The sequence below is a fragment of the Actinomyces sp. 2119 genome, assembly GCF_003591215.1.
GTDB classification, from domain to species: Bacteria; Actinomycetota; Actinomycetes; order Actinomycetales; family Actinomycetaceae; genus Actinomyces; species Actinomyces lilanjuaniae.
Map to the genome: position 1 here is coordinate 230,686 of NZ_QYRR01000002.1, position 112,845 is coordinate 343,530.

The 112,845-nt window shown below is 68.0% G+C and carries 111 protein-coding genes, 1 tRNA gene, 1 pseudogene and 1 riboswitch (1 of these 114 only partly in view); of the genes and pseudogenes, 68 read left to right on the forward strand and 45 right to left on the reverse strand.

The annotated features are described in order from the left end of the window. From D4740_RS02835 to D4740_RS02850, 4 genes are all read left to right on the forward strand, one after another. On the forward strand, positions 1–975 hold the 3' portion of the coding sequence (locus D4740_RS02835; RefSeq protein ID WP_119835420.1) for an alpha-amylase family protein. The gene continues 1,029 nt to the left of window position 1, outside the view; the window shows 975 of its 2,004 coding nt (coding positions 1,030–2,004); its start codon lies beyond the left edge, outside the window; its stop codon occupies positions 973–975. Positions 976–1,251: 276 nt separating this feature from the next. Beyond that, complete coding sequence (locus tag D4740_RS02840) at positions 1,252–2,502, forward strand: ATP-binding protein (RefSeq protein WP_119835421.1); 1,251 nt, start codon at positions 1,252–1,254, stop codon at positions 2,500–2,502. A 133-nt stretch (positions 2,503–2,635) separates the two neighbouring features. Further along, a complete protein-coding gene (locus tag D4740_RS02845; RefSeq protein WP_119835608.1) occupies positions 2,636–4,300 on the forward strand; it encodes a DUF262 domain-containing protein in 1,665 nt (554 codons plus the stop codon). Positions 4,301–4,317: 17 nt separating this feature from the next. Next, positions 4,318–5,550 (forward strand): type II toxin-antitoxin system HipA family toxin, encoded by a 1,233-nt coding sequence (locus D4740_RS02850; RefSeq protein ID WP_259390617.1) that lies wholly within the window; start codon positions 4,318–4,320, stop codon positions 5,548–5,550. A 90-nt stretch (positions 5,551–5,640) separates the two neighbouring features. On the opposite strand, the gene D4740_RS02855 is transcribed toward D4740_RS02850, so the two are convergent. Both D4740_RS02855 and pgm read right to left on the reverse strand, forming a co-directional pair. Continuing rightward, positions 5,641–6,801 (reverse strand): YwiC-like family protein, encoded by a 1,161-nt coding sequence (locus D4740_RS02855; protein WP_259390618.1) that lies wholly within the window; start codon positions 6,799–6,801, stop codon positions 5,641–5,643. Positions 6,802–7,010: 209 nt separating this feature from the next. Then, positions 7,011–8,693: a phosphoglucomutase (alpha-D-glucose-1,6-bisphosphate-dependent) gene (gene pgm / locus D4740_RS02860; protein ID WP_119835424.1), complete on the reverse strand. Its 1,683-nt coding sequence runs from the start codon at positions 8,691–8,693 to the stop codon at positions 7,011–7,013. A gap of 150 nt (positions 8,694–8,843) precedes the next feature. Here pgm and D4740_RS02865 point away from each other — a divergent pair, with 150 nt between their 5' ends. The 6 genes from D4740_RS02865 (at position 8,844) to D4740_RS13110 (ending at position 14,892) form a co-directional block, all read left to right on the forward strand. Beyond that, positions 8,844–9,275: a Rid family detoxifying hydrolase gene (locus D4740_RS02865; RefSeq protein ID WP_119835425.1), complete on the forward strand. Its 432-nt coding sequence runs from the start codon at positions 8,844–8,846 to the stop codon at positions 9,273–9,275. A gap of 45 nt (positions 9,276–9,320) precedes the next feature. Continuing rightward, positions 9,321–11,069, forward strand: a complete 1,749-nt coding sequence (locus D4740_RS02870; RefSeq protein WP_119835426.1) for a DUF5129 domain-containing protein — start codon at positions 9,321–9,323, stop codon at positions 11,067–11,069. A 578-nt stretch (positions 11,070–11,647) separates the two neighbouring features. After that, a complete protein-coding gene (gene nrdH, locus D4740_RS02875) occupies positions 11,648–11,893 on the forward strand; it encodes a glutaredoxin-like protein NrdH (protein WP_119835609.1) in 246 nt (81 codons plus the stop codon). Between the two features lie 25 nt (positions 11,894–11,918). After that, a complete protein-coding gene (nrdI, locus tag D4740_RS02880; RefSeq protein ID WP_119835427.1) occupies positions 11,919–12,341 on the forward strand; it encodes a class Ib ribonucleoside-diphosphate reductase assembly flavoprotein NrdI in 423 nt (140 codons plus the stop codon). Next, the gene (nrdE, locus tag D4740_RS02885) at positions 12,326–14,482 is read left to right on the forward strand and encodes a class 1b ribonucleoside-diphosphate reductase subunit alpha (protein ID WP_119835428.1); all 2,157 of its coding nucleotides are present in this window, start codon (positions 12,326–12,328) and stop codon (positions 14,480–14,482) included. Before nrdI ends, nrdE begins: the two co-directional genes overlap by 16 nt. 11 nt (positions 14,483–14,493) lie before the next feature. Next, positions 14,494–14,892: a hypothetical protein gene (locus tag D4740_RS13110; RefSeq protein ID WP_259390619.1), complete on the forward strand. Its 399-nt coding sequence runs from the start codon at positions 14,494–14,496 to the stop codon at positions 14,890–14,892. A gap of 116 nt (positions 14,893–15,008) precedes the next feature. Here the strand turns inward: D4740_RS13110 and D4740_RS02895 are convergent, their stop codons facing one another. The 5 genes from D4740_RS02895 to D4740_RS02915 form a co-directional block, all read right to left on the reverse strand. Then, entirely contained in the window at positions 15,009–15,866 is an 858-nt protein-coding gene (locus tag D4740_RS02895) for a hypothetical protein (RefSeq protein ID WP_119835429.1), read from the reverse strand. Between the two features lie 294 nt (positions 15,867–16,160). After that, positions 16,161–17,756: a DASS family sodium-coupled anion symporter gene (locus D4740_RS02900; protein WP_119835430.1), complete on the reverse strand. Its 1,596-nt coding sequence runs from the start codon at positions 17,754–17,756 to the stop codon at positions 16,161–16,163. Between the two features lie 239 nt (positions 17,757–17,995). Next, the gene (locus D4740_RS02905) at positions 17,996–19,489 is read right to left on the reverse strand and encodes an NAD-dependent succinate-semialdehyde dehydrogenase (RefSeq protein WP_119835431.1); all 1,494 of its coding nucleotides are present in this window, start codon (positions 19,487–19,489) and stop codon (positions 17,996–17,998) included. Between the two features lie 119 nt (positions 19,490–19,608). Then, on the reverse strand, positions 19,609–20,892 hold the full coding sequence (locus D4740_RS02910; protein ID WP_119835432.1) for a Glu/Leu/Phe/Val dehydrogenase: 1,284 nt from the start codon (positions 20,890–20,892) through the stop codon (positions 19,609–19,611). A 219-nt stretch (positions 20,893–21,111) separates the two neighbouring features. Then, positions 21,112–21,279 carry an aminotransferase class III-fold pyridoxal phosphate-dependent enzyme gene (locus D4740_RS02915; protein WP_119835433.1) on the reverse strand — a complete coding sequence of 56 codons (168 nt, stop codon included), beginning with the start codon at positions 21,277–21,279 and terminating at the stop codon, positions 21,112–21,114. A gap of 598 nt (positions 21,280–21,877) precedes the next feature. Between D4740_RS02915 and D4740_RS02920 the strand changes: the two genes are divergently transcribed. From D4740_RS02920 to D4740_RS13125, 4 genes are all read left to right on the forward strand, one after another. Then, the gene (locus D4740_RS02920) at positions 21,878–23,047 is read left to right on the forward strand and encodes a Fic family protein (protein WP_205570060.1); all 1,170 of its coding nucleotides are present in this window, start codon (positions 21,878–21,880) and stop codon (positions 23,045–23,047) included. A 246-nt stretch (positions 23,048–23,293) separates the two neighbouring features. Beyond that, positions 23,294–23,998 (forward strand): restriction endonuclease, encoded by a 705-nt coding sequence (locus tag D4740_RS13115; protein ID WP_259390620.1) that lies wholly within the window; start codon positions 23,294–23,296, stop codon positions 23,996–23,998. Continuing rightward, complete coding sequence (locus tag D4740_RS13120) at positions 23,913–25,043, forward strand: DEAD/DEAH box helicase family protein (protein WP_259390621.1); 1,131 nt, start codon at positions 23,913–23,915, stop codon at positions 25,041–25,043. Before D4740_RS13115 ends, D4740_RS13120 begins: the two co-directional genes overlap by 86 nt. A 17-nt stretch (positions 25,044–25,060) precedes the next feature. After that, a complete protein-coding gene (locus tag D4740_RS13125; protein WP_259390622.1) occupies positions 25,061–25,747 on the forward strand; it encodes a type ISP restriction/modification enzyme in 687 nt (228 codons plus the stop codon). 63 nt (positions 25,748–25,810) lie between these two features. Here the strand turns inward: D4740_RS13125 and D4740_RS13130 are convergent, their stop codons facing one another. The 3 genes from D4740_RS13130 to D4740_RS02940 are packed head-to-tail and all read right to left on the reverse strand — an operon-like array spanning position 25,811 to position 26,822. Then, the gene (locus D4740_RS13130; protein WP_259390623.1) at positions 25,811–26,164 is read right to left on the reverse strand and encodes a hypothetical protein; all 354 of its coding nucleotides are present in this window, start codon (positions 26,162–26,164) and stop codon (positions 25,811–25,813) included. After that, positions 26,161–26,619: a hypothetical protein gene (locus tag D4740_RS13135; protein WP_259390624.1), complete on the reverse strand. Its 459-nt coding sequence runs from the start codon at positions 26,617–26,619 to the stop codon at positions 26,161–26,163. Before D4740_RS13135 ends, D4740_RS13130 begins: the two co-directional genes overlap by 4 nt. Continuing rightward, positions 26,619–26,822 carry a hypothetical protein gene (locus tag D4740_RS02940; protein WP_119835437.1) on the reverse strand — a complete coding sequence of 68 codons (204 nt, stop codon included), beginning with the start codon at positions 26,820–26,822 and terminating at the stop codon, positions 26,619–26,621. Before D4740_RS02940 ends, D4740_RS13135 begins: the two co-directional genes overlap by 1 nt. A 39-nt stretch (positions 26,823–26,861) precedes the next feature. On the opposite strand from D4740_RS02940, the gene D4740_RS13140 reads away from it, so the two are divergent. From D4740_RS13140 to D4740_RS02980, 9 genes are all read left to right on the forward strand, one after another. Beyond that, complete coding sequence (locus D4740_RS13140; protein ID WP_259390625.1) at positions 26,862–26,987, forward strand: hypothetical protein; 126 nt, start codon at positions 26,862–26,864, stop codon at positions 26,985–26,987. Positions 26,988–27,162: 175 nt separating this feature from the next. Further along, the gene (locus D4740_RS02945) at positions 27,163–28,143 is read left to right on the forward strand and encodes an AAA family ATPase (RefSeq protein WP_259390626.1); all 981 of its coding nucleotides are present in this window, start codon (positions 27,163–27,165) and stop codon (positions 28,141–28,143) included. 9 nt (positions 28,144–28,152) lie between these two features. After that, positions 28,153–30,711 (forward strand): S8 family peptidase, encoded by a 2,559-nt coding sequence (locus D4740_RS02950; RefSeq protein ID WP_220475010.1) that lies wholly within the window; start codon positions 28,153–28,155, stop codon positions 30,709–30,711. Positions 30,712–30,811: 100 nt separating this feature from the next. Beyond that, positions 30,812–31,660: an alpha/beta fold hydrolase gene (locus D4740_RS02955; RefSeq protein ID WP_182911323.1), complete on the forward strand. Its 849-nt coding sequence runs from the start codon at positions 30,812–30,814 to the stop codon at positions 31,658–31,660. Between the two features lie 197 nt (positions 31,661–31,857). Continuing rightward, entirely contained in the window at positions 31,858–32,892 is a 1,035-nt protein-coding gene (locus tag D4740_RS02960) for a DUF4432 family protein (RefSeq protein WP_119835439.1), read from the forward strand. Between the two features lie 160 nt (positions 32,893–33,052). Then, the gene (locus tag D4740_RS02965) at positions 33,053–34,438 is read left to right on the forward strand and encodes an extracellular solute-binding protein (protein ID WP_119835440.1); all 1,386 of its coding nucleotides are present in this window, start codon (positions 33,053–33,055) and stop codon (positions 34,436–34,438) included. Further along, positions 34,435–35,310 carry a carbohydrate ABC transporter permease gene (locus D4740_RS02970; RefSeq protein ID WP_259390627.1) on the forward strand — a complete coding sequence of 292 codons (876 nt, stop codon included), beginning with the start codon at positions 34,435–34,437 and terminating at the stop codon, positions 35,308–35,310. The genes D4740_RS02965 and D4740_RS02970 overlap by 4 nt, the downstream gene beginning before the upstream one ends. Positions 35,311–35,321: 11 nt before the next feature. After that, positions 35,322–36,206 (forward strand): carbohydrate ABC transporter permease, encoded by an 885-nt coding sequence (locus D4740_RS02975; RefSeq protein WP_182911324.1) that lies wholly within the window; start codon positions 35,322–35,324, stop codon positions 36,204–36,206. Between the two features lie 94 nt (positions 36,207–36,300). After that, entirely contained in the window at positions 36,301–37,632 is a 1,332-nt protein-coding gene (locus D4740_RS02980) for a glycoside hydrolase family 32 protein (RefSeq protein WP_182911325.1), read from the forward strand. Between the two features lie 85 nt (positions 37,633–37,717). Here the strand turns inward: D4740_RS02980 and D4740_RS02985 are convergent, their stop codons facing one another. The 5 genes and pseudogenes from D4740_RS02985 to D4740_RS03000 all read right to left on the reverse strand — a co-directional run bounded on the left by D4740_RS02985 (position 37,718) and on the right by D4740_RS03000 (position 40,924). Then, positions 37,718–38,746: a LacI family DNA-binding transcriptional regulator gene (locus D4740_RS02985; RefSeq protein ID WP_243106811.1), complete on the reverse strand. Its 1,029-nt coding sequence runs from the start codon at positions 38,744–38,746 to the stop codon at positions 37,718–37,720. 176 nt (positions 38,747–38,922) lie between these two features. Beyond that, positions 38,923–39,540, reverse strand: a complete 618-nt coding sequence (locus tag D4740_RS13145; protein WP_259390648.1) for a hypothetical protein — start codon at positions 39,538–39,540, stop codon at positions 38,923–38,925. A 309-nt stretch (positions 39,541–39,849) separates the two neighbouring features. Then, positions 39,850–40,161 (reverse strand): annotated as a pseudogene (locus D4740_RS13150) (type II toxin-antitoxin system RelE/ParE family toxin); the annotation flags it as partial. A gap of 116 nt (positions 40,162–40,277) precedes the next feature. After that, positions 40,278–40,562 (reverse strand): hypothetical protein, encoded by a 285-nt coding sequence (locus D4740_RS02995; RefSeq protein WP_147392829.1) that lies wholly within the window; start codon positions 40,560–40,562, stop codon positions 40,278–40,280. Then, on the reverse strand, positions 40,559–40,924 hold the full coding sequence (locus tag D4740_RS03000; RefSeq protein ID WP_119835446.1) for a hypothetical protein: 366 nt from the start codon (positions 40,922–40,924) through the stop codon (positions 40,559–40,561). The genes D4740_RS02995 and D4740_RS03000 overlap by 4 nt, the downstream gene beginning before the upstream one ends. Positions 40,925–41,025: 101 nt before the next feature. On the opposite strand from D4740_RS03000, the gene D4740_RS03005 reads away from it, so the two are divergent. From D4740_RS03005 to D4740_RS03020, 4 genes are all read left to right on the forward strand, one after another. Then, entirely contained in the window at positions 41,026–41,205 is a 180-nt protein-coding gene (locus D4740_RS03005) for a hypothetical protein (protein WP_147392830.1), read from the forward strand. A gap of 301 nt (positions 41,206–41,506) precedes the next feature. Continuing rightward, on the forward strand, positions 41,507–42,952 hold the full coding sequence (locus tag D4740_RS03010) for a sugar porter family MFS transporter (protein WP_119835448.1): 1,446 nt from the start codon (positions 41,507–41,509) through the stop codon (positions 42,950–42,952). A gap of 99 nt (positions 42,953–43,051) precedes the next feature. Beyond that, the gene (locus D4740_RS03015; protein WP_119835449.1) at positions 43,052–43,645 is read left to right on the forward strand and encodes a gluconokinase; all 594 of its coding nucleotides are present in this window, start codon (positions 43,052–43,054) and stop codon (positions 43,643–43,645) included. Further along, the gene (locus D4740_RS03020; RefSeq protein ID WP_119835450.1) at positions 43,639–45,126 is read left to right on the forward strand and encodes a GntP family permease; all 1,488 of its coding nucleotides are present in this window, start codon (positions 43,639–43,641) and stop codon (positions 45,124–45,126) included. The genes D4740_RS03015 and D4740_RS03020 overlap by 7 nt, the downstream gene beginning before the upstream one ends. Positions 45,127–45,169: 43 nt before the next feature. Here the strand turns inward: D4740_RS03020 and D4740_RS03025 are convergent, their stop codons facing one another. Together D4740_RS03025 and D4740_RS03030 are read right to left on the reverse strand one after the other, a co-directional pair. Further along, positions 45,170–45,664, reverse strand: coding sequence for a TspO/MBR family protein (locus D4740_RS03025; RefSeq protein WP_119835614.1), 495 nt, complete (start codon positions 45,662–45,664; stop codon positions 45,170–45,172). A gap of 120 nt (positions 45,665–45,784) precedes the next feature. After that, positions 45,785–46,537, reverse strand: a complete 753-nt coding sequence (locus D4740_RS03030; RefSeq protein ID WP_119835451.1) for an AAA family ATPase — start codon at positions 46,535–46,537, stop codon at positions 45,785–45,787. A gap of 167 nt (positions 46,538–46,704) precedes the next feature. Between D4740_RS03030 and nrdF the strand changes: the two genes are divergently transcribed. The 3 genes from nrdF (at position 46,705) to D4740_RS03045 (ending at position 49,857) form a co-directional block, all read left to right on the forward strand. Continuing rightward, positions 46,705–47,679: a class 1b ribonucleoside-diphosphate reductase subunit beta gene (nrdF, locus tag D4740_RS03035; RefSeq protein WP_119835452.1), complete on the forward strand. Its 975-nt coding sequence runs from the start codon at positions 46,705–46,707 to the stop codon at positions 47,677–47,679. A 391-nt stretch (positions 47,680–48,070) separates the two neighbouring features. After that, complete coding sequence (locus D4740_RS03040) at positions 48,071–49,003, forward strand: ABC transporter ATP-binding protein (RefSeq protein WP_119835453.1); 933 nt, start codon at positions 48,071–48,073, stop codon at positions 49,001–49,003. After that, the gene (locus D4740_RS03045) at positions 49,000–49,857 is read left to right on the forward strand and encodes an ABC transporter permease subunit (RefSeq protein ID WP_119835454.1); all 858 of its coding nucleotides are present in this window, start codon (positions 49,000–49,002) and stop codon (positions 49,855–49,857) included. The genes D4740_RS03040 and D4740_RS03045 overlap by 4 nt, the downstream gene beginning before the upstream one ends. 208 nt (positions 49,858–50,065) lie before the next feature. Here D4740_RS03045 and D4740_RS13500 read toward each other — a convergent pair whose 3' ends face one another. The 17 genes from D4740_RS13500 to nrfH all read right to left on the reverse strand — a co-directional run bounded on the left by D4740_RS13500 (position 50,066) and on the right by nrfH (position 65,045). Next, a complete protein-coding gene (locus D4740_RS13500) occupies positions 50,066–50,623 on the reverse strand; it encodes a type II CAAX prenyl endopeptidase Rce1 family protein (RefSeq protein WP_119835455.1) in 558 nt (185 codons plus the stop codon). A 94-nt stretch (positions 50,624–50,717) separates the two neighbouring features. Beyond that, complete coding sequence (locus D4740_RS03055) at positions 50,718–51,437, reverse strand: bifunctional 2-polyprenyl-6-hydroxyphenol methylase/3-demethylubiquinol 3-O-methyltransferase UbiG (RefSeq protein WP_119835456.1); 720 nt, start codon at positions 51,435–51,437, stop codon at positions 50,718–50,720. Between the two features lie 16 nt (positions 51,438–51,453). Next, positions 51,454–52,305: an ABC transporter permease gene (locus D4740_RS03060; RefSeq protein ID WP_147392832.1), complete on the reverse strand. Its 852-nt coding sequence runs from the start codon at positions 52,303–52,305 to the stop codon at positions 51,454–51,456. Next, complete coding sequence (locus D4740_RS03065; RefSeq protein WP_162933976.1) at positions 52,217–53,122, reverse strand: ABC transporter ATP-binding protein; 906 nt, start codon at positions 53,120–53,122, stop codon at positions 52,217–52,219. The genes D4740_RS03060 and D4740_RS03065 overlap by 89 nt, the downstream gene beginning before the upstream one ends. A 37-nt stretch (positions 53,123–53,159) precedes the next feature. Then, a complete protein-coding gene (locus D4740_RS03070) occupies positions 53,160–53,969 on the reverse strand; it encodes a SagB/ThcOx family dehydrogenase (protein WP_162933975.1) in 810 nt (269 codons plus the stop codon). A gap of 32 nt (positions 53,970–54,001) precedes the next feature. Continuing rightward, positions 54,002–55,174, reverse strand: coding sequence for a YcaO-like family protein (locus D4740_RS03075; RefSeq protein WP_182911326.1), 1,173 nt, complete (start codon positions 55,172–55,174; stop codon positions 54,002–54,004). A gap of 160 nt (positions 55,175–55,334) precedes the next feature. Further along, entirely contained in the window at positions 55,335–56,159 is an 825-nt protein-coding gene (locus D4740_RS03080) for a TOMM precursor leader peptide-binding protein (RefSeq protein WP_162933974.1), read from the reverse strand. Positions 56,160–56,397: 238 nt separating this feature from the next. Beyond that, complete coding sequence (locus D4740_RS03085) at positions 56,398–56,589, reverse strand: hypothetical protein (protein WP_119835462.1); 192 nt, start codon at positions 56,587–56,589, stop codon at positions 56,398–56,400. Next, positions 56,589–57,254: a hypothetical protein gene (locus D4740_RS12675; RefSeq protein WP_147392833.1), complete on the reverse strand. Its 666-nt coding sequence runs from the start codon at positions 57,252–57,254 to the stop codon at positions 56,589–56,591. Before D4740_RS12675 ends, D4740_RS03085 begins: the two co-directional genes overlap by 1 nt. A gap of 138 nt (positions 57,255–57,392) precedes the next feature. Next, positions 57,393–57,524 (reverse strand): hypothetical protein, encoded by a 132-nt coding sequence (locus tag D4740_RS13155; protein WP_259390628.1) that lies wholly within the window; start codon positions 57,522–57,524, stop codon positions 57,393–57,395. Between the two features lie 208 nt (positions 57,525–57,732). Further along, positions 57,733–58,638: a TlpA disulfide reductase family protein gene (locus D4740_RS03090; RefSeq protein ID WP_119835463.1), complete on the reverse strand. Its 906-nt coding sequence runs from the start codon at positions 58,636–58,638 to the stop codon at positions 57,733–57,735. After that, entirely contained in the window at positions 58,631–59,554 is a 924-nt protein-coding gene (ccsB, locus tag D4740_RS03095; protein WP_119835464.1) for a c-type cytochrome biogenesis protein CcsB, read from the reverse strand. The genes D4740_RS03090 and ccsB overlap by 8 nt, the downstream gene beginning before the upstream one ends. A gap of 25 nt (positions 59,555–59,579) precedes the next feature. Continuing rightward, positions 59,580–61,079, reverse strand: coding sequence for a cytochrome c biogenesis protein ResB (locus D4740_RS03100; protein ID WP_259390629.1), 1,500 nt, complete (start codon positions 61,077–61,079; stop codon positions 59,580–59,582). A gap of 19 nt (positions 61,080–61,098) precedes the next feature. Beyond that, positions 61,099–61,800, reverse strand: coding sequence for a cytochrome c biogenesis CcdA family protein (locus D4740_RS03105; RefSeq protein ID WP_119835466.1), 702 nt, complete (start codon positions 61,798–61,800; stop codon positions 61,099–61,101). Positions 61,801–61,802: 2 nt separating this feature from the next. After that, positions 61,803–62,906, reverse strand: coding sequence for a tetratricopeptide repeat protein (locus D4740_RS03110; protein ID WP_119835467.1), 1,104 nt, complete (start codon positions 62,904–62,906; stop codon positions 61,803–61,805). Positions 62,907–62,924: 18 nt separating this feature from the next. Continuing rightward, complete coding sequence (locus tag D4740_RS03115; RefSeq protein ID WP_119835468.1) at positions 62,925–64,541, reverse strand: ammonia-forming cytochrome c nitrite reductase subunit c552; 1,617 nt, start codon at positions 64,539–64,541, stop codon at positions 62,925–62,927. Between the two features lie 6 nt (positions 64,542–64,547). After that, on the reverse strand, positions 64,548–65,045 hold the full coding sequence (nrfH, locus tag D4740_RS03120; RefSeq protein ID WP_119835469.1) for a cytochrome c nitrite reductase small subunit: 498 nt from the start codon (positions 65,043–65,045) through the stop codon (positions 64,548–64,550). Positions 65,046–65,665: 620 nt separating this feature from the next. On the opposite strand from nrfH, the gene D4740_RS03125 reads away from it, so the two are divergent. The 5 genes from D4740_RS03125 (at position 65,666) to D4740_RS03145 (ending at position 70,964) form a co-directional block, all read left to right on the forward strand. Then, the gene (locus D4740_RS03125) at positions 65,666–66,046 is read left to right on the forward strand and encodes a hypothetical protein (RefSeq protein WP_119835470.1); all 381 of its coding nucleotides are present in this window, start codon (positions 65,666–65,668) and stop codon (positions 66,044–66,046) included. A 329-nt stretch (positions 66,047–66,375) separates the two neighbouring features. After that, positions 66,376–67,758 carry an LssY C-terminal domain-containing protein gene (locus D4740_RS03130; protein WP_243107096.1) on the forward strand — a complete coding sequence of 461 codons (1,383 nt, stop codon included), beginning with the start codon at positions 66,376–66,378 and terminating at the stop codon, positions 67,756–67,758. A 38-nt stretch (positions 67,759–67,796) separates the two neighbouring features. Further along, a complete protein-coding gene (locus D4740_RS03135) occupies positions 67,797–68,675 on the forward strand; it encodes a hypothetical protein (RefSeq protein ID WP_119835472.1) in 879 nt (292 codons plus the stop codon). 129 nt (positions 68,676–68,804) lie between these two features. Next, positions 68,805–70,178, forward strand: a complete 1,374-nt coding sequence (locus D4740_RS03140; RefSeq protein ID WP_119835473.1) for an amidohydrolase — start codon at positions 68,805–68,807, stop codon at positions 70,176–70,178. Between the two features lie 120 nt (positions 70,179–70,298). Next, positions 70,299–70,964 carry a low molecular weight phosphotyrosine protein phosphatase gene (locus tag D4740_RS03145; RefSeq protein WP_119835615.1) on the forward strand — a complete coding sequence of 222 codons (666 nt, stop codon included), beginning with the start codon at positions 70,299–70,301 and terminating at the stop codon, positions 70,962–70,964. A 13-nt stretch (positions 70,965–70,977) separates the two neighbouring features. On the opposite strand, the gene D4740_RS03150 is transcribed toward D4740_RS03145, so the two are convergent. Continuing rightward, positions 70,978–72,018 (reverse strand): alpha/beta hydrolase, encoded by a 1,041-nt coding sequence (locus D4740_RS03150; RefSeq protein ID WP_119835474.1) that lies wholly within the window; start codon positions 72,016–72,018, stop codon positions 70,978–70,980. Between the two features lie 145 nt (positions 72,019–72,163). After that, positions 72,164–72,253: riboswitch (SAM riboswitch) on the forward strand. Here D4740_RS03150 and D4740_RS03155 point away from each other — a divergent pair. The 3 genes from D4740_RS03155 to D4740_RS03165 all read left to right on the forward strand — a co-directional run bounded on the left by D4740_RS03155 (position 72,247) and on the right by D4740_RS03165 (position 75,193). Continuing rightward, the gene (locus D4740_RS03155) at positions 72,247–73,311 is read left to right on the forward strand and encodes a methionine ABC transporter ATP-binding protein (protein ID WP_396027217.1); all 1,065 of its coding nucleotides are present in this window, start codon (positions 72,247–72,249) and stop codon (positions 73,309–73,311) included. It overlaps the preceding riboswitch by 7 nt. Before the next feature lie 8 nt (positions 73,312–73,319). Beyond that, the gene (locus D4740_RS03160; protein ID WP_119835476.1) at positions 73,320–74,069 is read left to right on the forward strand and encodes a methionine ABC transporter permease; all 750 of its coding nucleotides are present in this window, start codon (positions 73,320–73,322) and stop codon (positions 74,067–74,069) included. A 224-nt stretch (positions 74,070–74,293) separates the two neighbouring features. After that, positions 74,294–75,193, forward strand: coding sequence for a MetQ/NlpA family ABC transporter substrate-binding protein (locus D4740_RS03165; RefSeq protein ID WP_119835477.1), 900 nt, complete (start codon positions 74,294–74,296; stop codon positions 75,191–75,193). 106 nt (positions 75,194–75,299) lie between these two features. Here the strand turns inward: D4740_RS03165 and D4740_RS03170 are convergent, their stop codons facing one another. Then, a complete protein-coding gene (locus tag D4740_RS03170; protein ID WP_147392834.1) occupies positions 75,300–77,003 on the reverse strand; it encodes a hypothetical protein in 1,704 nt (567 codons plus the stop codon). Positions 77,004–77,074: 71 nt separating this feature from the next. After that, the gene (upp, locus tag D4740_RS03175; RefSeq protein ID WP_119835616.1) at positions 77,075–77,713 is read right to left on the reverse strand and encodes a uracil phosphoribosyltransferase; all 639 of its coding nucleotides are present in this window, start codon (positions 77,711–77,713) and stop codon (positions 77,075–77,077) included. 467 nt (positions 77,714–78,180) lie between these two features. Between upp and D4740_RS03180 the strand changes: the two genes are divergently transcribed. Further along, positions 78,181–79,047 (forward strand): aldo/keto reductase, encoded by an 867-nt coding sequence (locus tag D4740_RS03180; RefSeq protein WP_119835479.1) that lies wholly within the window; start codon positions 78,181–78,183, stop codon positions 79,045–79,047. A gap of 146 nt (positions 79,048–79,193) precedes the next feature. On the opposite strand, the gene betT is transcribed toward D4740_RS03180, so the two are convergent. Beyond that, a complete protein-coding gene (gene betT, locus D4740_RS03185) occupies positions 79,194–81,347 on the reverse strand; it encodes a choline BCCT transporter BetT (protein WP_119835480.1) in 2,154 nt (717 codons plus the stop codon). 349 nt (positions 81,348–81,696) lie between these two features. On the opposite strand from betT, the gene tadA reads away from it, so the two are divergent. The 6 genes from tadA to D4740_RS03210 all read left to right on the forward strand — a co-directional run bounded on the left by tadA (position 81,697) and on the right by D4740_RS03210 (position 86,042). Beyond that, positions 81,697–82,191, forward strand: a complete 495-nt coding sequence (tadA, locus tag D4740_RS03190) for a tRNA adenosine(34) deaminase TadA (protein ID WP_259390644.1) — start codon at positions 81,697–81,699, stop codon at positions 82,189–82,191. Between the two features lie 157 nt (positions 82,192–82,348). Then, positions 82,349–82,921: a DapH/DapD/GlmU-related protein gene (locus tag D4740_RS03195; RefSeq protein ID WP_119835482.1), complete on the forward strand. Its 573-nt coding sequence runs from the start codon at positions 82,349–82,351 to the stop codon at positions 82,919–82,921. 185 nt (positions 82,922–83,106) lie between these two features. Next, a tRNA-Ser gene (locus D4740_RS12820) sits at positions 83,107–83,192 on the forward strand. A gap of 335 nt (positions 83,193–83,527) precedes the next feature. Beyond that, positions 83,528–84,352, forward strand: coding sequence for a purine-nucleoside phosphorylase (locus D4740_RS03200; RefSeq protein WP_119835483.1), 825 nt, complete (start codon positions 83,528–83,530; stop codon positions 84,350–84,352). A gap of 77 nt (positions 84,353–84,429) precedes the next feature. After that, positions 84,430–85,164 carry a glutamine amidotransferase gene (locus D4740_RS03205; RefSeq protein WP_119835484.1) on the forward strand — a complete coding sequence of 245 codons (735 nt, stop codon included), beginning with the start codon at positions 84,430–84,432 and terminating at the stop codon, positions 85,162–85,164. 188 nt (positions 85,165–85,352) lie between these two features. Next, entirely contained in the window at positions 85,353–86,042 is a 690-nt protein-coding gene (locus D4740_RS03210; RefSeq protein ID WP_119835485.1) for an NAD(P)H-binding protein, read from the forward strand. Positions 86,043–86,123: 81 nt separating this feature from the next. Here D4740_RS03210 and D4740_RS03215 read toward each other — a convergent pair whose 3' ends face one another. Together D4740_RS03215 and D4740_RS03220 are read right to left on the reverse strand one after the other, a co-directional pair. Further along, positions 86,124–86,861, reverse strand: a complete 738-nt coding sequence (locus D4740_RS03215; protein ID WP_119835486.1) for a glutamine amidotransferase-related protein — start codon at positions 86,859–86,861, stop codon at positions 86,124–86,126. A 79-nt stretch (positions 86,862–86,940) separates the two neighbouring features. Next, positions 86,941–87,345 carry a hypothetical protein gene (locus D4740_RS03220; RefSeq protein ID WP_243106805.1) on the reverse strand — a complete coding sequence of 135 codons (405 nt, stop codon included), beginning with the start codon at positions 87,343–87,345 and terminating at the stop codon, positions 86,941–86,943. A 239-nt stretch (positions 87,346–87,584) separates the two neighbouring features. Between D4740_RS03220 and D4740_RS03225 the strand changes: the two genes are divergently transcribed. Continuing rightward, positions 87,585–88,991: a uracil-xanthine permease family protein gene (locus D4740_RS03225; protein ID WP_119835487.1), complete on the forward strand. Its 1,407-nt coding sequence runs from the start codon at positions 87,585–87,587 to the stop codon at positions 88,989–88,991. 122 nt (positions 88,992–89,113) lie between these two features. On the opposite strand, the gene D4740_RS03230 is transcribed toward D4740_RS03225, so the two are convergent. Beyond that, positions 89,114–89,728: a LytR C-terminal domain-containing protein gene (locus D4740_RS03230; protein ID WP_310732063.1), complete on the reverse strand. Its 615-nt coding sequence runs from the start codon at positions 89,726–89,728 to the stop codon at positions 89,114–89,116. Between the two features lie 52 nt (positions 89,729–89,780). Next, a complete protein-coding gene (locus D4740_RS03235; protein ID WP_119835489.1) occupies positions 89,781–90,122 on the reverse strand; it encodes a type II toxin-antitoxin system VapB family antitoxin in 342 nt (113 codons plus the stop codon). A 262-nt stretch (positions 90,123–90,384) separates the two neighbouring features. Between D4740_RS03235 and D4740_RS03240 the strand changes: the two genes are divergently transcribed. The 21 genes from D4740_RS03240 to D4740_RS03340 all read left to right on the forward strand — a co-directional run bounded on the left by D4740_RS03240 (position 90,385) and on the right by D4740_RS03340 (position 108,882). Then, on the forward strand, positions 90,385–90,861 hold the full coding sequence (locus D4740_RS03240) for a DUF192 domain-containing protein (RefSeq protein WP_119835490.1): 477 nt from the start codon (positions 90,385–90,387) through the stop codon (positions 90,859–90,861). An 11-nt stretch (positions 90,862–90,872) separates the two neighbouring features. Beyond that, on the forward strand, positions 90,873–91,751 hold the full coding sequence (locus D4740_RS03245) for a prepilin peptidase (protein WP_259390630.1): 879 nt from the start codon (positions 90,873–90,875) through the stop codon (positions 91,749–91,751). Positions 91,752–92,044: 293 nt separating this feature from the next. Continuing rightward, the gene (locus D4740_RS03250) at positions 92,045–92,881 is read left to right on the forward strand and encodes a hypothetical protein (protein WP_119835491.1); all 837 of its coding nucleotides are present in this window, start codon (positions 92,045–92,047) and stop codon (positions 92,879–92,881) included. After that, positions 92,878–93,600 carry a Flp pilus assembly protein CpaB gene (cpaB, locus tag D4740_RS03255; protein ID WP_119835492.1) on the forward strand — a complete coding sequence of 241 codons (723 nt, stop codon included), beginning with the start codon at positions 92,878–92,880 and terminating at the stop codon, positions 93,598–93,600. The genes D4740_RS03250 and cpaB overlap by 4 nt, the downstream gene beginning before the upstream one ends. Further along, positions 93,600–95,138 carry an AAA family ATPase gene (locus tag D4740_RS03260; protein WP_119835493.1) on the forward strand — a complete coding sequence of 513 codons (1,539 nt, stop codon included), beginning with the start codon at positions 93,600–93,602 and terminating at the stop codon, positions 95,136–95,138. Before cpaB ends, D4740_RS03260 begins: the two co-directional genes overlap by 1 nt. After that, positions 95,135–95,638: a pilus assembly protein gene (locus tag D4740_RS03265; protein ID WP_259390631.1), complete on the forward strand. Its 504-nt coding sequence runs from the start codon at positions 95,135–95,137 to the stop codon at positions 95,636–95,638. The genes D4740_RS03260 and D4740_RS03265 overlap by 4 nt, the downstream gene beginning before the upstream one ends. Before the next feature lies 1 nt (position 95,639). Then, a complete protein-coding gene (locus tag D4740_RS03270; protein WP_119835494.1) occupies positions 95,640–96,944 on the forward strand; it encodes a CpaF family protein in 1,305 nt (434 codons plus the stop codon). Then, positions 96,941–97,867: a type II secretion system F family protein gene (locus D4740_RS13420; RefSeq protein WP_119835495.1), complete on the forward strand. Its 927-nt coding sequence runs from the start codon at positions 96,941–96,943 to the stop codon at positions 97,865–97,867. The genes D4740_RS03270 and D4740_RS13420 overlap by 4 nt, the downstream gene beginning before the upstream one ends. Before the next feature lies 1 nt (position 97,868). Beyond that, entirely contained in the window at positions 97,869–98,762 is an 894-nt protein-coding gene (locus tag D4740_RS03280; protein ID WP_279221365.1) for a type II secretion system F family protein, read from the forward strand. 1 nt (position 98,763) lies between these two features. Beyond that, positions 98,764–100,017: a sensor histidine kinase gene (locus D4740_RS03285; RefSeq protein WP_259390632.1), complete on the forward strand. Its 1,254-nt coding sequence runs from the start codon at positions 98,764–98,766 to the stop codon at positions 100,015–100,017. Continuing rightward, a complete protein-coding gene (locus D4740_RS03290; RefSeq protein WP_119835496.1) occupies positions 100,014–100,637 on the forward strand; it encodes a response regulator transcription factor in 624 nt (207 codons plus the stop codon). Before D4740_RS03285 ends, D4740_RS03290 begins: the two co-directional genes overlap by 4 nt. 110 nt (positions 100,638–100,747) lie before the next feature. Beyond that, positions 100,748–100,960 carry a hypothetical protein gene (locus tag D4740_RS03295; protein ID WP_259390633.1) on the forward strand — a complete coding sequence of 71 codons (213 nt, stop codon included), beginning with the start codon at positions 100,748–100,750 and terminating at the stop codon, positions 100,958–100,960. Positions 100,961–101,309: 349 nt separating this feature from the next. After that, a complete protein-coding gene (locus D4740_RS03305) occupies positions 101,310–102,788 on the forward strand; it encodes an OmpA family protein (protein WP_259390634.1) in 1,479 nt (492 codons plus the stop codon). Positions 102,789–102,827: 39 nt separating this feature from the next. Continuing rightward, positions 102,828–102,998, forward strand: coding sequence for a hypothetical protein (locus tag D4740_RS12825; RefSeq protein ID WP_162933969.1), 171 nt, complete (start codon positions 102,828–102,830; stop codon positions 102,996–102,998). A 196-nt stretch (positions 102,999–103,194) separates the two neighbouring features. Next, a complete protein-coding gene (locus tag D4740_RS03310) occupies positions 103,195–103,887 on the forward strand; it encodes a pilus assembly protein TadG-related protein (RefSeq protein ID WP_162933968.1) in 693 nt (230 codons plus the stop codon). 222 nt (positions 103,888–104,109) lie between these two features. Continuing rightward, entirely contained in the window at positions 104,110–105,441 is a 1,332-nt protein-coding gene (locus D4740_RS03315) for a hypothetical protein (protein ID WP_259390637.1), read from the forward strand. Between the two features lie 131 nt (positions 105,442–105,572). Next, a complete protein-coding gene (locus D4740_RS03320) occupies positions 105,573–106,262 on the forward strand; it encodes a hypothetical protein (protein WP_182911327.1) in 690 nt (229 codons plus the stop codon). Next, positions 106,259–106,936 carry a hypothetical protein gene (locus D4740_RS03325; protein ID WP_259390638.1) on the forward strand — a complete coding sequence of 226 codons (678 nt, stop codon included), beginning with the start codon at positions 106,259–106,261 and terminating at the stop codon, positions 106,934–106,936. Before D4740_RS03320 ends, D4740_RS03325 begins: the two co-directional genes overlap by 4 nt. Then, positions 106,933–107,457 carry a hypothetical protein gene (locus D4740_RS03330; protein ID WP_119835500.1) on the forward strand — a complete coding sequence of 175 codons (525 nt, stop codon included), beginning with the start codon at positions 106,933–106,935 and terminating at the stop codon, positions 107,455–107,457. The genes D4740_RS03325 and D4740_RS03330 overlap by 4 nt, the downstream gene beginning before the upstream one ends. Before the next feature lie 170 nt (positions 107,458–107,627). Further along, positions 107,628–108,089, forward strand: coding sequence for a collagen-like protein (locus D4740_RS03335; RefSeq protein WP_119835501.1), 462 nt, complete (start codon positions 107,628–107,630; stop codon positions 108,087–108,089). Positions 108,090–108,147: 58 nt separating this feature from the next. Beyond that, complete coding sequence (locus tag D4740_RS03340; protein ID WP_119835502.1) at positions 108,148–108,882, forward strand: hypothetical protein; 735 nt, start codon at positions 108,148–108,150, stop codon at positions 108,880–108,882. Between the two features lie 177 nt (positions 108,883–109,059). On the opposite strand, the gene D4740_RS03345 is transcribed toward D4740_RS03340, so the two are convergent. Both D4740_RS03345 and D4740_RS03350 read right to left on the reverse strand, forming a co-directional pair. After that, positions 109,060–109,242: an Rv0909 family putative TA system antitoxin gene (locus D4740_RS03345; protein ID WP_119835503.1), complete on the reverse strand. Its 183-nt coding sequence runs from the start codon at positions 109,240–109,242 to the stop codon at positions 109,060–109,062. A gap of 192 nt (positions 109,243–109,434) precedes the next feature. After that, complete coding sequence (locus tag D4740_RS03350) at positions 109,435–110,391, reverse strand: hypothetical protein (RefSeq protein ID WP_243106799.1); 957 nt, start codon at positions 110,389–110,391, stop codon at positions 109,435–109,437. Between the two features lie 322 nt (positions 110,392–110,713). On the opposite strand from D4740_RS03350, the gene D4740_RS03355 reads away from it, so the two are divergent. Next, complete coding sequence (locus D4740_RS03355) at positions 110,714–111,715, forward strand: cell filamentation protein Fic (protein ID WP_243106798.1); 1,002 nt, start codon at positions 110,714–110,716, stop codon at positions 111,713–111,715. A gap of 40 nt (positions 111,716–111,755) precedes the next feature. On the opposite strand, the gene D4740_RS03360 is transcribed toward D4740_RS03355, so the two are convergent. Further along, positions 111,756–112,604: an HAD family phosphatase gene (locus tag D4740_RS03360; RefSeq protein ID WP_119835504.1), complete on the reverse strand. Its 849-nt coding sequence runs from the start codon at positions 112,602–112,604 to the stop codon at positions 111,756–111,758. Between the last annotated feature and the right edge of the window lie 241 nt (positions 112,605–112,845).

Below are 112,845 nucleotides of genomic sequence, written 5' to 3' on the forward strand. Positions count from 1 at the left end.
GGCAAGGTCTCCGACCTGGCCTACCACAACTCCCTCATGGTCCAGGTCTGGTCCATGCTTGCCACCCGGGACACGACCCTGGCGGTCGAGGCGCTCCAGAACCTGCCCGTGGAGCCCTCAACCGCCACCTGGATCACCTACCTGCGCTGCCACGACGACATCGGCTGGGCCATCGACGACGGCGACGCTGCCGCCGTCGGCCTGTCCGGGTTCGGACACCGGGCCTTCCTGGCGGACTGGTACTGCGGGGCCTACCCCACCAGCGACGCCCGGGGGCTGGTCTTCCAGCACAACCCGATCACCGGGGACCGGCGCATCGCAGGCACCGCCGCCTCCCTCATCGGGCTGGAGGCTGCGGCAGAGGCCTGGGAGGGCGTCACCGACGACACTCCTGCGCACCAGGCCGAGGACCTGTGGACATGGCGCGAGGAGAGGATCCACGCCCTGCGCATGGCGCACGCCCTCCTCTACGGGTGGGGAGGAGTTCCCGTGCTGTGGAGCGGGGACGAGCTGGCCCAGCCCAACGACCCCAACTGGGACGCCGAGCCCGGCCACGAGGCGGACTGCCGCTGGGCCGGGCGTCCCCGGCTCGATGACGCCCGGGTGGCTGAGCGCTGGAACCGCTCCACCGTGGAGGGGCGGGTCTTCACCGACCTGGTCCGCATGGCCCGCGTGCGCGCCAGCCTGCCCCAGCTGGAGGCCAGCGTGCGCACCCAGGTCGACGACGTGGACGACCCCGGTGTGCTCCTCACCCACCGCGACCACCCCAGGGGCAGTTTCGTGGGCGTGTACAACGTGACGCCTGACTGGCGCTCGGTCTCGGCCGCCCGGCTGGCCGAGCTAGGGGTCATGGGGGCCACCGACGTCCTGACTGACACGGTGCCCTTCGGCTCGACCTCCCTGGAGGGGGCCGGGGACGGGCGGGTACCGGTGCCTCCCTACGCCGCCTGGTGGTTGGTGCGGGCCACGGACTGAGGGGCAGCTGCGCCGGGGCGGTAGACCGAGGGGCCCGGTGCCATACGCAGGCCGGGTACGGCCGACGGCGGCTGCGGCTGAGGGGTGGCCGGTGCCGGTCCGAGCTGGGGCGCGGTCGCCGTGAGGTGTGGCCGACACGGGCTGCGGACCGGGCCGCAGGTGACGGGACAACGCTGAAACCTGGTGGAGAACTCCATCAGTCACTAGCGGATTTCTCCACCAGTGGCTGATGGAGAACTCCACTGTGGAGCAGGGGCGTATCTGTATGCTGAGGGCATGTCGTCGTACCTGCCTCGGGTGGTGGACCCGCTGATCCGCGATGCTCTGGCCTCCAGCGGCGCCGTGGTGCTGCGTGGTGCCCGGGCCACAGGCAAGACGGAGTCCGCCCTGCAGGTGGCAGCGTCTACCTTGCGGCTTGACTCGGCCTCGCCCCGGGCCCGGCTGGCACGTGCCTCTCCGGAGACCGCGCTGGCTGGTGACACACCTCGGCTGCTGGACGAGTGGCAGCTGGCCCCGGGGCTGTGGAACGAGGTGCGCCATGCTGTGGACCAGCGTCGTGCACCCGGTCAGTTCGTGCTCACTGGCTCGGCCAGTCCTGACGACGACCCGTTGCGCCACTCGGGGGCGGGGCGCATGCACACGCTCCTGCTGCGTACCATGACCCTCGCGGAGACGGGGCACTCTACGGGGGAGGTCTCGCTGTCCTCGCTCCTGGACGGCGAGGAGCTCCCGCTGGCAGAGAGCGCCCTGGGCCTGCCCGAGCTGGTCAGCCGCGTCGTCACCGGTGGGTGGCCGGGTTGGTTCGACCTGTCAGAGCGGTCCGCCCGCTCGCGTGCTGACTCCTACGTCCAGGATATCGTGGAGCACGAGTTCGCCACAGTGGCTGGCACGCGCCGTGACCCACGCAGGTTCCACGCCTACCTGAGTGCCCTGGCGGGTCTGGTGGCGCAGCCGGCCAGCCAGGCGGCGGTCGTGCGCCGCATGAGGAAGGAGTACGTGGGCTCTCTGGGACCAACGGCGCCGACGGCGCTGCACGACCTGGCCCAGCGTCTCTTCCTGGTTGAGGACCAGCCTGCCTGGTCGCCGAGCCTGCGCTCAGCGAGCGCGGCCTCGCAGGCCCCCGCCCGGCACCTGGTGGACCCTTCACTGGCGGCCGTCCTGCTGGGGGCGGGCAGCGACAGGCTGATGACGGATCCGCAGACGCTTGGCTTCCTGTTCGAGTCCCAGGTGGTGCACGACCTGCGCGTCTATGCCCAGGCTGCGGGTGCGCGCGGGGTGTTCCACTACCGTGACACCAAGGGACGTGACGAGATCGACGCCGTGGTGGAAGGGGCGGATGGCCAGTGGCTAGCCGTCGAGGTCAAGCTGGGTGAGGGCCGTGTTGAGGAGGGTGCGGCGAACCTGCTGCGGGTCACCGCCAAGATGACCAGCCCGCCACTGATGTGTCTGGTGGTGGTGCCCACCGGCGTGGCCCACGTACGGCCCGACGGCGTGGGTGTGCTGCCTCTGACTGTGCTGGGGGCTTGAGGGGGTCTGAGTCAGCCTGGCCAGCGGTGTGTGCCGTGAATCGGACTCCTGGCAGTGAGTGGGTGAGCGGAGCCGGAGGAGTGGGCAGGTGAGCCGACAGAGGCTGTCAGTGCCTGGCCTTATGATCAGGGTTATGGAGGAGTCTCAGGCGGTCTCGACGAGCCAGGTCTACACCATTGCCGACCTACGTGTGCTGGTGCGTTCCGGTCGTCTGCGCGTCCCCCAGTTTCAGCGCTCCTTCCGCTGGGAGGCCCGTGACGTTCTTAGCCTGCTTGACTCCGTGGTGCGAGGCTACCCCTTTGGCAGCCTCCTGCTGTGGAAGCGTGAGGCGCAGGCGCAGGTGCTGCGGATTGGCGGGCTGGAGGTGGAGGCGGCTGCGCGTGAGGACGCTCTATGGGTAGTGGACGGCCAGCAGCGCATTACCAGCCTGGTCAACGTTGTCGACCCAGAAGGCGCCAAGGACCCGCGCTTCACCCTGGGATACTCGCTGAGGAACCACCAGGTGGTGGGGGCCAGCCGCCTTGACGAGTCACTGGTCATCCCCTTGCCGGACCTTTTTGATATCGGGCGGGCGCTCGCTTGGCTGGCGGACAACCCGGACGCCTCTGAGCATGCTCCTCTCATCCAGGATGTGGCGGGTCGGCTCAACCGGGTCGCTGTACCCGCTACAGTCATGGAGCAGGCTGACGAGAGCGTCCTACGCGAGGTGTTTGACCGGATCAACTCCCGGGGCAAGCGCCTGAACGCCGCCGAGATCTTTGACGCCATCCACGGTGGCCCGGGGCGGGAGCTGACGATCCCGGGGATAGCCGCTCGTGTAGACAGCGAGACCCGTTTTGGCCTGCTCTCGGACACGGTGGTGGTTCAGGCACTGCTGACCCGCCGTCACCCTGACATCACCCGGGACATCCACAGCGAGTTCTCCCCGGCTCGCCGCGAGGTCAGCGCCTTCCCCGGAGAGGACCGACAGGAGGCCTATGAGGCTACTGAGCGGGCACTGGTGGCCGCAGTCCGCTTTCTCCAGGGGCAGGCGGATGTCCCTCATATGACCTTCCTGCCCTTCCGCTTCCAGCTGCTTGTCCTCACTAGGTTCTTTGCTCTTTTCCCCCAGCCTCACGCGCGCAACCTAGAGCTTTTGCGCCGGTGGCTGTGGCGCTCCAGTGCGGGGGCTGACGCCCTGAGCATCAGCGGTTCCCGGACCGACCTGCGGGACATGGCCAAGCACGTGGTTCCAGGCGAAGAGTCCGCCTCCGTCCAGCGGCTTCTTGACGCTGTCAGGCTCCCCGAGCCTCCGGGACTGCCAGACCTGCGCACCTTTCGGTCCACTCGTGCCGACTCCAAGATGATCCTGGCGGCCATGTGGAAACGGAACCCAGTCAACCTGATGACAGGCCAGTCGGTCACGCTGGAGGAGCTGGCCACTGTGCTGGAGGGAGAGACTACTCCCCGGGCGGTCGCGGTGGAGCTGGCTCCTGCTGCTGTGCTGGGGCCGGACTCTGCCCTGGCGGCTAATCGGGTTATTGCCGTAGATGACCGGCGTGAACTGGTAGCCCAGCTCTCCGGCGACGTCGAGGAGTCCGCCCTTGCCTCCCTGCTGCTGGACCAGGAGACGCTGGGTCTCCTTCAGGACAACCGCTACCAGGAGCTGTTGCAGCGGCGGGAAAAGATGCTGGAGGACTACCTCAGCGACTTCTTGGCGGTGCGCACCGCCTACGCCTATGACGACACCCCGCCCCTGGTCGAGCTGATCAGTCCTCCCTCCGACCAGGACCGTTCTCACGGGGAGGCTGACCTGTGAGGGAGGAGGTCTACGCTGTGTTGTTGCATGGACAGCACGTCGGCTCGCTCCAGCGGCGGGACTCCTTCACCAAGTTCGTGCTTGACCGCGACTACTGGGGGCGTGCGGACCGTCCCGTGCTGGGGCAGTGGTTTGAGGACCATCCCCGCAGGCAGCCGCACGCGGTAAACCATCTGCCTGCGTGGTTCTCCAACCTGCTACCTGAGGGGCGGCTGCGCGAGTTGATCGCCCGTGAGCAGGATGTGAGCACCCACCAGGAGATCGACCTGCTGGCACGGATCGGCCGCGACCTGCCCGGGGCCGTTGAGGTGGTACTGGACCCGGAGGACCAGCAGTCCCTAGGGGTCCGGACGGAGTTGCTACACGTCGTCGACCAGGGCGGCCCAGGCGGTCGGGGGGACCCGGTCCAGCCCGACCTGCGGTTCTCACTGGCCGGCCTGGCCCTCAAGCTCTCCATGAGGTGGGAGGAGGAGCGCCTGGCGCTGCCCGCGCACGGCCAGACGGGAGAGTGGATCCTCAAGACGCCGGACACCCAGTACCCAGACCTGCCCGCCAACGAGTTCGCTGTCATGGGCCTGGCCCGGGCCGTGGGCATTGCGGTTCCCGAGACCCGGATGGTGCACCGCGACCAGGCTCCTGACCTGAGTGATAGGTTCTGGCCCTCCCATGAGGGCCAGGCCTACGCCATACGGCGCTTTGACCGCAGTCCCGGGGGCCGCGTCCACATGGAGGACCTTGCCCAGGTCCTGGGAAAGTCTGGGGCGGGAGAGGGGAAGTACCAGTCCACCGTCCAGACCGTGGCAGGCCTGGCCTATCGTGGGCGGGACCACGAGTCGCTGCGGGAGATGGTGCGGCGTGCCACCTTCAACCTGCTGGTAGGTAACGGGGACGCCCACCTGAAGAACTGGTCGCTCATCTATCCCGACCGCAGGCGCGCCCGCCTCTCGCCCGCCTACGACCTCGTGTGCACGGCGGTGTACCTGCCCAGCCCGGAGGACCCCGACCTGGGCCTGCCTTTTTTGGGTGCCCGGCGGCTGTCCCAGGTGACCCGGGACCACTGTGCCGAGCTCCAGCGCAGGCTCGGCGTGGGGAAGGAGGACGTGCTCGACGTCGTCGACGACACGGTGCAGCGCTTCTGCGACCTCTGGCACACTGCCAGCCAAGAGGCCTGGGCGGAGGGCATCCCCCGGCCCGTGGTGCGGTGGATCGATGACCACCTCCGGGACACCCGTGCCCGGCTGGGGTGCTAGAGGTGTCGCGAAGGTCCGTGTGTGACGACTGGGCTCGGCACGGTGCGCGCAGCAGGTGTCAGCAGGTGCCGGAGCGCGCCCGTGCCGCCCTCAGTACGTGGCTACGCTCAGCAGGAAGGCCAGGCACATCACGATCTCTATCAGTCCCAGCTGGCGGGGTCGCAAGGGCTGGTGGTGCCCGCGTACCAGCCGCCACTGCCGCAGCGGCACGACCAGGGACCGCACAGCCAGCACCACCCACAGCACCGCGTGCGCCCACGGCAGGTAGCCGCCGCTAGCCAGCCACAGCGTCACCGCTGCGACCGCCGTGTGCGCCGCGACCGTCCCGGCCAGGAGCACGGTGTTGAAACGCTCGCGGATCATGGACTTGATGTAGGGCACGGTTCCGCAGAAGTAGGCGGCTGTCAGCGCAGTGACCAGCCACATCCACGACCAGCCTGTCAGTTCTCCGTTAGGTGAGCTCCCCGGCAGGTTGTCGGCCCCCGCTCCCAGTCCCAGGAACCCGCCCGCGCCCCCCACGGCCAGGCAGTAGGTGATAGCCGCCATGAGGGAGGCGGCCGCCGTGGTGGAGAGCCCGGACAGGAGGGAGCGCTCGCGGCCTCGCCATACCTGGTGGGCTGCGACGGCAAGCAAGGGTGCCAGCGGTACGGCCCACTGCAGCAGGTAGGGGGTGACCAGCACTGTGACAAGGCCCAGCACTCCCGTCCAGCCGGTGTAGACGAGCAGCGGCACGAGCAGCAGGACACGGCGCTGTGCGGAGCGGGTGCGCAGCCACTGTGACCACGCCCAGTAAGTCAGGTAGGCCCCCCACCAGGCGGGGATGAGCAGCAGGTTCACCCAGCTGAAGCCGCCCACCACCCAGCCGACCACCGGGGGCAGGACGAGCATGGACCAGGCCCCGTGCTGGTTGGGCACCCACGCCTTGCGGCCCGGTCGGCGGCCGCCTTGGGCGGGACGTGCCGGGGCAGGTCTCTTCCAGGCAGTGCTGGTCTGCCCCGGGCTCTGGGAGGGCCCGGCATGTCCGGGCCGCCTCTGTGGGGGGTGCTGCGCGGAGGGGACAGACGATGTGGACCTTGGCCTACCGGTGGCCAGCATGACGTCGTCGTCCGGGCCGGGGCGGGACTGGTGGGAGGGGGCGGTGCGGGGCGGCTGGCTCGGTCCGCTCGTGGAGTCGCCTGACTGGTTGCCCGGGCGAGTGCTCGAGGCGTCACCGCACGGGTCGGAGGGTGAGGACGGTCGTGTCTGGCTCACGTAGACAAGCCTAGACAGTCCACCGGGCTGGCTGGTGGCCCTGACAGGAGACTGCCTGACGGCCAGGCATGAAGACCGGGGAGGTCTCTGCGAGAACGACCGAATCCTCATAGGACGACTGGCATGTCAGTCACCTATGAGGATTCGGTGCATCGTGACGGAATCGGTACGTCTCGGCGCGCCTCGCGTCGCGGCGAGCCAGCCCGGCCTCAGCCGCCCAGGGCGGCAGACACCACCTTCTTGGCCTCCTCCTGGACCAGGGCCAGGTGCTCGTCCCCCTTGAAGGACTCGGCATAGATCTTGTAGACGTCCTCCGTGCCTGAGGGGCGCGCGGCGAACCAGGCGTTGTCCGTGGTGACCTTCAGCCCGCCGATCGGCTCCCCGTTACCGGGGGCGTCCACCAGGCGGGCGGTGATCTCCTCGCCAGCCAGCTCGGTGGCGGTGACGTCGGAGGGGGACAGGGCCGCCAGCTTGGCCTTCTCCTCCTTGGAGGCAGCAGCGTCGATACGGGCGTAGGCGCTGGCACCGAAGCGCTCCACCTGCTCCTGGTGCAGGGCGGAGGGCGACTTCCCGGTCACCGCGATGATCTCGCTGGCCAGCAGCGCCAGGATGATGCCGTCCTTGTCCGTGGTCCACACGGTGCCGTCCTTGCGCAGGAAGGACGCCCCGGCGCTCTCCTCGCCGCCGAAGCCCACCGACCCGTCCAGCAGGCCGGGTACGAAGTGCTTGAAGCCCACCGGCACCTCCACCAGGCGGCGGCCGACAGCCTCCACCACCCGGTCGATGAGGGAGGAGGAGACCAGGGTCTTGCCCACGGCGCAGCCCTGCCCCCAGCCGGGGCGGTGGGTGAGGAGGTACTCAATGGCCACGGCCAGGTAGTGGTTGGGATTCATGAGCCCGCCGTCAGGGGTGACGATGCCGTGACGGTCGGAGTCGGCGTCGTTGCCGGTGGCGACGTCGTAGGGGGTCGCGCCCTCGGCGTCAGGCGTCATGGCCTCACGCAGGGAGGCCATGGCACTGGGGGAGGAGCAGTCCATGCGGATCTTGCCGTCCCAGTCCAGGGTCATGAAGGACCAGGCCGGGTCCACGCTCGGGTTGACCACCGTGAGGTCCAGGCCATAGCGCTCGCCGATGGCCCCCCAGTAGTCCACGGCTGCCCCGCCCAGCGGGTCGGCGCCGATGCGTACCCCCGCCTCACGGATGGCGTCCATGTCGATGACGTTGGCCAGGTCGGCGACGTAGGTCTCCAGGTAGTCGTGCCTGATCACGTAGGGGCCGTCCAGGGCCTCGGCGACGGGTACGCGGGGGACCTCACGCCAGCCGGAGGCTAGCAGCTCGTTGGCCCGCGAGGCGATCCAGCCGGTGGCCTCGGAGCCTGCGGGACCTCCTGTGGGCGGGTTGTACTTGAAGCCGCCGTCACGCGGAGGGTTGTGGGAGGGGGTGACCACGATGCCGTCGGCCAGGCCAGGACCGGTGGTGCGCACGCCCTCAGCGGTGCCTGCCCCGTTGGCCAGGAGGATGGAGTGGGACACGGCAGGGGTGGGGGTGTAGGAGCCGCGGGCGTCGATCGCGGTCATGACGCCCGCACCGGAGAGCACCTCGATGGCGGTGCGCCACGCAGGCTCGGACAGGGCATGGGTGTCGCGCCCCAGGTAGAGAGTGCCGTCGGTGCCCTGGGAGCGGCGGTACTCCACGATGGCAGCGGTGGTGGCCACGATGTGTGCCTCGTTGAAGGCCGTGTCCAGGGAGGAGCCCCGGTGCCCGGAGGTGCCGAAGACCACCTTCTGTGCGGGAACGGTGGGGTCGGGGACAAGGTCGTAGTAGGCGGAGACGACCTCGTCGACATTGATGAGGTCCTCGGGCTGGGCTGGTTGTCCTGCGCGTGGGTGCATGGCGCATAGTGTGTCACCGACCACTGGTGCGGGTGCGTGTTTTCGCTCACCGGGCACAAGAAGCCGGGCGCAGGACCGAGAACAGGACCGAGAAGGTGTGCCTGCTCGGCGCGCCTTGACCTGGTCCGCAGGGTAGACCAGGGTGTGCTCATGATCTCAACCAGTCCTGATCGCGGCGCTGCCGCCCCTGCATCCGCTGTCGCCACCGAGTCGGCCCCCGCTGCCGTCGGCCCCTACTCTCAGGCAGTGAGCACCGGGGACGGCAGTGGCAGCCTAGTCTTTGTCTCCGGACAGGTCCCGCTGGACCCCGCTACCGGCTCCCTCGTCGAAGGGGGTGTCCAGGTGCAGGCGGAGCAGGTGCTGAGGAACGTGGGCGCGATCCTGTCCGCTGCGGGCCTGGGTTACGCCGACGTCGTCAAGACCACCGTGCTGCTGGCCGACATCGCTGACTTTGCCGCGGTCAACGAGGTCTACGCCCGCTTCTTCGAGGGGGAGGTCCTGCCCGCCCGGGCCGCCTTCGCGGTGGCGGCCCTGCCGCTGGGGGCGAGGGTGGAGATCGAGGCCGTGGCCGTACGGCCCTGACGGATGGCTGCCGTGAGGCCCTGCCCGGCCAGAGCCGGAGGAGGTATGAGGCTGCCCCGCACCGGACGCGGGAGGGGCGTGAGGCCGCCTCGTGATGGCAGTGCTGGCAGTGGCAAGAGGCCGTCTGCTGTGCACCTGGGAGGGCTGCGGGCTGTCGCGCTCTTTGTGGCAGTGCTCGGCACGGGCCTGGTGCTTCTCGTGTCCGCTGTGCTGGTAGTGACGTGGCCGTTTGGACGTACCCACCACCCCAGCGTGGAGATTCACGACGAGGCAGACGTGTTCCAGGAGGAGACCCTTGCTGACAGCCTGGGTGAGCTGGCCTTCCGCCAGGATGTCCACGTGGCCGTCCTCTCTGTGCCCGGTCACGGTATTGCCAGCGCTCGCGACTTTAACGACACGGTCCGGGACTATGCGCGCACCAGGGACACCCACACCCCCTGGATCTCCCCGAAGGACCCGGGCTACTGGGCTGAAGGGCTAGTCATCCTGGCCCTTGCCCCGGACTCCCGGTGGGTCGGCTGCTACTTCGGGGAGGACGTCACGCTGCCCCTGGACCAGCAGCAGGCGGCCCAGGAGGCTGCTAGGTCCCGGCTGCAGCAGGCGGACTGGGACGGCGCCGTGGCGGCCATGGGAGGGGATATTGCCGACAATATTGGCAGACCCGGTGAGGACAGGCCAGCGGTAGCCGTGCTACCGGTCCTGCTCGGGGTAGGAGGCGTGGCTCTTGTCGGCGCCTACCTGGGTCCTGGGGTGCTGGCCCGGCGCCGCACCGCTGCTGCACGCAGTTCCTACGCGCAGGTGGTCCGTGATCATGAGGCCACCGAGCGTGCGGCCCGCACAATCCCGGAGGCCCGGCCCTACGGGGCGCAGGTCCTTGCCCGGTACCGGTGGTTCCGCCAGGAGTACGACGACGTAACGCGGCTCTTCGGTGAGCACGGCGAGCCGGTAGGTGCCCAGTGGTTCAGCTGGCGGCTGCTGCGGCGGGCGACCCGCTTGCAGAAGAAGGCCGCTGAGCTGGACGCGCTGGACGACGTCGTCGTCAACGCTGCTGCCCTGCTCACCATGGGCCACGGCTGGCAGGATGCCTGGCGCAACGAGATGGGGCCGGTGCTGGAGGACCTGCAGGCCCTGAGAGAGCTGTGCGGCGAGGTCTGGGACGGGAGGCTGAGGGGGCTTGCGGCAAAGGAGCGCCAGTGGGTACGTGTTCAGAAGCAGCGGCTGGACACAATGACGGAGGAGCTGGCTGACCATCGGATGGTGCCCGAAGACGCTCTGGCTGAGCTGGACCGCGTCTCAGACGAGACCCGAATCCGGGTTGACGTGCTGGCCAAGGCCGCCCTAGACGCGGACGACTCGCGCCACGCCGAGCAGCGGCAGCAGTACTACAAGCAGTCCCACCCCTGCGGGGACTCGGAGACAGCGAGGGTCTACGGCGGTCAGTGGTCGTATGACGGTGTCAGTGAGAGCTACGTCCCGTACTCCACGATCCGGCTCAACCCAAGCTCGCCTGGTCTCTCAGCGCCAGGAGTGTCGAGGCGCAGCAGCAGGGTCCGGGACGGCTCACGGCAGGCGGCCGGGGTCGGCGCCCCAGGCGGCCTGGCTGGGACAACTGTCTTCTTCGCACCAGCCGCGGACCTGGTAGCGGGCTACCGCGCCGCAGCCTCCTACGAGCCGTCCAGCGGCGAGAGCGGTGTGGGAGGCTTCATTGGCGGTGAAGGCTCGGTGGGGGGCGGGCACGGGGGCGGTGGCTTCAGCGGAGGCTTCTCGGGGTCCGGCTCCTCCTCCTCGTTCTGACGAGGCGGCAGGTCTGAGTGTGGCCTGACATCCTGCCACAGCGGTCGCACCGAGCGCCTGCCCGGGCTGCCCTGCGACCGCTGCGCCTGCGGCGGCCCTCGCAGGTCGTGATGTCCACGCTGCCGCGACACGCCAGACGGAGGTGTGACAAGAGTGGGACAAGAGGTTCAGGTGACGTTGTCCCCAGGGTGGGGGCAGGCTGGAGACACTGGTGCTCACTGTGCCGGGGCTGTCTGTGTCCAAGGTGCCCGGGTTCGTGTCACACCCCTGGAGGACCATGGTTCCGCGGGACACTCGACCGGGGTTCCGGCGGGGCCTGGGCCGTGACCGGTGGGGCGTCCACCGGTCCTCCACAAGCTCGTGGAAGCTGTCCACAGAACGGAGCGGTGCTTATGCACAAGAACACGCCAGACACATCATCTAGGGGTGGTGGCGTGAATCGACCCCTAGGGGTAGTGTCTTGCCCAACGGCGGCGCTCGCGCCAGCCGTGAATGGCAGCAGCGTGGCCGCCTCCGGGTCGGCCCTCTCACGGGGGGACGGTCTGGAGGGGCCGCGGGAACCTGAGGAAGAGGACGACATGGCGATCACCGTCTACAGCAAGCCCAACTGTGTCCAGTGCTCGGCTACCTACCGTGCCCTGGACAAGGCCGGCCTGGCCTACCGGACGGTGGACGTCACCCAGGACGCCGAGGCCCTGGAGCAGGTTCGTGCCCTGGGGTACGCCCAGGCGCCGGTGGTTACCGCTGGCGGCGACCACTGGTCCGGCTTCCGTCCGGACAGGATCAAGGCCCTGGCGGCTGCGGCTGAGGCCGTCGCCGTCTGATCTCTGCGCTGGATGCTGTTGCTGTATGAGCAGCCAGCCTCCTGGGCCACCCCTTCTGGTCTACTTCTCCTCCACCTCGGAGAACACCCACAGGTTTGTCAGCAGGCTCGGCCTACCCAGTGCTCGTATCCCCCTGCGTCCCGCGGACGGGGCGCTTCGGGTGGAGGAGGACTACGTTCTGGTGGTGCCCACCTACGGCGGTGGCTCCGTCAAGGGTGCAGTGCCTAAGCAGGTCATCAGGTTTCTCAACGACCCGCGCAACCGGGCGCTGTGCCGAGGGGTTATCACCTCGGGCAACACCAACTTCGGCCAGGCCTACGGCCTGGCCGGCGACATCATCGCCAGCAAGCTGGGCGTACCTGTGCTGTACCGCTACGAGCTGCTCGGCACCCCGACCGACGTGGAACGCGTCAAGCAAGGATTGGATAACTTTTGGCAGACACGCTGACGGACACCGGCACGGAGACCGCGCCGTCCCCGGACCTGGACTACCACGCCCTCAATGCCAGGCTGAACCTGTATGACGCCAACGGGCTCATCCAGTTCGACGCCGACCGCCAGGCAGCCCGCCAGTACTTTCTCCAGCACGTCAACCAGAACACGGTCTTCTTCCACGACCTGGAGGAGAAGCTCGACTACCTGGTGAGCGAGGGCTACTACGAGGGCCACGTCCTGGAGCGCTACTCCCCGGCCTTCGTCAAGACGGCCTTCAAGGCCGCCTACGCCCACAAGTTCCGTTTTGAGACCTTTCTGGGCGCCTTCAAGTACTACACCTCCTACACGCTCAAGACCTTCGACGGCAAGCGCTACCTGGAACGCTTCGAGGACCGGGTCACCATGGTGGCCCTGACCCTGGCCGACGGTGACGAGACGCTGGCCCTGGACCTCGTCGAGGAGATGATGACCGGGCGCTTCCAGCCGGCCACCCCGACCTTCCTCAACGAGGGCAAGGCGCAGCGCGGCGAGCCGGTCTCCTGCTTCCTGGTGCGTATCGAGGACAACATGGAGTCCATTGCCCGCGGTATCAACTCCGCCCTCCAGCTGTCCAAGCGCGGCGGCGGCGTGGCGTTGCTGCTGAGCAACCTGCGGGAGATGGGCGCCCCCATCAAGCGGATCGAGAACCAGTCCAGCGGCGTCATCCCCGTCATGAAGCTGCTGGAGGACTCCTTCTCCTACGCCAACCAGCTCGGCGCCCGCCAGGGTGCAGGGGCGGTGTACCTGCATGCCCACCACCCTGACATCATGCGCTTCCTGGACACTAAGCGCGAGAACGCCGACGAGAAGATCCGTATCAAGACGCTGTCGCTGGGCGTGGTCATTCCCGACATCACCTTTGAGCTAGCGCGGGCTAACGAGGACATGTACCTCTTCAGCCCCTACGACGTCGAGCGCGTCTACGGGATACCCTTCGCTGACGTCAATGTCACTGAGAGGTACCGGGAGATGGTCGACGACGGGCGGATCAGGAAGACCAAGATCAACGCCCGCACCTTCTTCCAGACCCTGGCGGAGATCCAGTTCGAGTCCGGCTACCCCTACGTCATGTTCGAGGACACGGTCAACCGGGCCAATCCGGTCAAGGGCAAGGTGGTCATGTCCAACCTGTGCTCGGAGATCCTCCAGGTCAGCGAGCCCAGCGTCCTAGGCGAGGACCTGTCCTTTACCCACGTGGGCAAGGACATCTCCTGCAACCTGGGTTCCCTCAACATCGCCAGGACGATGGACTCCCCGGACTTCGCGCGCACCATCCGCACCGCGGTGCGCGGCCTGACGGCGGTCAGCGACCAGACCCGCCTGCCTAGCGTCCCCTCCATCGACCGGGGCAACCGTGAGTCCCACGCCATCGGCCTGGGGCAGATGAACCTCCACGGCTACCTGGCCCGGGAGCGCATCTACTACGGGTCTGAGGAGGGGCTGGACTTCACCAACGTGTACTTTGCCAGCGTGCTGTTCGCGGCCCTGACCGCCTCCAACGAGTTGGCGGTGGAGCGGGGCCAGAGCTTTGTGGGCTTCGAGGACTCCGCCTACGCCGACGGTTCCTTCTTCGAGAAGTACGTGACTCAGGACTTCGTGCCGGTGACTGACCGTGTGCGCGAGCTCTTCGAGGCCTCCAGTGTGCACGTGCCCACCCGTGCGGACTGGGCGGAGCTGGCCCGTAAGGTCAGGCAGAGCGGTCTGTACAACCGCAACCTGCAGGCGGTGCCGCCGACCGGGTCGATCTCCTACATCAACAACTCCACCTCCTCCATCCACCCGATCGTCGCCAAGATCGAGATCCGCAAGGAGGGCAAGATCGGCCGCGTCTACTACCCGGCGCCCTACATGACCAACGACAACCTGGAGTACTACCAGGACGCCTACGAGATCGGTCCCGAGAAGATCATCGACACCTACGCGGCTGCCACCCAGCACGTGGACCAGGGGCTGAGCCTCACCCTGTTCTTCCCGGACACCGCCACCACTCGCGACGTCAACCGGGCGCAGATCTACGCCTGGCGCAAGGGCATCAAGACCCTCTACTACATCCGTCTGCGCCAGGCGGCGCTCACCGGCACCGAGGTTGAGGGCTGCGTGAGCTGCATGCTGTGAGGACAGCAGTGGTGCAGGGCGACTCCGAGGACTCCAGGGAGCGTCCGGAGGTTCGCAAAGCACTCATCGACATGATGACTGAGATGCCCATGAGCGCCAAGGTCTACCGTGCGAATGCACGGCCGAAGGTCGGCCGTCCCCAGTGTCTTCGCCGACTGGCTGAATCCGTACGTGCGAGCGCCTGCCGACGCCTGGTCCTGGACCAGAATGACTCCGTGATGAGGGCTGATCGGCAGATCCTTCAGCAGGTGCTCGGCTGTGGTTGGGAAGGGACCTATGACCATCTTCGAGACCATGAAGAGCCTCTGCTGTGGCTCGCCGATGCCATCAGCTGGTCCTGGAACAAGGGCGGGGAATGGCGGAGACGGCTGAACGGTATCGACATCAAGGTCATCGAACTCAGTGTGTGACAGGGGGCCAACGCACCGATAACGGTCTGGGCTGCTCCCAGGTACGCGAAACCCGGCTCGCCCACCGTCCGGAAGGCTGCCGGGCACACTTTGCGCTGCTAGTGCAACGCACATCCCTAGTGTACGGTGCTGCCGAGGCGCCTGGCAAGAGAGAATCTGTGCCGGTAGCGTGCTGTGTCCTCTGCTGAGCCTATACAGGTGGCCGTGGCCATGCAGAAGGCGGCCGCAGTTGGCCCTGCTGCACCCGCCTGGCTGCGGCAGGACCGCCTCTGAGTCCCCGTAGGCGGGTGCGCCAGGCGGCGCTCACCGGCACCGAGGTTGAGGGCTGCGTGAGCTGCATGCTGTGATGGTGACTGTCCGTGTCTGGACAACCTGCCTGAGTGTGGGTCACCTGGCGGGAGTGGCGAGGCAGTCCGAGGGGTGATGTGGGCGCCCGGGTCACCGATGGATCTGGCAGTGGCTTCGATGACGCGGTGGTCGCGCCCACCAATATGCCGACATATGCCGTACAGGAACTCGTTGACGGCGCTCTTGCCTTCCGGTGTCCCGAGTTGATCGACGCTCAGTCCCCAGAGTCCGCCAGGACTGGTGAGCACCATCCCTTTGTCCGTCAGCCGCAGTTCGACGGCGCGTCCTGCGGTCGCGTCCGACAGGTCACGGTGGACGAGGGCGTTGGCGACGACCTCTCTCACGGCGACGAGCGGGATGGAGAACTCGGTGCTGGAACGGCCGTCAGTGCTGACAACCAGGGTGCTGGAGACGTTCTGGGCCACCCACTCGGTGGCACCGTCGAGGATCGTGGGGAGTGGGCCGGTGAAGTCCTTGCGGTTCATCGCACGACGGGTCGAGTCTGTTGCGTTGCCAAGGTCGACTGCTGCGGTGAGGCTGAGGTGCGGAAGGTGCTGTTGGGGGTAGGTGCCCAGCGCATAGAGGCCGGCGACCGTGGCCTCGCCGGTGCCTGCGAGGACGTTCATCCGCAGGAGGATCTTGTCGTCGGCAGCATCCTGGAGGGCGGGAGTGGAGTGTCTGACGGAGGCCGCGAAGTCGTTGACAGCGGTAGGGCTCAGGTCATCGGCTTGTCGTTGACGGCTGCTTCCTCGACGTTGACGGCTACGACGGTGGTGCCGCCCAGGTGGATGCTCTCAGCACGAACCCTCAAGGGTGGTGTGAACGCGAACACCTTGCGGGCGAGGCGGTCCTCTCAGGCGAGCCGGGGCGTGCTGGGTGGGGTGCCTCCACGTTCAACAGCGCTGAGCACCCCCGGAGCCTCACAGGCTCAGCCCGAACACTGGGACCACCAGGCCCATGACAGCCAGCGTCACCAGCACCATGCCGATGATGTTGAGCCAGACCCCGGAGCGGACCATGTCTGCGAGCCGAACGTAGCCCGACCCGTAGGCCACGGCGTTGGGCGGTGTGGCCACCGGCAGCATGAAGGCGAAGGTTGCCGACAGGGCGACCGGTGCCGTCAGCAGCAAGACGTTGGCGGGCTCCTGCTGAGTCAGCCCGATACCGACGGCCACGCCCCCCATGATGGGCAGGAAGGCGGCTGCCGTGGCGGTGTTGGAGGTCAGCTCGGTGAGCACGATGACCAGCAGTGCCACCGCGGCCACGAACAGGACAGTGGGCAGTACTTCCAGCCCCCTGGCCTGCTCCCCGATCCAGATCGACAGCCCGAGCCGGGAGAACATGGATGACAGGGAAAGTCCGCCGCCGAACAGCAGCAGCACGTCCCACGGCACCTCCTTGGCGGTGGCCCAGTCCAGCAGGCGGGTCCCCTGGGCACGGTCCCCGGGCAGGAGGAACAAAATGGCGGCGGTCGCCATAGCGATGAGGGCGTCGGAGATGTTCAGGGCGGCCCCGGTCCTCTCCAGCAGGGTGGGGACGAGCACCCAGGAGGCGGCCGCAGCCAGGAACACGATGCTGACGCGTACCTCCCCGCCGCTCATGGGCCCTAGGCGACGCCACTCCTCCTCAATGACCTCGCGGCCCCCGGGAACCGTGTCGATCTCGGGAGGCAGCAGCACGTAGACCAGCAGCCACCACGCCACCACCATGAGGACGGCAGCCAGCGGCACCCCCACCAGCATCCACTGCCCGAACCCGATCTCGACCCCGTGGGTCTCCGAGAGGTAGGCCACCAGCAGGGCGTTAGGCGGGGTGCCGATGATCGTGCCGACCGAGCCGATGGAGGCGGCGTAGGCGATGGCGAGCATGAGCGCGGTGGAGAAGCGTCGTATCCGCTGCCTGCCACCGGCCAGGGAGGAGACCAGCCCCAGCACGGAGGCGCCGATAGGCAGCATGAGCACGGCCGTGGCGGTATTGGATACCCACATGGACAGGAAGCCCGTGGCCACCATGAAGCCCAGAACTAGTGACCGGGGCCTGGTACCGACCCACAGCACCACCCGAAGGGCGATACGGCGGTGGAGGTTCCATCTCTGCATGGTCAGGGCCAGCATGAACCCGCCCATGAACAGGAAGATAGTGTCCGAGGCGTAGGGGGCTGCTACTTCCTCGAAGTCAGCCACCTGGAGGGCTGGGAAGATGACCAGGGGCAGCAGGGCGGTGGCAGCCAGCGGGATCGCCTCCGTCATCCACCACAGGCCCAGCAGTACTGCGGCCGCAGCCACCGTGCGCAAGCCGGTGTCGGTGAAGGCGGCCTCCTCGCCGGAGGCCACGGCTGCGGCATTGACCTGGTCGATGGCGGAGGAGGGGAAGGCGATGTAGGTCAGCACTGCTAGGGCAAGCCCCAGCACGACCCCGATGCTGCGACGGCGCTGCGCCAGCCGGGGTGCCGGGTGCTCGGGAGGGTGCTTGGAGGAGGCTGGGACGGGCGAGGACGGGGCGGTGGTTGGACTCATGCGGATGCACCTCCTTGTGCACGGCAATAAGTTCGACGAGTATACATGAATGTCTGGGACTTGGGTCCTAGGAGCAGGGTGCGGTCCTCACCCAGGCAACGAAAACGTCATAGGACAACAAGGCACCTTGTTGTCCTATGACGTTCTCGGTGTTCGGCCTGCTCGGTGTTCGGCCTGCTCGGTGTTCGGCCTGCTTGCTGCTGTGCTCGCGGTGATGCGGGCTGTATAGCCAGCAGCCGTTACCAGGCGACGGAGAAGTACTGCGTCTCCTGGAACTCACGGATGCCCTCACGGGCGCCCTCACGACCCAGTCCGGACTGCTTGAGCCCCCCGAAGGGAGCAGCGGGGTCGGACACCAGCCCCCGGTTGATCCCGACCATGCCCACCTCCATGCGCTCGGCCAGGCGCAGCGCCCAGCCCAGGTCCTGGGAGAACACGTACCCGGCCAGTCCGTGCTCACTGTCGTTGACCCACCTCAGGAGGTCCGTCTCCTCCTGCCAGGCGACTACGGGCGCGACCGGGCCAAAGATCTCGGTGCGTAGCACCTGTGCGTCAGGAGCGACGTCGGCCAGCACCCGTGCCGGCAGGAAGAACCCGCCGCCCTCCTGCGGGCACGAGGAGCTGGCTGCTACACGGGCTCCGGCTTGCACGGCCTCCTCCACCAGGGCGTTGACCTGGTCACGGGCGCGAGCGCTGACCATGGGGCCGAGTTGATTGGCCTCGTCCGCCAGCGGAGGCCCGACCCTGAGGTCGCGCACCACGGCACCCAGTGCCTCGGTGAAGGTCTCGACCACGTCGGCGTGCACGTAGAAGCGGTTCGCTGCCGTGCAGGCCTGCCCGCCCCCACGCAGCTTGGCCTGGACGGCTCCGGCAACCGCCGCCTCGACGTCGGCGTCGGCAGCCACGACGAAGGGAGCGTTGCCACCCAGCTCCATGGAGGGTACGAGCACCCGGCGTGCCGCCTGCTCCAGGAGCGTGCGTCCTACCTCGGTGGACCCGGTGAAGGAGACCGCCCGGACCCGGGGGTCGGCCAGCCAGGTCTGCGACACCTCGGCGGAGCGCGTCGAGGGCACGATACTGACCACGCCGGCGGGTACCCCGGCGCGCTGGAGGATCCTTCCCAGCGCGACAGCGGTCAGTGGTGTCAGGGAGGCGGGGCGCAGCACCACGGTGCACCCGGCGGCCAGCGCCGGGGCGATCTTGCGGGTGCCCATGGCCGCGGGGAAGTTCCAGGGCGTGATCATGGCGACCACTCCGACGGGACGATGGGTGACGATGGTGCGCGTCCCCCCGGCGGGGGAGACGCCGAACCCGCCCTCGGTACGCACCGCCTCCTCCGAGAACCAGCGGAAGAACTCGGCGGCGTAGAGGACCTCGGCGCGCGCGTCAGCCAGTGACTTGCCGTTCTCAGCGCTGATGAGCCGGGTCAGGTCGTCGACCTCCTCCACCATGAGGGTGAAGGCGCGGCGCAGGACCTCCGCGCGCTCGCGGGGAGCGGTGGCACTCCACGGCCCCAGGGCGGCGGCTGCGGCGTCGACAGCCCGGGTGGCGTCTTCCACACAGGCGTCGGCACAGCGGGCGAGCACCTCCCCGCTGGCCGGGTCCACCACGTCGAAGAGGGCGCCGTCACGGGCGCCTGCCATGCTCCCGTCCAGGAGGAGGCCCTCCTCGGGGTGGAGGTCCTTCAGGTAGGAGACCAGCTCGGGGCTGGCCTGGGCCAGGATGTAGGTCATGAGGGCTCCTTGTTGCCTTTTGTTGCCTTTTGTTGCCTTGTCGGTGGTGCGTCGGAGGCGTCCACCGGTGTCCCTGCGAGATCTCGACTGTCTTGTCGGTGGGTTGCTGGTGCGGCGGCTCACGGGTACAGGCCGCGGGAGTCGTGCGCCTCGGCGACACGCTTGACTGCCATGGTGGTCGCTGCGGTGCGCAGTGACAGGTCGTGGTCCCGGGCGAAGGTGGTCACCTCGGCCCAGGCCTTGTTCATGCGGGTCCGCAGCCGGTCGTTGACCTCCTCCTCGGTCCACCAGTAGGCCTGGTTTCCCTGGACCCACTCGAAGTAGGACACGACCACGCCCCCGCCGTTGGCCAGGATGTCGGGGACCACGAGCACGTCCCTGTCGGCCAGGACGGCGTCGGCAGCTGGTGTCGTGGGTCCGTTGGCGGCCTCGACGACGAGCCTGGCCTGGACGCTGGGTGCCGTCTCCGCAGTAATCACACCCTCCACGGCAGCGGGTACGGCGACGTCGCAGGGGACGGAGAAGATCTCGCCAGCCTGTGTCGGGTCGGCGCCAGGGAAGCCCACGACCGTCCCCTCGGCGTCGACGTGGCTCTCCAGGGCGGGCACGTCGATACCGGCGTCGTTGCGTACGGCGCCGTGGACATCGGAGACGGCCAGGACCTTGACCCCGGCGTCGTGGAGGAAGCGGGCGGTGCCGCGTCCCACCTTCCCAAAGCCCTGGACGACGGCGCTGGAGCCGACCGGGTCCAGGTCGAGGGCCTCCATGGCGTTGAGGACGGAGTAGACGACACCGCGGGAGGTGGCTGCTGCACGCCCCTGGGAGCCCCCCAGGTCCACGGGCTTGCCGGTGACGACACCGGGCACCGTGTAGCCGATGGAGACGGAGTAGGTGTCCATGATCCAGGCCATCGTCTGCTCGTTGGTGCCCATGTCGGGTGCGGGGACGTCCTTGCCCGGTCCCAGGATGGGGATGAGCTCGGAGGTGTAGCGGCGGGTGAGGCGCTCGAGCTCGCGCTCGGAGTAGTTCTCCGGGGTGATGGCCACGCCCCCTTTGGCGCCCCCATAGGGTAGGTCGAGCAGGGCGCACTTCCAGGTCATCCACATTGCCAGGGCGCGGACCTCGTCCAGGTTGACGCTGCCGGAGTAGCGGATACCGCCCTTGGCGGGGCCGCGGGAGATGTTGTGCTGCACCCGGTGGCCCAGGCACAGCTCCATGGAGCCGTCGTCGCGGCGAAGCGGGACGGACACGGTCACCTCCTTCCTGGGGGTGGCGAGCATCTGGTGCGTGCCCGCGTCCAGGTTGAGGAACTCCACAGCGTCGGCCAGCTGGGCCTTGGCGTCGTCCAGCGGGCTGCTGGCTGGGCCGTCTGTGTCGGCCACGGGGGTGGTGGGGCGGGTCATGTCTTCTCCTGGTAGCGGTGGTCATGGTGGGGGTGGCTGGCGCCGACCGGTGCTTGCCGTGGCGGGTGCTGCACGGGGGCGGCCCGGCTCCGGTTACGTCTGCCCAGGCCGACGTCTGCCCAGGCCGACGGCCCGACCCGGCGGTCAGGGGCCGGGAGGCTCCTCAGCGGGTTGCTCTCCAGGGCTTGGGCGAGGATGTCCAGCTCCTGGGCGAGGAGGTCATCGGGTATGGTCAGCGGCGGCAGCGCAGGCCACCGGGTTGCCGCAGTAGGTGCCGCCCAGGGAGCCTGGGCTGACGGCGTCCATGATATCGGCGAGATCAGCGAGATCGGCGATATCGATGCGGCCGGTGACGGCCTGGGCGACCCGAGGAGCTGCGTCGCCCACGATGGTCCCGGCGATACCTGAGGCGCGGTCGATCGAATCTTCGACAAGGTCAAGACCGGCCTGGCTGTCGGCCCTGGCGGTGCGACGGCGCGCCTCGGCCTCACTCCGGACCTGGTCGCCCTGGCCACGGGCGTGGATGGGATGGGTGTTGTGGTGTGAGTAGTTCTACCTCACTGGGATCTGTGCCAGGTGGGCTGGCACAGATCCAGCCAGGCTGGAAGGCGTTTGCAGGAGCGGGAGCCGCGTCAGGCTGCCTGGACGCCGGGAGAGCCACATGGAGTGAGCTTGGTGCGCAGCGCTCCCCCTCATCTGGACGGCCTCCATCTACACGCAAACCGCACCAGACAGGCGCGCGCCGCTGCCAGTGGCCTGGGTAGTCCCGGTGCGAACTTCCAACTCTGGGGGCCGAGAGTTGGATCTTCGCCTCCAGGGTGCAAGTGGAGTTGGATCCTCAGTCCGGGCTTCCAGCTCTGAGGCTGCCAGCCTGGGCACCTGTCAGGCTCAGGGGCGCGGCTCCCGGGTGCGGCTGGAAGTGGATCTGGTGGGTCGCTAACCTGGTCCTTCAGGTCTGGGAGCCGAGGGCTGTATGCTCCGACGCGTGGAAGCCAGGGACTTCGCGGACAGCCTCTTCGGGGCGCCGGCCCGTGAACCGGGAAACCGCTACGCTTTCACCTACTACCTGCCCAAGCCGATCCCCCGGGATCTGGATCTGGGGCGGGAGGTCGTAGCGGCGCTGTCGGAGGCGGACGGTGCCCTGGGTCTTCTCCACGGCCTAGGTACCCTGGTGAGCGACCCGAGCCTGCTCATCGGCCCCTACCGACGCCGCGAGGCTCTGGCCAGCTCCCAGATCGAGGGGACCCAGACCTCCTTGTCAGAGGTCTTCCAGGCCGAGGTCAACGAGCAGGCGAACTCCGACGACGTCATGGAGGTACGCCGCTACCTGGAGGCCACCGACCTGGCCTACGAGCTGGTCAAGACGCTTCCGATTACCCAGAGGCTCGTGCTCCAGGTGCATGAGGTCCTCTTGCGTGGGGTCCGGGGAGAGTCCAGGAACCCTGGTGAGTACAGGCGCTCGCCAGTCTGGGTTGGGCGACCCGGGGCAACGCCTGAGACGGCAGCCTTCGTCCCGCCGCTGCCAGCGCACCTTCCCGAGCTCATGACGGACTGGGAGCGCTTCGTCAATGACGATGGCAGGAGCCTGCCGCCCCTGGTCCAGGCGGCGCTCATGCACTACCAGTTCGAGACGATCCACCCGTTCCTGGACGGTAACGGACGGATCGGCCGACTGTTGATCAACGTGCTCCTCATGGAGCGTCAACGTCTGTCCGAGCCGCTTCTCTACCTGTCCCACTACTTTGAGACCCACCGGGACGAGTACTACGCCGCCCTCCAGGACGTCAGGGAGGCAGGGGACATTGACGGGTGGTTCCGGTTCTTCCTCCGTGCGGTACGAGAGCAGGCTGATGACGCTGTTACCCGGGCAAGAGCGCTGATCCAGCTGCGTGAGACCTACCTGTCCGAGGCCTCCCGGAGCCGCTCGAACCTGACTGCGCTGGTGGAGATCGTCATGCGAAACCCCTACGTGACCGCACAGTCAGTTCAGGTCAGCCTCGGCATGACCAACCAGGGAGCGCGCAACCTCATTCGCACCGCAGAGAGCAGAGGGTGGCTGGTCAGCCTTGGCGCGGCTGGGCGTGGTGGTCGGCAGCAGTGGTATGCACCAGAGGTGCTCCAGATCATGGACGCCCCTATGCAGTACCCGGACTGACGCAGGGCTGGTCGCGGGAATTCACCGGGTAGTCCCGGTGCGAACTTCCAACTCTGGGGGCCGAGAGTTGGATCTTCGCCTCCAGGGTGCAAGTGGAGTTGGATCCTCAGTCCGGGCTTCCAGCTCTGAGGCTCCAGACTTGGAAGGTCGGTTCCCGGGTGAGGTTGGAGCTGGAGCGCGGGGCTCCCGGACTTCCTGGGCACACCCTGCGGCCCTGCGGGAGCTGGCTCCCGTATGCTCAGCCGCGTGAGCCAGCCACGCATCGCTGCCATCCTGGACGAACTGTACTTTGAGGCCCAGACCCAGCGCGGCAGGGGGACGAGTTTTGAGCGCCTGGTGCGGCAGTTCCTCCTGACCGACCCCCGCTACGTCGAGCGCTTCGACGAGGTCTGGATGTGGAAGGACTGGCCGGGGCGCGGCACCCGTCCGGATCGCGGCGTCGACCTGGTGGCGCGTGAGCGCGAGACCGGCGACCTGTGCGCAGTGCAGTGCAAGTTCTATGACCCGCAGGCTCGGGTCTCCAAGGACGACGTCGACTCCTTCCTGGCTGAGTCGGGCACGGGGGAGTTCACCTCGCGCCTGTTCGTCTCCACCACTGACAAGTGGAACTCCGCGGCTGCGGACACAGTGGAGAACCAGGCGATACCGGTCTCCCGCATCGGCCTGGACGACCTGTTCAGCTCGACCATTGACTGGGACAAGTTCAACCTCGCCACCCCGGGGGTCATGGAGCGCGTCGGCCGTAAGACGCTGCGCGAGCATCAGCGGCGTGCGCTCGATGCGGTGACCCAGGGGCTCGCCACGGCCGACCGCGGTAAGCTCATTATGGCCTGCGGCACCGGTAAGACCTTCACCTCGCTGCGCATTGCCGAGGCCATGGCTGGAAGCGGGGGGGGGGAGAGCCCTATTCCTAGTTCCTTCCATCGCCCTGCTGTCGCAGACGCTGCTTGAGTGGAGTGCGCAGGCCCAGGCGCCGCTGCGGTCCTTTGCGGTCTGCTCGGACAACAAGGTCGGCAAGGGCCGCGGCAAGGCGGGGACGTCCTCGCTGAGTGAGGACATCTCGGTGGTGGACCTGGCGATCCCCGCCACCACCGACGCCGAGGCCCTCGCCCGTCGGCTCACCCGGCCCGCCGCCCCCGTCGACGGAGTGACCCCCATGACGGTGGTCTTCTCCACCTACCAGTCCATCGACGTCGTCGCCCGGGCGCAGGAGCTCGGGGCACCAGACTTTGACCTGATCATCTGCGACGAGGCCCACCGCACTACCGGCGCCACACTCGCCGGAGCGGACGAGTCCGCCTTCGTCCGCGTCCACGACAACGCTTACCTGCGTGGCCGCAAGCGTCTGTACATGACGGCGACTCCCCGCATCTACGACGACTCCACCAAGGCGCGCGCCGGCCAGAAGAACGCGGTGCTCGCCTCCATGGACGACGCCGACACTTACGGCAAGGAGCTCTTCCGGCTGGGCTTCGGTGAGGCGGTCTCCCGCAACCTGCTCACCGACTACAAGGTGCTGGTCCTGACCGTGTCCGAGGACGCCGTGGCTAGGAGGCTCCAGTCCTCCCTCGCTGAGGACGGCCAGCTCCGGCTGGACGACGCCGCCCGCATCGTCGGCTGCTGGAATGCGCTGGCCAAGCGCTCTGTGAGTTTGGCCGAGTACGGCACCGACATTCAGCCCATGCGCACCGCCGTCGCCTTCGCCCGGGACATCAGAAGCTCCAAGCGCTTCGCCGAGTCCTTCAACGACGTCGCGCAGGACTACCGCAGCGGTCTGCCCGAGGCGGAGGACGCCGTCGCTCCAGCGGGTGGCAATGATGCTGGGCCGCAGCGACTGCTGGAGTCGGTCGAGGTCAGGCACGTGGACGGCTCCATGAACATCATGAAGCGCAACCGGCTGCTGGGCTGGCTCTCCGGCGAGACCGCAGCCGGGCCGGTAGCGCCGTCGTCGGCAATGAGGGCGGGAGCCTGGACGGCGCGGGCGCGGGCGAGGTGATCGGCGGATACCGGCGCGTGGACAACATCACCGACGCCACCCTGCACGCCTACCGGGAGGCCTACGGGCCGACGGTCAGCAAGGATGACGTCTTCTACTACGTCTACGGGCTGCTGCACTCGCCCGACTACCGCAGCCGCTACGGCGCGGACCTGAAGAAGTCCCTGCCGCGCATCCCGCTGGTCGCCTCCCGCGCGGACTTCATCACCATTGCCACCGCGGGGCGCGGACTGGCCGACCTCCACCTGGATTACGAGACCGTGGAGCCCTGGCCGCTGACCCTGACCGTTGACGGGAAGGAGGTGCCGTGGGCGCAGCGCGACCGGATTGCCCCGGCGCTGCTGCACGTCACCAAGATGCGCTACGCCAAGACCCGGGTGGATGGCAAGCAGGCCGATGACAAGACCACCATCGTCTACAACGAGCACGTGACCGTCTCGGGCATCCCGGAGGCGGCGCAGGACTACCTGCTGGGCTCGCGCAGCGGCCTGGACTGGCTCATCGACCGCTACCAGGCCAAGTCCGACAAGGCCTCCGGGATCGTCAACGACCCCAACGACTGGATGGCCGAGGGTGCGGGTGGCGGCCCCACCGAGCCCGCCCGGCCCCTCTACCTGCTGGAGCTCATCGCCCGTGTGGCAGCCGTCTCCATGCGCACGCAGCAGATCGTGAGCTCCCTGCCGCCCCTGGACGTGCGCAACTAACCGCGGTCCCCGGCGCGCGTCGTGCTCTGCTGCTTGGTTTCAGCGGTTGGCACGGCTCGGTGGTCAGTAGCGGGTGAGCCAGGTCTGCCGGTCGGGGTGGATGCTGCTGTCGTCTGGTGCAGTCACCGTGTACCCCGCATCGCGCAGTGCCTCTGCGGCCACATCAGGGAGCGAGGCCGTCATCGCTCGCACCTGGTTGACTCGCCAGGCCGCACGCTGCTTTTGGAGGACTTCCAGGGCGTCACCGCTATGGTCCACGCCGAGGTCGTGGATGAGCATCTCCAGGAAGTCCTCCAGGGTAGGCCGCAGACGTGGCCCACCCACCGGGAAGTGAATGTCAGACAGCTGGGGAGCGCGCTCCGCGCCAGCGCGCCGGGCGACCTTGCGTCGACCGCTCCCGACGCCGTTGCGGGTCATGGCGAAGGTCCAGTCGTCGCGGTGGGCGTGGACCTGGAGGTGGCAGCAGGGCACGTCAGAGCGAGGGCGTCGTAGGTACTCCAGTCGCACCTGAAGCGGCTGTCCCCGTCAAAGGTCCAGTCGGAGTTCGGGTGTCGTAGGTACTCCAGTCGCACCAGGGGTTCACTGCCCTGCGCGGGCAGCAGGATGAAGGCCGACTTCTCGACAACCATGAAGGAGTGGCGTGGTGACGCCGTGCACTCATAGGAGACCTTGAGGCGAAGGAGCCTTCTGCCCGCAACAGTTAGAGCCACCGGCTTGTCTCCTGGGGTGGCTACTGTTGCCTTCCAGATGTTCTTGCGGACAGCGGCCTGAGCGACGTAGTCGGGCGCATCAAGACATACCGTGCGCACGGTGGCGGTGGTCTGGGCCGCGAAGTCGTGTGTCTGGCGCGCTTGAGCCGAGAAGTCCTCCATCAGTCGGACAGGAGGAAGGTGACAGCGTGGTAGTCGGAGAAGAGAGCGGCCTCATCGTCGTCGTAGTCCCAGTCCTCCTCGCGCTTCAGCGCGCGCTCAAGGCTGCCGAAACGCTGCTCGAGCCTGTCGATCACCGCAGACTTGCGATCCTCGAGCTCCTCTTCCGTGAACACGCGGACCAGGTTGTCTGTGGGTGCTGACATGGCGGACCCCCTTCCTGCCTCCTCCACTGTACTGCCAGCATGGGACGTGAACCGGCGCTTGCGACCGGTTGCCGCAACGCGGCTCCTCTGCCTGACGAGTCCTTGACTGCTGACCACGACCGCATCGGCGGTCCCGCCGCCGCGCGCCGCAGGCAGGCGCGGTAGTGTGGGGTGACGTGAGAGTTTTCCGCGCTCGCGCAGATGACTGCGGGAGAGGGATGCCGCAGGCGAACATGCAGGAGTGCGGCTCCTCGCAGGACCTGCGCGCCTGGCATGCGCGTTCATCCTCTGACGTACCATGGCAGCGAGACGGGTACCGGAACTGCAACCGTGCGGGGGGATGCTGATGGCTGGCCAGGGCTCACACATCACCGCCATGGTCCGCAGCCACGCCTCCGGTGACGACGAGGCGTTCTACTCGGTCGTGCTCCAGGTCGCCGCCCGGGAGGCGCGTCAGGGACACCACCGGCTGGCCGGTGACATCAAGAAGGCCGTGGAGGCCTCCCGGTCCAGGCCGCGGACCCCGCTGGCAGAGGTGACCACACTGCCTCGTCCGCAGGGTGACGTGGCCGAGGTCATGGACGTGCGTGAGCCTCGGGAACGCCTGCGTGACCTGGTGACCTCTGCGGAGCTCGCCGGGCAGATCGTGCAGGTCATCCAGGAGCAGCGTCAGCGGGCAGTCCTCATGGAGCACGGCTTTGTCCCGACGCACCGGCTGCTGCTTGAGGGACCTCCGGGTACGGGTAAGACGATGACAGCCTCTGTCATTGCCTCGGAACTGTCGCTTCCCGTGTGCACTGTGCGCCTGGACGGCCTGATGAGCAGGTTCATGGGTGAGACGGCATCCAGGCTTCGAATTGTGTTCGACGAGGTGTCCACCCGTCGTGCCGTCTACCTTTTTGACGAGTTTGATGCCCTGGGTGCTGACAGAAGTGGCAACGACGTGGGTGAGGCCAGACGCGTCCTCAACTCCTTCCTTCTATTTCTTGAGTCCGCGAGTCCTGAGTCCATCGTTATTGCTGCAACCAACCACCGCGCAATCCTGGACCGGGCGCTCTTCCGACGCTTCGACGCCGTCCTGGCGTACTCCCTGCCCGGCGGCAAGCAGGCGCAGACGCTGATCCGCAAGAGGCTGGGCTCACTGGTCAAGGGCGTGCCGCTCGGCGGTCTGGGCGCACTGACCCGGGGGCTCAGCCACGCCGACCTCGTCAAGGCTGCTGAGTCGGCTGCGAAGTCAGCACTCATGCGGGGGGACAGCGCTGTGACGCGTGCGGATCTTGAGTCAGCGCTGGCTGCTCGCCGTCTGGCGAGCCTGGGGTAAGGAGTTCCTGTGCCTGGGACCACCGGCCTCGACCACCTGCTCGTCCGTGATCGAGTGAAATCGATGGAAAGAATTGCATCCAGCGGTAGGACCGCAGTCAGGGCTGTTGACCGGGCGGCTCATGGTGGACAGCTGCTCGATGAGATCCAGGCGGCGTTCAGTTCTGCAGACGTCAGCCGTGCCCGGGAAGATGTGGAGGATATTCTCAGTGCTACGGGAACATGCCTGACTCTTGAAGGTCCTGGTGCCAAGTTCAGCCTCCAGCTTGACAGGCTCACATCCTTGGCGCAGCCTACAAGAACTGGAAGAAAGCCACGGTGGCTCCTCCTGTCAGTCCACCCGGCAACGAAGACCTCTCCCGAACTCGCTGTAATCTGGGTGGCGGACGAGTTCAGGGCGGAGTTTATTCAGCTCTTCGAAGACTATCTTGACCCCAAGAAAGATGGTACTAATAAGAAGGACGGTAGTGTCGGCAGTCCCAGGAACAACGAGCTCGTGGCCAACATTGCCAGAGTGCGGACGATGTTCCTGGAAGATCTGTGGACGTCAGGTACTAGGGCTCCGGGCAGAACACTGACGTGGTGGGAACTGTGGCTGGACCCGCGTAGAGAGCGGCCAGGACTGCTTGACCGAGTTCTAGGCGCATACGGGCTGGAGAGGCTGGACCGGCGGACGCAGGTCCGTGATGCCGTGATCGTGTATGTCCGTGCTACGTGGGAGCAGCTGGAACCACTTACCGCGACGGACTTACCGTTGACAGAGATTCGTAGGCCCTCGTTCATGACTGAAACCACCGAGGACCTTGATGACGAGGAGCAGGTGGAGTGGGTTCTAGATCTCCTAGAGCGACTTGAGCCAGCACCAGAAGGTGCGCCTACAGTGTGCCACCTTGATACAGGCGTGTTCCGGGGACACCGGCTCATTAAGGGGTCATTGTCAAGCGATGACCAGCACGCACTCGTCGGCTCTGACCCTGGTGATCGCCACGGACATGGAACTGCGATGGCAGGGATTGGGTTGTATGGTCCACATCTGGAGGAACTTCTTCTGGGGACCCAGGAGGTGCACCTGCTCCACCGACTGGAGTCAGTCCGAATTATAGCCGGAGCACAAGGGGGTCCGTGGGTCGGCCAGAGAGATTACGCCAGCGCCACGATAGAGGCGGTCTCTCTACCAGAGATCAAGGTGCGGCAACCACGTGTATTCTGCATGCCTGTTAGCGCGAAACCTGATGCGGGTCCTGGTGAGCCGACGCTGTGGTCGGCCGCTGTGGACGCCCTGGCAGTCGGCACGGACATCGTCGTTGAGGATGATGTGGTCAAGTTGCTGTCGGGGCCGGACCGGACGACCTCCAGGCTCATTATCGTGTCTGCTGCAAACGTTGACGAGTACACCGACACACCCTTGGACAACTCGGATACTTCTGCTGTCGAGGATCCCGGGCAGTCGTGGAACGCTCTCACTGTCGGCGCTTTCACGGATCTGGACATGCAACCGGCTGATCCAACCTTTCGACACTATCGCCCACTTGCGACGGCAGGCGAGCTATCGCCGCACAGCCGTACCTCCCTCCTCTTCGGTGACAGGCCGTGGCCGATCAAGCCTGAGATCTGTCTGGAAGGAGGTAATGTCCTCTTTCGTAGCCGAGAGGACAAGGAGCCCAAGCATCCACTCCTGTCGCTCCGCTCTGTGGGTATACGTAATGATGTCACCTTGGCATCCGCGAATGCGACGAGCGCTGCCACCGCGCAGGCGGCGCGGCTCGCGGCTCTTGCTATGGCCCGCTACCCGTCCTACTGGCCGGAGACAGTTCGGGCTCTCCTCGTGCATGAGGCTGCGTGGACGTCGGTGATGCGAAAGAGCATCGAGGCTGCCGGGAAGAAAGGCGAGCGCGCTAGGTTGCTTCGGCGTTACGGATGGGGCGTTCCCACTGAGGACTCCGTGCTCTCATCCTCACAGACGGCCGTGACGATGGTGGTTCAGGACGAGTTCCGTCCGATTGGCGAGAACTTCAGGCTGCGAGAGCTGCGGCTTCACTCACTTCCCTGGCCCCGGGAGGTGCTGCAGGATCTTGGCGGCGAGAGCGTGTGCCTGCGTGTGACGCTGTCCTACTTCATCGAGCCCTCCGCTACCAGGCGTGGCTGGAAGGGTAAGTACGCCTACGCCTCCCATGGGCTGCGATTCGATCTCCAGGCTCCGACGGAAGGCGCTGAGGACTTTCTGAGAAGAGTTAACAGGCAGGCGAGTGACGAGGAGAGCGGGAGGACGAGAGGCGGCGGCTCAAGCACCTCTGACCGGTGGTTCCTTGGGCCGCAGGCGCGCCACACCGGCTCGTTGCACCAGGACGAGTGGACCGGAACCGGCGCAGACCTCGCTGCGTGCAACCACGTCGCCGTCTACCCGGTGGGCGGGTGGTGGAAGAACAACAAGCGGCAGGACAGGCAGGACCTGCCCGTGCGCTACGCGCTGCTCATTTCCTTGACAGCCCGCGAGCAGGGTATGGACCTGTATACCCCTGTTGCCACTCAGCTGCAGCTCCCAGTGGAGGCTGTCGAGGTTGAAACCTGATTTTTCGTGGCCCACGGTCCTGCCATGTAGTACCGTCGGACTCTCTGCTGCATCGGCCGCGGCTGATCAGACCCAAGACCCCAGCTAACAAGGAGGGATCTTGCCCTATATCACGGCTCAGGACGGAACCGGGCTCTACTACGAGGACCGCCCCGCCAGGAACGCACAGCGTGCCTCGGGGGAGACGCTGCTGGTCATCCACGGGCTGGGCTCGTCGCACTACGACCTGGCCGACTTCATTGACGACCTCAGTCAGGAGCACCGCGTGGTCCTCTACGACCAGCGCGGTCACGGCGACTCCGACCGTGCCCGCCTCCACCTCAACGTGCGCACCCTCGGCCAGGACCTCAACGACGTCGTCACGCACCTGGGTCTGGAAGGCGTCACTGCCGTCGGCCACTCGATGGGGGCTGCCGCGACCTTCAGCTACGTCAACCAGTACGGGACCGGCCGCCTGCGCCGCGTCGTCGCGGTAGACATGTCCCCCTACCTGCGCAACGACGGCTGGAAGGGCGGTATCGGCAAGGGGGAGTGGAGCGACGAGGACTTCCACTCCGACCTCGACCGCATCTTCGACGACGGCGCCTACGGCTCCTGGTTCATCGCGAAGACCCTCATGAACCCCAGGCTGCAGGAGCTGTCCGCCCAGGAGGAGGCTGCCGCCATCGCGGCGATGCGTAAGTCCGTGGACCCGCTCGTGTTCGCCGCGCTGTGGTACTCGCTGTTCCGCACCGACCAGCGCCCGGCCATGGACAAGATCGACGTGCCCTTCCTGTACCTGATGCCGGAGACGCCCCTGTACTCCACGGTCAACACCGACTACATACGTGACCATGTCAGGGGCGGCTTCACGCTGGCTGACGACTTCCCGGGCACCTCGCACCTGCTGCTGTCCGAGGTGCCGCACGAGGCCGCGAGGTGCGTTAAGGACTTCATCGGCAACAGCTAAGGCGGCTGCTCTGCTCGTCTCTGCTTGTCACCGCCGGGCTCAGCAGCTGGGGCAGGTCTGTGCAAGCGAGTGAGACGGTTGGCACCCGCCGACGGCCGTCGGGGTGCTCCTTGGTGACCCGGCCCACAACCCGCCATTATCCCTTATGGTGGTGACACGCGCCATGGCGAAGCCTGCGACCAGAACGGAGCACAACCATGAACCCGTCCGCAACCACGTCCGCCAACTCGCCAGTCAACCCGTCCGCAGCCACATCCACGAGCCTGTCCGCACGCGAGCTGCTGGCGGCGGGGCTGGTGGCCCAGCCCGATGCCGTCGCCGAGGTCCGGGAGGAGGTGAGGGACCCGCGCTCCGGCCCGGGCTCGCGGGCGCTGCGGGTCACCACGCTGGGCGGGGTGAGTGTGGAGGTCCTCCCCGACCGGGGCCTCGACCTCGGCTCCCTGTGGTTCAACAGCATCCCGGTGTCCTGGCGCTCGGCGCTGGGGCCTCGGGGCGGCGCCGTCGACCCCGCTGACGAGGGCTGGATCGGGCGCTTTGGCGGTGGCCTGCTGGTCACCTCCGGCGTCGACCACATTGGCCCGCCCGAGCAGGGGCACGGCCTCCACGGCACGCACCACCTCACCCCGGCCTCCGACGTCGCCGTGCGCCGACTTGATGACGGTAGCGTCGAGGTCAGCGGCGCGATCGACTCCTCGGTGGTCTTCGGTCGCCACGTCCTCGTCAAGCGGAAGATCACCGTGGGCGTGGACCGCCCCAGGGTGGAGGTCCGCGACACCATCCGCAACACCGGGCCTGTGCCCGCCGCGGTGCCGATTCTCTACCACTCCAACCTCGGCGCCCCGCTCGTCCTTCCCGGGACGCGGGTCGAGGTCCCCGGCAGCACACGCACCCCGCGCACGCCGGAGGCCGAGAGGCTGGGCTGGCAGGCCTTCCCGGAGCCCACAGACGAGGTCATTGAGGGCGTGTGGGAGCACACCGGGTTCGCCCCCGGGGCCGTGCAGGCCGTGGTGACCGCGCCCGAGGATGCCGTCCGTCTGACGATGAGCTGGGATGGCGCCGAGCTCCCGCGCTGCATGCAGTGGGTCCACCCGACCCGGGGCGGGTGGGTGCTTGGTGTCGAGCCCGCGAGCGCGCCCCTGTTCGGTCCGGACCGCTCCGGCGAGCACCTGGGTGCCCCCGTGCTGGAGCCCGGCCAGGAACGGGCCAGCGGGGTCGTCTACGAGCTGTCCTAGCCAGCCTCTCCTGCCACCTCGACCGCTGTGCCGGGGCACGTGGGACCTGGCGGCCCCGCCCACGGTCGCCGCAAATTTTCCGTATAGAACACTCTTGACACCGGTGTGCGGAGCGTCTCATAGTTGTCCTGCCTAAATCGAATTAGGTAGGAGGTCAACGATGACACAGCTCACCAGGCGTGGGCTACTGGCAGGGGCGGCAGGGGTGGGCACCGCTGCCCTCCTTGGCGGCCAGTGGCCACGCCTCACCGGTGGGGACATCCCGGGGCGCCGCGACGACTCGCTCCAGATCGCGATCCTGGGGACCAACCAGGACGCTGCAGCGCGACAGTCCCTCGTCGAGGCGTTCAACGTCCACCACCCCGACATCCCTGTCCGCCTCCAGGCCGTCCAGGGCACGGACTGGGCGGACTTCTTCGCCAAGATCCTCACCATGGTGGCGGCAGGCACCTCCCCTGACGTCTGCGTCGTCGCCACTGAGGGTGCCCAGCTCTTTGCCGAGCGCCTTGCCGAGCCGTTGGACAGGTTCGTCAGGCGGGACGCGGAGGAGGTGCAGGACTACTTCGACGACGTCCACCCCAGCCTCATCGAGGCCTTCATGTACAAGGGCTCCCTCTACCAGATGCCTATCGACTTCAACGCCGCCAACATGTACCTGAGCACCGAGGCGATGCAGCGGGCAGGAGTGTCCTACCCGCCAGAGACCTGGACCCACGAGGACTTCCTGGACATGGCGCGTCAGATGAGGCAGGCGGGTGGCCGGGGGTTCGTGCCCTTCTACTGGACCAACCGCCTGTGGGGAGGAATCGTCCCCTGGCTCTACGTCAACGACACCAGCTTCCTCACCGAGGAGAAGGCCCCGGGCGGGGACTGGCTGTGGGACCGCTTCTACCCCGACCACCAGGGCGCCTACTCCGGCGGCTACCTGTGGGAGGGCTCCAATGCCTCTGACCCCAGGGTCGCCGAGTCCTTCGAGTTCGTGCGCGCCCTGGTGGAGGAGGGGCTGGGGACCAGCCCCGCCCAGGGTGGAGGTAACGAGCTTGTTGGCCAGTTCTCCGGAGGCTCCATCGGCATGACCCCCGCTGGGGGCTTCTGGGTCGAGGGACTCAACGCGGCCGGGCTCACCCCCGAGGACTACGACGTCACCTACTTCCCCGCCTGGCGCTCCCAGCGCCACCAGTTCGGAGCCTCCGGCTACGCGGTCCTGCGGACCTCGCAGCGCCAGGACGAGGCCTGGGAGTGGGTGAAGTTCTGCACGTCGCTGGAGGGGATGCAGCTGGCCTTCCCGGCACCCAGCACCACTCCCACCCGCCGTTCCATGTGCAACGAGGACCTGTACACGGGCAAGGGCCCTGCCCACTGGAAGGTTTTCTACGACACTCTTGACCGCTTTCCTTGCGTCCCGATCCCCGCGCCGCCCCAGCAGGCAGCGGTGGAGACCGCACTCATCAAGAACGTCCTGGGAGCCGTCACCGGCTCTGCCGCCGCTCTGCCCGCAGCCCTGGAGCGCCTGGACGCCGACCTCAGCAGAGCCCTGGAGGCATGACAATGCAGCGCACGCTCCTCATCTGGCTGTTCCTGGCCCCCAGTCTTGTCGGGCTGGGACTGTTCACCTTCCTGCCGATCCTGGCCTCGGTCCTGCTGGCCTTCTTCTCCTGGGACATTATCACCCCGCCTCAGTTCGTCGGCCTGGGCAACTTCGCCGACATCGCCTCTGACCCGACGATCCGGGTGTCCTTCCTCAACACCATCGGCTTCGTCGCTATCGCCGTCGTCCTCCAGCTCAGCGTCGCCCTGGCGCTCGCGGTCCTGGTCAACACCAGGATGCCGACCATGCTCCGGTCGTTCTTCCGCTCGGTGCTGTTCTTCCCGCTGGTTCTGTCGGCAGCCTCTGTGTCGATCATCATGAGCTACCTGTTCAACGAGAACTTCGGCCTGGTCAACCACTTTCTCAACCTGTTCGGCATCGGCAACGTCGCCTGGCTGACCTCCACGCGCGGGGCGATGGTCGTGGTCATCCTCGTCTACGTCTGGCAGAACTTCGGTTTCTCCTTCCTGCTGTTCCTGGGGGGCCTGTCCTCGATCCCCAAGGAGGTCTACGAGGCCGCACAGGTTGACGGCGCCACGGGCTGGCGGCAGTTCTGGAGAATCACCTTCCCCCTGGTGAGCCCCACGACGCTGGTCGCCTCCGTTATGGCGATCATCGCTGCGCTGCAGATCTTCGACCAGCCCTACGTGCTCACCCGTGGTGGCCCCGGTGACTCGACCAGGACGGCCGTCATGGTGATCTATGAGTCCGCGTTCAGGCAGCTGGAGTTCGGTCGGGCCTCAGCCATCGGGATCGTCCTGACCGCCGTCATCATGCTGGTCACGGCACTCCAGTTCCGTCTGTCCCGCCGCTACGTCTTCTACGGCTGAGGAGTTCTGACATGACAAACCCTGACGTGAAGAGCCCCGACGCACAGAACCCCGACGTGAGGAGGACCGCCGTGAGGAAGATCGACATCAGGAAGGTCGCTACCTATACCGTCCTCACCTTGGCGGCCCTGGCGACCCTCGCCCCGGTCATCTGGACGGTCCTGTCCTCGATGCGGCCGCCCTCGGAGTCCCTGGCCACCGACAGCTCGGTCATCCCCTCAAGCCTTGACCTCTCCTCCTACCCGGCGGTGTTCCGGGAGGTCAACATGTGGATGCTTATCCTCAACTCGGTGCTTGTCACCGCGCTCATCGCCGTGGGCCAGATGCTGTCGGCTGCGATGGCAGGATATGTCTTCGCACGCTTCGAGTTCCGTGGAAAGAACCTCCTGTTCGCGCTCATCCTGGCCACCATGATGGTGCCCATGCAAGTGATTATCGTGCCCGTGTTCATGCTTGTGCGGGGCATGGGCCTGGCGGACACCCTGCTAGCGCTCATCCTGCCCGCCGTCCCTACGGCATTCGGCACCTTTCTCATGCGTCAGTACTTCCTGGGTCTGCCCGCCGAGCTGGGGGAGGCTGCAGAACTTGATGGAGCCGGCCCGTGGCGGACCTTCATCTCCGTCTACGCGCCGCTGGCGATGCCGGGGATGGCGATCGTGGGGATCCTGGCGTTCAACACACACTGGAACGAGTTCTTCCGTCCGCTGATCATGACTATCAGCGAGCAGAACTTCACGTTGCCCCTGGGGCTGGTCTCCCTCCAGGGGAACATGGGGACCGGCTCGGTGGCTACCGTGCTGGCGGGCGTGGTGCTGTCCATGATCCCGGCCTTCCTTGTGTTCGTCTTCGGGCAGCGCACGCTGCGCGAAGGGCTGACTGCCGGCTCGCACCGCTGAGTCTGGCAGGAGCCGGCATGAGAACGTACGCGCCGCTCGCTCGCACCCTTGAGCGTGCCTGGTGCCGATGGACACCGCCGACAGGAGCACCCCTATGACTGCACCCACGACCAGCTACCACCTACGTCCCGGCAGCGGGTGGCTCAACGACCCCAACGGCATGGTCCTTCTCAACGGCGTGTGGCACGTGTTCTTCCAGCACAACCCGACCGCCCCCGTGCACGAGCAGATCGTCTGGGGACACGCCACGAGCCAGGACCTGGCCGACTGGGACCTCCAGCCGGTGGCCTTCTCCCCCTCACCGGGGGCGCCGGACGCCTTCGGCTGCTGGTCAGGGGTGTTTGTCCCTGGCCACGACAGGCCTGCCGTGGCCTACTCCGGTATTGCTGACGACTCCTTGCAGTCCACGATCTGCCTGCGGTGGGGCAGTCCCGATCTGCGGGACTGGGGGGCGCCCGTCGTCGTCGGGCACACACCTGAGGCCGACGGTGTCGCAGTCATGCGTGACCCCTTTGTCCTAGAGCACGCCGGGCGACGGCTGGCGGTCCTCGGGGCGGGTATGGGCGACGGAACCCCCGCCGTCCTTATGTTCGACCGCGGTAACGAGCTGTCCTGGCGCTACAACGGGGTCCTCGTCGCTGACGATCCCGTCCTGAGGGCTGTGGTGGGCAAGGCGGATATCTGGGAGTGCCCCCAGCTGTTCCCCCTTGGAGGGCGCTGGGTGCTCATCGTGTCCCTGCAGGTAAGCGGGGTGCTGGGCACGGTTGCCGCTGCTGTTGGTGACCTCGTGGAGAAGGGCGGGAGCTGGCGGTTTGTCGTCCGGTCCGCCCAGGTGGTGGACGGGGGCTCCAGCCTGTACGCGCCCCAGGTCGTGGTCGCAGGGTCGCAGCATGGCATCGACCAGGGCGGGGGCGGTCCGGTCGTGGCGCCTGACGGGCAGGCGCCGCCTCTGTGCGACAACGGCGAGCCGCTGCTCATCGGCTGGGTTCGCCAGGGTCACCAGGACCCTGAGGTACGCGACCACGCTGGCTGCCTGAGCCTGCCACGTCGTCTGCGGCTGGTGGACGGCGTAGTGACCAGTCGGGTTGATCCCGGTGCCGCCCGCGCCCTGGCGCCTGGCCTGCCGCGCTGCCTGCCAGCCGGGGAGGTAGGCCTTGGCGAACGACGGTGGGTGGTTGACGTCGTCGGGGGCGCTGCCGCAGAGACTGTCGGGGAGGCTGCTGGGAAGGGGACGCTGCTGTGCCACCCTGAGCTGGGAACGTACGAGCTCGTCCCAGGAGACCAGGTCTGGGTCGATGGCGCTGTGGTCGAGCTGTACCGGGTCTCGGGCCTGCCCTTCACGTGGCGGCACGACGAGCCCTGGACGCTGCTGGTACCAAGTGAGGGCGCGGCTGAGGTCCGTGACGTCGTCCCCCGGGTCCCCTGACACCGCTGCGGCTGGCTGCCTGAGGGCACACCGTCGGCCAGCGGGGCGGTCGGCCAGCGCGGACACCAGTCAGCGGTGCTGCCGCTCAGCGGGGACGCCCCGTCGAGCCGCGCATGATGAGGGGACAAGGCAGGACCTGGTGCGGCTGAGCGGGCTGCTTGCCGCGCGCGACGGCGACTGCCAGCTCGACCGCTGCCTCCCCCATGCGAGCGTGCGGCAGGGCGACGGTGGTCAGCGGGGGCACCAGGTCCTCGGCAAGGGCCTCCTGGTCGTCGAAGCCGACGAGCGACAGATCCTCGGGGACGGTGGCCCCAAGGCGGGTCGCGGCTAGCAGGGCACCCGTGGCCACCCTGTCGCACACGGCGAAGAACGCCGTCGGCCGCCGGGAGGCAGGGGCGTCCAGGGCCTGTGTGGCTGCCGCGTGGCCGTCGGAGATCGACCACCCGCGGCCCACGTGGTGAGCCTGGATCCCGGCCTCCTCGGCGGCCGCACTGAAGGCCTGCCAACGAATGGGGCCCGACACGTTACCGACCTTGGTCTCCTGCGCCCCGGGGGTGTAGTGGCCGCACAGCATAGCGACACGACGGTGTCCCAGGTCGGCTAGGTGGCGCAGGGCGGCGGTGGCCCCGCCTGCGTCGTCAGGACTGACCGAGGGGTGGCCTGGTTCTCGCGCTACGCAGTTGGCCAGTACCAGGGGGACGCGGGAGGCGGGGACTTCGTCCAGCTGGGTGAAGCCCATGGCGGCGTAGATGATGGCGTCGACCTGACGGCTCTCCAGGGCGGCGACGGCCTCGGCTACCTGGTCGGTGCGGTGGCCGAGGTCCATCATGAGCAGGACGTGGTCGGCGGCCTCGGCGGTCTCGGTGGCAGCGGCCAGGAGCCTGCCGCCGAAGGGTGAGGAAGCGAAGGCGTCGGTGACTAGGCCGATGGAGCTGGTCGTGCTGCGCCGCAGGCTTCGGGCCACATAGTTGGGCCGGTAGCCCAGCTCCTCTGCGGCCTGGAGGACTCGCTGCCGGGTCGCGGGCGCGATGTTGCCGACGTCGCGCCCATTGAGCACGAAGGAGACGGCCGTGGCAGAGACCCCGGCGGCAGCGGCAACGTCAGCGGCGCGCACGCGAGGTCGGTCCTGTGTGCCCGTCATGCACTCATACCACCAGTCGTCACGTGCGGCGTCAATCCTGTCGGTCCTCGTGGCGTCGGAAGCGACGTCGCTCCCTTAGCCGCGTGCTCAGGCGGGGGTGCGTGCTCAGGCGACAAAAACGTCATAGGACAACAGGCTGCCATGTTGTCCTATGACGTTCTTGTTGTTTTACGCGTGGTGGGGGTCTGCGTGAGGCGCCGCTCCCGGTAGTCGTGGTGTACGGACAGAATGGCCTGGCACACGCCCAGCCAGGTGTAGACGGCCAGCAGCGCGGCAAGCGTCGTGCGCACCGGTGAACTGGCCACAATCTGCCTGACCTGGTCGTCCGCATTGCTGGGGACCAGAATGACGACGAGCAGCCAGGGTGCGGCGATGTTCTCCCTCAGGTGCCGCCGGGCGTCGTCGTAGGGACGCAGGCACGCTGGCATCATCCAGGCGCAGCCCAGGGCGGGAGGTATGCCGTAGAGCACGATCTCGGTCAGCGGGCTGCCCGTGCGGACACGGATCCCGGCGGCGATCGTGACGATGACGCCGCACGCCAGCGCCCACCACCCCCAGTCGGGGGCGAGGCTCCGGTCAGCTCCCCGGGTGAGGCGGAACATCGCGCTGGCGAGGGTCCGCAGTGCCCTGCTCGCTGTCCTGGTGGCTGCCTGTGCGCAGTCCCTGGTCGAGGTGACCAGGTGGGCAGCCAGCCAGGCTCGGCCGCCAAGCAGCCCCATCAGGCGGCCGGTGCGGACGGTAGACGCGGGGCGGCGGTGGGAGTCCACCAGATGTCTCCTTTCCGGTGGGCGCCAGGACAGGCGCAGCCGTGACCGGTGGCTGCTGAGCCAGCCTAGGCGTGGCTTGACGCGGTACCGGGGCAACGCGCGTCCGCAGTACCGTCTTGTGACCGCCTCCAGGGGACTGCTGCCGGTGTCCCGGAGCGCTGACCGCGCTACCCCGGCCGGTTTCCCTGCGTGGGGTATGCGATCGGTGGGACCGGCTCCTCGAGCTCGACCCTGCATGCTCCTGACCCTGCATACTCGGGTGTGCCCGGGCGGTGGGCTCTCGAGCCTGTCAGCCCGGTAAATTTTGGACTTGTGACCGACCCGGATAACTAGGACGACCAGGCGCGTGCCGTCGATGCTGCACACGATCCGGTAGTCGCCGAACCGATAGCACCACAGCCCGGCGAGAGGACCGGTAAGAGCCTGACCACGGGACCAGGGGTCCTCACAGGGGGCCGATGGCTTGCAGGGCACCAAGGATCCTTGTGCGACCCTGTCGAGCCGCTCAGTAAGCGCCTGGCGCACGTGGAATGACGCGGGTCGGCCTGTCTGCGCGCTGAGACGGTCAAGACGGTCCTTGAGGTCATCAGGAAGGCGGAGGCTGAGGACCGAGGTAGACATGTATACATGCCTGCCTCGCGGCGGACGTGCTCGCAAGATCCTGCTGAGCTGTCAGCAGCCCCCTGGCCGGTCCTCCCCGCGTGGCGGGAGACCGGCCAGGGGGCTACCTGCACCGGCTAGCTGGCCGGGGTCCCGGTGCTGCCCGGGTCGGTGTCCCCACGGCGGCGCTGCCAGTACTCATGGTTCAGTGACAGGAGTGCCTTGATCAGGCCCAGCCACGGGTAGAGGACCAGGAACCCGAGAAGGATCGCGCTGACGGAATTGTTGAAGACGATCTGCTCAATGACGGAGTCTGTGCTGCTGAGCTGCGTCATAGACAGGGCGAGCACCGTCGAGGCGACGACGTCCTGCCTCAGGTGTCGACGGGCGTCGTGGTAGGGACGTAAGCACCCTGGCATCATCCAGACGCAGCCAATGAGCAGGGGACCGCACAGAAACACAGAAACAGGGACGCGGCAGGAATGAGCTCGTGAACAGACCAGAGTCCGCAGGCGACCGCAATCGTGCATATTCCCCCGACCGCCCACCATCCCCAGCCGGGTGCGAGTCTCTTGGAGGCTGCTACGGCGAACCGGGCCACCGCAGTGATGAGCGCGGCCGGGATGCCTAGGGCGACTCGTAGCAGCCCGGCTGCGACTGCCAGGATCCCGGCTACGATGGTCACGAGCCCGGCCACGATGTGCCTGCTGCCGGTGAGAGCCACCTGGAGCACGGCACGTGCGAGGCCCCGGAAGGCGGAGTCCGGGGAGAGTGGGTGGGACATGGTCCACCTCCTTTCGGTAGGGCCACGGAAGGTGTGGCCGACGTCGTGGGCCGCAGCCCACGGACCAGCAGCTCGCGCGGGTCGCTTTAGTAGTGGTCGGAGTGGACGGAAGGGCCGACTACGACGCCGACTACGACCACGGCAGGTGCGCTCAGGCCCTGGAGAAGCGGGAGCTGGAGAAGCGGGGAAAGGCCCGGGAGCGCGGGACAGGCGGGGCCGTACAGGCCAAGGCCAGCGCCGAGGACAGGGCCGTACAGGCCTGGGCCAGAGTCAAGGCCTGATCCGTGGCGAGGGCAGGGCTGGCCCCAGCCCTCGGGGCCAGCGTCGGAGCCGAGGCCAGGACTGAGGCCAGAGCCGCAAACAGGGTTGGGACCGGACCGGGGGCACTGGCGTACTGCGGCAAGGCCGCGTAGCCTGGAGGCGAGCGCCCGCCGGATGTGCCGTGCCGTTCGGATGTGCCGTGCCGTTCTGGAGCGGCGCTGAGCAGCGCCTGCCGCCGCGATCAGGACGGCCCGGGCTCGGGCGCTAGGACCACGCTGCACGGACCAGCACTCGGCCTCACGACGACGTCAGGACCCAGACATGGCAGGCACCTCCGCAGGACCACAACCACCTACCTCACCGCCTACCTCCGCTGTCAGCCGCCTCAACGCCCGCGTCATTGGCATCTGTGTGGCTGCAGCGCTGGGTGGCTTTCTCTTCGGCTTCGACACCGCCGTCATCAACGGGGCCGTTGACGCCTTGGCAGGTGACTTTGCCCTGAGCCCAGCCCTCACCGGGTTCTCCGTGTCCTCCGCCCTTATCGGCTGCGCCGTTGGCGCCTGGTTCGCCGGGCCGGTCGCCAACCGGCTGGGACGCGTACCGGTCATGCTCGTTGCGGCCCTGCTCTTCGTGGTCTCTGCTCTGGGGTCCGGCCTGGCCGTGGGTATCATCGACTTCATCGCCTGGCGCCTGGTAGGTGGGCTGGGTGTGGGTGCGGCCTCCGTCATCGCCCCCGCCTACATCGCCGAGGTCTCACCGGCCTCGGTACGGGGACGCCTGGGTTCCCTCCAGCAGCTGGCCATCGTCATCGGTATCTTTACGGCGTTGCTGTCCGACACCTGGTTCGCCGGCACGGCCGGCGGGGCCGCGGAGATCCTGTGGATGGGGCGGCCCGCGTGGCGGTGGATGTTCATGGCGGAGGCCGTGCCCGCCGTCCTCTACGGCCTCTTTGCCTTCCGCCTGCCGGAGTCACCGCGCTTCCTGGTGGCCAGGGGCCGCTACGACAAGGCCTCCCAGGTGCTCTACGACTTCACCGGTGTGGTCAACGTCAACCTCAAGATCGAGGAGATCCGCTCCACCATCGACTCTGAGAGGCGAGAGTCGCTGTCTGACCTGCGCGGGCCGCGCTTGGGGCTCAAGCCGGTGGTGTGGGTGGGCATCCTGCTGTCCGTCTTCCAGCAGTTCGTGGGGATCAACGTCATCTTCTACTACTCCACCACCTTGTGGCGCACTGTCGGCTTCGAGGAGTCTGACGCCCTGACGATCAGCGTCATTACCTCGGTGACCAACATCGTGGTGACAATCGTGGCAATCCTCCTGGTGGACCGGGTGGGACGCCGACCCATGCTGCTGGTCGGCTCGGTGGTGATGACCGTGGCGCTGGGGCTGATGGCCCTGGCCTTCTCCTTCGCCACGGTCGAGGGCGGGGAGGTCGTCCTGGAGGCGCCGTGGGCGCCTGTCGCCCTGGTCTGCGCCAACCTCTTCGTTGTCGCCTTCGGCGCTACCTGGGGCCCGCTGGTGTGGGTACTGCTGGGGGAGATGTTCCCCAACCGGATCCGCGCCGGGGCGCTGGCGGTGGCGGCCGCCGCCCAGTGGGTTGCCAACTTTGTCGTCTCCACCACCTTCCCTGTCCTGTCTGACATCGGGCTGACCTTCGCCTACGGGCTCTATGCCGTCTGTGCGCTGCTGTCCTTCGTCTTCGTCCTGCGCTCGATTGCCGAGACCAAGGGCAGGGAACTGGAGGAGATGGAGGACCTTAGTGGCTGAGGGCGCCAGCGCCGGTCGGCACCCTCCGCCCTCCGGGCTGCGTGCGGCTGACGCACACCAGGTACGAGCCAGACACAGGATGACACTCAAGGAGGAGCGATGACTGATCCCAGCGCCTCAGGAGGCACCAGCCCCGGCCTCGCAGCGGGCCGCACTGTCTCCCAGCCGGTGACCCACCTCGTCGTCATGGGGGTCGCTGGCTGCGGGAAGACCACGACCGCCAACGGCCTCGCCCGTGTCCTGGGCTGGCCCGTCGCCGAGGCCGACGACTTCCACCCCGGCGCCAACATCGCGAAGATGCGCGCGGGCACTCCGCTCACCGACGCCGACCGCTGGCCGTGGCTGGACTCCCTGCGCGGCTGGATGAGTGAGCGGGCCGCGCAGGGGTCCTCCACTATTGTCACCTGCTCCGCCCTCAAGCGCTCCTACCGGGACCTGCTGGCCCAGGCGCAGGGCCGGGTGCGCTTTGTCCACCTGCAGGTTCAGGAGGTGGAGCTACGCCGCCGCATGGCTCAGCGGGAGGGACACTTCATGCCAGCCAGCCTCCTGCCCTCCCAGCTGGCCACCCTGGAGCCCTTGGAGGACGATGAGGACGGCGTGGTCGTGGTATCCGGCTCTTCCAGCCCGGAGGCGACGGTGACGGCCGTCCTGGAGTCGCTGGAGCTGCTGGACGTGGAGGCCGGGAGATGCTGACTCCCGTGCTGACCCCGTTGCCAGCCCCTGCGGCTAGTCTCACTACCTCACCCGCCCCTATCTCGCCCGCCCCGGCTGGGACGCCCGCCCCGGCGGCTCTGGCTGCGACGGCGGCCCCCGGCGCCGAGACCGCCTCCGGCAGCGACACCCAGCTGGTCGTTGCCGCCGTGGTCGGTATCGCCGTCATCGTCGTCCTCATCACCTGGCTCAGGCTGCACCCCTTCCTGTCCCTGATACTGGGCTCAGTCACCATGGCAGTGGCCGCAGGTGTCCCGCTGGCCGACTCCTTCACCTCCTTCACCGAGGGGCTGGGGAGCACGGTCGGGGACGTGGGCGTGCTCATTGCCCTGGGCGCGGTCATCGGGACCTTTCTCATCGAGTCCGGGGGTGCCGACCGGATCGTCGACACTGTCCTGGAGCGCGCCCGGGTCCCCCTGCTGCCCTGGGCGATGGCCCTGACCGCCTTCGTCATCGGGATCCCGCTGTTCTTCGAGGTCGGGGTGGTCCTGTTGATCCCGATCGTCATGCTGGTCGCCCGCCGCTGCGCTCTGCCGGTGATCCTGGTGGGCATCCCCGCCCTGGCGGGCCTGTCCGCCCTGCACGGCCTGGTGCCCCCGCACCCGGGACCGCTTATCGCCATCGACGCCGTGGGGGCCGACCTCGGCCTGACGCTGGGTCTGGGGCTGGTAGTCGCGGTGCCGACCGTCGTCGTCTCCGGTCCTCTGGCTGCCCGCTACATGGCACGCTGGGTCCCGCTCCAGGCAGGCAGCCCTCCCGGCGGGCAGCAGGAGGAGACGGAACGGCTCAGGCGCCCCACCTTTGCCGTGTCACTGTCGATCGTGCTGCTGCCGGTGGTCCTCATGCTGCTGCGCACAGTGGTGGAGACGACCGCGGCCGACGCCCAGGACTCACCGCTCTACACGGCCGCTACCTTCCTGGGCACACCCGTGGTGGCCCTCCTGGTCACCACTGTCCTGGGACTGGTGCTCCTGGGCAGACTCCAGGGGGACTCCGCCCAGGAGGTCAGCGACCGGGTCGGTGCCTCTCTCGGTCCCGTGGCGGGCATCCTGCTCATCGTGGGTGCCGGAGGAGGATTTAAGCAGACCCTGGTGGACTCTGGCGTGGCTGACGTCATGGCTCAGGCTATCCAGGGGGCGAGCCTGTCCCCGCTGCTGGCAGGCTGGCTGGTCGCGGTGGCGGTGCGCCTGGCTACCGGCTCGGCGACAGTAGCCACTGTCACGGCCTCCGGCATCATGGCACCTGTCGCCGCCGGGATGGACGCGTCGACAACGGCCCTGCTGGTGCTGGCGCTGGGGGCGGGGTCAGTCTTCCTGTCCCACGTCAACGACGCCGGGTTCTGGCTGGTCAAGGAGTACTTCGGTATGAGCGTGGGACAGACGCTGAGGACCTGGTCGCTGATGGAGTGCCTGGTCTCCGTGGTGGCCCTGGCAACAGTTATGCTGCTCAGCCTCGTTCTCTGACCTCGGGGGCGCTGGCCTCCTCAGGCCTGTCCTCTCGGTCCTCTTAGCGGTTCATCCGCCAGATAGCGGTGGACAGTGCCGTGGCGAAGGCGGTCCAGCCCGCGTAGGGGGCCAGAGCCACCCCGCGTGCCATCTTGACCTGGAAGGTGCGCTGGACCAGCCCTACGGAGCTGAGCGTGAGGGTAGCGGCCCACGCTGCAGACAGGCCAGGGTTCCTCGCCCGGAAGAAGACCCAGGTCCACCCGGCGTTGAGCGCCAGGTTGACCGTGGTGGCGCACAGGTAGCCTGCGGCCTCCCAGTCCTGCGTCTTCGTGTCGGCCTCCCGCAGTTCGGCAAGTGTAGGACCCGTGGTGGCGGCGATGGTCGTGTAGAGCGCGCTCCAGACAAGAGGGAAAGCTGAGCCGGGCGGGGTCCATGACGGCTTGCGCAGGCTGGCGTAGTAGCTGCTGCGGGGGTCTGAGGCGAGTGACCCGGCGACGGCGGTGGCTGCCACCATCGTGGACGTGGCCAGCAGTGCCGCACGGCGGTGGCGAGGCATGGTCTCCTCCTGGGTGACGATCATTTGATACGACATACTTGGCTCACCCTAGTGCGCAGCAAACAGCTTGCGACCTCCCGAGGCAGTCTGTTACCCAAAGAGCGCTTCATTTGTTGTGCGTCATTGATCTGGGATCGTCTCAGAGGTGGTCGCCAGTGTCCACACCTCGTGGCAGCGCGAGGCGGAGGAGGCGACCAGCCGGGCGTTGGGCAGGTCCACGGTGCGCACCCAGTGCCCGGCGTCGGCGGCGCTGCGGCCGAAGTCCTGGTGGCGGGTGACCAGGCGGGCCACCAGCTCCTCCTCGGGCACCTCCAGGAAGACCAGCAGGTCGATCCGGGTCCTCACCTCCTGCCAGCCGTAGGAGTCCAGCGCCAGGTAGTTCCCCTCGGTGACGACGGCCCCCGGCCCGCTTACCAGCGTGCCTGCGGCCACGGGCTCGTGCAGGTCCCGGCGGTAGACCGGGGCCAGGACCTCCGGGAGGTCCTGGGCGCGGACCCGGTCGAGGGTGGCGAGGAGCCCCTCCACGTCGAAGGTGTCGGGCGCGCCCTTGCGGTCGTGGCGCCCCAGGGCGTCCAGGACGGCGTTGGAGAGGTGGAACCCGTCCATGGGGACGGCGCCGGCCAGGAGACCACGCTGGGCCAGGAGGTCCTGGAGCCGGGTGGCCAGGGTCGACTTGCCCGAGCCCGGCGCCCCGGCCAGGCCGACGACGAGGCGGGACGGAGCCTCGCCAAGAGCCGTAGCTAGATGGTCGACCAGGCCGAGCAGCAGGGCCTCGGCGGAGCCGGTGCGAAAAAGGGGAGACGGGGCGGAGGGGTCGGAGGCGGAGTCAGGGGTCAGGGGTGGTACAGCGGAGGATGCAAAGGAGTCGGCCATGGTGTGATTGTCCCTCGGTTGCCGGGGGGCGGGGTCAGCGGCTGTGAGGCTGTGCTGCCGTGAGATGATCCGCAGGCGTGCGGTTCGGGTCGCCGTCGTCTCCGCGCGGCGGCGTCGGTAGCATGGCGGCACCACAGGACCAGCGTCGCGCACCACCAGGAGGACCCATGCCTGAGCCGATCACGCTTCTCGACCGTGTCCAGGCCATCAACTGGAACCGGCTTGTCGACGACAAGGACCTGGAGGTCTGGGACCGCCTGACGGGCAACTTCTGGCTGCCGGAGAAGGTCCCGCTGTCCAACGACGTCCAGTCCTGGGCCACCCTCACCGAGGCGGAGAAGAACATGACCACCCGCGTGTTCACCGGCCTCACCTTGCTGGATACCATCCAGGGCACCGTGGGGGCGGTCTCCCTCATCCCTGACGCGCGCACCCCCCACGAGGAGGCGGTGCTGACCAACATCGCCTTCATGGAGTCCGTCCACGCCCGCTCCTACTCCTCGATCTTCTCCACTCTCATCTCCACCGCTGAGATCGACGAGGCCTTCCGCTGGAGCGAGGAGAACGAGAACCTCCAGCGCAAGGCACGCATTATCCTGGACTACTACCGGGGGGAGGACGCTGAGAAGCGCAAGGTGGCCTCCACCATGCTGGAGTCCTTCCTCTTCTACTCCGGCTTCTACGCCCCCATGTACTGGTCCAGCCACGCCAAGCTGACCAACACCGCCGACCTCATCCGCCTCATCATCCGCGACGAGGCGGTCCACGGCTACTACATCGGCTACAAGTACCAGCTGGCCGTACGCGAGTCCTCCCCGGCCCGCCAGGCCGAGCTCAAGGACTACACCTTCGACCTGGTCATGGAGCTCTACGACAACGAGGAGCAGTACACCGAGGATCTCTACGACGAGCTCGGGCTGACCGAGGACGTCAAGAAGTTCCTGCGCTACAACGCCAACAAGGCGCTGATGAACCTGGGCTACGAGGCACTGTTCCCGGCCGAGGCCACCGACGTCAGCCCGGCGATCCTGGCCTCCCTGTCACCCAACGCGGACGAGAACCACGACTTCTTCTCCGGCTCGGGCTCCTCCTACGTCATGGGCACCGCCGAGGCCACCCAGGACGAGGACTGGGACTTCTAAGCCCCGGCCGGGTTGGGGCGTCCGGGTCCTGCGTCTGAGGCTGAGCCAGGGCGGGACTTCTCTGCGGCCGCGACACTGCTGTCGCGGCCGCTTCTTCTGTGCGTGCCCGCCCGGCGGCACATCGTCAGGGACGTGTCTGCTATCCCCCATCGCGCTCAAGCCCGCCGTGCCGCCAGCTGGCGCTGGGCGGCCCCGGTCCGCTCCTGCGAGGTTGTGCCGCAAGGGGTTGACAGTGGGACGGGGCGCCTCTAAGGTGTTAAACGCCTGTTCAATCGTGTCTTGTGGCGAGGTGCCGTGAGCCGCTCTACCACTGAGGGTGCTGCGGCGGCGTTCCCATCGTCACCAGCACCCTTTAACCGCTGACGGCCCTCGTTCACCCGGAAGAGAGACTATGAATAGCGTCATCAAGGTCAGGTCCCTGCACAAGAAGTTCGGGAAGGTCCACGCCGTGCGCGGTATCGACCTGGCCGTCGAGCGCGGCTCGGTGTACGGGCTCATCGGCCCCAACGGTGCTGGCAAGACGACCGTGCTGCGCATGCTGGTGGACATTATCCGACCCACCAGCGGGTCAGTCTCAGTCCTGGGGCACGCACCGCGCTCGTCCAGGCCGGGGCTTCGGCGCCGTATCGGCTACCTGCCGGGCGAGCTGAGGCTGAATGAGCGCACCAGCGGTGCCTCGCTGCTGCGCCACCTCGCCGACATCAGCGGCCCGGTGGCCCCCGGCGTGACTGACGAGCTCGCCGAGCGCCTGGACCTCGACCTCCGCCGACCGGTACGTACCCTCTCCAAAGGCAACCGTCAGAAGCTGGGGCTGATCCAGGCGTTCATGCACCGCCCCGAGCTGTTGATCCTGGACGAGCCCACCAGCGGGCTCGATCCCCTCGTCCAGCGGGAGTTTCTCGCTCTGGTGCGCGAGGCGCGCGAGGCCGGCCAGACTGTGCTGCTCAGCTCGCACGTCCTCAGCGAGATCCAGCACAGCGCGGACCTCGCCGCCGTGCTCGCCCAGGGCAGGATCGTGGCTGAGGGTGGTATCGCCTCGCTACGGCTCACCGGCACCTCCCGGGTGCGAGGGTTGCTCAGCGGCACGACCGTGGAGGAGGTCCGGGAGGCGCTCGCGGGCCCCGACCGGGTTGACGACCTCGAGGACCTTGACCTGCACAGCATCGGCGAGGACCAGGTCGGTTTCTCCGGCGTGCTGCGGGGGCAGGCTGACCCGCTTGTCAAGTCCCTGTCCCGCTTCACGGTGCGCGACCTCACTATTGAGGAGCCTGACCTGGAGGAGACCGTCCTCAGCCTGTACGAGCACACGGGAGACGCATCATGACCACGTCCGGATCAGCCACCACTGCCTTTGCTGGGACCACAGATTCCCCCGCCCGGGCCACCACGGCCGTTCCGGTCCTGCGGCGCCAGCTCGGGGAGGGCAGGCGCGGGCTGCTGGGCTGGTCAGCCGGCCTGGCGGCTATCATCCTTCTTTACCTGCCTGTCTACCCCTCGCTGCGTACACCTGAACTGCGCGAGATGATCGACACCATGCCAGTCGGCGTAAGCGACACCCTTGGCTTTGACCAGATCGCCACAGGTGCGGGCTACGCGCAGGCCACCTACTTTGGCCTTATCGGCTTCCTCCTGGTTGTCGCAGCCGCGACTACCTGGGGGTCGTACTCGATCGCGGGTGCGGAGGAAAGCGGCCGCCTAGAGCTGACGATGGCCCACGCGGTCGGGCGGGTGCAGTACGTGGCGGAGACTGTGGTGGCACTGGTCGTGCGGATCGTCCTCCTCGCCGTGGTCAGCGTCGTGCTCATCCTCGCCCTGAATGGCCCCGCACAGTTGTCACTGTCGGCGGGACACCTGGTGACAGTGACCGTTGCCTGGGCCGGCCTGGGCCTGCTGTCTGGGGCGTGCGCGTTGGCGGTTGGCGCGCTCACCGGGCGGCGGGCCTGGTCCGTCGGTGCCGGTGTCGGTATCGCCGTGCTCGGCTACGGCCTGAACGCGGTCGGTGAGTCGAGCTCCACCCTGGAGTGGATGCTGGTCGCCTCCCCCTACCACTGGGCCTTTGGCGAGAGCCCCCTGGCGACGGGCAACGGCCGGGGCGGTATCGCGCTGGTCTGGGCGCTGTGCGCGGTGCTGATCGCCCTTGGCTGCTGGGCGTTCTCCCGGCGCGACCTCAGGGGCTGACGCCACTGAGACCTCTGCGCCCAGATGGCACTGTCGGAATTCACCGGCGGGGCGAGATGGATCTTTTTCCGGTAATGGGCCGGTTGTGCGGCACTAACGCAAACCTGCTGCGTCGCGCTCCTCGTGTGGGCAAGGTGTATGGCTGCGGTAATCCAGTGCTGCTCCAGTCATCGGGTTGTTGCACAGCTGCAGGCAATCGTGTGCAGCGTCATCCTCGGCCCTGACGCGCTGGCGCGTGTGTGCCCAACAGAGGCTGTCCCCGTCGTGACTGGGTACTGGCGACATGTTGCGCGGACAACTGGGAGATATTATATGCGACGTGGAAGGCCATGGCGGTCGGTAGTCCTGCTGCTCGTGCACACAGTTCTGCCGCTATGCCGAACAGCGCCATGTGTGCTGCGGCTTTCCAGCCTCCCAGGTGAAGGTGGGTAGTGCCAAACAGGACACTGTTAGTCAATGACAGCGCCGCGTTCTCTGTGTGCTTCACGCTAGCCCTCCAGATGACCTCTTCCGCGACGGCGGTCGGTACGAGCCAGGGATCAGGCACACACTTTCGGTAGCGTGGAGCCCTCCTTGTGATGAGCGTGCTGCTGACCGCGTGGAATGTAACTCCTAACGCGACTCCGGCCGGAATATGTCCCAGTTGTGCATTGCACTCCCTCAGCCGGGGCGTTCTTCCGCAGCCAGTGCCGGTAGAGATGGCGGCCAGCAGGACTGTCGGGATGTCGTAGTACAGCGCCTGGTGCTGAGCACCAAGCCGCATCATCAGCTGCGGAACGGCGGCGGTGGAAACCAGGTGCAGCAGACGTGTTGTCAGCGTTATGGCGCTGTTCAGGGAAGAGTTACAGGCTCCCGGTCTGCTACGCACCGTCGCGCTCCGTGGGGAGTTGGTTCCCTGGATGGAGCCAGAGCTCGAACACGCTTAGTCCGTCCCGGTCCGGCTGTGCGCAGTGTGACGCATCGGGGGCAAGCCGAGTCCCGTCGTCGAGAAGACGTCGCAGCCGCACGTTGCGGTTGCCAGCCCAAGACCTCGCAGCGTGGGCCAGCTCCTCGACCTCCTGCCAGGTTAGTGACCTCGCAACCTGCTCCTGTATGTACGGCAGTACTGAGTGATCGCCTGGAGGCCGGTGCCACGGGTTTCGCAGCAGGTCGACAAGGAACAGGTGACCGTTCTGCTTTGTCAGTCGAATCATGTTCAGGTACGCCTGTCGCCAGTTCTTTAGCAGACCGATGACGAGGCTGCAGACAACGACGTCGTAGGTTCCGTTCCTCGTGACGGAAGGACTCTCCACATCTCCTTGAAGGAAGTGTGCAGCCGGTAGGCTGGCCTGGGCGGACGCCAGGACGCTACTGTCCATGTCCAGGCCGGTGTAGTCGTGAGGAGTGTCCGCGAGAACCTGGCCTAGAGCGCCCAGCTGACAGCCTACGTCCAGAACCCTGGCACTGTGTTTCCAGTACCTGAGCCCAACTTCGTGCTGGGTATGGCGCGCGTATCGCAGCGCCGTGTAGAAGTCGTGCTCCAAGTGCGGCTCCAGGGGTCGGCCTACAGCATCCTGGACAACATAGCCATCACCAGCCATTGTGCCTCCATACACGCTAACGACGCTGAGAGAACCGAGTGGCCAGGACGCTGCTCACTCCAAAGACGAGTGCCCAGACAATGCTCATGACCACCGTTGTCGTGCTGGCTCCCTGCCCGCTGCCCAGGCTGCACACCAGGTCTCGCGAGGCACGTGAGGGGAGATACGTGCTGACTGAGTCCAGTGCCTCTGGCATATAGTCGGGCGACACCAGCATGCCCCCAGCGAAGGCCAGGGATAAGAAGACCAGTTGTGCGACGGTGATGACTGTCTTGACATTGACGACCTGTCCGAGTGTGGCCCCGAACAGGCCCCAGGTAACCATCGTGACGATGAGGGCTGCCAACCCGGCAGCAAGGGATGGTGATGGACGGGCTGCGGTTGTGGCCAATGAAAGCAGCCACAGAAGCACAACCCCGACAACCGTGACGGCTAGCGCCCCAGCAGCAACTGAAAGGAACCGGGGGACCGGCCCTATGGGGAGGGTTCTGAGGTAGAGGCCGAATCCGGTGTCCCGGTCCTGAGCCACAGACACGGAGTAGCCGAACAGGCAGGTGGAGAACCCCAGCATGCTTGTGAGTTGGAGCGTTGCCTCGGTCGCGGCGTCTGCCGATTGGACGACGCTTCTGTTAGGTAGCACAAAGAAGAGAAAGCACACGACTGGGATAAGGACGTTCCCGATCAGTGCCGTGGGCTCACGGAACGTGTCGATCAGGACCATTCGCAGATGGGCTGCCAGGACGCCGGAAGACGCCCTCTGGCTACCGGCGCCGCTGCGGCTACGCATCCTGCTCCTCCATTCGTTCCATAAGAACGTCTTCAAGGCTCCACCCGGTAACACGCAGGTCCTGGAAATCAAGACCGGCATGCACAAGTGCACGTACGACTGCGTCGGTGTCTTGGCTCCTGACCTCAAAGGAGTGACGGCCTGCAACAATCTCTGCCTGCTGGCCGATCGCCCTGTGGACCTGGTCCACAGAGACGGATGAGTTGAAGGAGACCCGCGCCTGTCTCTTGAGTTCCAGGAAGCTTGAGATCGAGCGGTTCTCGATCAGCATGCCCGCCTCCATGAGGAGGATGTGGTCGCTGAGGTACTCGATCTCCTCCAGGTAGTGAGAGGTGATGATCACAGTCATTCCCTTGCTAACCTCCTCACGCATCCTGTTCCACATAGCGCGCCGGGACTCGGGGTCCAGGCCCGTGGTCGGCTCGTCGAGAACAACAAGGAGGGGGTTCCCGACGAACGCCAGGCTGACAGCAACGCGTCGCTTCTGTCCACCGGACAGCCTCCCGATTCTTGTGGAGCAGAAGTCCTCAATGCCCCAGGAGTGAAGCACCTGTCGATAATGCTGGGTGGTTGACGGGAAATGGGCGGCGACAAAGGAGCCGAGCTCGTATGCCGTGAGGTTGCCCGGCAAGGCAACGTCCTGCGGAACAACGCCCAGCCTGCTGCGTGAGCGTGCTGCGCGAGGATCGCCGCCCAGTACCTGAACGCTGCCTGAGGAGGGAGGCGTCAGTCCGACCAGCATGGAAACCAGCGTGGACTTGCCGGCACCGTTCCTGCCGAGGACTCCGACGACACTGCCGCGTGTCACCTCAAAGCTGACGTCAGACACCGCTGTGACGTCACCAAACTTCTTCGACAGTCCCTGCGTCTCGACAACGGTATCGTATCCGTGGGTCACCGCTCCTCCTGTTCTACCTGCTTGACAATATAGGGCACTAGCCGATGGCGAGTGCGTAGAGCAGTGCCGTGTCGACTCCGTTGAGAGAAGGTATGCGTTCGTTGACCTCGTCGTCGACAAATCCTCCAAGAGCGCGAGAAGGAAGTCCGTAGGCGGTGGACAGCAGAAGGAAGTTCTGAGCCATGTGCCCAGCCTCTATGAGGCAGAATCGGAGCCCTCTGTGTCCGTACTTGAACCGCGTGCGCCAGAAGGAGCACGCGATGAGAATGATGACCGCGCTGTCCGAGGATCCGGCCGCGTCGAAAAATGAGGAGGATATTGCATCCCCCAGTGAGGTAGCGATCTTGACCGCCTGGTTTTCTTGTGGCAAGTAATAGTACACGCCTTCCTGGAGGTCATCAACGTGCCGCCCGTAGAAGAACAGGTCCAGAGGGTGTAGCGCACCTGCCGACGGCGTAGTGCGTAGGTGGCTGCTTCTGCCCTTTACGTCAGTCATCCCTGCTCCGTACCGCAGCAGGCCCGAAAGCTGCTTCAAGGTCATGGAGCCGAGGAATACGTCTGATGATCTTCGGTCGAGTAGGACCTGCCCCAGGGCCGCAACAGGATACTCTGGCGCGCCGAGGTTTACCCTTGGAAGGTGGTCGTAGCTTCTAGCACCACGGGAAGAGATTTCTTGCAGTGCGGGAGAGTTCTGCAGCACCTGGATGCCCGGGCAGTCCCACCCCATCGACTCGCGGCGTACCTTCGACGCCTCGAACCAGGTCTCGGAGCAGTCAAGAGCATCTGGGACGCCGGCCCCGTACACAATAGTTGTCAGATTTGCGCTGTGGATGCTTGGTCCGTCCATAGTCATCTCCTCCTGCCCGCCTGGCGCCTATGTCAGGGAAATGGGTGCGGAATGGGATTCAACGTGTCGAAGTCTCCCCCGGAGCCATGCCCCCACGGCAGAGGGGAGTACAGAGCAGGATTACCGAGAAATCGGCCAACGTAGGATGCGTCGAGTTGCATCAGCTGAGGAGAGAGGACCTTCACCACCACGACCCCTTCGTCGCGAACGTCCGGGGAAGTGACGTCAACGTTGAACAGTTCGACGTCTCTCCGTCTTGCAATTGCAACCAACTCCTTCACTGAGTCGCTGGGACCAAGGCCGGAGGGCAGGTCGAAGCGTTCTGGGTGAGGCTCCTCCTCGGTGGCGTCGGTAAGAAAACTAATTGCCTTCCACAGGGGGTCCTGGTTCGGTCCAGCGTACAGGCGCACATGGTCATCAAAACTGTGGATCGTCTTGCGCCAGTCGCTGTCAAACCTGATGGTGTTTCTAGAACGCTGCTCAGCCTTGATCCATACGCGAGTCTGGAATGCCTCAACCGTGGCTTTCTCGGCGGCGCGGGATATCGTCGGCGCTGACGCGGCCCCGAAGGAGATAGGGGCAGAGGCGGTAGCCGTGTTGAGTACCACTGCAAGGACGGTGGGAACGCCAACGAGCTCGGACAGGGCGAACAGACGTACGTCCAGGTTGGTGGGCTCGACATGATCGTGCCAGAAGGGGCTCGTCCTGAACAGCGTGGGGCCGTCGATCAGTGGGGGAGTCAGGGTGGCGTGCCACGTGAGCATGAATGCGTGACGCTCAAAGGCTTCCAGGATAGCCGACACAAGGGCTTCTGGCATGGTCAGGCTGCACGCAACCCCGTTGCTGGTGGCATATGCTACGGTGGCACCGGTGGACTTGAGGGGTCTGAGATAAACAAGGTCGGCAGGAACCGCTAACTGTTGCTGCGTGCCGATATCACGTGCCCAGGTCCATAGTGTAGGTGTGTCCGGCGTCAGAGGGGCGAACGGAAAGTCTTCCTCCTCGTACTGACGAGAATGAAATAGGTTCCAGTCGTACCGGAACGCACTGTCGGCAGTACCTGGTGCATCGCTGCGAAAGAATAGGTCGTCTGGCATGTAGGCTGCGGAGTACCGCTCAATCGTCTCACCAATGGCGGCGACCTTGGCGGCACGATAACTTAATGCGCCGCCTCCGTTCAGTTCATTGACGGGGGCACCAATCACCGGTGCTCCGTCACATGCGCGGGCTCCTACCGCATACCCGGGTATATCATCGGTCTCATGGAGCTGGTTATAGAGAGAGTTGACAACTCCCGTTAAGGGGGAGACAAAGCGGTCGTACACAGACTCTACTGCGTCGAGTGCTGTCCACTCCTGCCCAGGGTCAGCCATGGTGCCACACCTGCGGGTACCCGGTTGTCCTTGACTGGCTGCACACATCGCAGCGTGGTACGCGGAGGACGTGGTGACGGTCGAGGACTGTGCCGTTTCGAGAGGACTCGATGACCCTGTACGTGCCGGGTTGTGACGAGGGAGCGTGAGGGCCGAGCGTCACATACTCAGCTATGAGGTCCGAGGTAAGGGCGGTGATAAGCCGGTTTGCTGCTGGAAGCGGTGCACGCGGTCGGTGATGCAGGTGCCAGGGGCTTTTGGGTGCACCTGGGCGGACGGACTCAGGTACACTAATAAGGTTGGCGTGATACCGGTATGCCCAGCAGCGAAGGCAGGCGCTGCTTCCGGGGACGACCCATGGCCCAATGACCGACCGTTTCCCGTCAAAACCGCCGACGAACAGGATCCGTCCGGGGAACTGCTGTTCCACAAGGAGCCTGTTCTGCCTCAGCGACGCCTCGGAAAGTATGTCATGATGTACTGATACCGCCACGCTTTCCTGACCCTTCTCCGCGGCTGTGGCCGGCATCTGGGTGAAGTCCTGCCCCTCCTTGGCGTCAAAGGTGTCTAGGGTATCTACGGTGATGCCGAGACTTCGTAGCTCCGCAATTAGGAGGTCTGCGAGAGAGGTGTTGTCCCCAGAAACTATAAGTCTGGTGCTGTGAAGCCTTCTGGTTGCCTCTGCCTCCTCGACCTGGTAACCGCTTCTGGCGCAGTACTCTGCGACGACGGGCGGTATCGTATCAAGGCCTGTGTGCGGGCGGAGGATGTCGTTCTGGATCAGCCCCTCCAGGATGTACTCCATCTCGTCGCTCATGTCGCGGCTATTCGCCGTAAACGCTGGAGCGTCAAGCCAACCAAGTTCCACCATTCGCGATAGTGCCACAGACCCGGAAGGCTCTTTTAGCACGGTCACCGAGTCGCCCCTGCGGACGCGCATCTCATGGTCGCCGGTCTCGATGACAAGAAGAGGGTTCCAACTGTAGGTCGTCGGCGCGCCCTGCGCGGGCGCTCCCTCTGGTTTTCCTGACTGCTCCTCTGGTGTGGCCGGTCCTCTATGGCTCGTCATCGTGCCGCCCTCGCCCGACGATGCTCATGATGACAAAGATGACGACGCTTATGGCTAGTCCGATGACCCCAACGAACAGCGCCCCGACGATATCCGGCGTGGTAAGGTAGTACCCGGCGCTGCCGATGGCTGCACAGGTGACACCGATGAGTGCGCCGCGTCTGACTTCTGAACCCATCAGAGCCTTTCCTTTGCGTTGGTTTGTGGTAAGTGGCCGACGTGGTACTGGTAGTAGGGGAGCTGGTCGGCAACCTGTGAGTCATTCTTTGATAATCCACGTTGACGGAACGCGTCTGCAAGAATGTTGGGAGGAAGGTGGTGGTAACTAATGCGCTTGACTTTTCTCCCGGCGAGATGGCTGAGTGCCTGCTCCACGGACGCCGTGAGCGTTGCGGGCACGGCTGAAGATGCGGCGTCGGGAGTTTCCTGTATTGTCGTGACCGCCGATGCCAGGTCTGCTGTGGTCACCCATGGCATCGCCGACTCTGGGTAACTTCCGAAGATCTTTCCCGACGCGGTGAGGTACGGGGAGAGTTCTTCTATCACAGCGGGAGCGAGCAGAGTCCTTACCTGCACCCCTGTAGGCTTCACGTGGGTCCTGACAATATGTTCCAACTCAGTGTAGTACTTGATGAGATCGGCACTCTCCCTGCCTCCGCTTTTTGCTGACAACAGCACCAAACTATGTGGCGGGGGTGTCTCTGCTAATGCTGTGGAGGCGAGGTCGCGGGCCTCTTGTCGGCTCAGGCAGATCAGGTCGATAACTGCGATCGGATCGTCGTGGGTTTGCTTGCTGAGGCGCTCGCCCAGAGTCTTCCTCTTTCCTAGATAGGTGAGCTGCATAACTATAGTCCCTGGTCGTCTGAGTGCCGTTTCTGTTCGGGAGGCCCGGCGGCACTGCCCGCGTGGACAGCGATGTGTGCGGCGGGTGACGCGTCCTTGCCGCACAGACGGCGGGCGGGCAGTGCCGCCGACCTGGCCCTAGAGCCTGACGCAGGCGATGCAGCAGGTGCTTGACGATGAGCTGCACCGTGCCGCAGTGGGTTCGAAGAGCGTCTCCTCCTCCCCGTACGTCGCGATGCTGAAGCCCTGGGCGGTCGCGGTCTCGGACATGGCTGCTCCTTGCTCGACCTTGAGGTGCTGGGATTGCGCCTGCCGCTACTGTTCAGTTGCGGCCGACACGTGCTATGTTATGTTACGGATACGGGCTTGTCAATAGGTTTGTGTTCCCATGTGGGTTCGGAACTGCCGGTCTAGCCTTGGGAGGTGCTGAGGCTCGACTAGGGGCGGGCACACCCGGGTCCCTTGGCTCACCCCTAGGTCAGGCCCGTGTGATCCCGTCCAGCGCCTGGGCCATCTGGTCGGGGGTGAGCAGGCCGACGCTCGTCTGGCGGACGGTGCCCTCGGAGTCGATGAAGAAGTGCGAGGGCACGCCCATGACCCCGTAGGCGGCGGAGACCGCCTGGGACCGGTCGGGGACCTCGGTGAGGTCGTTGCCCACACGCTGGGAGTAGGCGCTCACGGTGGAGGCGTCCTCCCCGACGTAGACCACGATGACCCGTACCTCCTCCCCGTGGGCGGCGGCAGCTTCCTGGACGTCGGGCATCTCGGTGCGGCAGCCGGTGCACCACGTGGCAACGAACATGAGCCACACCGGGCGCCCGTCCATGGCTTCCGGGTCCAGCACCACCTCCTGGGAGCTTGTGTCGGTGCCGCTAAAGGCGGGAGCCGTGTCCCCGACCATGGGCGCCTGCTGGACGCCGTCGACGTCCACCTGGGTGACGGCGGCCCCCTCAGCCTGCGCCGCCTGTCCGGCATCCTGGGGGCCGACAGCCCACCAGGCGGCGATGGCGATGGCAAAGGCCGCCACCGCGAGGACAGCGACCTGCCCGAACCTGGAGCCACGCAGGGCGGCGCGCCAGGCAGGCTCCCCTCCAGCGGCCGCACCTGCTGTGCCGCTGCGTCTGCCGCTGTGCCTGCTGTCCCCGTCGAGGCCCTCCTCGTCCTCCTGGTCGGGGTCCGGCTCCTCCTCGTCCAGCTCCTCGTCTGGGTCAGTGCGGCCGGAGCCAGCGCTGTCGGGGCCGTCCTGCTCGGGGTCAGGTGCGTCGGGACCCGCCTTCTGCTGCTCGGGCTCAGTGTCCTTGGTGTCCTTGGTGTCCTGGGTGTCCTTGATGTCCTCCCGGTCACCCGGCTCGTCTGGGTCGGGTGCGGTACTGCGCTTAGGCATAGGAGTGCAGGCCTCCGAAGAACAGGTTGCCCATGTAGGTGAAAATGACGGCGGCAAAGCCGAGGACCAGCAGCCACGCTGACCGGGTGCCCCGCCAGCTGCGAGTGACCCGGGCGTGCAGGTAGGCGCCGTAGATCAGCCAGGTGACCAGGGCGGCGGTCTCCTTGGGGTCCCAGCCCCAGTAGCGGCCCCAGGCCACGTTGCCCCACAGCGCCCCCAGGATGAGCATGAGGGTGAGCATCGGGAAGGTCACCACCGTGGCCCGGTAGCCCAGGTCGTCAAGGACCTCCCGCCGGGGCCAGCCCCGCCAGCGCACGTGCGGTGCCAGCAGGTACATCACCGCGGCCGCGAAGGAGACGACAGAGGCGCCGTAGCCCAGGGAGGCGGTGAACACGTGCAGGGTCAGCAGCGGGGAGTTCTGCAGGGCCGGCATGAGCGGGCTGGGCTGGTAGGAAAGTGTCGAGGCGTAGACGAGCATCGCCAGGATCACCGGTAGCACAATGATCGACACGGTCCGCACCCGGTAGCGCAGCTCGAAGTACACCTGAGCCAGCATCATCCCCCACGCGAAGGAGATGGCGAACTCGTAGTGGTTGGAGAAGGGGGCGTGACCGGTGGCGATCGTGCGGGCGACCAGGGAGCCGGTCAGCAGCACCAGGCCTAGCTGGGTGGACCTGGCCGCCCACCAGGTCACGGTGAACCGCCTAGTTGGGGTGCGCTGGGAGCCCCCGGTCACCTCAATGGTCCTGTCACCGTCACCGGTGTTGATGACCACGGTGGCGCCACCGGTCCCCGTCGCGGCTGCGGCTGTCACTGCTGCCGTGCGGGCGGCAAGAAAGGCTCCCAGGTAGGCGATGGTGGACATGACGACCAGCGCCGTCGTGATCAGCAGGAGGGCTTGGGAGTACTCAAGCATCGTCGCTCCTCTCAGTGTTCCTCTCTTAGTTCCTCTGAGTCTCGGTGTGAGGTGTCATGGTGCGGCTGACGCGCAGCGTCATGTCCGTGAACAGCCTGGTGAAGCCAGAGTCGCGCCGGTCCGGTGAGGCCATCTGGACCAGCGCCTCCTTGGGGGAGCGGCCCGTGTCGGTGACCCGCACCCACAGCCGACGGTGCGGGAAGAACATTGTGGTGCAGGTGCCCACAGCCAGGAGGGCGAAGCCGACCCACACGACCCCGGCCCCCGGGTCCCGCCGCACGATCATCCCGGTGAACTGCTGCTCGCGCTCAAAGGTGAAGGTGTGGCCCCCCACCTGCGTGGGCACCCCGGTGTCGAGCACGGCCTCGTCCACCGGGGTGTTGTCCTCGCCCTGGTAGACCTCCACCCTCATCTGCCCCGGCTCGATACCGGTGCCGGTCTGGCCCGAGGCCGACCCGATGACGTAGGCCGTGGTCCCGTCGGGCAGGGGCGTGCTGCCGAAGACGAGGGTCTCGTCGCTGGTGGTGCGGTCCAGGGCGACACCGCCGTGGAAGACCTGGGTCCCGGACTCGTTAGTGACCTCCATGACGGCGGATACCCCGAAGTAGGACTGGTGGAACATGACGCCGTCGTAGGTCAGCGGGTGGTTGACCCGCACCTCCTGGGCGGCCACCTCCTGGCCGTCCCTGGACACCACGAGGTCAGCGACGTAGTCCTGGGGGGAGCCGTCGTCGTAGTAGGTGTCCTGGAAGCCTCGAGCCTCGGCTACCAGCGAGGTTCCGTGGCCGACCTCCTGGGGGTAGCCGAGGGTCAGGGTGAACTGCTCGTCACGGAAGCCGGTTACTGAGGAGATGACGAACCCAGCCATGATCACGAGGAAGGCGAGGTGGGCCAGCACCGTGCCGAAAGGTGCCCAGGGGCTGCGGTCCATGTAGGCGTTGTAGCCGGGGCCGCGCTCGTCAACGACCACCCGCAGACGGTGCCTACGGGCGTCGGAACAGATCACCTCGAAGGCCTGCTCGGCGCTCACCGGTGCCGTGAAGCGGGCACGTAGCCGGGCCCGGTCGAAGAACCTCGCGGTGACCCGGGTGCGTGGGTGGCGGGCGGCTCTCCACAGCACCGGCAGCCGGTGCACCGTGCAGGCGGTGATAGACAGCGCCAGAAGCCCCATGACCACGAGGAACGGGACCGAGCTGAACATCGTGAAGAAGCCGAGGGCTCGCAGCACGTCGGTCCAGCCGCCGAAGGTCGGTCGGACCGACTCCAGCCACTGGGCGGTGGCCTCCTCACTGACCCTGGCACCTGCAGGTATCTGGGGGATGACGACGCCCAGGAGTGACAACGTCCCGGTCAGCAGGATGAGGGCCAGCCCGACAGTCTTCTTGTAGAAGAAGGAGTAGGCCTGTCGCAGGATCGGACCCAGGGAGAGCGCGGCCTGGTCATCCAGGCCGTCTACCGGGTCCGGGCTGCCGGGGCCGCCGCTACTGCCCGTCGAGGAGGCGGGGCCGTTGCTCACTGTACTCACGTCTACGCGCCGTCCTTCCCTACAGACTGAGACCGGGAGCCAGGGCGGACAGCCTCCCCAGGAGGCCGGTGACCATGAGCAGCCCGACAGCGACCAGGACTGCCCCGCTGGCCAGCGAGACTGCGACATGGTGGCGTCGGAACCAGTCGAACCGGCGGGTGACCTGGGCCGATCCCAGGGCGACGGCGACAACGGGCGCGCCCAGGCCCAGGCAGTAGGCGACCATAAGGCCGATCCCTGACCACGCTGTCGCGCTCACGGTGGCCAGGGCCAGGATGCCGCTGAGGATTGGGCCGATGCACGGGGTCCACCCTGCGGCAAAGACGACGCCTATGACCCCGGCGCGTAGCGGGGAGGCCGGTCCTGCGCCCGAGGGGCCGTAGGCACGGACCTGGGTGTCGAAGGGTCGGATTGTCAGCAGCCTGGCAACGTGTAGCCCCATGAGCACCAGGACGGCCCCGCCAGTCACCCGCGCGTACACCGCGTAGGGGCCCAGCGAGCGGCCGATCAGTCCCACCGACGCCCACAGCGCGATGAACACCGCGGAGAAGCCCACGACGAAGCACACGGCGCTGGCCAGGGCGCCTCGCCTGCTCACCTCCTGGTGACCGCCCCCCACGAGCTGGCTCACGAAGGCGGGGACGATGGGCAGGAAACAGGGTGAGGCGAAGGAGACCAGCCCCGCGAGCAGGGCGAGCGGCAGTGTGATGGTGACCTCCATCGCTAGCCTCTGGTGGCTGACGCCGAGGCGGAGGGGGCGGGGGACCCGGAGGAGCCTGAGCCCAGGTGCCCCTGGTGGCTGCGGACCGTCTCCGCCATGTCCGAGTCGGGGGCGACCTCCAGGACCTTGTCCCAGCACTGTGCTGCCTGCTCGGTGTCAGGCGGGGACTGGGCCATGTAGAGGAAACCGAGGTTGTACCAGGGCTCAGCGGTGTCCGGGCTGACCTGGGAGGCGTGGCGCCAGTGGGTCTCCGCCTCCTCGTACTGGTTCGACTGGTACTCCGCGACACCGATGGTCAGCAGCGCGTCCACGTTGTCAGGGTCGGTGTCAAGGATCTGCTGGAGCCAGGTGATCGCGTCCTGGTACAGGGCGGCCCGCAGGTACATGACTCCCAGCTCCTGGCGGGCCGTGATGTTGCTGGGGTCGGCCTCGGCCTCAGCCTGCAGGGTGGCCTCCTGCTCGGCGTCAACCGGTTCTGCCTCGTCCATCTGGGCGATCTCCGTGGCATCCGCACCAGCCACTGAGGGGTGGTCAGCCGGCATCGTCATCGTCGCCTCGGCTGAGGTGTCGCCGCGCCCGGTCTGCTGGATGAGAACCACCAGAGCGGCCGACAACAGCACCACCAGCACCAGGGTGGTGCGTGAGACCCCGCCCCGGCGGCGCGGTGTCGAGGACGGCCGGGCGCGCGGCCGTGCCGGGGAGGAGCCGACCTGGGAGGACTGCCGGGCCGAGGCGGCCTTCCGGGGCCGGGTTCCGGCAGTGTCGGCCAGGTCGGCTTCTCGGTCCTCAGGGAGCAGGTCGTCGGTAGGGTCGTCGGGCAGCAGGTCCTCGACGTCGGCAGCGGGCTCGTCGTCCAGGTCGTCCCCGGTAGCACCGTGCGCACCGTCTGCACCGCCAGGCCCGGAGCCGGCAGGTGGGTCGGGCTCACCGTCGGCCCCCTCGGCGTCGAGGCGCGCCAGCTGCTCACTGGCCCAGCCCCTGAGCCCCTCAGGAGCAGATGAGAGGAAGGAGCGCAGCTCGTCGCGGCCCGGGCGGCCGACTGAGTCCGGCTGCGGCCCCTGGCCCGGGCCGTCGCCGTCGGTCCCCGACTGTGCGTCGTCTACCATGCCTGCCTGCGCCCTCCGTCAGTCGTCGTCACTGGGCATGTGCTGCTCCGGGATCGCCGGCCCGACCCCGTTGTCGACCTCGATGCCGCGCAGTACCAGCTGTCCGGAACGGGCCCAGTCGGTCGCCTGGTTGAGGATGGAGACTGAGTAGGCGGGGGCGTGGAAGCCCCGACCGTTCTCGGAGAACGAGTAGTCGACGACGAACTGGGCCTTGCGCTGGTAGTCACGGGCCTTCTCCAGGTCGGCCTCGTCGGCGCTGCCGTTGTCGACCGCGGTGGTGATGTCAGTGATCAGCGCGTCCAGGGCGGTGAAGCTGACGTTGAGCGAGCTCTGCCACGTGGTCTGGATGGTGTCCACGCGCTGGCGCATCTCCTCGGCGCTGGAGTGGTGGCAGGTCAGGCAGGAGGCGTTGATAGTCTCCTCGCTGGCCATCGGGCTCATGATCTGGTGGTTGGAGACCTTTGCCGCTCCCTCCCGGCCGTAGGCCATGTGGCAGTCGGCGCAGGTGACGCCGTTGGCCGCGTGGATGCCCTGCGACCAGGTCTCGAAGTCGGGGTGCTGGGCCTTGAGCACCTCGGCGCCGCTCTCCTCGTGGGTGAAGTCGGTCCAGCCGATGTCGTCGTAGTAGTCCATCGCGTCGTAGACGGTCAGGCCGTTGTCCCACGGGAAGGTCAGGGTCTTGCCGTCCCCGGCAAAGTAGTACTCGACGTGGCACTGCGCACACACGTAGGTGCGCATCTCCTGATTGGTGGCGTCACGGTTGACGTCAAAGTCCTCAATGCCCTCGGCCGCCTTCGCCTCGCGGATCCCCTCGGCAAAGGCGGGACGGGTGATCGTCAGCTCCATGGTCTGCGGGTCGTGGCAGTCGATGCAGGCGATGGAGGAGGAGGCGTGCTCGACCGCGTCCTCGTAGTCCATCGCGTTCATGGCCTCGAAGCCGGCCTCACGGTCGCCGTCGCCCAGCTCGTCGTAGATCTCGGGCGTGGAGGCGTGGCAGTTCAGGCAGGCCCCAGGCTGGTTGAAGCGCTCGTCGGTGCGCTCGGTGTACATCTGGTCCAGCAGAGCCCACTCGTGCCCGCGGGGCTCGGTGTAGTCCACGGCAAAGGCGTAGCCGCGCCACATCCTCTGGGCGCGGGGCTCGGACTCGATCCGGGAGATCGTGTGGTACTCGCGGGGGTCCTCAGCGGTGGGGGTGACCTCAATGAAGTCACCGTCGGTGTCCTCGACGGTCTGGCGGTACTGCTCGTACTGGATGGGGAAGTTCTCCCCCCACACCGCCGGGTCGTAGGAGGTGTCGGTCAGCTCGACCACCTCGGTGAAGGAGGCCGCCGACTCCTGCCTGTGGGAGAAGATCGTCGTCAGCAGCCAGGTCAGGGCCGCCGTGGACACGGCGACGCTGACGAGGACCACGACCGGTATCCACCGTGACCGCGAGCGGCGGGTGCTCTTCTTCCCGGTCTTCCCGGTGCCTTTTCCGGAGTCCTCGGCAGCGGTCTGCGCGGCGGCCTGCGCAGTCGACTCTGTGGCGGACGTGGTGTCGTTCTCGTCCCCGCTCGTCGCGGCGTCGTCCCTGCCGCTGTCGTCCCTGCCGGTGTCATGCCCGGCGCCCGTGGTGTCGTCCTTCTCGGTGCTCATCTCGCGTTACCTCTCATGCCCGACGCCGTCGTGGCAGCGGATGCACGACACCGTCTCACCCTTGTGGGCCGAACTGTTGGTGGCCTGGTCGACGAAGTCGCCATGGCAGTGGAGGCAGGCAGCCTCGGTAATATTACGGTTGTGCTCACGGATCTGGATGTTCTGCGGGTAGTTGTCCAGCGTGAACCGCAGCGAGTGCCAGAGACCGTTGTCGGCCTCGTTGATGTAGGTGTAGGCCAGGTTGTCGTGCGGGGTGTGGCATGAGTGGCAGGTGGCCACGTCGTGGTGGCTGCCCCTCTGCCACGCCTCGTACTGCTCGTCCATGGCGTGGCAGTTGGCGCAGTTCTCCGGGTTGTCGCCCAGGTAGCCTGTCACCCCGGAGTACTGGACCGTGAAGCCGGCCAGGCCCAGGAAAACCCCCAGCATCGCCGCCAGGGCGATCCTGGTCCAGCCGGTGAAGGCGCCGGTGAGGGTGCGCCACACTGACCTGATGCGACGCATCATGTGGCACCCCCTTGCGCTCTGTGACACCTACTCCGGCCCCCGATCTCCGGCTCCTGATGCTGCCGTTGTGGCGGTCAGGTCCGAGCATGCTATGTCACATGTAGGATAACACAGAGTGTCATCAAACAGGGGGCTGGGCGCGAGGGGCCTGGGTGGCTCGACCACCTCTGGCCCCTTTTCCGTGCCCGTCGCCGTGCCCGTCGCCGTGCCCGTTTTCGTCGGAGCGGTATCCTCCGGGACCGGTCGTGCGGACGACGTGCGGCTGTTGTGTGCAAAGCCGTCGGCCCGGATGTCACACAAGTAGCCCTGGACTGACATCGTGGACCTACTGATGTTCCAGAACGAGCTGATGGGGGAGCTGGTGGACATCTCCGGCTCGGACCCGGTCCTGGGGCCTGGGCTCACAAGGCCTTTGTCCCGACCCCCCTTGGCCCTGCGGAGCCGGTCCTGGCAGGCGCCACCCACCGGGCTGTCGCCCAGGCGAGGGCCGCGCTGGCAGCCTTGGATGCTGCCTCATCGTCGCGTCCCTGCTGTCTGTCGGGGTCCTCAGTGAGCCCACGCTCACTGTCTCGCCGTGGTTCGAGGCCCGTCGTGCCCAGTACTACGACGCCCTGCTGGGGGTGAGCGCACGCGGCGACCGGGACGCCTTTCTCACCTTCTTCGCGCAGGGCCTGGCTGCGGCGGCTACTGCCACCCGTGAGCAGATGCTGGCGCTGGCCAGGGTCCAGGAGGACCTGGTGGAGGAGGTCCGGGCCTCCTCCCTGAGCTCGGCTCATGCTGTCGACCTGGTGGGACTGGCAGTGGCCAACCCCTCCTTCACTGTCCGCACGGTGCAGGCCGAGTTTGGGCTGTCCTATGGACGGGCCAACACCCTGGTGGGACAGCTGGTTGACCTCGGGCTCCTCCAGCTTGTCAGTCCCGGGACACACCCGCGCCGCTTCACCGCGCCGCGGGTCCTGCAGGTCCTCCTTGCTGGCAGTCCGACGCAGCGCTCCGTGTAGCAGCTCCTGGCCGCAGGCCTGTGGTGGAGACTCCTCCGTCGGGGCCTGCTGCCAGGCCTGTACCGGGCTGCACTGCGTGACCGTCGGCCGCCCTTCAGGTCGGGGACTGGAAAGAGACCGGGTGACACGTGCCAGCCAGGCAGGTCGCCCACTATCGTGCAGGTGTGACAGAAACTCCCTCGCCCCTCGGCCGCCACGGTGATGGTGCCGAGTCAGCGGCGACTACCGCCGCGTGTGCGGGAGCGCAGGCAGCGGCAGAGGCGCCAGCACCGGTAGGGTCGGCCGCCTCGGCGACTGTCGTGCCAGCTGACTCGACGCCAGCGGTTGCCGTGCGTCCCCGTCCCGCCTCGGCACCGGTCTACCCGGCAGGCTCGGCCAAGCTCTCAGCCACGGAGGCCCGAAGGTGGGGACTTGATGACGTCCTGGACGCGCTCTTCTTCGCTGCCGCTGCCTTGGCTGCCCTGTGGCTTGCCTGGCTCCTGCTCGGCTCTGGCTGGCACTTGGAGCCATGGGCGGCCCTCAACGTCGTCCTCTTCTGGGTGGTGCTGGCCTACCTCGCCCTGCCGCGCCTGCACCAGGTGCTCACCTGGCTCTACGTCCCCGAGTACTTCATCGGGCGGACCCGCACCGCCGACGGCCTGCTGGGCGACCCGGTCAACCTTGCCGTCCAGGGCCACGAGGAGGACATCCACGAGGCCATGACAACGGCTGGGTGGGTACGAGCCGACCCCATATCCCTGCGCACCTCGTGGAACATTGTCGTCTCCTCCCTGCTGCGCCGCTCCTACCCTGCCGCCCCGGTATCCGACCTGCTGCTCTTCGGACGCAAGCAGGACTTTGCCTACCAGAAGGAGGTCGAGGGCAACCCTGCCCAGCGCCACCACATCCGCTTCTGGCACGCCCCCAGCGGATGGGTCATGCCCGGTGGGCGCCGCGTGGAGTGGCTGGCGGCGGCCACCTACGACCGCTCCGTGGGGCTGTCCACCCTCACCCTCCAGGTGACCCACAAGATCGACGCCAATATCGACGTCGAGCGCAACTACGTCGTCGACGACGTGCTGTGGGCCAACCAGGCGGCTGAGCTGTCGGTGTGGCCGGACTTCTTCACCGCCTACCACGACAAGAACGGTGGTGGGGACCGGGTCGTCACCGACGGTGACCTCTACGTCCTCGACCTCAACGAGGTGGTACCGGGGCTGCGTGGCAGCAGCGAGCTGGCTGAGGCCCGGCAGGCCGAGGCCCAGGTGCGCAGGAGAAGACCCCCTGAGCTGGTGGTCGCCGTGGTCCTGCTGGTCCTGGTGACAGTGGTCAACGTGCTCAGGCTGGTCACCTCAGGTGTCGTGGGGACGCTGGCTGACGGCCTGGAAGGGGCAGGTGTGGCCGACGAACGAGGGGCCGTGCTGACGGTCGCCGTCACGGTCACGGTTATTCTTATGGCAGCTATCGCAGGCCTGGGGGTGGCGGCCTGGTTCGGACACCCGCGTGGGCGGATCGCACTCATGGTGTTCTTGACCCTCCACATCATCAACACCATGACTCAGGTATCGGCCGTGGGTGAGCGCCAGGCCGGGTGGGGAGTGGTGGTGTCGGCGTCCTTGAGCGTCCTGGCGCTGCTGGCCATGTCCGCGCGGCCCTGCCACGAGTGGGAGCGGGCGCGCAAGACGGAGCGGCTGCGTGTGCGTGAGGGGGAACCGGTGCGGGAAGGAAGGTAGGGCCTGAGAAACCTGTCGGGGGGCACTAGCCTGGGGGCATGAGTGAGTTCCCAGCGGGTTCCCGAGGAAGGCACGTCGACGCCTCCCGCGCCGTCGACGGTCCCGCCCGGCCCGCCGACGCGTCCAGGCCGGGTGCCGACCCTGCGCCCCGCCCGCAGGACCCGTCCGCCGAGCATGTTCGTTTTGGTGTTCCCTTTAACGGGGTCCTCCCTGTCTGGCACGACGACGCCACCATCAGCTGGCACCGCCCCGTGGACGGTACCGACCTGGCTGGTGTCCTGGGTCTGGGGCTGGTGGAGACGGAGCCCGGCCCGGCCTCGACCCCGCCGGGCTGGGTCGAGCATGTGGAGACCGGTACCCTGACACACGGCGGGCGGCTCCTGCACCTCAGGGCGGCCTCTCCCTCGGGCCGCCGTGCCGTCAACAACCCTGGCTCGGGCATGCCGGTGGCCCTCGGGGAGCCGCTGAGCGTCGAGCAGGCCATGGAGGGTGACTTTGACCTGGTGGGCTTTGGCATCCATGTTGGTCGCTGCATGCTGCGGGCCGCCCGTGACGGCGGGATCCTGGTCTTCGCCCTGCGTGCTCCCCGGGACCCCGAGCCGCACCACCTGCTGTCCGTTCCCGCTGAGGCTGACGACCACGCGGTGATGACCTTCCACCTGGGCACCTTGCTGGACATGGAGGGAGGGGCGTGGGAGAAGGCGACTCGCTCGGGGGAGATGACGCTGCTGGACTTGACCGTCCCCTACGCCGACCTTGTGGCCGACCTTGGGCAGGCAGGCCGGGGAGGTGGCGGAGGGGAGGAGGGGCTTGACGCGGACAAGGTGCTGGAGATGGCCCAGCCCGCTGTGCAGTGCCTGCTCAAGCCCGGATTCCCCTTCGCCCTGGGCGCCTCCATCCTTCTGCCTGAGGAGTGACGACCCCTGTGCGGGTGGGACCGTGCGTCCGTCGCGTCCGCCGGCAGCGCCTTACGGGACGAGGCGCCGTGCGGGAGAGGGTTGCCGTTACGCCCCCCGCAAAACCTCCGTATCCGGCATCATAGGGGTATGCGTGACCTCTCTGTCCCCACCGTTCCCTCACGATCTGTTCAGACGCGTATGGCCCAGGAGGCAGCCGAGCGCCAGGCCGCAGCGGGGTCTGCCGCCTGCCTCGCGGAGGGCGTCGGTGCCCCGTCGGCCCTGAGGCGGCGGCTGAGGCAGACCGTGGAGGTGCTCGGCCCGGAGCTGGTTGCGCTGTCCCACGACATCCACGAACATCCTGAGACCGGCTACCAGGAGTACCACGCTGTTGCTGCTGTGGCCGACCTCCTGCGTCGCCACGACCTGGAGCCCCAGGTCGGCGTCTACGGCATGGACACAGCCCTGAGGGCGCAGGTGGGGCGGACGGGTGAGTCTGCCCCGACCATCGCGATCCTGTGCGAGTACGACGCCCTTCCCGGTATCGGCCACGGCTGCGGTCACAACGTCATGTGCGCCAGCTCGGTGGGTGCCTTCCTGGCGCTGGCGGCCGTAGACCGGATAGCCCAGGAGGGCGGTGGGGAGGCGGCTCCGCTGCCTGGACGCGTCGTGCTGCAGACCACCCCGGCTGAGGAGAACTCGACAGCCAAGGAGATCCTGGCTACCCGGGGCATGCTGGACGGCGTCGATGCGGCTGTCCAGACCCACTCCTACGCCGCTGACGTCACGCACCAGACCTGGCTGGGGGTGCGGCGCCTGAGCGTGGTGTTCCGCGGCGTACCCGCCCACGCCTCCTCCCAGCCGTTCATGGGGCGTAACGCGCTGGACGCTGCCACCCTGGCCCTCACCGGGTTCGGCCTGCTGCGCCAGCACCTGCTGCCCATGGACCGCCTCCACGCCGTGGTAGTGGACGGCGGAGAGGTCGCCAACGTCATCCCGGAGCGCGCTGAGCTGGCTGTCATGGTGCGCTCGAAGTATCCCGAGACCCTCAAGGAGGTCGTTGCCCGGGTGGAGGAGGTGCTGTACGGGGCGGCGCTCATGACCGGTACGGGTGTGGAGATCCGTACAGACTCGTTCACCAACGAGATGCCGGTGCGCGATAACGCCCCGCTCCTGGAGTCGTGGGTGCGCTCCCAGCGGGAGCGGGGCCGCGACCCTCTGCCTGCTGGCGTGCTCAGCGAGACGATCGCCGCCGGGACGGACTTTGGCAACGTCTCCCAGCGCGTGCCGGGGATCCACCCGCTTGTCAAGGTGACCGAGGGTCCTGACGTCGCGCTTCACACCCGCGAGATGGCGCAGGCCGCTGCTTCTCCCGCGGCAGACACGGCCGTGGTGGACGGAGCCTACGGGCTGGCTGCGGTGTCCCTGGACTGGCTGTGCGACGCCGGCCTGCGTGAGGCGGTCCAGGCGGACTTCGAGGCCAGCGGCGGGGTCGTAGACGTGGAGGGGTTCTGGGCGCAGTGAGGACGTGCAGGGTCAGACACGCTGTGCATCGCCATGCTGGTTCACCTACGCCCAGGCGGACGGCGGGTACAGGACAAGGCCGACAAGGCCCGGGAGACAGCCCCGGGAGACAATGGAGCCATGACTGTCTCGAGCGCCCCTGTCGCCCTGCCGCCGCCCCAGACTGACGGCCTGTACCAGGTCATGCTGGTCTGCACCGGCAACATCTGCCGCTCCGCCATGGCGAGGGTGGTGCTGTGCGACCGCCTTGCTGCCGTAGGGGTGGACAGGGGGCCAGGTGGCGCAGCCAGGCGCGCTCAGCACGCTGTCTCGCGGCGGGTGCCCGTGGCCGGGACCAGCGTCGTGGTCTGGTCGGCAGGCACCTCTGACGAGGAGGAGGGCAGTCCCATTGACCCCCGGGCGCGGCGCGTGCTGGCTGAGGCGGGCTACACCAGCCCGACGGCCTCTGAGGCCATTGCGGGCCACCGTGCCCACCGCATCAGCGACGCTGAGATCCTGGGTAACGACCTTCTCCTGGCCATGACCGCCCACCACTGGCGTGAGCTGCGGCGCCGGGGTGAGCGCCTGGGCGCTGACCCCTCCCGTGTAGTGATGTACCGGGCGCTGGATCCTGAGGTGTCGCCTCAGCCGGGTGCGTCGCCGGTATCCGGCACTGCGGCGGCTCCGGGGGCGGTGCCAGACCTGCCCGATCCCTGGTACGGGTCCGTGGAGGACTTTACTGACACGCTCCAGGTGGTCGAGCGTGTCAGTGACGAGCTGGCCGTGCGGCTGCGGCCCTGGATGTGAGGCTGCCGGGCGCTCAGCCCAGCCGGGCCCGCAGCCACTGGGTGACCGAGGCCAGGTACTGGGCTCGGGCGGCGGGCCGGGACAGCGACAGGTCGTGGACCCCCTCGGGGACCTGACAGACCGTCACGTCCGGTCCCAGGAGGGGTGCGCGTGCCAGCATCTGCTCCACTGACAGCACCACGTCGCTGCGCTGGGCCTCCTGGACCGTCGGTGATACCGGCCCCGTGGTCGTCGAGCAGCACAGCAGGACAGGCTCCTGGATGCCCAGGCCGTGGTGCACCTCGCGGTGCAGGCGGCGGACCGCTGTCAGGAAGCCGGCGCGCGCCGGGAGGGACACCGCCGGCTTGAGGGCCAGGTCCCAGTCCCACTCACCCTCCCAGTGCTGGTGCAGGGAGCGTACGTAGACGTCGGGGACGCCGGCTCCCCGCCTCGGGTTGCGGGGGTCGGGGATGACTCGGTCGGGGTCGTGACGGGACAGGAGATCCACGAAGGCGGTTCCGTAGGAGCGCATGAACGCGGAGGCCTGTAGGTCCAGCCAGGGTGAGTTGAGGACTACTGCCTGCACCGTGGCCGGGTGGTCGGCCGCCCAGATGACTGCCTGCAGGCCACCGGTGGAGTGCCCGTTGAGGACCACGGTTGCGTGCCCGTGCTCGGTGCGGATGACGTGCAGCGCCTTGGCGATCTCCTCGTCGTGGACGCGGAGGTCGCGCACGCTGTGGGGGCGTGGGTGCCCGATCCCGGCCCGGGCGCAGGAGCGCAGCTCGAGGGCGTAGAACTCGTAGCCCGTCTCCAGGTAGGCCTGGGCTAGGTGGGTCTGGAAGAAGTAGTCGCTGTGGCCGTGGATGTAGAGCACGGCCTTGGCGTGTCGTGGCACGCCTGCCCGCCCGGCCTGGTGCTGATGGACCAGGACGGCGTGGTGGGCGCCGGGCGCCTTCCGGGGTGACTCCCGCACGGGGAGGTGCCGGGCCACCCACGGGTCTCCCAGGATGTCAGGTGTGAGGCTCTCGGCGAGGGGGCCGGAGGCAGACGAGGGTGAGGACGGTGCGGGACTCATAGTGTGATCCAAGCACAGTCCTCGACGCGCGGAGGCCTCCTGGGGCGGGTGTCAGCATAGTTGTGGGCGAGCTTGTGCCCCGTGGCTCGGCCACGGCGTGAGGGTGTCAGCTTGCTTGCGGGGTCCCGGATGCGTAACGTGTAGCCGACCATCCAGAGCAGCCGAGAGACCTGGCTCGTTGACGTTGCAGCAACCCCCGTCGCGGTGCGGGTGCTTCCGCCAGGACCGATGGAGGTAGCAGTGAGCGGACCAGCGGTGAGCACACCGGCTCCCGAGGAGGACGCCCCGGCGTCGCCCGACCCCATGATCTCGCTGAAGGACGTCCGCAAGGTCTACCGACTACGTGGAGGGGCGCAGGTGCGTGCCCTGGACGGGCTGAGCCTTGACGTCGCCCCCGGGACCATCCACGGCATCGTCGGGACCTCCGGGGCGGGCAAGTCCACGCTGGTGCGCTGCCTGACCTCCCTGGAGCGTCCCACCCAGGGGCGCATCCGTGTGGCCGGGCAGGACATGACATCCCTGTCCGCGCGTCAGCTGCGTGAGGCCCGCCGTCGTATCGGGATGGTCTTCCAGCACGCCAACCTCCTGGACCAGCGCACCACGGCGCAGAACATTGCCTACCCCCTGGCCCTGGCGGGCGTGCCCAGGGGCCAGCGCCGCCAGACCGTCGAGCGCATGCTTGAGCTCGTGGGACTGGCTGACCGGGGTGCCTCCTACCCGGCACAGCTCTCCGGCGGTCAGAAGCAGCGTGTCGGTATCGCCCGGGCGCTGGCCGACGACCCCTCCGTCCTCCTGTGCGATGAGCCCACCTCTGCCCTGGACCCGGAGACCACGCGCTCCATCCTGGACCTTATCAGGGACGTGCGTGACGCCCTGGGGCTGACCGTCATTATCATCACCCACGAGATGAGCGTGGTCCGCCAGGTCTGTGACGCGGTGAGCCTGCTGGAGGCAGGCCGGGTCGTGGAGGGCGGCCGCCTGGAGGACGTCGTGCTCGACACCTCCTCCCGGCTCTCCCGTGAGGTGGTCCCCCTCCCGGCGGTCCCTGAGGCTGCTCGGTCCCAGGGGGATGCCGTCCTTGACGTCTGTGTCACGGCACACCCTGGTGAGCCGGCCGCTGTTGCCCTGATGTCGATGGTGGCCGAGCTGGGCGGGGACATCGCCTCCGGGGTCTTCGAGACGGTCGGGGCAGCCCAGATCGGCCGTCTAGCCGTGACTGTTCCTGCTACCCAGGCATCGCGCTGCGTCACCGCGCTGCGCCAGGCCGGTATCACTGCGGAGGTACGAGCGTGAGTCTTCTTATGAGTGTCTCTGCTGCCGCGCACGGCTCCACGCAGGCGGCTCTGGGTGCGGCCCCTGTGCTTCTGGCAGCCAGCAGTGAGGACCAGACGTGGCAGAACAACCCGGTGTTCGAGCGCAGGCTCCTGAGCGCCGTCACCGAGACGATGCAGATGACCTTTGTCTCGGGCTTCCTGACAGTCGTCCTGGGGCTGCTCCTGGGACTGGCGCTGGTGACCACGGGCACGCGTGGCCAGCACCGCAATCGTCCTCTCTACGAGGTCCTCTCCTTCGTGGTCAACGTCGGGCGCTCCATGCCCTTCATCATCCTCATGGTCGCGATCGCCTCCTTGACGCGGCTGATTGTGGGCACCTCCCTGGGCTGGCAGGCCGTCTGCGTCCCGCTGACCATCGGGGCGATTCCCTTCTACGCGCGACTAGTGGAGACGGCGGTCAACAACGTGGACCACGGCAAGGTCGAGGCGGCTCTTATGATGGGGGCCTCCGGGACCCAGATCACCTGGGGGGTGCTAGTCCGGGAGGCGCTGCCCACTCTCATCCAGTCGGCCACGGTGACCCTGATCGCCCTCCTGGGCTACACCGCCATGGCGGGCACCATCGGGGGCGGGGGCCTGGGGGACCTCGCCATCCAGTACGGCTACAACCGCAGCATGTCTGATGTCATGGTCGTCTCCGTCGTCCTGATCCTGCTGATCGTCGCTGTCATCCAGCTGGCTGGCGACATGCTCAGCCGGCTGGTGGACCACCGCTGAGGCAACCACCAGCCGGAGGAACGGCGAGCCGCCTCGGTCCTGGCAGCTGCTGGGGGATGACTGGTCTTATCCACGGCAGCGGCTGCCCGGCACCCCCGGTACGACGCCTGGCCTCGGCGGCAGTCGGCCTGTGCTGGCGACTGCCTACCTGACCCCCTGCAGCTGCCGTGGCCAGCGCCCTGCTGGCCTGGGACCCACGGCTCGTATCTGAAAGGACCTCTCACATGTCTTCCGTTTCTCCTGTCTCTGCCCGGCGTCGCGTGGCGACGGCACCGGGCAGGTCGGTCGGCCTGACCCGTCGCGCCTTCTCCACCGGCCTCGTCGTGGCTGTCGGGGCGACCCTGGCCGCTTGCAGCAGCAGCTCGGGGCCGATCCCCGGTACTGAGCAGCAGGGCGACGACGTCGTCATCTCGATCGGTGCCACGCCCGTCCCCCACGTGCAGATCCTGCAGTACGTCCAGGACAACCTGGTCGAGGGCAGCGGTATCAGCCTGGACATCGTGGAGATCAACGACTACCAGACGCCGAACACCTCCCTGAACGATGGTGACCTGGCTGCCAACTTCTACCAGACCCCCAACTTCTTGGAGCAGCAGATCGACGAGAAGGGCTACGACTTCGTCAGTATTGCCGACGTCCACATCGAGCCCCTGGGCCTGTACTCCTCCAAGTACACCTCGGTGGACGACCTGCCTGAGGGGGGTCTTATCCTGATCAACAGTGACCCTGCCAACGCGGCCCGCGGGCTGCAGCTGCTGGCTGACAACGGTCTCATCGAGCTGGACGAGTCCGTCGAGATGCCCAGCGCCAACGACGTCACCTCTAACCCGAGCGGCTTCGAGTTCGAGACCGTCGACGGGGCGCAGACGGCCGCCTCCATGCCTGACGCCGCCGCCGCGGTGATCAACGGCAACTACGCCATCGACGCGGGCCTGGCCCCCAACGAGGACTCGCTGCTCCTGGAGACGGCTGAGGGTAGCCCCCACGTCAACCAGCTCGTCGTGCGCGCCGGGGACCGGGAGGAGGCGAGCCTCCAGAAGCTCGCTGAGCTCCTCAACCACGACGACGTGCGCGCCTTTATTGAGGAGAACTGGAGCGACGGCTCGGTGCTGCCTGCCTTCTGAGGAGCTTCGGGGTGCTGAGGAGCCCCGGGGTGCCCTGTGCTGCGTGCGAGCCGGGGCTGCCGTGGTCTCCTGCCCGGCACCTGGGCGCCAATCACGGTTGGTCAGCCTAGGTGCCGGGGGCGTAGGCGGTCAGCGTGCCGTCCCCAGGCGAGGCGGCGATGACAAGCTCGGGGGAGGAAGCCGTGTAGGTGGTGCCGTCCTGCGGGTCTGTTCCTGGGAACTCGACCTCCGCGCCAGTGCGCAGGTCCATGATGGAGGTGAAGGCGTTCGTTGGGTTGTAGGAGTTCGGGACCAGGGCGATGGCGGTGCGCTGGCTGAGCAGTATCCCCGTAGCGGGGCAGGAGGTGGTGTCCGTGGAGCGGTGCGGTACCGGGAACGAGTTCTCACCCTCCACGACGACCTCATAGACGCAGTAGCTGCTGTCGGTGCGTACCAGCACGCCGCTGGCGGAGGGACCAGGGTCGCGCAGGTCTGAGGTGATCTGGTCCAAAGTCCTCAGAGCGGTCCAGGAGCCGACGGTGTGCAGGGACTTCTCCCGCGGCACCGTGATCTCATCGAGCTTCGACCCCTCGACTGTGTAGGTGGTGACAGTCTGAGCGCTCCTGCCGGCCCGGCTGGAGACGAGTGCCCACCCGTCCTGGGCCGCGAGGGTGTAGGCATAGTCGCTGCGCGGGCCCGTCAGCGGGAGCGGATCCCCGGTCGCCATGTTGATGACGGCCCCCGCGATGATGACGAACTCGTCGTCGCCGTGCCGGAAGACCGGGAGGTAGACGCTGCTGGTGTAGTCGGCTGAGGCTCCGTCGCTGTAGGCGTCCGTGCCCATGTCCGGCAGGGAGAGGGACCACAGCCGCTCGCGGTCCTCACCCCAGGCTGTACACCTGTCGCTCTCGGTACAGGTGATGGCGGTCGTGCCTGCGATACCGGCCGCCTGGTCGTCGTTCCACGGGGCGCTGCTCGTGGACCCGGTCTCCAGGTCGATGAGGACCGAGCCGTAGACGGCGGTGCTCTGTCCCCACAGGGTCAGTGGTGTCGGGGTGTCCAGGGGATCGACAGGGCTGTCCTCACCGGGCCTGGGAAGTTCGGAGGTCCAGATGTCCTCCAGTGCTGTGGGCGTCACCCTGTACCCGTGAGCGGTGACCGTGTCACTGGTGCTGTCCTGCCCGGACAGTGCCAGGAGGTAGTTCCCGAGGACGACGACCTCGGCGTCACGATCGACCGCCTCCCGCCACAGTGTGTGGGCGCCGGCGACCCAGGAGTCGGACAGCATCACCACGCCTGTCGTGCTGACGGTGGTACTGGACCAGTCCCGTTGCCACCAGTACCAGCCAGCCCCGCCGACACCGCCCAGTGCCAGGAGGACCGCCAGGACGACGGCGAGTGACCGGGCCAGCCTCCGCCTGCGGGGCGGTCTGGGCGTCAGGGTGGTGAGGGGAGGCGAGGGTGGAGCAGCAGACGGGGCGGCGGATGGTCCGGGTGTGAGCGGTGCGTCTGTGCGAGACGCGGCAGCCCAGGGGTGCGGCGCTGCCTCTGCCTTCTGCGACTGTCTCCTGAGGGCCTCCTGAACCCTCGGGTCAGCGGACTGGGCTACGTGCTTCAGCAGCGGCGACGGCGTGGCAGGGTTCGCTGCCAGGACGGGGTGCAGGTCAGGGCGTGCAGCCGCGATCCGCTCCAGGTCGCCGGGTGGGGCGAACCGGCTGGCTGCTGTCGCGGCGTCACGGTCCACGGCGTCACGGTCGACGGCGTCACGGTCCACGGTGGTGTGGTCCGTTGCCGATGCCCACCCGCCTGCTGCGCTCTGCGACTCACTCACGAGGGAAGCATAGTGAGTGCTGCGCCCTGCAGACGGCGCGCGACCAGCACTCGGGCTGCCTTGGGCCCGGGCTAGTCCACGATCCCGTAGAGCCGGTCCCCGGCGTCGCCCAGGCCCGGCACGATGTAGGCGTGCTCGTTGAGGCTGTCATCTACTGCAGCGGTCACCACAGTGACGTTGGCGCGCTGGCCGACCGCCGCCTCCAGGGCGGCTACGCCCTCGGGGGCAGCGATGAGGCAGATGGCGGTGACGTCGCGGGCGCCGCGTTCCAGCAGGTAGTCGATGGCTGCGACCAGGGTGTGCCCGGTGGCCAGCATCGGGTCGATGACGAAGCACTGGCGCCCCGATAGGTCCTCGGGGAGGCGGTTGGCGTAGGTCTCTACCTCAAGGGTGTCGTCGTCGCGCTTCATGCCGAGGAACCCGACCTCAGCCGTGGGTAGCAGCCGGGTCATGCCCTCCAGCATGCCCAGCCCGGCCCGCAGGATCGGCACCACGATAGGGCGAGGGTCGGCCAGACGGCGGCAGTGGGCCACGGCCACGGGAGTGGTGATGTCCACCTGCTCGGTACGCACCTCCCGTGTGGCCTCGTAGGCCAGGAGGGTCACGAGCTCGTCTACCAGCAGGCGGAAGACCGCCGAGGGTGTCCTGGCGTCACGCAGGACGGAGAGCTTGTGGTTGATGAGCGGGTGGTCGGCAACGAGCAGGCGCATGGGACCAGGGTACGGTCCCTGCCTGCGTCTGGCCTGGTAGGCGTCCCCGCGAGGATGCTGCGGGGGACGCTGAAGGGGATGCCACAGGACGGCAGGGATGCTGCACATCGTCGACGCGTCCTCCGGCCGAGTGTGTCTTGCGTAGCGTGTAGGACCTTGCGGATCAGGCGTGGGGACACGGAGGGGAAGCCCGATCGTTGTGGCTCGCCGATCGGTGTGACCTAATTTGCACATAGCCAGGCCTGTTGCGCAAGGCAGCGCGCCGGGAGATACGCGGCTGGCGCAGTCTGGGCTGGGCTGTGCGCCGCGTTCTCGCGGCGCCATTACCATGGCAATGCGGTGAGGCGTCACGTGCAGGCGCTTCGACAGCGTGAGAAAGCAGCAGGGGTGTCTGCGGTGATGCGCGCGGCTCCGCCGAGTCCACCGCAGCCCGTCGAAGAGCTGCCAGAGGACCACGAAGGAGTGTCATGACTACCCAGACCATTCCGGACATCATTCTTAACAACGGGGTGACCATCCCGCAGATCGGCTACGGCGTCTTCCTGACCCCGCCGGAGGAGACCGAGCAGGCGGTGCGCGAGGCCCTGGAGGTCGGCTACCGCCACATCGACACCGCCCAGGCCTACCGTAACGAGGCGGGTGTGGGGGCCGCCGTGGCGGCCTCCGGCCTGCCGCGCGAGGAGGTCTTCCTGACCACCAAGGTGTGGATCTCCAACGCCGGGGAGGCCAAGGCGGCTCGTTCCATCGACGGCTCCCTGCGCCGCCTGGGCACCGACTACATCGACCTGCTCCTGGTGCACCAGCCCTTCGGCGACTACTACGGCACCTACCGCGCCATGGAGAGGGCGCTGGAGTCGGGCAAGGTGCGCGCCATCGGCGTGTCCAACTTCTACCCTGACCGCTTTGTGGACCTGGCAGGCAACGTCGACGTGGCCCCTGCGGTCAACCAGATGGAGACCCATGTGTTCAACCAGCAGGTGGACAGCCGCCCCTGGTACGCCAAGTACGGTACTGCTCTGGAGTCCTGGGGGCCGCTGGCTCAGGGGAGGAACAACATCTTCACCCACCCGGTGCTTACGAGGGTAGGGCAGAGGCACGGCAAGACCGCGGCCCAGGTGGCCCTGCGCTACCTGCTGCAGCGCGACGTCATCATTATCCCTAAGTCGGTCCAGCGCGAGCGCATGGCCGCGAACCTCGACATTCTGGACTTCTCGCTAGACGAGGCTGACCTGGAGGCCGTGGCTGCCCTGGACGAGGGCCACAGCCTGACTGTCGACCACCGCGACCCTGAGCTCATCGGGTACCTGGCCACCTATCAGGTCGAGGAGGACTGAGCCCGTCGTCGTGCACCTTCTAGTGACAGGCTCGGGCGGGACCGCTGGCTTCTGCGGTCCCGCCCGACCCTGTTGTGCCTGTTCTGTGTACAGGCGTGCAGCGCGGGTGGCGTACGCCTGTACACGGCCGAGCGCTGTGCGGCGCCCTACTGGGCGGAACCGCCCGAGGCCCGGGCCGCCGTCTCGGTGAAGCCGAGGTACTCCAGCCAGCGCTCGTAGTGGTCCAGGACGTCGTGGGCTACCTGGTCGGCGGACCAGTCCATGAGGTCGTAGCCCTGGCCGCCGCCGCTGGGACGCACCTCCAGGCGCACGGTCAGGTCGTCTGCCTCGTGGACCACAGGACCGTAGGCGGGCACGGGGGCCTGGACCATGCGGACCACGTAGCGGAAGGAGTCCAGCCCGCTGGAACGTTCGTAGTCGGTGTCGAGGGAGTCCTCGCCCTCTGCGGACTCCCCGGCCTCGGTCGCGCTGACGACAAGGGTGGCGCGTCCCAGGAAGTTACGCTCGTCGTCGGGGTCCTGAGCCTCCTCACCCTCAACGACCACCTCAGCGTGCAGGTTCTCCTTGCGCAGCTCGGTGGCCACGGCCTCCAGGGCGGGGACGATGCGGTTGTCCAGGGCACGCTTGGCGCGGCTGGGGGAGACCGTGTTGAAGGTGTGGGAGAGCCGGTCCTGCCAGGAGATGCGCGTGAGCCCCGCTGCGGTCCCGGTCAGGCCCAGGCTGCGGTTACGGTAGGCCTGCGAGCGGGTCACGCTGTGGCTCGCCTCGGTGCTCAGCGCCTTCCACAGGCAGAACATGATGACGATGATGACGGCAGAGAAGGGCAGGGCCATGACGATGGTGGCCTGCTGGAGGATCGGGATGCCGCCGGCCACGAGCATGGCGATCGTGAGGACACCGACCAGGCTGGCCCAGAAGATCCGGAGCCAGGCAGGGGCGTCCTCTCTCTCGGAGCGCACGTGGCTGGACAGGCTGGACATCACCAGGGCGCCGGAGTCCGCGCTGGTGACGTAGAAGAGGATCCCGATGAACAGTGCCAGCGCGACGAGGAAGGTGCCCCCGGGGAGGTGAGTGAGCAGGGTGTAGAGCCCCTGCTCGGGCTCGTTGACGGTCAGCTCGGCGAAGTCCAGGTTGCCGGAGCGGATGAGGTCCAGCGCACTGTTGCCGAAGATCGAGCTCCACATGAGCACGTAGCTGAAGGGCAGGACCAGGGCGCCGATGACGAACTCGCGGATCGTGCGCCCGCGGGAGATGCGGGCTAGGAACATGCCGACGAAGGCGGCCCAGGCGATCCACCAGGCCCAGAAGAAGAGTGTCCAGCTGTTGAGCCACTCGGTGGGCCGGTCGTAGGCGTAGGTCTCCAGGGTCAGGGAGGGGAACTGGGTGATGAAGTCGCCGACGTTGCCCACGATCGCGTCAATGAGGAAGGCGGTGTCGCCGGTGACCAGGACCCACATGGCCAGGCCCACCGCGAGCAGGACGTTGATGTTGGACAGGACGCGCACGCCACGGTCCACCCCGGACACGGCGGAGATGGTGGCCATGAGCACGGACAGGACGATGAGCCCGATCTGTGTGGGGGTGCCCTGAGGCAGGCCGAACAGGATGGTCAGGGCGACGTTGAGCTGGACGACGCCGACTCCCAGTGAGGCGGCGATGCCCACGGCCCCGCCGATGAGCGTGGCGGCGTCAGCGACGTGCCCCAGCACGCCGTCGGCGCGGTCGCCGAGCAGGGGGCGCAGGGTGGAGCGCACGGCCAGGGGCTGGTGGCGACGGTAGGCGAAGTAGGCCAGGGCCATGCCGACGATGGAGTACAGGCCCCAGCCGGTGATGCCGTAGTGCAGGAGAGTCAGGACGATGGCGTTACGGGCGGCCTCGACAGTCTGGCCCTCTCCTGTGGGGGGCGCCATGTACTGGGCAACCGGCTCGGCCACGGCGTAGAACATGATGGCGGTTCCCACGCCTGCGGCGAAGAGCATGGCGGCCCAGGAGAAGGTGGAGAAGTCGGGGGTGGAGTTGCTGGGTCCCAGCCGGATCTTGCCGAACTTCGACAGCGCCAGGACGATGGAGAAGAGGAGGGTGACGGTGACCAGGAGGATGTAGAAGGAGCCGAACCAGCGACCCGTCCAGGAGACTGCGCTACCGAAGGCGTCTGACACCGCCTGGGGGAAGAAGATGGCGCTCAGGGCGATGGCAGCGATGACGATGGCGGAGGAGACGAAGACCGGCGCGTTGAGGACCTGTCGCGGCGAGTGCTCAGTCTGCTGCTCCGTGGCTTCCTTGGCGGCAGCCCCGGTCATAGGACGTGCTGGTGGCTGAGACACCGATGTGCTCCGTTCGTAGTCACTGTGGCTCGTGCCTGTCGTGGTGACCCAGGCAGATTCGTGCAAACCGGGGCGACCCTGGCAGGTTCATGGAGATATGGCAACCGCAGCCCCTGCTGCGCTGCTGAAATCTGGTGGTACGACCTCTGGTATCTGGGGGAATGAGCGGGGTTGTTGTGAGATCTGTCTCTTCTGTCGCGAGGAGGTCTCTGCCCGGTTCTCGGGGCTGTTGGGGCGTGGTGCGTGCGGGACTGCGAGGCTGGTCTGCCATCCTGGGGCAGTGGGACAGGGGCCGAGGCTGGACGCGACGTGGGCGACGTCGGCGATACCGGGCTCCGCAGGCTCTTCTGGGGCATTACCTCCTGCCTCTTCTGCCGACTCTGCAGCCATGGCGCGAGCGCTGGAGCTCGCGGCGGCGGCGGGAGAGCAGGGCGAGGTGCCGGTGGGCGCGGTGGTCCTGGGAGCCGACGGTCGAGTCCTGGCTGAGGCTGCCAACGCCTGTGAGGCCGAGCGCGACCCCACGGCGCACGCGGAGGTCCGGGCGCTGCGCGCCGCTGGAGCCGTCCTCGCGGACGCCCGGCTTCAGGGGTGCACGCTGGTGGTCACGCTTGAGCCGTGCACCATGTGTGCCGGCGCTCTTGTGCTGGCCCGGGTGGCGCGGCTCGTCCTGGGAGCCTGGGAGCCCAGGACCGGTGCCTGCGGCTCGGTGCGTGACGTGGTGCGCGATGCGCGCGCCAACCACCAGGTCGAGGTGCGTGCCGGGGTGCGGGCGCAGGAGTCGGCTGCCCTGCTGGAGGACTTCTTCTCCCGGCGACGGTAGGCGGCGGGAGGGCTGCCACGAGCGGCGTCGATGCTTTGGCCGAGGGCTCGTGGCCACGGTCCCCACTGTGACACACTAGGCCTGCAGGGGCCGGGCTGCGCCTGCCTTGTGGCGCTGCAAGGGGCACTGCAGGCAATGAAATGACCTGGGGGTAGCGATGGATCTTCGTACCTTTCTTGACTATGTCGCCTCTGGCCAGCCGATCCGTGGCGGAAGCCAGGAGGCGGCCTTCCAGAGCCAGCGTGCCGTGGAGGTCCAGCGTCTGACGGCCGAGCTCAACACCGGCTACCACGATCCAGGGGAAATCCGGGCGCTCATGGAGCGCATCACCACTCGCGCCGTCCCGGAGTCCTTCCGTCTCTTCCCGCCCTTCACCACAGACTTCGGAGCCAACATTCACCTGGGGGAGCAGGTCTTCATCAACTCCGGGTGCCGGTTCCAGGATCAGGGCGGCATCTGGGTCGGGGACCGCTGCTTTATCGGGCACGACGTGGTCCTGGCGACGCTGGACCACTCCCTTGCGGTCGCCGACCGGGCTACGACCCACCCGGCTCCGATCCGACTGGGTGACGACGTCTGGGTGGGAGCCAAGGTCGTTGTCACCAGCGGCGTCACGGTGGGGGACGGGGCGGTCCTGGCCGCAGGGGCAGTCGTGACCAGGGACGTGCCCGCGCGGACCGTCGTCGGCGGCGTCCCGGCCCGGGTCATCAGGCAGGTGCCTGAGGCCTGATGGGGCCGGTAAGGCCAGCCGGTAAGGCCAGTGGATCGCTGCGACACGGTCTTCCGCTGCTCGTGCGGCTGGAGCCTGCGCCCGTCGACCGGCCGCCCGGCGCCCGGTCAGCTATGTGGTGACCTACCTCGCAGCAGCCGCCCGTTGGAGGGAGCTGGAGGCCCCGTGTACCCTCGGTGCCACAAGGTAGCGTGTCCGAGCGGCCGAAGGTGCAGATCTCGAAAGTCTGTGTGGTTTACAGCCACCCTGGGTTCGAATCCCAGCGCTACCGCCGCAGTGCCCGGGTGGCCCCTCACGATGACGGGGCGACCCGGGCTTACGTGTGCGCAGCGGTGCCGTGGTTCCTGTGCTGCTGGCGGCCTGACCTGCCGGTGTGCGTAACGGCTCAGCCTGGTCTGCTCAAGCGCTTTACGTGACGAATCTCGCCTTGACTGGACGGCGGTCCGGCGTGGCGAGAGAACTTCAGAATACCCAGACTCTCTTGAGGTTCTCTCCAGCAGACCATAATCATCCTAGGTGCTTCTCACAGGCGTGCGCAGGTAAACGGTGTCTTATAGCGCTACCCTCATTCGGGTACGTCAACCACACACGACAGAGGGAGGACCAATGGCCCTGTCGCCAGCTGTGCCTGAGACCTGGGACGAGGACCCCGCCGGAGTCTCCATCCTCCTGGCTACGGGTCGGCCGCGTCACGACCTTCTGGTCGTGTGTGAACCGCAGCTTCTGGCCGAGCTGGACGCGGCCTGGGGCGCTCCTCAGGCGCGGGTGCGTCTGTCCTTTCTGCCGGGGGTCCTGGAGCCCAGGAGTGCCGACCAGGAGGACGCCCTGCTCTCCTACGACCGCGGTGGCCTCGGCGTCCTTGTCGCCCGGGGCCGTACCTGCCTGTACGAGGGGCACCCCGCTCGCAGTACCACGGCGCTGGCCAGGATCGTGGCGGGCTCCGGTGCTCGAGCCGCTCTCCTGGTCACCCGCGCCTCCTCCGTGGGCGGGGCGGCTCCTGGTGATCTCCTGGCCGTCGGTGACCACGTCAGCCTCTCGGGCACGCCGCTGTTTCCCTCCGAGCGCCTGATCCAGGCCACCTGGGACGAGGACCTGACCACACGCGTGTCGCGTCTGCCCGGAGTGCGAGGCACCGGTGTCGTAGCCCTGGGGGCGGGTCCGCTCCGCCCCACTCCCGCTGAGGCCAGGATCCTGGCTGGCATGGGAGTCGACGCCGTCGTCACGGACACGGTCGCGGAGGGGATGGCCCTGGCTGGCGGTGGGGTGGCCACCGCGGCGCTGGTTCTCGTCGACGAGGCCGTTGGTCCTGTCAGTCAGCCTAGCGGCCGTCGCGCTGCCCCGGCTGGCTCGACAGCGCAGCAGCCGGCGTCGGTCGTGGTCCACGAGGCCGTTGAGGCTGTCCTGGCCCGGCTGGCCCGTCGCGAGGCGTAGCCCGGCGTGGAGCAGGCCACGTGCCCGGCGTGCACGATCATGCGGCTGCGCCGCCTGCTGCTCGCTAGAGTCGTGGTGTGAAGCCCTTCCTGTTCCTGGCGACCCGTGACGCTGACGGGCCTGCGGATGCTGAGTACGAGTCGTTCCTGCTGCGTACCGGTCTGGAGGAGTCCACCCTGGTACGCCACCGCCTCGAGGCTCGTCCTATGCCGGAGATCAGCCTTGAGGACTGGTCCGGCATCATCGTGGGCGGGTCCCCCTTCAACACGACGACACCTGCGGAGAGGAAGTCGGCCACCCAGCTGCGTGTGGAGGCCGAGTTCGACGCGCTCCTCGACCGTCTGGTGCAGGCCGACTTCCCGTTCCTGGGAGCCTGCTACGGTGTGGGCACCCTGGCAACTCACCAGGGGGCGGTGGTTGACGGGACCTACCGGGAGGAGGTCTCCGCCCCGGAGGTCACGCTCACGCCTGAGGGGCTTGACGACCCGGTCTGCGTCGACATCCCCGCGACCTTCCGCGCCTTCGTGGCCCACAAGGACGCTGTCACGGTGCCACCCCGCAACGCCGTGGTGCTGGCGACCTCAGGTTCCTGTCCCTACCAGATGCTGCGGGTCGGTCGCAATCTCTACGCCACCCAGTTCCACCCCGAGCTTGATGGTCCCGCCCTGTCCTACCGCCTGGGCTTCTACGCCGGGCACGGGTACTTTGAGACGCAGGACCTGCCGCGTATCCAGGCCTGGACCAGTGAGCCGGACGTCAGTGACTCCTGGAAGGTGCTGGCCAACTTCGTGGCGGTGCACGCTCGCGACTGACCTCGTTCGCGGGCGCGTTCGCGGGCGGCGAGTGAGGCTGGCCGGGGACCCGGTGGCAGGTGGAGGATGGCAGCCACGTCCGGGGCCGCTCCAGGCAGGACCCAGGCCAGCCCTGGTCGTCGCGCAGAAGGTGCTCGCCTGGGGCAGCAGCAACGGCACCGCCTGGTGCCAGTCGAAAGGACCTGTTCATGTCTCGTATCGTCATCGTCGGCGGCCACGGCAAGGTCGCTCTTCTCACCGCTCCGCTGCTCGTTGAGGCAGGCCACGAGGTCCTCTCCCTGATCCGTAACCCGGACCATGCTGAGGAGGTGTCCGCCACCGGCGCCCTACCGGTGGTGCTCTCCGTGGAGGAGGCGAGTACCGAACAGCTCACGCAGGCCTTTGCCGGGGCACGGGCGGTCGTGTGGTCAGCCGGAGCGGGCGGCAAGGGCGGACCGGCCCGCACTGACGCCGTTGACCGCGCAGCGGCGCTGCGCTCCATGGACGCTGCTGCGGCAGCGGGCGCCACCCGCTACGTCATGGTCTCCTTCATCACTGCCTACGGCGAGGTCCCGGAGGACCACCCGTTGCGGGCCTACGCCGTTGCCAAGATCGCCGCTGACCGCCATCTCCAGTCCACCGACCTGGAGTGGACGATCCTCGGGCCCGGCGGGCTGACGGCCCAGGAGCCGTCGGGGCGCATCACCGTGGAGCGGGTCGGCGGAGATGACCAGTCCGGTGCGTCGGCACTGACCTCGCGAGGCAACGTGGCACGCGTTATCGCGGCTGTCCTGGACGAGCCGCGCAGCGTCGGTCGGGTCATCCCCTTCCACGACGGTGACACGCCGATCGCCCAAGCGGTGGCTGACGTGCCCCTGGCCTACGCAGACCTGTCCTGAGCCTGTCCTGCCCCGGAGCCTGCGGCCCGCTCCCGAACCGATCCCCTCGGCCCCCCTCGGCGCAGGGGGACGCAGCAGGCTCTAGTCCCGCCTGAAGTGGGTCACGAAGTTGCGGATGATCCGTCCGGCCTCGTGCGGGGCCTCGGAGCGGGCCTTGGACAGAATGTCCTCACTCAGGTCGGGGTCGCCATAGCCGGCGTCGGCGTAGATGCTCACGCGCTGCTCAAAGCGGGCCGCGTCCAGCTCGGGGTTGAACTGGGTTCCGTAGACAGCCTTGCCCACCCGGATCATCTGCACGGGGCAGTCCGGGGAGCTGGCCAGCAGGGTCGCGTTGTGCGGGATCTGCCCCACCCCCTCGTGGTGGCCGACAAACACGCTGAACACCTGGGGCATTCCGTGAAGCAGCGGGTCCTCGCGGCCCTGCGCGGTGAGGAAGATGTCTGCGGCGCCCAGCTCCTCGCCGAACTCCTCCTCGGCCTGTGTCCCCAGGTAGGCGGCCAGCACCTGCAGGCCGAAGCCGGTAGCCAGCAGGGCCACGCCCTCCTTGAGGGCTACCGCTAGCAGCTCGCGCACCTGGTCCTCTACCCTGAGCTGGCTGCGGGTCTTGGCGGTCGCGGGAGTCGAGGGGTTGTAGGGGCTGCCACCGATGAAGACCCCGGAGACGTCACGGGCGGTGAAGGCGTCCAGGAAGTCGATCTCCTCCAGCTGGACGTGCTGCAGGTCCTGGCGGGCCAGCCCGCTCTGCGCCAGGAATGACTCGTACTCGTGCTGTGCCGCTTCCAGCTCGGGACGCGTAGACACCATGATGAAAGGCTTCACGCCACTACCCTAAGGGGAACCGTTGTCTCAGGGGAACCGGTGGTCGTCGTGCCGCGGGAAGGCGCGGCACGGGAGAGGCTCAGGAGATCGGGAGCAGCAGCAGCGCACCGAGCCACAGCCAGGCGACGGTGGCGGCGGCACCGACGACGACTGCCAGCCGGGCCAGGGAGGCCCCGGTGGCAAACCGGGTCCGCACGCGTCGGGCGCCCCACAGGCCCAGACCCAGCGCGAGGATCCCCACGCCCGGCACGAGGGACAGGAGAGTGCAGCCCAGGGCGAGGGCTGCTACCGGGTCGGTACGGGGCTGCGGGGCCTGGTAGCCGGGGCCGGCAAAGACCTCTGAGGGCTGGAGCATCTCGGTCCCGGGGAAGGCGGCGAAGGGTCCTGGCCACAGGTCAGATACCAGATCCGCCGCCGAGGCTGCTGAGGCTGCCGATCCGGCTCCGGGGGCCTGCTGCGGTGGTAGGGGTGGGGGCGGGCTCATGACCTCATCATGCCTGATGCCTGCACGGGCGTGAGCGCCTCGTAGCCACGGGCGACCTGCCCCAGGAGTGACAGACCTGCGACCGATCCCACCCTTGCCTAGGTCGACCAGCTCGTGGGCGCACGCCTATGCTGAAGGCCCGGCAGGCTCTGCCGGGTCCTGCTGCGCAGGCGCGGACGACGTCGGCCGCCGACGCTCACCTGCCCCACGCATCTGTCCACACTGCAGGCAGGAGAAGAATGTCCCCGCTGCCCTCCTCACTCCCCTTCTCCCGCGGCTGGCGCCTTCACGGTGACGGTCGCTCCGTCACGCCGGGCGAGGTCGTGGCCCCTGACGAGAGGCTGACCTGGCCACGCACGATTGGTATCGGCGTTCAGCACGTCGTGGCCATGTTTGGCGCCACCTTCCTGGTGCCACTGCTGACAGGCTTCGACCCGGCCACCACCTTGTTCTTCACCGGGGTGGGGACGCTGCTGTTCCTGGGGATCACCTCGGGACGCCTACCTAGCTACCTGGGGTCGTCCTTCGCCCTGATCGCCCCGATCGGTGCGGTCACCGGCTACGTAGCCGACGGAGGCGCCCCCCTTGACGCCCACCGGGCCTCTTTGGCTCAGGGGGGTGTTATCGCAGCGGGAGCCTCCCTGCTGGTCGTCGGCGTCGTGGTCCACCTGGCGGGTGCCTCCTGGATTGACCGGCTCATGCCACCGATCGTCACCGGTGCGGTGGTCTCCCTCATCGGCTTCAATCTGGCTCCGTCAGCGTGGGACAACGTGCAGGCCGCTCCGGTGACCGCCGTGGTCACCATCGTGTCCGTCCTGCTAGTGACCGTCCTGTTCAAGGGGATCATCAGCCGCCTGGCGATCCTGATCGGCGTGCTGGCGGGCTACCTGACAGCCTGCCTACGCGGTGAGGTGGACTTCTCCGCGGTCTCCTCCGCGTCCTGGGCGGGGCTGCCGGGCTTCCACCCTCCCGCCTTCGACGTCTCCCTCCTGGGGCTGTTCGTCCCTGTGGTGCTGGTCCTGGTCGCGGAGAACATCGGGCACGTGAAGTCGGTGTCCGCCATGACGGGGGAGGACCTCGACGACGTCACCGGGCGTGCCCTGGCTGCTGACGGGCTGTCCACAGTCCTGGCCGGAGCGGGAGGCGGGTCGGGCACCACGACCTACGCGGAGAACATCGGTGTCATGGCGGCCACTCGCGTCTACTCGACAGCGGCCTACGTGGTGGCAGCTGTCACGGCGCTGGTCCTGTCCATGCTGCCTAAGTTCGGTGCGGTGATTGCGACGATCCCTGCGGGTGTCCTGGGCGGGGCGGCCACGGTGCTGTACGGCATGATCGGGATGCTGGGGGTCCGTATCTGGGTACAGAACCGGGTGGACTTCTCTGACCCCGTCAACCTCAACACTGCTGCGGTGTCCATGGTGGTGGCCATTGCCAACTACACCCTGGTGTGGAACGGGACGAGCTTTGAGGGGATCGCCCTGGGCTCGGCCGCCGCAATTGTCATCTACCACGTTATGCGGTGGATCTCGAGGGTGCGCGGGACCAACCTGGAGCAGGTCTCCCCGGCCTCGGCCCCTGCGGGCAGCGAGCTGGAGGGCCCGCCCTACTCTCAGCGGGTAGCCACCCGAGCCGCCCAGGACTGAGCGGTGGGACCTGAGGGGAAGCGGGGCCGGGGCAGGCCAGCCAGTCGGCTGAGTCAGCCTGAGCCGGTCAGTCCCGGTCGGTGCCGGTCAGTGCCAGGCACTGTCGGCTTGTCGTCAGTGGGCTAGTCGTCGGTGGCCGCAGCGGTCGCATCGCCGGGGGCGACGCAGCCTGACGGCGGGACGATTGTCTGGCCGGAGCCGACCAGGGCGATCTCGTCAGCGGTGAGTACCGTGTGAGCGTACTCCGCGCCGAGGACCACAGAGACCGTCTCGTCGGAGGGGTCCAGGCTGGTGTCGATCTGCACGGTGGAGTCGGGGAAGATCTGGGCCAGGGAGTACCCGTTGACCAGCCCGGCCTGGGAGACCATGATCTGGACGTTCCCGCGGTAGTCCTCAGGCCAGTCGTCAGCGGTGCCCACCGTCAGGCCGGCGTCGGTGAGCGCGGTCTCCACAGTGCCGGCCAGGCCGATAGTCTCCGAGCCGTTGTAGACGTTGATGGTCAGCCCCGTGAGGTCCACGGTGGTGGAGTCGGCCGGGGGGCAGGGGGGCGGGGTGTAGGCCTCGGTGGCCTCGTCGCGGGAGAAGGCCGGGCCGCTCAGGGGAATCAGACCGGTCCACACCAGCAGGCCGATCACGACCAGGCCGGCCATGATAGCCAGAACCGTGCCGATGACGGTTGTCTGCCGACGCTGCATGTGTTGCCGGTACTCGGCACGTGGGTCCGTGGGGCTGCTCACGCCCCCAGGGTAGTAGACGACAGCGGTGGGCGCCGTCGTCCGTCAGCAGTTCTCAGTAGTCTGTCGGCGGGGCCGGGGCGAGACGGGGCACGCCGTTGGCGTCGACCTCCAGTATCCTGGCGTGGATGGCGGTGCGCCCCTGGAGGGCGGCCCGCAGGGCGCGGTGCAGCCCCGTCTCCAGGTAGAGCTCGCCGTGGTAGGCGACGACGTGGGCGAACAGGTCTCCGTAGAACGTCGAGTCGTCGTCAAGGAGGGTGCGCAGGTCAAGGGTCGCGCGCGTGGTAGTGAGATCGGCCAGCCGAACCTGGCGTGGCGCAATGACAGCCCACTCGCGCTGGGTCGTGACCCCGTGCTCCGGGTACGGGGCCGCCTCGCGCACTGCCTTGAAGATCACGAGGTCATCCTAGTGGTCGTGGGTGCGTCCGGCTGGCAGAGCCGCCGTGAGCCGTGGTGGGCACTCAGATGAGTGGGATGGTCCCGCAGGTGCGGCGGCGAGTCGCCTGCGCGGCGGGAGGCGCGTCCTACTGAGGATCGGTTCGGCGCGGTTGGAGCACGGCCTTCCACCTGGCGGTACCTCGTCGTGCCCTGCTGACGCCCCGTCGTGTGGGGGCGGACGCCCCTTATGAGGGGGCCGGGCGGCTCTGTATTCTCCGCGCGTGCCTAGGACAACACCGACCTGGTCAGCCGTAGCGACAAGCCCGCTCCCCCGACTTGCCGTCGACGGGAAGGTGACGGACCTGCCGGTGTGGACGGCGCGCAGCAGGAGCGAGCGCCGCACCGGTCTGTTGGGGACTGACGGAATCGACGGTGCCGTGTGGATCACGCGATGCAGCTGGGTCCACTGCTGGGGCATGCGCTATCCCATTGATGTCGTCTATATCGCCCGCTCCGGCGAGGTGCTCGCGGTCGCCCCGCTGGCGCCCGGCCGTGTGGGGCTGCCTCGTCCGCGTGCTGCGGCAGTGGTGGAGATGGCGCAAGGGCAGGCCGCTCGTGCGGGGGTGGCCCCCGGCGCGGTGCTGTCGAGCGTGGTTCTCGCGGACCCGGCCGGTGCGGTGGACCCGGCTGGCCTGACCGGTCCGTGTGGGGCTGCTGACGCCGCTAGGTGCGGCAACGTCGCGGTCCAGGGCCACTGAGGGACGCTGTCGTGCCCTCACCGTCATCCCTGTCTCCCTCCCCGGTGCTCTTCCCTGCGCCGCTCTTCTCTGGGGCTTTCTCTGGGACCTTCAGCTCGTTGTCCGCACTCGCCCCCTGGTTGCTCGGTGCTGTCCTCGTCTGCTCGGTGGTGGTGGTAGCGGGGCCGGTGTCGGCGTGGGCGCGCCGCTACGTCCGCGAGCCGGTCCCCGATGAAGATACCGGCGACGGTAGTGACGGCAATGACGACAGTGACGGCAGTGACGGCAGTGATGGTGGTGATGATGCGGGTGATGGTGATACCGGCAATGCTGTCGCCACCCCGGGCCAGCGGCTGGTGTGGCCGGGGCTCCTGGGGGCCGGGCCGCAGGCCGTGCTCGCGCTGCTGTCCTGCGGGCTGTGCGCCGGATGGGGTCTGCGGGTGGGGGCGACGGGCGCGGCGCTGGTGGCTGTGCCGGTCTATGCCCTGCTGACGTGTGCCGCCAGCGTCGATGTCGTGGCCCGTCTGCTGCCCAACCGGCTGCTGGGCTCGGCGACGGTCTGGCTGGGACTGAGCGCAGTGGTGGCCGTGATGGTCGGACCGGGGGGCCCGGGCGCGGCCCTGCGGGCGGTGCTGTGCGGCCTGGGGGCTGGAGGTGCCAGCCTGCTGCTCGCGCTGCTCCCCTCAGGCCTGGGGATGGGCGACGTCAAGCTGTGCGCGGTTATCGGGCTGTGGCTGGGGTGGTACGGCGGCCTGGTGGTCCTGGTGGCCCTGTGGGTCGGTGTCCTCCTCGGCGGGCTGGCCGCCGTGCTCCTGCTGGTCTCCCGTCGGGCCGGGCGCAAGGACCCCATGGCCTACGGCCCTTACCTGGTGGCGGGCGCCCTGCTGACCTGGCCCCTGGTGGTGACCTGACAATGTGGTGGGAGGGCGAAGAGGGATTCTTAGTGTGATGTTTAGAACACACAGTCATTGGGAAGAGGGTTGTATGTTTCTGATACCGTCGTTATCCAAACGTTGTTCCTTACGGTGTTCCTTACGGTGTTCCTTGAGGCTCGCCGAGAACTCACCAGGAGATCATCTCGGTGGCGCCTCCTAAGCGCCTGATTACCAGTTGCCTCCCAAAGATCCCATTGGCTGTGGCTCACTGAAACGGCCACGGTGCTGCGCGCACGGCGTGCGGCAACGACACAGAAAGTCCCCACACGATGCTTGTGCTCCCTGGCTCCCGCTCCCCGGGTGGTGACACCGGTGACCGGGCCGCGTCCCAGGTCCTTGAGGTCCTCGCGGGCCAGGACCACGGTCCCACGCTCCTCCTGTGCCGCACCGGCGAGGAGGAGCAGGAGGCCCGTACGGTTCGCGCCGTCCTTAACCACGGCTCGCTGGGCGTGCTGGCACTTGACGAGCCGGAGACGCGGTTCCGGGCGCTCGCCTACTGCCTGCTCCGGCTCAGTCCGTGGGCGCTAGGCCAGGCCCCTGTCGTCGTCAGCGCTCTTGCGCCCGCACTACGCACCCGGGTCGCGCTGACGTCCGTCAGCGGGCTGACCAGCCCGGCACCCAGCCTCAGCCAGCACGTGCAGGGCCTGCTGCCAGGAACACGTTTTGCCCTGGACCTGGGCCGGGGGGTGGTCACCAAGGTCAACGACCTCACCTGGGAGCTGCCCAGGGGGACGCGCCTGGCGCTCTGGGCTGCCCAGGACGACTCGGGCCGGGTCATTGGCAACCTTGACCGGCTTGGGATCCACCGCGAACCGGTCCTGCCCCGATCCCGGCGCTGGCCGGCGCGGGCCTGGGCGGAGCTGACGGTGCTTGACGCGGATCCGGAGCCTCTGGTCAACCAGGCGCTGGCGCGCTTTGCCCGGACAGCCTGTCCGCGCTGCGGGCAGCTGGCCACCTCCGAGGGCTGCCTGCTGTGCGGGACCTGGCCCTACGAGACCGTGCCCTATGCCGCTCCGGTGCCACCACCTACCGTCCCGCCGCCGCAACCTGCCGCCCCCGCGCCACCGCCACCTGCCGCTGCCCACTCACCAAAGGAGGCACGATGAATCCACGCCAACGACGCGGCGTCCTGCTTATCCTCGCTACGGTCCTGGGCGCCCTGGTCACTTTCGTGGTGGTGCTCAACTACGTCCAGTCCGTGTCCTCCCAGGTCGGTCCCGTGACCACCGTCCTGGAGCTGTCTGGCGACGTCAACGAGCTGCAGGAGGTCACGGCTGAGGACGTCACGGCAGTCGAGGTACCCCAGCGCTGGGTCCCTGACGACGCGGTCCACGACCTGAGTGAGCTCCAGGGGAAGGTGGCCGCTTCCTCCTACAGCCAGGGGGCGGTCCTCCAGGCCAGCATGCTCCAGGACCCCCCACAGCTGACGGAGGGGTACCGGGAGGTGACGATCATGGTGGACGCGGAGACCGGCGTGGCCGGCAAGATCACCTCCGGTGCCCGGGTAGACGTCGTGACCACCCTGGAGGACCCCACCACCGAGCAGCGCACGGCCGAGGTCATCATCCAGAACGCCCTGGTCACTGACGTAGGGGTGGCCACCACCGTGGAGGACGAGTCCGACTCCGGCGACTTCACCGAGTCGGAGGCTGTGCCGGTCACCTTCGCCCTGACCCCGGACGACTCGCTCAAGCTGGCCTACGGGGAGAGCTTCTCCACCAAGCTGAGGCTCCTGCTGCGCCGCGAGGGCGACGACAGCCTGGTCGTCAACCCAGAGTACACCGCGATGGGCGCCCCGGCTGAGGACGAGGAGGGCGAGCAGTGATGCAGTACCTGCTGACCAGTGAGGAGGCTGTGCGTCGACAGGTGGCTGCGGCGGTGGCAGAGGCCGAGGGGCTGGGTGAGGTCACAGCGGTGGAGTCCCTGGCACGTCTGCGCGAGCACCTGGATACGGACGAGGGCTCCTGCGTCCTTGTCGACGAGGCCCTCGCCGACGTCTCCGCGCTCGCGGTCGTGCAGGAGGTGGCCCGCTCCTACCCCCTGGTCCCGGTCATCCTGCTGGCTCGCAGCCGCAGCACCGAGCTCCTGAGCGCTGCCATGGACGCGGGTGCCCGCAGCGTGCTCACCCTCCCCCTCTCCCTGGAGGAGCTCTACAGCCGCCTTCAGCCGGTGCTCGCCTGGTCCCAGGCGGTACGTGAGGTCGGAGCGCAGGAGGAGGCCGGCGCTCGGCGGCAGGGCACCGTCACCGCCGTGGTCGGGGCCAAGGGCGGGGTGGGCACCTCGACGATCGCGGTGGTAGCGGCCGCCCAGCTGGCCCAGCACGTCCGCACCTGCCTGGTGGACCTGGACGTGCGAGGCGGAGACCTGGCCGCGATGACGGGCCTGTCCGTACGGCGCTCGGTCATCGACCTGGTAGACATCGCGGCGGAGGCCAGCGCCCGTGAGGTCTCCGAGGTCATGTACCCGCTGCCGGGCGGGCTCTCCCTGCTACCTGCCCCGGAGCACGGCGAGGCAGGGGAGGCTATGACCGAGGCGGCCACCCGCCAGATTATCAGCATGCTGCGCTACCAGTTCGACCACGTGGTCCTGGACTGCGGCAGCCGCATGGACGACGTCCTGGCCATGGCGCTGGACTGCGCGGACCGGGTGCTTGTGGTGGCCACCCCCGACGCCCCGGCCCTGCGCTCAGTGCGGCGCCTGACGCAGGCGTTCACCCGACTTGACATTGCCCATGGACGAATCGTGGAGATGGTGATGAATCGCAGTGGCCGGCAGCGCGAGATCCAGCCCAGGATGGCGGCACGGATGACCGAGGTTCCGTTGGCGGCCTCTGTCCCGGACCTGACCTCGCAGATGGACGTGGCGGTGAACTCCTCCACATTGCTCACCGCCACGGTGCCTGCCCTGGCCAAGGCGGTCCAGCCCGTGACCAGCTTGCTCCTGAGCGGGGCCGCGGCCGCCTCAGCGCCTCCCCCGGAGGCCGCGGGGGCGCCGGGCTCGCGGCTGCGCCGTCGCGGTGCCAAGAGCCGTCGCTGGCAGCGGGGACAGGTGATTGTCGAGTTCCCGGTGGTGTTTGCCCTGGCTACGGCCGCGCTGCTGCTGTGCGTCCAGCTGCTCGGCTACGGAGTGTCCTACATGATGGCCAACCACGCGGCACAGGAGGCGGCCCACGCCTACGGGACCGGCATGAGCACGGCGGAGGTCCAGCGTGAGGTGAGGGACCGGCTGCCTGCTCCTTACCGCTCGGGGCTCAGGATCGAGCGCAGCGCCTCCAGTGAGGTGACGGCCACCGTCCCGGTGCCCTCCGTCCTGGACCTGAGCACCTCTGCCAGGGCCGGGATCGTGTGGGAGGCCCAGCCATGACCGCGACCATGCCCGTGACCATGCCCGTGACCATGCCCGCGACTGGGCCGGTGACAGGCCCCGTGACCGAGACGGAGGCTGAGAAGATGAGTGAGAGGGTGACTGAGACGACCACTACGACCAGGAGCACGGTTCGTCCTGGACGCCTGCTAAGGAGGCTGCGCCGTGACGAGAGCGGTGTCCTTGACATCGAGCTGATCGCCTTTGTCCCCATCGTGGTGCTGGTGCTGCTCATGCTGCTCCAGGGGTTCCTGGCCGTCGCCACCGTGACCTCTGTCAGCGCGGCGGCCCGCGACGGTGCCCGGGCCGCGATGCTGGGGCGTTCTGCGACCGTGGCCGCAGAGCGCTCGCTTCCTAGCTGGGTCACTCTGGAGTCGGTGAGGGACGGCTGCGGCTCCGCCCACTGCGTGGAGGTGACGGCCAGGGTCCCCATCGGCTTGCCGATGCTGACCACCGAGCACGTCACGGTGAGCCGTACCGCCTACTTCCCGGAGGACTGAGATGGCGCTGCGGGACCGCGCGGTGTCGGCTGGTGGTGCCAGGCGGCAGGTGGGCGGCCGAGAGGAGCTGGTAGCGACCTACCGCGCCCGCCTCCTGGAGGAGATCGACCTGGATGAGGTAGCCGGGCTGGAGGTGGCGCAGCAGCGTGCCCGCCTGGAGCGGGTGCTCTCCCGGGTCCTCTCCCTGGAGGGGCCGGTCATGTCCTCCCGGGACAGGGCGTGGCTCATCAAGCGCGTTATTGACGACGCCGTGGGGCTGGGGGTGCTGGAGCCGCTGGTGGCTGACCACAGCATCACCGAGATCATGGTCAACGGCGTGGAGGACGTCTTTGTGGAGCGTCTGGGCCGCATCGAGCGGGTTCCCACCCGCTTCACCTCAGAGGCGGAGCTCTACCAGCTTATCGACCGGATCGTCTCCTCGGTCAACCGCCGCGTGGACGAGTCCAGCCCCATGGTGGACGCCCGCCTGCCCGGGGGTGAGAGGGTCAACGTCATCATCCCCCCGCTGGCGCTGGACGGGCCGACGATCACGATCCGCCGATTCCCCCAGCCCTTCCGCCTGGCGGACCTGGTGGCGCGCAAGAGCCTGCCCCAGGAGGCGGCCGACCTGCTCGGGGTCCTGGTGGCAGCACGGCTCAACATCCTGGTCTCCGGCGGGACCGGATCGGGCAAGACCACGTTCCTCAACGCCCTGTCCGGCATGATCTCGGAGAGGGAGCGCATCATCACCATCGAGGACGCGGCCGAGCTGTCCCTCCAGCAGCCCCACGTCGTGCGCCTGGAGTCGCGCCCGCCCAACATTGAGGGTCAGGGCCAGGTGGCTATCCGTGACCTGGTGCGCAACTCCCTGCGTATGCGCCCCGACCGGATCATCGTCGGCGAGGTCCGTGGCGGTGAGACCCTGGACATGCTCCAGGCGATGAACACCGGCCACGAGGGCTCCCTTACCACGGTGCACGCCAACTCGGCTCAGGACGCGCTCAGCCGCCTGGAGACGCTGGCCTCCATGTCGGAGGTGGCCCTGCCGGTAGAGACGGTGCGGGACCAGATCAACGGGGCCATCGACGTCATCGTCCAGCTGGAGCGTGACGCCTCGGGCGCCCGCCGGGTCAGCACCATCGAGGCGGTGACCTCACGTCACCGGGAGGCCTACGCCACCTCCCCGCTCATGCGCTACGTCCACGGCAGGGGCCGGGAGGAGGGGCGCTTCGAGCTCCTGAGGCTGCCAGAGGCCGTGGCGCACCGGGTGCAGCGCCACGGGTACTCCCTGCCTACGGGCCTGACAGTAGGGGAGGTGGCCTCATGACCGAGCCGGGACCTGTCCTGCTCAGCGTGACGGTGACCCTTTGCCTGGCTGCCGCCGCGGTGATCACCCTGGGAGCCAGCGCGGGCCGCAGTCAGGAGGTGGCTCGCAGCCTGGGGGCAGGGGGCGAGTCCCAGGGGCGGGGCCCGGTGTCGGTGCTCCTCTCCCTGCTGCGCCGCCTGCCGCTGAGTCCTGCGCTGCGCCGCCGTATCAGCGCCGCCGGGCTGGGGTGGGACGAGGCCCTGGTCGAGGTGGCGCTGGTCGCGGGGATTGCGGTGACCTATGTCGGTACCCGCCCGCTCATGGGGCGGATCGCCGGGGGAGTCCTTGCCGCGGCCGTGCCGCTGGTCTTCTTCCGCTGGCTGCAGCGCCGTGCGGCCCGGCGAGCGGAGCAGTTCATCGCCCAGCTCCCGGAGGTCTCCCGGGTGCTGTCCAACGGGACGTCTGCCGGGATGTCTGTGGAGCGCTCGCTGGGCCTGGCCGCTCGGGAGGTACCGGTGCCCGCCAGTACCGAGCTGGGGCGGGTGGTCTCTGAGATCGCCCTGGGCCGCACCCTTGACGACGCCCTGGGCAACCTGGCCCGGCGCATGCCTTCCCGTGAGCTCAACGTCCTGGTGCGCACCGTGGTCATCCAGTCCAAGTCCGGTGGCGCCCTGGTCTCCGCCCTGCAGGACATCGCCCTGGCCCTGGAGGAGCGCAAGCAGCTGCACCGGGAGGTGCGCACTGCCATCCTCGGCTCCGCCATCGGCGGCTACATCGTCCCGGTGCTGGGGGTGGGCAGCGTGGTGCTGCTCAACCTCATGGAGCCCGGAATCCTGGATGACATGGCCTCCACCCTCATTGGCCGCGTCATCCTGGGAGGCGCACTGGTCTTCTTCGGTCTGGGGGCGCTGCTCATGAGGCTGGTCTCCCGGGTGGAGGTGTGAGGTGGTAGCCGTGGTGGCGGGGCTGGTGGGCGCGCTCCTGGTGCTCGGGGCGGCGCAGGGCATCCGCATGGTCCGGGAGGACGGGGCTGCCTACCTGCGTGACGACCTCGCGGCCCAGGCCGAGGAGCCCCAGCGGGAGAGCGCCTTCGTCAGGCTCATTGACGCCCTGGGGGTCAGGGGGCAGCGCACGCTGCGCCGGGTCTACGGTCCGGTCCGGCTGCGCGCCCTGGACCGCAGGCTCCGGGGCGCGGGCAACCCGGAGGGGCTGCACCTCGACCTCTTTATCCAACGGGAGGCGGGGTTTATCCTCCTCAGTACGGTGCTCTTCCTGTTTTGTGCCCTCATGGGGCAGCTGCTGATAGGTGTCGTGATGGCGGCTGTCTTCTCCGGGTGGATGTACCTGTGGCTGGCCCAGGCTGTCCGGACGCGTCGGAAGGCGATCGAGCGGGACCTGCCCGACTTCCTGGACGTCCTGGCGGTGACGGTGCGTTCGGGCACCCCCTTCCGCAACGCCCTGGAGCGCGTGTGTGACCACTTTGAGGGCCCGGTATCGGAGGAGATGCGTACAGCGCTCCACGAGATGCGCCTGGGGGTCTCCCGGCGGGATGCTTTTACCGCGGTGAGACAGCGCTGCCGCTCCGAGAGCATTGATACTTTTGTCACGGCTCTGCTCCAGTCGGAGGAGCTGGGAACCCCCATTGGTGAGGCCCTCCAGGGGATCGTCAAGGAGATCCGGCGTGAGCGGGCGGAGCAGGTGCGCCGGGAGGCGGCTCGCACGGCTCCCCAGGTGTCCCTCATTGCCTCGGCGACCATGCTCCCCGGCACCATGATCCTCATGATGGGGGGCATGCTCTACGCCAACCGGGACATGATCTCCGGACTCCTGGGTGGGTGACATGTCAGGTGCGATGCCAGGTGCTGGGGTGACGGAGGCGGCTGACTCCCCGCTGGCGGCGGTGGTGCAGGGCCGCAGCATGCGCACCACCGTGGGACTGGTGTGCGACGTGCGGCTGGGACTGCTGTTCGCCTGCGAGGTCGGGCTGATCCTGACGGGGTCCTCGCCCCGCATCATGGTTGTCCTGCTGGCCGCTATGGTTATGGGCTGGGTGCCGCTGTACCTGCTGCGCAGGTGGCCGGAGACCCTGGGGCAGGGGTGGTGGTTCCCGTGCGCGGACCTCCTGGTGACAGTCCTCACCGTCCTGCTGCTGTCCGGGGCCTTCGAGAACGCCTTTCACCTGGTGGTGCCCTACGTCCTGGCCTCGGCGCTACTGGTGGGCATCGTCCTGCGGGCGGTGCAGGCCGCCGTGTGGACCTCAGGCGTGGTGAGCGCCCTGGCCCTGGTCCGCACCGGCCAGGAGGAGCTCTCCTCGGTGGTCCTGGTGGCCTCGGTGCTGGGTGTCGCGGCCTGTGTGCTCCTGGGGGACCGGCTGCGCACTCAGGTCCGGGAGGCCAGCCGCCTGTCGGCGGAGGTGGCTGCGACCCGGGCGGAGGAGAGGGCGCTGGCAGAGCGCCTCACCATCGCCCGGGACCTGCACGACTCCCTGGCCAAGAGCGTCCACGGCATCCGGATGCTGGCAGAGTCCCTGCACGACTCGCTGGCCTCGGAGAACCACCACGACGTCGGTCTCAGCCGTGTCCTGCTCGACTCCGCCGACGAGGCCAGCCGGGAGGCCCGCCTGGTGCTGGACGGCCTGCGGGCCAGCGGTGAGGACGACGTCGTGGGTGCCCTGACCCAGGAGGTCGTGCGCTGGAGCGAGCGCACCGGCATTGAGGTGACCTGCCGCCGCGGGCAGGCTCCACCCCGGGTGGCCTGCCGGGCGGAGGCGATGTGGCAGATCCAGCGTGTGCTTGGTGAGGTGCTGGCCAACACGGAGAAGCACGCACAGGCGCAGTGCGTGGACTTCTGCGCCTGGGTGGAGGACGGCGCGCTGCACCTGGAGGTCAGTGACGACGGCGTCGGCCTGGGTGGCCAGGACCTGACGACTCCGCCGTCGGGGGGCCACTACGGGGTGGCGGGTATGCGTGAGCGTGCCGGGCAGCTGGGTGCCCGGCTGACTATCGAGTCCCAGCCAGAGCCGGGTGTCGGTGTACGGACCCGGATGAGCGTGCCGATGACGGCACTGACAGAGAGTGGAGGCAGACAGGTATGAGGATCATGGTCGTGGACGACAACCCGATCGTGCGGGCGGGGCTGCAGGCGGTGCTGGAGCGGGTGGACTCGGTGACGCAGGTGCTTCAGGCCGGTGACGCCTTCGAGGCCCTGGAGACAGCCGCGGTGCACTCGCCCGATATCGTCCTGCTGGACGTCTCCATGCCGGGCCGCAGCGGCCTGGACATCCTCCCTGAGCTGGTGGGACGCATGTCGGTCATCATGCTCACCTCTAACCAGGACCCCGAGCTCATCCGCCAGGCTCTGGACGCCGGTGCCCGGGGCTACCTGGTGCACGGCCAGCTGGGAGCCAACGAGGTCGCCGGCGCCATTGAGACGTGCCAGCGCGGTGGGCTGGTACTGGGGCGGGAGGCAGCCGACGTGGTCCTCAACCCGGAGAACTATGTCCCGCCCAACCCCCTGCGGGAGCAGGTGAGTGAACGTGAGGCGGAGATCTTGGACATGGCGGCCTCCGGCCTGTCCAACCGGGAGATTGCGACCCGGCTGTTCCTGTCGGAGCGGACGGTCAAGAACTACCTCAACGCGGCCTACCCCAAGATCGGGGCGCACAGTCGGGCTCAGGCGGTGTCATCCTGGTTGGGGCGAGGTCGGGGGCGGTAGACGGGGCGGGCGCCCCTACATGGCGGGGCACAGGCCTTCCTAGTGTTGGCGGCGTCAAGGGGGCAGCACGGCTCCCGTTTATGACCGACCTAACCTGATTGGAGGACATCATGAGCAACTCACTTCTTCGTCTCCAGGTCCGTATCCAGCAGACCTTTGCCGGCCTGCGTGACGAGCGGGGCCAGTCCATGGTCGAGTACGCCGGGATCGCCCTGGTTGTCGCAGCTATTATTGCTGTTGTCGTCGCTGCTGTTAGCGGCAGTGGTGGCGGTATCGGCGACGCTATCGTGACCAGGATCCAGGAGGCTATCGAGGGTCTGTGAGCCTCTTTCTGCCTATACGACTGGGCGCACCCGGCAGGCCGGGTGCGCCCAGTCGTATGGTGTTATGGTTGCGTGATATTGCCTTGTCCGTGGTTCGTCTCCCGGGCTTCTGCCCGTAGCTCCTTGTTTGGGGGTCCTCATGGTGCGTCGTCGTTCGCTGCTGATGGTGCCGGTGCTGGCTGGGGCTGGTGCAGTGATGACGGGGTGCGTAGGTTCGGGAGGGTCAGGGGGGCCTGAGAGCTCGTCGGGTGCTGGTGGGTCATCAGGGCGGTCCTCTGATGAGGCGTCGGGCGGGGCTTCCTCAACCGGGCACTCTGCCCTGGTAGGGGCGCAGGAGGCGGAGGCCCGTATGGCGGGGCACCGGGTCACGGTGGGGGTCTCCCCGGTGGTGCGGGTCTCGGAGGAGGCCTCGGTGGTGGTGCTGGAGCTGACGCGCGCCGAGGACGACATGGCTGTGGAGGAGGGGAACGGCAGCAGCGACAACCTGCTGTGGGTCAGTCTCTACCTCAGTGACGACTTCTTTAACTCAACTGGGGCGGTGGGCACTCGTGTGGCTGACCTGGACGGGGGGCGGGTGTGGGTGCCGACCCACGACAAGCCCGGTGCTGCCATCATGCTGGCTGCGGGGGAGCCGGGGGTGGCGTACGTGCCGTTCGGGGCGGTGGACGTGGAGACGGTGTGGGTGTTTGTGCCGATGGCGGGGTTCGTTCAGGTCGAGGTAGTGGACCGGGAGCAGGCGGCTGATGCCGGTGTGGACCTGGAGGAGGTGGAGGCCGCGCTGGAGGAGATGGGCACGGACTCCTCCCTGGCGGGGCCGGTGGGGCTGGAGACCTTTACGCGGGCGCTGGACGAGTCCTCCTCGACGCTGACCACCCAGGAGGAGGTGGTGGTGACCCTGGCCAGTGACGTGACCTTTGAGTCGGACTCGGCCGAGCTGACCAGTGAGGCGGGCTCCCAGCTGGAGGTGGTGGCTGAGCAGGTGAGGCGCTACCCGGGCGGGGGCAGCCTGAGTATCGTGGGCCACACGGATGACGTGGACGAGGAGGACTACAACCAGGGCCTGTCGGAGGAGCGGGCCCAGGCGGTGTCGGACCGGCTGGGCGACCTGGTGGACCTAGGCTCCTGGGATGTAGATGTGACGGGCAAGGGGGAGTCCGAGCCTGCGGTGGAGGGTACTGACGACCAGGCGCGGGCAGCCAACCGACGGGTGGAGATCACCCTGACCCCCACCGAGGGCACCGACAGCCAGGACAGTGCTAGCAGCGCCGCCCCCTCCGCCTCGGCTGATCCCTCGGCGTCTGGGTCTGGTGGGCTGCCGGAGGCCTACGGTCCGGTGGGCCGGGGACCGGAGGGGGTCACGGTCCCCGGGCGCAAGGGTGACGGTGAGCTGAGTGTGGTCCTGGAGCAGGTGACCCGGGCGGGGGGCTTCCTGCTGGGCGAGCTCGAGCTCACCGCCGGACCGGGCGGAACCGGCGACAGCGGCAGCACCTTCCTGGGGGCGTGGCTGGGCGACGAGCGGGCGAAAGCCTTGTCCAACCCTCGGGGAGAGGGGGTTGCTTTAGACACCACCGCGGCCGCCAGTGGTCTGACGCTGCTATCGGGTGGGGAGCGGGTCTTCCCCACGGACTACCTGCCTCCCGGGGGGGACAAGTACACCCCCCTGACCGAGCGTGGTCTGGGGTTTGGTCTCAAGGAGGGGATGGTGACCCGGGTGTGCGTGGCCTGGCCGGACACGGGCCAGGACACGGTGGTCCTGGACCACGAGAGCCGCACCGAGGACGGCGACTACGCCTTCCGCCTCACCGACGTCCCCGTCGTCGAGGCCTGAGAAGACCGCCTGCTCCTCACCTTGCGCTCGACGGGGTGCGTGCTGCCCGTCCCGATCGTGTACTTCGCGAACGCGGTGGCGCAGATGTCCCTGGAGGTGTTCCCCCGGTACGAGCAGGTGGCGCTCCAGCTCGTGGCCACCGGGGTCCTGGGGTCGTGTGCCGGTGCCCTGCTGGTCTGGCTGGTGCGCCGGGGCGCCGCCGGGCGCTGAGCCCGGTGCCGCAGGCCCAAGGGCCGCCAGGACTGAAGTTATGGGGCGCTCGCCCCTGTGCCGCCGGAGCTGGGCGTGGTTGACTGGCGGCAGTCGTGACGGACGGTGCGGGGGGCGCTGCGGGGCGGCACCTCGCCGCGCGCTGCCGCCTCCGTGCCCCGGCGGCGTGTTCCCTGATGGTGCTGGTAAGGAGCTGATGCGGGTGCGTTCCTCCCTGCTGCCCCCGGTGGTGTCCCGGCTGCTCGGACGACCCCGGCGGGCTCGCCGTGGTAGGCCGGGTAGCGAGCGGGGCAGCATCCTGCCCTACGTGAGCGTGGCCTGCGCGGTCCTGGCGACGGTGGCGCTGGCTCTCATGGCAGGCCTGGGTGACGTCACCCTCCACCGGCGTGACGCTACCACCGCTGCTGATGCCGCCGCCCTGGCCGCCGCCCAGGCCTGGGCGGACTCGATCGAGTCCATGTATGACGACGCCTACGGGGCTGACGATGATGACGGGCTGTGGGGGGCCGCCGGCAGCGGCATCGGCTCCTTCGCCGGGGCTGGGGTCAGGGGCGCCGCCAGCCGCTACGCCTCCCGCAACGGTGCGACCCTGACGTCGCTGTCCATCGACTCCGCCCGCAGGCAGGTCACTGTGAGCGTAGAGACGGACACCCCCGTGGAGGCCACAGGTGAGACGATGACTGCCTCGGCCACCGCTGAGGTGGTCCTGGAGGAGGGCGCCTGCCTCAGCGGGGGCAAGGTCGGCTTCGATATCGGCGGCACCTGTGTGACCGCTAAGCCGGGCAAGACCTCGACCTCCACGAGCGGTTCCTCGGCACCACCTACCCCCTTCACGGTGCCCGAGGGCATGGCTGAGAAGGCGACAGTCTCCACCAGGCTGGTGCGCTGATCCCGGGGCTGCCCGGGGGCCTGGGTCAGTCGTCGCCTCTGGTCGGGGGGGCGTGTGCCGCCACCCCGGTCGCAGCGGCAGCGCCTACCGGAGCCTGCCGGACGGGGCGGCTTCCTGTGGACAGGGAGCTGAGGTGACCCTAGACTGCCTGCGGGTCACGACCCTGCATCGCGCGGGTGTCAGGAAGTCCCTGCTTCCTGCTGTCGACGAAAGGAACGCTGCATGCGTCGTCCTCCCCAGGCGCAACGGTCTCCACGATGCTCCTCCCAGCGCTCTCCCTGGCTGGTGCGGTTGCTCCCTGCCCGGTGCCTTGCCACCAGCAGGGGGCGAGCCGCTCACCGCCAGGCGGTGCTTCGGGTCCTGGTGACTGTGGGACTGGCGGCGGGAGCCCTTGCCACCGGGACGACGCCGGTAGCCGTAGCGGATGACGCGGCCGACTCCGGCGCTGAGGCGGTGGCTGCGACCACACGCCAGCTGTCCACCGGCTACCCCGGCTCCTCCGCGGGCTCCGCCACCTCCCAGGGTGATCCTCTGGGCGCCCAGGTGACAGCGCTGCTGAGAGCAGATGCGCAGGCGTGCGCGGCCGCAGGGTCGTGTGACGGTAGCCAGTCGGGCACCGGGTCGGACCTGACCCAGGAGGACAACGCCGGGACGGGCCGGGTCCGTCCCGGGCACCCCCTGGCCAGCGGCGGGCTCGACCCGTCGGTGGAGTCCTCGGGGGTGACCATCTCCCTGTCGGCCGCCCAGGACTACGCCGACCCGGCCCCCTCCGACGACCAGGCTGGACCGACAGGCTCACCGGATCCGCAGGCGGCGCAGGCCTCGGGTGCTGGTGAGACGACCGGGGGCGGGCAGGACCCCGACGTCGCCGGGGAGCCGGAGGACACCAAGACCCCCCAGCCCACCGCTACCGGGACCCCTGACTCCTCGCAGGCAGTCGTGTCAGCCTCCGGCGATGCCGTGGGCTATCAGCGTGCCAGCTCCCTGGAGCCTGACGGCACCGGTACCGTCTCACACACCCTGTCCTACACCGCACAGGTCCTTCCCCCTGCGCCGGATGAGGAGGACGCCTGGGCCGCCTTCGGCACCACAGCGCCGCCGGAGGGGGAGCGTATCTGCGTGGGGCTGCTGACCCTCACCTATGACAGCGGCGGTGACCTGGACAGCCTCGTTGTCACCCACGCAGCTGAGGGCGCCGCAGAGGAGGGCATTGACGGGGTCGATCCGGGAACGGTGGTGACCACCGTGGTCACCACCAGGCTGGAGGTCCCCGTGCTCAGCGACTCCGAGCGTGGACTCGTCACCGCCTACGCGCGTCACGCGAGCCTGTCCTCGGGTGGCCTGTCTGTCCCGCTGACGGCGCTGAGCCCCTCCGCCGACCCGGGTGAGGGGCTTGCCGAGGTCATCGCGCTCCAGGCGACCACCACCCAGCAGGTCCTGGAGGGCACAGCGGTGACTGACAACGGGGGGCCGGAGGCGGTGACTCCCGGGTGGAGCGCGAACCAGCTGGCCCAGGGCCGCGACCAGCTCGCCACCCAGGAGCTCCAGCCATGAGGCGCGGCCTCGGGCGGGGGCAGCCGCACGCGTCTCCTTCCACAGCTCCGCGCACGGTTCTTCCCGCGGATCCCCCTACGGCCCATTCCATAGTTTTTCCCGCGACTTTTCCCGTAATGTTGCCTGTCGTCGTGCTCGCAGCCGTCCTGGTGGCTGCGGGCTGCTCCGGCGGGCAGGAGGCTGGTGCGTCATCCTCGCGGACGCAGGCGGGTGCCGATGCGTCGCAGGCCGCCTCAGCCGCTCCGGGGACGTCGCAGGCCTCGTCCCCGGGGTCCGGAAGTACGGGCAGCTCCACGTCCCCGCAGACGCAGCCCGGCCCTGCGGACGCTGCCACAGATGCTGCGACGAATGCCATGATGGTCCTGCTGCCCGCTCCAGGGCTCATGCTCCGCGTCCCCGCAGACGCCACCACTGCGCAGACCACCGTCTACGAGGACGGTATGCGTCAGATCTACTACGACTCCGCCTCTGCCGCGCTCACGGTTGACGTCGAGTACTACGCGGACGGCTCCGTGTCGGCCTCCGACGTTCTTGCCTCGCAGCAGGAGACCCTGGAGAAACAGGGGGTGGAGGCCAGTACGGAGGAGGTGAGCGTCGAGGGAGCGGATGAGGCGGCCTTGCTGAGGTGGGAGTCCTCGGGACCTGCTCCGTGGTCCCGGGAGTCGCGCCCGGGCACGGTAGCTGTCGCCGGTGCCGCCGTTATTGTTGACGGGACGCAGGGCTACAGCTATGGCGTGTACGTGCTGGCGGACTCGACCAGTACGAGCAGCCTGGAGCAGGCCGAGGCGGTCCTGGAGTCGGTCGTGGTGAGCCCGGTATGAGGCGCGGGGAGAACCCGGCCGGGTCCGTGCCAGGGCGTGGGGCCGCAGGCCAGCGGCAGGCTGTGCGCCGCCGCAGCCTGCTGGTCTCGGGGGCCGGGGGCGCGGCAGCGGGGATGGTTTCTGCCTGTGCCCGCTCGGAGGAGACCGCCCCCAACGACGCGATGCAGGCCGTGGCCGAGGTGGCCCAGCCTCATGACCCCTCCCCAGGCCCCCAGGAGCAGCCCACGGACTGGACCCCGGTCAACGTCTCCGGGATCTCCTTCAGCCTGCTGTCCGCCATGGAGGGGCCCACGCCCCACCGCGACTGGGGACCGTACACGGTGTCCTACGACATGGCCGCCTCCTCCCAGGAGGGCTTTGACCAGCGGCTCATGGTCTCCGCGCTGGACACCACCACGACTGCCGACGGCCTTAGGCAGACGGTGGACCTGGCTGTGGCCGGGCTCGTTACCGGCTACGCCCAGCTCGCCCGTGTCTCCTGGCAGCGTGACAGCGGCACGGCTGTGGAACGCACCGCCTTCTCCTGGGGGCCTGAGGGCCTGTGGTGCGGCTGGACGTGGATTCTTGCCTCAGGTGTCGGCGCGGGTGTGGTGACTCTGCTGGGGACCTATACCGACGACGGGCTGCGCAACGGCGTCGAGGACACCCTGGACCTCGTCAGGAGGCAGTCATGACGCGCTCCTCAAGAAGGGCCGGGATCGCGGCGGCTCTGAGCGCCTCGGCTGGCCTGGCGGCCACGGTGGTGGCGGGGTGCTCCTCCGGTCCCGGCCCCGGGGCCGGGTGGGACAGGCCGCAGGACGGCAGCCTCGCCCTGGCGGTCCCCTCCGGCTGGGACCGGACCGTGCCCCAGTCTGGTCTGTGGACCACGCGGTGGACAGATCCCTCGGACAGCTCCAGCGTGCTCATGACGGCCCAGTCCGTGACCGCTGCCGACGTGTACCAGGCCCTGGACCTGGCAATGAACGCTGCCCGCGCCGTCACCCGCGGCTACCGTCCTGTCGGGGAGCGTACGGCGCTGTCCGACGGGAGCACTCTCCTGGCACGTCAGGACTACCAGACCTCGTGGCCCTATGAGAGCAGGGGGACCACCTGGGCGGTAGGCAGAGGGTCGCAGGTCGCGCTTGTGGACCTCTCCGGCCAGGAGGTCACTGACAGCCAGGTCGAGACCGTAGAGCGGTGGATCGAGCTGCTGTAGCCCCGGCTAGCCCCGGCTGCGGCGCCGTATCCGACGGTACCCTCCGGCACTCTTCGGTACCACGGCTGTGCCAGGTCTGCCAGGTGTGAGAGCTGTCGCCCGGCTTTCGTCCTGACCTGGGGGCACGGTAGTGTGCCCGTGTCCCTGATAGCAAAGGAAGAGACCTCGTCATGACCCAGTCCCCTGTCCCTGGCCAGCCCTACTACCCTCAGCAGCCCTCGGCACCCTCGGCCCCCGCTCCTGGCCAGCCCTACCCATCCCAGCAGTTCCAGGCGGCCCCTACCGTCAGCGCTCCCGCGCCGGGAGCCGGGGCGCCGGGCCAGCCCTACCCGCCCCAGGCCCCTGACTCCTTCTTCGGGAACCTCTTCGACACCTCAAAGGGCTACGTGGAGCGATACGGGAGGGCTGTCCTTGTCGTGGCTGTCGTCGCTATCGTCGTGAACTGGCTCTACTCGGGCTACAACGCGGGGGCCAACCACTTCAACTCCCGCACCTACGAGACTGAGTTCAGCTTCAGCGAGTTCGTGGTCGACCTGCTCATGCGCGCCCCCTGGAACGTGACCCTGATCCTGCTCGTTCGTCTCTTCGTCGAGCTCGTGCGCAGCTCGGTCAGGATCGGGGCGCGCTCCTGAGGCGGCCTGCCGCAGCCCTATGAGCACATGACAGGTACAAGCGCATGAGGAGCACGCTGTGAGCTCCTTCGAGACCGACGACGGCCAGCCTCGCTACGGTAGGCGTGTCAGCCCTGATGAGCTGGCGGCGGTTCTGGCTGAGCAGGGTATCGAGCCTGCTGGGACGGCTCCTGACCCCGCTGGTGGGGAGCAGGCGACGCATACGCTGCCCGCAGCCGTCCAGGCCTCCTCCGGGTGGGTCTCGCCACCAGGTGGCGTGAGCCTGGAGCGCTGGACCAGCAGGTCGGACAGCCGCCGTAGTGAGCGTTCGGTTCGCAGGAGCGCAGGGCGCGGCCGGTGGCGTACGGTGGCCGTCGGGCTGGTGCTGATGCTGGTCGTGCCCTTGGTTCTCGTGGCTGGCGCGTTCCGCCTGGCCGTGGACTGGAGTGGTGCGGAGACGACGGTCCTAGGGACGTCGGGGGCCGTCTACCTTCAGGAGGGGACCCAGGCCATGGTCTACTCCGGCTCCCAGGAGCAGACCACGGAGTGCACGGTTACCGGCCCTGACGGGGCCGCAGTCTCCAAGAGCGTGCCGGAGCAGGGTATTCCCTATGCCCGGTTCACCGCCTCTACCAGCGGGACCTACACGGTGCGCTGTGAGGGTGGCACCGAGGGGATGCTTGTGGGGCCGCCGCTGCGCACCGACCGTCTTGTGATGGCTGGTGCCATGCTGCTGGGGGCGCTGCTGTGCGGTGTCACCGGTCTTGCCGTCACTGTCCTAGGGCTGTCCCGAGGGGTGCGTCAGCGAGCCTGACAGGACAGAAGGCCGACAGGAGCCGGGTGAGGAGGAAGTCAGTTCAGCAGTGCTTGCAGCGCTGTCGGTGCCCGTGTGGGGCCTTCGCAAGCCTTGGCGACAGCACGAGTGCCCCGCACCGGAAGGTGCGGGGCACTCGCCCTGCGATCAGAAGACCGCGATTCCTGGCTCAGGGTCTCAGTCGCGGCCGATCTTTCTGTCGGCGGCGTCGCGAACAGAGTCGATCGTGGCGTCAGCCTTGCCGCCGGTCACCTTCTTAGCGACACCCGCAGCAGTGTTGAGCGTCTTGTCGCTGATCTCCTCCGCCTTGTCGGAGCCCAGAGCCTCGCTGGCCTTCTTCGTCAGGTCCTCAAGTCCCATGGTGGTGCCTCCTTCCGTCGGGTGGCGCGGCGTCGGCTGACGTCGGCCTCGTGGCATATGGTGCCAGGTCTGTGTTCCTGAGGCGAGTACTGGCCTGTGGGAGCTGTGCGTGACGCCGTCACGAGTGACCCGGGGAGTACAGCAGCGCTGCACTCCCCGCGCGTGCGGCAGGCCCCTGCGGTCAGGGGCCTGTCAGGGCTCCTGGTGACTAGCGCGCAGAGCGTCCAGCTCTCTCGTGCGCGCCTGGCGACGGGCGGCGTGCCCGCCCCAGCCCAGGACCAGGAGGGTCAGGCCGATAGCGGCCGTGACGACGGGGCCCGGACCACGCGGCAGCAGGTGGTGCACAGGCCATCTCTCAGCAACGGCGGTGCTGATCAGAGGTGGCAGCGAGACGAGGACAAGGAGCAGCCCGGTGACCCGTGCGCCCAGGGTCGAACGGCCGACAGACGCCCCCGCGGCCACCAGCAGGGCCAGCGCTGCCAGGATGCTGGCGGTGGTCACCAGGCTCAGGTGCACGCCGGGGGAGACAGCGATCCGGTAGTACCTGCTCAAGATGGCAGCGGTCAGGACGAGGCTGCCCAGGACCCAGGGAAGCGAGGCAAGGTGGTCGCGTCGCCGGGAGGGAGGTGGCGTCGGCGTCGTGCCGACCTCCTTGTCCGACTGCGTGAGCCTGAAGGCCAGGCGGCCCTGGACGTGCCCTCCGCGACGGGCTAGGCGCATCCCCCAGGCTCCACCTAGCCATAGGCCTGCCATGACCAGCACCATCCAGGTGTGGGCGAGAGGCCTGGACCAGGGCGCGGAGATAGTGACAATGTGCCCGGGGGCCAGCAGGATCACCATCTGGGCCAGGAGGGCTGTCAATCCGGTGGCCAGGGCTCCCGCCGAGGAGCGGGCCGCGAAGAAGGTGGCAGCTGAGGCGCACAGGGCACCAAAGACCGCCAGCATAAGGACGGACTGGAGGACCAGGCCTGAGGCGTCCCTGGTAGCAGCCAGGCCGATGACCGTCAGGGAGACCGGGGTCAGAACGGTGCCGATGCCTACGGCCAGGGCGTGGTCGCGGCGTCGGCCCCGCGGAGCGGCAGCCGTGCCAGTGCCGGGGGGCGGCACCGGTGGCTGCGCAAGATAGTGAAGGGAGGGGGAGGTACTCATCGAGAGTAGTCTAGAGGGGCGCTGGCGGCGCGAGGACACGCTGTCCCCTCCGGAGGCCTTCCGCAGGCCTGGCACGGGTGCTTACACCCGTTACCTGTTGCAGATGATCACAATGAGATCTCTGCCGTTATGCTAACGGATGGCGTGGTGGCGCGGATCTGGATGAGCCCCCGAGTCTCGGTTCAGTTGAAAACGTGCAAACTCGTGCTTATTGGTCGAGGGAGGTCGCCTCGGGCCTGTTGCCCTGGCCTGGCTGCCTGGTGGGTCCTGCAGTCTCTGCGCGCAGGCGGTGCTGGCTTGCGCCGTGTGCGACAGTGACGCTGTGAACAGTACGACGAGCCCTTCCGCCGGTCGTAGGCACATTCGCGACAGGGTGGAGCCGGAGTCGGCTCCCACCTCCGCTAGACGGTTTTCCCGGGTTTCCCGGGAAGGGGTCGAGGCCGCCGGGGGTCCAGCAGTACTGGCCGCCCTGGAGGCCATCGCGGGTGACCGGCGGGTAGCGCGGGCTGAGGAGGTCGTCCGTGAGGCCTCAGCCAGGCTGAGATGGCACGAGGCCCTGAGGCGCCGGTGGCGCGAGGCGCGGGCTGAGGCGTCCGTGCGCTGCGCGGCCGCCTCGGGGGGCGTGGATGGTGTAGTGGTGCCTGTCGACGTGCTGCGTGAGCATGTGGTGGCGGGGTTGGAGGAGGTGACCACGGGCGACCCGGCCCTGGACGCGGTGGCAGGCCTGTGGCGCGCAGGGAGCCGAGTGGTGGGGTGGATGCCAGACCTGGTCGGAGCCGGACGTCCGTCCGCTCCCCCGGCGCGGGGACTGCTGGCTGCGCTGCACCGTGACGTGACCGCACCGCTGGCGGCCTGCGGCCAGATCGCTCTGGAGGACGTCGCCGCACCACGCGCGCCCGGCGCGCTCCCCCGGGAAGGCGGGTCGATTCAGGCCCCGCAGGGGGAGGAGCTGGTCACCCGGGTCGGTGCGCTGATAGATATGGTGGACGTTCCCGGTGCCCCGGCCCTGGTGCGAGCCGCAGTCGTTCACGCGGAGACAGCGGTGGTACGACCCTTCACCGTGGGCAGTGCCGCCCTCGGCAGGCTCCTCGCCCGCCACCTCGTCACTCGTGACGGCCTAGAGCCCACGGGGACGGCTGTGACGGACCTGTGGGCCGCCCGGTCTCCGGCGTCCTACGCCGAGGCGCTGAGCGCCTACGCCTCCGGCAGCCTGGACGGGGTGGTGTCCTGGGTGCAGTGGCAGGCCGAGGCGATTCTCCATGGCCTGGAGGAGGCAGAGTCCCTGTGCCGGGCGGTGCAGGCTGGGACCTGGAAGGCGGGCTAGCCCGGCGGACCTGACTGTGGACCAGCAGGCTCAGGTGCCCTCACCCCGGGCGGCGGGCCACCAGCCAGGCTGTGGTGCCAGCGGTTGCCAGCACGCAGAGACTGCCTGCCAGCGCGCTGGGCAGGGGGCCGCGGGGACGCGGCAGGGCGGGCCAGCGGGACTGCCACGTGGTACGCAGCGTGACGGGCCGCTCAAAGTCTCGTACCGGCCAGCCCCGGGACTCAGCCAGCCTCCTCAGGCTCCGGTCAGGGTTGACGGCGACAGGGTGCCCGACGGCGGTCAGCATCGGCTCGTCGGAGGAGGAGTCCGAGTAGGCCCAGGAGCGAGTGAGGTCCACGCCGTGGGTCTGGGCGTCCTCCATCAGGGCGCGGCTCTTCTCCTCGTGGAGGAGGCGGCGCCGGATGCGCCCGGTGAAGCGGCCGTCGGCGTCCACCTCCAGGGTGGTCGCCACGGCCCGGTCGGCTCCGAGCACCCGGGCGACTGGCTCGACGATCTCGGCCAGGGAGGCGGAGACGACGACGACGTCGTGACCGGCCTGGCGGTGCCCGGCGATGAGGTCGAGCGCCTCGGCGTAGACGGCGGGCTCGATAGCGGTGGCCAGCGCGCCCTCGACAACCTCCTGCAGCCGCCTGCGTGGCACTCCGGCGGTCAGGGTCGCCAGGCGGTCCATGAGGCGGTTCGTACGGGAGGCGCCTGCTCCTATCAGCAGGTAGGGCAGCTGAGCCACGACACCACGGGCCAGGGCCACGGTGGACAGCAGGCCCGAGCGGTGCATCGGTGTGCTCAGGGCAAAGGCGGTGGAGGTCGCCAGGATGGTCTTGTCAAGATCAAAGTACGCTGCCGGGCGGCCGGTGTCCTGCTCAGGGGTCACGGAGCTTGTGGGGCTCATGGCCCTATCATCACACTGCGCGGCCGTGGTTGCACCAGGTTGCTACGTCTTTTCCCCGTCTTTTCCGCGCCTTTTCCCATATTTTCCGTGCCTTTGCGCGTCCTGCCCGCTTCTGGACCAGGCCTGGCCCGGGTCTGGTTCAGGTCTGGCCCAGGTCTGGACTGCGTCCTGTCCGAGTCTCGCCCGGGCACTGCGGTGCCCGTCCTGCCTCCGATCCGTGCGCGCCTCCTGCTCACGGCTG

Coding starts and splice junctions, on each gene's coding strand:
- D4740_RS03290 (WP_119835496.1), top strand. CDS start 100,014: ATGAGGATCATGGTCGTGGACGACAACCCGATCGTGCGGGCGGGGCTG.
- D4740_RS03160 (WP_119835476.1), top strand. CDS start 73,320: ATGAGTGTCTCTGCTGCCGCGCACGGCTCCACGCAGGCGGCTCTGGGT.
- D4740_RS03110 (WP_119835467.1), bottom strand. CDS start 62,906: ATGGTAGACGACGCACAGTCGGGGACCGACGGCGACGGCCCGGGCCAG.
- D4740_RS03135 (WP_119835472.1), top strand. CDS start 67,797: ATGAGTGAGTTCCCAGCGGGTTCCCGAGGAAGGCACGTCGACGCCTCC.
- D4740_RS02970 (WP_259390627.1), top strand. CDS start 34,435: ATGACAATGCAGCGCACGCTCCTCATCTGGCTGTTCCTGGCCCCCAGT.
- nrdH (WP_119835609.1), top strand. CDS start 11,648: ATGGCGATCACCGTCTACAGCAAGCCCAACTGTGTCCAGTGCTCGGCT.
- D4740_RS03360 (WP_119835504.1), bottom strand. CDS start 112,604: ATGAGCCCCACAAGCTCCGTGACCCCTGAGCAGGACACCGGCCGCCCG.
- D4740_RS02940 (WP_119835437.1), bottom strand. CDS start 26,822: ATGTCAGCACCCACAGACAACCTGGTCCGCGTGTTCACGGAAGAGGAG.
- D4740_RS03060 (WP_147392832.1), bottom strand. CDS start 52,305: ATGCCGGTCTTGATTTCCAGGACCTGCGTGTTACCGGGTGGAGCCTTG.
- D4740_RS02865 (WP_119835425.1), top strand. CDS start 8,844: ATGATCTCAACCAGTCCTGATCGCGGCGCTGCCGCCCCTGCATCCGCT.
- D4740_RS02905 (WP_119835431.1), bottom strand. CDS start 19,489: ATGACCTACATCCTGGCCCAGGCCAGCCCCGAGCTGGTCTCCTACCTG.
- D4740_RS03330 (WP_119835500.1), top strand. CDS start 106,933: ATGACGCGCTCCTCAAGAAGGGCCGGGATCGCGGCGGCTCTGAGCGCC.
- D4740_RS03045 (WP_119835454.1), top strand. CDS start 49,000: ATGACCACGTCCGGATCAGCCACCACTGCCTTTGCTGGGACCACAGAT.
- D4740_RS03350 (WP_243106799.1), bottom strand. CDS start 110,391: ATGAGTACCTCCCCCTCCCTTCACTATCTTGCGCAGCCACCGGTGCCG.
- D4740_RS03000 (WP_119835446.1), bottom strand. CDS start 40,924: ATGTCCCACCCACTCTCCCCGGACTCCGCCTTCCGGGGCCTCGCACGT.
- D4740_RS03225 (WP_119835487.1), top strand. CDS start 87,585: ATGTCCCCGCTGCCCTCCTCACTCCCCTTCTCCCGCGGCTGGCGCCTT.
- D4740_RS03310 (WP_162933968.1), top strand. CDS start 103,195: ATGCGGGTGCGTTCCTCCCTGCTGCCCCCGGTGGTGTCCCGGCTGCTC.
- upp (WP_119835616.1), bottom strand. CDS start 77,713: ATGCGCCTGCTCGTTGCCGACCACCCGCTCATCAACCACAAGCTCTCC.
- D4740_RS03040 (WP_119835453.1), top strand. CDS start 48,071: ATGAATAGCGTCATCAAGGTCAGGTCCCTGCACAAGAAGTTCGGGAAG.
- D4740_RS03090 (WP_119835463.1), bottom strand. CDS start 58,638: ATGCCTAAGCGCAGTACCGCACCCGACCCAGACGAGCCGGGTGACCGG.
- D4740_RS02965 (WP_119835440.1), top strand. CDS start 33,053: ATGACACAGCTCACCAGGCGTGGGCTACTGGCAGGGGCGGCAGGGGTG.
- D4740_RS03080 (WP_162933974.1), bottom strand. CDS start 56,159: ATGAGCGACGAGATGGAGTACATCCTGGAGGGGCTGATCCAGAACGAC.
- D4740_RS03150 (WP_119835474.1), bottom strand. CDS start 72,018: ATGAGTCCCGCACCGTCCTCACCCTCGTCTGCCTCCGGCCCCCTCGCC.
- D4740_RS03140 (WP_119835473.1), top strand. CDS start 68,805: ATGCGTGACCTCTCTGTCCCCACCGTTCCCTCACGATCTGTTCAGACG.
- D4740_RS03315 (WP_259390637.1), top strand. CDS start 104,110: ATGCGTCGTCCTCCCCAGGCGCAACGGTCTCCACGATGCTCCTCCCAG.
- D4740_RS02995 (WP_147392829.1), bottom strand. CDS start 40,562: ATGATGCCAGGGTGCTTACGTCCCTACCACGACGCCCGTCGACACCTG.
- D4740_RS03105 (WP_119835466.1), bottom strand. CDS start 61,800: ATGGAGGTCACCATCACACTGCCGCTCGCCCTGCTCGCGGGGCTGGTC.
- nrfH (WP_119835469.1), bottom strand. CDS start 65,045: ATGATGCGTCGCATCAGGTCAGTGTGGCGCACCCTCACCGGCGCCTTC.
- D4740_RS02845 (WP_119835608.1), top strand. CDS start 2,636: ATGGAGGAGTCTCAGGCGGTCTCGACGAGCCAGGTCTACACCATTGCC.
- D4740_RS03345 (WP_119835503.1), bottom strand. CDS start 109,242: ATGGGACTTGAGGACCTGACGAAGAAGGCCAGCGAGGCTCTGGGCTCC.
- D4740_RS03055 (WP_119835456.1), bottom strand. CDS start 51,437: ATGGCTGGTGATGGCTATGTTGTCCAGGATGCTGTAGGCCGACCCCTG.
- D4740_RS03265 (WP_259390631.1), top strand. CDS start 95,135: ATGACCGCGACCATGCCCGTGACCATGCCCGTGACCATGCCCGCGACT.
- D4740_RS03220 (WP_243106805.1), bottom strand. CDS start 87,345: ATGAGCCCGCCCCCACCCCTACCACCGCAGCAGGCCCCCGGAGCCGGA.
- D4740_RS03250 (WP_119835491.1), top strand. CDS start 92,045: ATGCTTGTGCTCCCTGGCTCCCGCTCCCCGGGTGGTGACACCGGTGAC.
- D4740_RS02945 (WP_259390626.1), top strand. CDS start 27,163: ATGCTGATGGCTGGCCAGGGCTCACACATCACCGCCATGGTCCGCAGC.
- D4740_RS13420 (WP_119835495.1), top strand. CDS start 96,941: ATGACCGAGCCGGGACCTGTCCTGCTCAGCGTGACGGTGACCCTTTGC.
- D4740_RS03020 (WP_119835450.1), top strand. CDS start 43,639: ATGCTGACTCCCGTGCTGACCCCGTTGCCAGCCCCTGCGGCTAGTCTC.
- D4740_RS03285 (WP_259390632.1), top strand. CDS start 98,764: ATGTCAGGTGCGATGCCAGGTGCTGGGGTGACGGAGGCGGCTGACTCC.
- D4740_RS03070 (WP_162933975.1), bottom strand. CDS start 53,969: ATGGACGGACCAAGCATCCACAGCGCAAATCTGACAACTATTGTGTAC.
- D4740_RS13135 (WP_259390624.1), bottom strand. CDS start 26,619: ATGGAGGACTTCTCGGCTCAAGCGCGCCAGACACACGACTTCGCGGCC.
- D4740_RS02910 (WP_119835432.1), bottom strand. CDS start 20,892: ATGACCCGCCCCACCACCCCCGTGGCCGACACAGACGGCCCAGCCAGC.
- nrdI (WP_119835427.1), top strand. CDS start 11,919: ATGAGCAGCCAGCCTCCTGGGCCACCCCTTCTGGTCTACTTCTCCTCC.
- D4740_RS02980 (WP_182911325.1), top strand. CDS start 36,301: ATGACTGCACCCACGACCAGCTACCACCTACGTCCCGGCAGCGGGTGG.
- D4740_RS03085 (WP_119835462.1), bottom strand. CDS start 56,589: ATGGGTTCAGAAGTCAGACGCGGCGCACTCATCGGTGTCACCTGTGCA.
- D4740_RS02900 (WP_119835430.1), bottom strand. CDS start 17,756: ATGAGTCCAACCACCGCCCCGTCCTCGCCCGTCCCAGCCTCCTCCAAG.
- D4740_RS02975 (WP_182911324.1), top strand. CDS start 35,322: ATGACAAACCCTGACGTGAAGAGCCCCGACGCACAGAACCCCGACGTG.
- pgm (WP_119835424.1), bottom strand. CDS start 8,693: ATGCACCCACGCGCAGGACAACCAGCCCAGCCCGAGGACCTCATCAAT.
- D4740_RS03325 (WP_259390638.1), top strand. CDS start 106,259: ATGAGGCGCGGGGAGAACCCGGCCGGGTCCGTGCCAGGGCGTGGGGCC.
- D4740_RS03010 (WP_119835448.1), top strand. CDS start 41,507: ATGGCAGGCACCTCCGCAGGACCACAACCACCTACCTCACCGCCTACC.
- nrdF (WP_119835452.1), top strand. CDS start 46,705: ATGCCTGAGCCGATCACGCTTCTCGACCGTGTCCAGGCCATCAACTGG.
- D4740_RS03260 (WP_119835493.1), top strand. CDS start 93,600: ATGCAGTACCTGCTGACCAGTGAGGAGGCTGTGCGTCGACAGGTGGCT.
- D4740_RS03155 (WP_396027217.1), top strand. CDS start 72,247: ATGGAGGTAGCAGTGAGCGGACCAGCGGTGAGCACACCGGCTCCCGAG.
- D4740_RS03030 (WP_119835451.1), bottom strand. CDS start 46,537: ATGGCCGACTCCTTTGCATCCTCCGCTGTACCACCCCTGACCCCTGAC.
- D4740_RS03165 (WP_119835477.1), top strand. CDS start 74,294: ATGTCTTCCGTTTCTCCTGTCTCTGCCCGGCGTCGCGTGGCGACGGCA.
- D4740_RS03200 (WP_119835483.1), top strand. CDS start 83,528: ATGGCCCTGTCGCCAGCTGTGCCTGAGACCTGGGACGAGGACCCCGCC.
- D4740_RS03335 (WP_119835501.1), top strand. CDS start 107,628: ATGACCCAGTCCCCTGTCCCTGGCCAGCCCTACTACCCTCAGCAGCCC.
- D4740_RS13500 (WP_119835455.1), bottom strand. CDS start 50,623: ATGATGCGGCTTGGTGCTCAGCACCAGGCGCTGTACTACGACATCCCG.
- D4740_RS03195 (WP_119835482.1), top strand. CDS start 82,349: ATGGATCTTCGTACCTTTCTTGACTATGTCGCCTCTGGCCAGCCGATC.
- D4740_RS03115 (WP_119835468.1), bottom strand. CDS start 64,541: ATGAGCACCGAGAAGGACGACACCACGGGCGCCGGGCATGACACCGGC.
- D4740_RS03305 (WP_259390634.1), top strand. CDS start 101,310: ATGGCGGGGCACCGGGTCACGGTGGGGGTCTCCCCGGTGGTGCGGGTC.
- ccsB (WP_119835464.1), bottom strand. CDS start 59,554: ATGCTTGAGTACTCCCAAGCCCTCCTGCTGATCACGACGGCGCTGGTC.
- D4740_RS02895 (WP_119835429.1), bottom strand. CDS start 15,866: ATGAACGTCCTCGCAGGCACCGGCGAGGCCACGGTCGCCGGCCTCTAT.
- D4740_RS02960 (WP_119835439.1), top strand. CDS start 31,858: ATGAACCCGTCCGCAACCACGTCCGCCAACTCGCCAGTCAACCCGTCC.
- cpaB (WP_119835492.1), top strand. CDS start 92,878: ATGAATCCACGCCAACGACGCGGCGTCCTGCTTATCCTCGCTACGGTC.
- D4740_RS03015 (WP_119835449.1), top strand. CDS start 43,052: ATGACTGATCCCAGCGCCTCAGGAGGCACCAGCCCCGGCCTCGCAGCG.
- D4740_RS12675 (WP_147392833.1), bottom strand. CDS start 57,254: ATGCAGCTCACCTATCTAGGAAAGAGGAAGACTCTGGGCGAGCGCCTC.
- D4740_RS13130 (WP_259390623.1), bottom strand. CDS start 26,164: ATGACCCGCAACGGCGTCGGGAGCGGTCGACGCAAGGTCGCCCGGCGC.
- D4740_RS03270 (WP_119835494.1), top strand. CDS start 95,640: ATGGCGCTGCGGGACCGCGCGGTGTCGGCTGGTGGTGCCAGGCGGCAG.
- D4740_RS03210 (WP_119835485.1), top strand. CDS start 85,353: ATGTCTCGTATCGTCATCGTCGGCGGCCACGGCAAGGTCGCTCTTCTC.
- D4740_RS02840 (WP_119835421.1), top strand. CDS start 1,252: ATGTCGTCGTACCTGCCTCGGGTGGTGGACCCGCTGATCCGCGATGCT.
- D4740_RS03025 (WP_119835614.1), bottom strand. CDS start 45,664: ATGCCTCGCCACCGCCGTGCGGCACTGCTGGCCACGTCCACGATGGTG.
- D4740_RS03295 (WP_259390633.1), top strand. CDS start 100,748: ATGAGCAACTCACTTCTTCGTCTCCAGGTCCGTATCCAGCAGACCTTT.
- D4740_RS03180 (WP_119835479.1), top strand. CDS start 78,181: ATGACTACCCAGACCATTCCGGACATCATTCTTAACAACGGGGTGACC.
- D4740_RS03145 (WP_119835615.1), top strand. CDS start 70,299: ATGACTGTCTCGAGCGCCCCTGTCGCCCTGCCGCCGCCCCAGACTGAC.
- D4740_RS13140 (WP_259390625.1), top strand. CDS start 26,862: ATGGGACGTGAACCGGCGCTTGCGACCGGTTGCCGCAACGCGGCTCCT.
- D4740_RS13155 (WP_259390628.1), bottom strand. CDS start 57,524: ATGTCCGAGACCGCGACCGCCCAGGGCTTCAGCATCGCGACGTACGGG.
- D4740_RS02870 (WP_119835426.1), top strand. CDS start 9,321: ATGAGGCTGCCCCGCACCGGACGCGGGAGGGGCGTGAGGCCGCCTCGT.
- betT (WP_119835480.1), bottom strand. CDS start 81,347: ATGACCGGGGCTGCCGCCAAGGAAGCCACGGAGCAGCAGACTGAGCAC.